Genomic DNA, 115,343 nt, shown 5'->3' with positions numbered 1-115,343 from the left:
CTCGGCGGCGACCGTCACGGGGACAAGATAGCGTCCACCGCGTGTAGCGCTCCCTTGACTGTCGTCACCTGCGCGGAATACTGGCCGGATGACGGACACGTTCTGTCGGGATAACCTGCCGGCCGAGGATGCGCGACCGGACTTCGTCTTCACCCTTCCCGAGCTGCAGTACCCCGACCGGCTGAACGCCGCCGTCGAGCTGCTCGACGCGACGATTGCCCGGCTCGGCCCGGACCGGCCCGCCCTGCTCACCCCGGCGGGCGAGACCTGGACCTACGGCGAGCTGTCCGAGCGGGTCGACCGCATCGCGCGGGTGCTGGTCGACGACCTCGGCGTGGTCCCCGGCAACCGGGTGGTGCTGCGGGCCCCGAACAACCCGTGGCTCGCGGCGTGCTGGCTCGCCGTGCTGAAGGCCGGCGCGGTGGCGGTGACGACGATGCCCCTGCTGCGCCCGCTCGAGATCGCCACGCTCGCCGACATCACCCGTCCGACCGTCGCCCTGTGCGACATCCGGTTCCTCGACGACCTTGTGGCGGCCGCGGTGCCCGACCTCCGCATCGTGCCGGTCGGTGGCGGGACCCCCGACGACCTGGTGCAACGCGCCGCCGGCAAGCCGGCCCGGTTCGACGCCGTCGACACCGCGGCCGACGACGTCGCCCTGCTCGCTCTCACCTCGGGCACGACCGGACGGCCGAAGGCGACGATGCACTACCACCGCGACGTGCTCGCCATGGCCGACACCTTCTCGGCCCACGTCGTGAAGCCGACCGCGGACGACGTGTTCACCGGCACCCCGCCGCTGGGCTTCACCTTCGGCCTCGGCGGCCTGCTCGTGTTCCCCCTGCGCGCCGGCGCGGCCACGCTGCTGATCGAGAGGGCGACACCGGCCGAGCTGGCCGACATCATCGAGCAGCGCAAGGTGACGGTCTGCTTCACCGCGCCCACCGCCTACCGGGCGATCCTCGCGGCGGGCGCGGCGCCGAAGCTGGCCGGCGTGCGGCGTGCCGTGTCGGCCGGCGAGCACCTGCCCGAGGCCACCTGGCACGCGTTCCGCGAGTCGACCGGGCTCCAGATCATCGACGGCATCGGCTCGACGGAGATGCTGCACGTGTTCGTGTCGGCCGCCGACGACGACATCCGGCCCGGCGCCACCGGCCGGGCCGTGCCCGGCTACGAGGTCACCGTGCTGGACGCCGACGGCGCGCCGGCGCCGCCCGGTGTGGCCGGGCGCCTCGCCGTGAAAGGGCCCACCGGATGCCGATACCTGGCCGACCCGCGGCAGGCCGCGTACGTCCAGGACGGGTGGAACATCACCGGCGACACCTTCGTCCGCGACGACGACGGCTACTTCTTCTACCGCGCGCGCAGCGACGACATGATCGTGTCGTCCGGTTACAACATCGCCGGGCCCGAGGTCGAGGAGGCACTCATGGCGCACCCGGCAGTGCTGGAGTGCTGCGTCGTGGGGGTCGAGGACGCCGACCGCGGGCAGCTGGTGAAGGCCTTCGTCGTGCCCACGGCGGGCACGGTCGCCGACGACGCGCTCGTGGCCGATCTCCAGGCGTTCACCAAGGCGCGCATCGCGCCGTACAAGTACCCGCGGGCCATCGCGTTCGTCGACGCCCTCCCCCGCACCAGCACCGGCAAGGTGCAGCGGTTCAAGCTGCGCGACGCCGCGACGGCGGGCTGAGACGTGCGCATCGCGGTCATCGGTGGCGGGCCCGGCGGCCTCTACTTCGCCGCGCTCGCGCAACAGCTCGACCCCAGCCACGACATCACGGTCTGGGAGCGCAACCGGGCCGACGACACCTTCGGCTTCGGCGTCGTGTTCTCCGACGAGACGCTCGGCGGCATCGAACACGCCGACGAGGCGGTGCACGCGCAGATGCAGCGCGAGTTCGCTCGCTGGGACGACATCGACGTGCACTACCGAGACCGGGTGATCACCAGCGGCGGCCACGGCTTCGCCGCGATGAGCCGCCGCCGGCTGCTGCAGATCCTGCAGGAGCGCTGCCGCTCGCTCGGCGTGACCCTGCACTTCGAGACTCTTGCCCCCGACGTCGACGAGCTCGCCGCCACGCACGAGCTGGTCATCGCCTGCGACGGCGTGAACTCGGCGGTCCGGGCCCGCTACGCCGACACGTTCGGCCCGTCGCTCGACGTCCGGCGCTGCAAGTACATGTGGCTGGGCACCGACAAGGTGTTCGACGCCTTCAAGTTCTACGTGCGCGAGACGCCGCACGGCGTGATGCAGATCCACGGCTACCCCTACGACGCGAAGGGCAGCACCTTCATCGTCGAGATGAACGACGCCGTGTGGCAGCGCGCCGGCTTCGACGTGTTCGCCGACCACCAGTTCCTCCCGGGCGAGTCGGACGAGAAGTCGGTCGCCCACGTGTGCGAACTGTTCGCCGACATCCTCGACGGTCACGAGGTGATGACGAACAATTCGCGCTGGATCAACTTCACCACCGTGCGCAACGAGCACTGGCGGCACGGCAACGTCGTGCTTCTCGGCGACGCCGCGCACACCGCGCACTTCTCCATCGGCTCGGGCACCAAGCTGGCCATGGAGGACGCTCTCGCTCTCGTCGCCTGCCTGCACGAGCAACCCGACGTCGACACCGCCCTCGACGCCTACGAGGCCGAACGGCGACCGGTCGTGCTGTCGACCCAGCGGGCGGCCCAGGCCAGCCTCGAGTGGTTCGAGAACCTCGGGCAGTACACGGACCAGGATCCGGTGCAGTTCGCGTTCAACATCATGACCCGCAGCCGTCGCGTGACCTACGACAATCTGCGACTGCGTGATCCCGAATTCGTCAAGACGGTTGACGAGTGGTTCGCCGAGCACGAGCGATCGCGCGGCCACGGCCGGGGTGACGTGTGCCCGCCGATGTTCCAGCCGCTGCGGCTGCGCGGCCTCGAGCTCGCTAACCGCGTCGCCGTCTCACCGATGGACATGTACAAGGCCGAGGACGGGATGCCCACGCCGTTCCACCTCGTCCACCTCGGCGGCAAGGCGCTCGGCGGCGCCGGGCTGGTGATGACCGAGATGGTCTGCGTGTCGGAGGCGGGACGCATCACGCCGGGCTGCACCGGCATCTGGACCGCGGCCCAGGCCTACGCGTGGCGCGGCATCACCGAGTTCGTGCACGCCGAGTCACAGGCGAAGATCGGCATCCAGCTCGGGCACTCCGGTCGCAAGGGCTCGACCAAGCTGATGTGGGAAGGCATCGACGAACCGCTCGACGAGGGCAACTGGCCGGTCGTGGCGCCGAGCCCGCTGGCCTACCGGCCGGGCGTGAACCAGGTGCCGCGCGAGCTCACCGCGACCGACCTCGACACCCTCGAGCAGCAGTTCGTCGACGCCACCCGCCGGGCGGCCGACGCCGGCTTCGACCTGCTCGAACTGCACTGCGCCCACGGCTACCTGCTGTCGTCGTTCATCTCACCGCTCACCAACCGGCGCACCGACGACTACGGAGGCCCGCTGGCGAACCGGCTGCGCTTCCCGCTGCGGGTCTTCGCGGCGATGCGAGCGGCGTGGCCCGACGAACGGCCGATGAGCGTGCGCATCTCGGCCACCGACTGGGTCGACGGCGGCATCACCGGCGACGACTCGGTCGCGATCGCCCAGGCCTTCGCCGCGGCCGGGGCGGACGTCGTCGACGTGTCGTCCGGGCAGGTCACGCCGGACGAGCGGCCGGCCTTCGGCCGCTCGTACCAGACGCCGTTCGCCGACCGGATCCGCAACGAGACGGGCATCGCCACCATGGCGGTCGGCATCATCTCGTCCTACGACGACGTGAACTCGATCCTGCTGGCCGGGCGGGCCGACCTCTGCCTGCTCGGCCGCGCCCACCTCTACGACCCGAACTGGACCCTGCACGCCGCCGCCGAGCAGGGTTACGACGGTCCGGCGGCGCAGTGGCCCGAGCCGTGGCAGGCCGGCGCCCGGCGCCCGCAGTCCGGGCGCACCGAGGAGCCCAAGCCGCGGCTCGAGCTCGTGCGCCAGGGGGCCGCCGCCACCGCCCACCGGCGCTGGCGACCCGCCGGCTAGCGCCCCGACCAGTTCGGCGGCCGCTTCTCGTTGAACGCCGTGTGGAACTCGGTGTGGTCCTGCGTCGTCATCAGCAGGGCCTGGGTCATCGCGTCGAGCTCCATCGACGCCGAGATCGACATGTCGAGCTCGCGGGTGAGCAGCGACTTGGTCTGGGCCAGCGCGAGCGTGGGGCCGGCGGCCAGCGTGGCGGCGAGTTCGGCGACCGCGGCGTCGAGCTCGCCGTCGGCGACCAGGCGCGACACCAGGCCGTAGCGGTCGGCCGTCTCGGCGTCGATGGTGCCGCCGAGCATGAGCAGCTCGGTCGCCCGGCCCAGGCCGACGACGCGCGGCAGCAGGTAGGCCGCGCCCATGTCGCCGCCGGAGAGCCCGACCTTGGTGAACAGGAACGCGAAGCGGCCCGACGCGCTGACGACCCGGAAGTCGGAGGCGAGGGCGACGACCGCACCCGCGCCGGCCGCGATGCCCTGGATCGAGGTGATGATCGGGATCGGGCACTCGCGCATGGCCCGGATGACGTCACCGGTCATCTTGGTGAAGCGCATCAGGTCGCGCGGCTCCATGCGGATCAGCTCGCCGATGATCTCGTTGACGTCGCCGCCGCCGCAGAACCCGCGCCCCTCGCCCCGGATGACGAGCACCCGCGCGTCCTGATGGTGCGGCAGCTCGGCCAGGAGGTCGCGCAGGTCGGCGTAGCTCTCGAAGGTCAGCGGGTTCAGCTTCTCCGGGCGCAGCAGGGTCACCGTGGCGACGCCGTCGGCCTTCTCGAACCTGAAGTGCTGCCAGTCGGTGGTCAGCGGGGCGGAGGCGCGGAAGCGGTAGGGCGGGTCTGCAGCGGTCACGTCCCGAATCTATAGAGCGGTGGTGACGGTCGTCCACAAGGCGAGAGGTTCGACGCCGCGTTCGGCGGTGCGGTTGGATCGAGCCGTGGACTCCTCCCCCGACGACGCCCGGCATCGGCTCGCGGCGGCCTTCGCCGTCGACACCGAGTACTACGACTGGCAGGGCCGGCACCAGCTGGTGGGCGACGCGACCCTGATCGCGGTGCTGGCCGCGTTCGAGGTCGACGCCACGACCCTCGAGTCGTGCGCGAGCACGCTGGACGCGCTCGCGCGGCGGCGGGCCGAGCAGGTGCTGCCACCGTGCGTGGTGGCCCGCGCCGGGACGGTCGTGCGGGTGCCGGTCACCCCCGGGACAGCTGACGCGCGCATCGAGCTCGAGTCGGGCCCGGTCGTCCCGGCCCGGGTCGACGGCGACGCGGTGGACCTGCCCACCGACCTCCCGACCGGCTACCACCGTCTCGTGCTCGGTGACGGCGTCGTCGAACTCATCGTCACCCCGGACCGGTTGACCTGGCCGACCGAGCTGGACGCGCCGGCCTGGGGGTTCGCGACACAGCTGTACAGCGTCCGGTCGCGGGCATCCTGGGGCATCGGGGATCTCGCCGACCTCACCACGCTGGCGCAGTGGTCGGCCCGCGAGCACGGCGCCGACTTCGTCCTGGTCAATCCGGTGCATGCCGCCGAGGTCGTGGCGCCGATCGAGCCGTCGCCCTACCTGCCCACGAGCCGCCGCTACGGCGACCCGATCTACCTGCGCGTCGAGGACGTCCCCGAGTACGCCTCGTTGGACGCCGCGACCCGCACGTTCGTCGACGACCTCGGGGTCGAGGTGCGGGCCGCGGCGGCGGCGGACGAGCTGCTCGACCGCGAGACCGCGTGGGCGGCGCGGCTGGCCGCACTGCGCATCGTCCACGCGGCCGGGCTGCCCGCCGACCGGGCCGCGGCCTACGCCCGGTACTGCCGCGACGAGGGCGCGGCCTTGCAGCGTTTCGCCACGTGGTGCGCGCTCAGCGAGGTGCACGGGGGTGACTGGCACGAATGGCCGGTCGAGCTGCGCGACGCCGGTTCCCCCGCGGTCGCCGCGGCGGCGGCCGCGCTCGAGCCCCGGATCGACTTCTTCCGGTACCTGCAGTGGCTGCTGCACGAGCAGCTGCTCGGCGCCCAGCAGGCCTCGCGCACCGCCGGCATGCGGCTCGGCGTCGTGCACGACCTCGCCGTCGGGGTGAGCCCGAGCGGCGCCGATGCGTGGGCGTTCCGCGACGTCATGGCCGACGGGCTGACCGTCGGCGCCCCGCCGGACGCGTACTCGCAGACCGGCCAGGACTGGCAGCAGCCGCCGTGGCGTCCGGACCGGCTGGCCGAGCTGGCCTACGCGCCCCTGCGCGAGCTGTTCCGCAACACCCTGCGGCACAGCGGCGGCATCCGGGTCGACCACATCATCGGGCTGTTCCGCCTCTGGTGGATCCCCGACGGCTTGGCGGCGGACGAGGGCACCTACGTCCACTACGACCACGAGGCGATCATCGGCATCCTGACCCTCGAGGCCGAGCGGGCCGGCGCGGTCGTGATCGGCGAGGACCTCGGCAACGTCGAGCCGTGGGTTCGGGTCTACCTGCGCGAGCGCGGCCTGCTCGGCACGTCGATCTTCTGGTTCGAGGGCGATTGGGACGCCGGCGGCGGACCTCTGCCGGCCGAGCGGTGGCGGGTCGACTGCCTGGCCTCGGTGACCACGCACGACCTGCCGCCGACGACCGGCTACCTGGCCGGCGACCACATCCGGCTGCGGGACCGGCTCGGCCTGCTCACCCGCAGCCTCGACGACGAGCTCGCCGCCGCGCGGCACGACCAGCAGGCCTGGCTCGCCGAGGTGAGCCGGGTCGGGCTGCTCGATCCGGACGCGACCGACGGGGCCGAGATCGTCCGCGCCCTGCACGCCTACCTCGCCCGCACCCCGTCGCGGCTGCGCTGCGTGGCGCTGACCGACGCCGTCGGCGAGCGCCGCACCCAGAACCAGCCGGGGACGAGCGGGGCGGCCTACCCGAACTGGCGCGTGCCCCTCGGCGGCCCGAACGGCCGGGCGGTGTTCCTCGAGGACGCGCTCGCCGATCCCGAGGTCGCCCGTCTGGTCGAGTTGCTGCGCTGACCCGTCACGGCCGGAAGATGCAGCACCAGCGCAGCCGGGTGTTCCGCTCGTCCGGCCAGGACGCGCCGTCGTCGGTCCAGCGCACGATCGTGGGGCGCCACGGGATGGCCCGCTGAGCTCGCCGGAACGTCCGGGCCGCGACGGCGACGTAGGCGTGCGCGTGCGGATCGTCGTGGCCGTCGAAGAGCTGGCACCGGCGGCGCTCGAACGCGGCCGGGCAGCGGTAGCGGTCGACGACCGGGCCGAAGGTGTCGTCGTTCAGCTGGGGATACCCGCCGTCCGACGTCATGCCCACGATTAGAACACACGTTCGGCCGATGTCGAATGTCGACAATGCCGGCCGACCGCTAACGTGCGAGCGGTGAACGATGCCCTCGCCCGGCTCGAGCGGGTGATCGCCGCCGAGCTGCTGTACGCGCCGGCGCACGCCGCCTTCGGGGTGCGCTTCGTGCGGGCCGAGACCGGCGTGAGCGTCGCCCGCATGCCCGTCGTCGGCGCACTGGAGGACGGCGGACGCACGCTGGCCGCCGGCGGCCTGCTCGTGCTGTTCGACGCGCTCCTCGGTTCCAGCGTGGCCTCGGCGCTGCCGGCCGGTTCGGCGATGACCACGCTCACGATGCACCTGCAGTTCACCGACCTGCGGCACCCGGGTGGCGAGTGGCTGCAGGGCACGGGCCGCCGCGTCGCCCTCGACGGACTGTCCGCCCTGTCGACCGCCGAGGTCACGGCCGCCGACGGGCGGCTGGTCGCGATCGGCTCGAGCCGGTGCGTGGTGCTGCCCGACGCCGCCACCGCGCCGATGGCCGAGCCGGGTGACGGCCAGCCACTGGGCGAGCTCGGCGCGTGGCGGCGGGCGGTCGTCGTCGAGCCGGTCGGTGGCGGCGCGCGGGGGCGGGCCCGGGCGGACGCGGGCTGGGCCAATCCGCGCGGCCACGTGCAGGGCGGCGCCGTCGCGATGATCGCCGAACGCACGCTGCACGAACTGTGGCGCCCGCACGACCTCGACGCCGCCGACTGCTTCGACCTCGACATCACCTTCCTGCGCGCCCTGCCGAGCGACGGCCGCGAGATCACCTGTCGGGGCACTCTCGCCCACCGCGGCCGCAGTCTCGGGACGGCCCGGGCCGAGGTGCTCGATGCCGACCGCGTCGTCGCCGAGATCGGCGCGAGCCGCTACCACCGCTCGACCTGACGGTCCGGCGGCGCAGGTCACGGCGAATCGGACGTATCGCGTGCGCCCGCTGCCTCGTTGAGCTGGCATAGGCAGAGCGCGCCGGGGCCACGGCCGGCGCAGGTGAGGGGGGACGCCGGTGATGATCAATTCGGTCCGGGCAGGCGATGTGTTGACGATGATCGGGCCCGACGGGGTGCGCAGCGACATGTTCACGCTGGCCGAGGTCATCGACATCAGCGGCACGGAGGTCATCTGGATCTACCGCGAGTACGACGCACCGATCGTGCTGGGCCGCACCTACGCGCTCGACTCCACCTTCGAGCTGCACAGCCGGCGCGCGCAGCGTCGCGATCGCGCGAGCTGAGCCCGCCGCAAACCGGACACCGGGTGCGGAAGGTGCGCCCCGATCCCGCACACTGGAGCCCATGAGCTCCGCGGTCCGCCACGTCGAATCCCATATGGTCCTCGACGCGCAGGAGCCGGCGCTGCTCGCGCTCGAGATCGCGGTGGCCGAGGCGGCGCCGGCGACGGTCGAGGAGACGCTCACGATCCGCCAGGGCGGCGAGCCGGTCGACGCCGTCGAACTGCGAACGTCGGCGGGCGGGCGCATTCACCAGGTGCGAGTCGACAAGGGCCGGATCACGGTCGACTACGAGGCCCGCCTCACCGGCCGCGGCGACACCGCGCCCGTCACCGCGACCGATCGGCTGCGCTACCTGCGACCCAGCCGCTACGCGGAGTCCGACCGCATCGAGGCGGTGGCCCGGGCCGAGTTCGGCGGCATCAAGGATCGCCGTGAGCTGCTCGACTCGGTCGTCTCCTGGGTCGGCTCGCGGGTCGACTACGTGCCCGGCAGCAGCGGTCCCACCGACGGCGCCGTGGACACGATGCTCGCCCGCCGCGGCGTGTGCCGCGACTTCGCGCACCTCGTGACGGCCCTGCTGCGCGCCCGCGACATCCCGGCCCGCCTCGCCGCCGTCTACGCGCCCGGTCTCCAGCCGATGGACTTCCACGCCGTCGTCGAGGCCGCGATCGGTGACCAGTGGCGCGTTGTCGACGCGACCCTCCTCGCACCCCGGGCGAGCCTGGTCCGCATCAGCACCGGACGCGATGCCGCCGACACCGCGTTCCTCTCCAACTACGAGGGGGCCGTCGACCTGCTCGACCTCGGCGTCTCGGCCTGGGTCGACGGCGACCTCCCGATCGACGACCTCACCGAGCTGATCTCGCTCGGTTGACCGGCCACGGATCCGGAGACACACGAGTCCACCCGGATTTGTATTACGCCGTAAACGGAGCGGCCTGTCCGTTTACGGCGTCATACAAACTCGGCCGGCCACTGCCGCGGCCGGGGCCGGACACGGTTCGTGGCCGGTTCTGCCGACTCGGCCCGGCCGCGACCGCGGTGGCCGACCGACCCCTCGCCGAGGTCAGGGCCGTCATGTCGATGGCCTACCGACCACCTACATCTGCGCAGCACCCTCGAGGATCGCCTCGCGGATGCGGTGGTAGGTGCCGCAGCGGCAAATGTTGCGGATGCCGTCGAAGTCGGCGTCGGTGAGGGTCTTGCCCGCAGCCTTCGCCTCCTGCACCAGCGCCACCGCGGCCATGATCTGGCCGGGCTGGCAGTAGCCGCACTGCACGACGTCCTGGTCGATCCAGGCCTCCTGCATGGGGTGCAGCGCCTTGCCGACGGTCGCGGGCAGGCCCTCGATGGTGGTGATCTGATCGGTCGGGTTGATGTCCTTCACCTGCACCGAGCAGGGGTTGAACGCCTTGCCGTTGACGTGCGACGTGCAGGCCTTGCAGACGTTGAGACCGCAGCCGTACTTCGGGCCGGTGACCCCGAGGACGTCACGCAGGACCCAGAGCAGGCGGACGTTGTCCTCGACGTCGACGCTGACCGGCTTGCCGTTCAGGATGAACGAGTGAGTGGGCACAAGGGCTCCTTCGAGATTCGCGCGGGTCAGCTGAGCTGGGACGTGAGGCCGTTGGTCGGGCTCTGCGGCGTCGACGGCACGGTCGGGATCACCGAGAAGTGGCTCGGCGACTGCTGGTGGTTGATCGGGAACGTCGTCGGCATGACGCCGGTGGCCCGGCCGTAGGCGCACGCCACCGCGGCCTGGGTGGCCGCGACGCCGAACTCGCCGGCACCGCCGGGCTGCTCGCTCGTCGACGGCATGATGATCACCTGCACGTCGGGGACGTTCCACTGCCGCGTGTAGAAGTAGTTGTCCCACGAACCCTCGAGGAAGTAGCCGTCCTTGAGGTGCAGGCTCGACGTCAGGGCCTGGGCGATGCCGTCCATGATGCCGCCCTGCATCTGCGCCTCGAGCCCGGTCGGGTTGATGACCAGGCCGACGTCGACCGCGAAGACCACCTTGGTGACCCGCGGGCCGGTGTAGGCGTCGGTCACGGTGCGCCCGACCGTGGCCGGCCGGGTGTCGATCTCGACGAGCGCGGCGCACCAGCCCTTGTACTCGTTGTGCACGGCGATGCCCTGAGCCGTACCCGCCGGCATGGTGCGTCCCCAGTTACCGATCTGGGCGACCTTGTCGAGCACGGCGACACCGCGCGCGTTCTTCAGGAACGCCTTGCGGAACTGGTACGGGTCCTTGCCGGCCGCCTTGGCGATCTGATCGGTGATCAGCTCCTGGGCGGTGCGCGCGTCGGGCGAGTAGATGTTGCGCATACTGCCGGTGTTGAAGCCCATGTCGACCTCGTTCAGCAGCTGGGTCGTCACGCCGTAGTTGTACGAGACGGACTGCGTGAGTTCCCAGATCGACTGCGCGAAGGTGTAGTTGCCCATGGGCAGGCGGGCCGAGAACGCAGTGAGGATCTCGCCGAGGCCGTGGGTGAAGTCGGTCGAGACGCTCGTGTGCCGCTGCTCGTAGGTGAGCACGTTGCCGAGCGAGTAGGTGGCCCGCACCCGCGACGTCGCCATCGGGTGGGTGCGGCCCTGGCGGAAGTCGTCGGTGCGCGACCACATCAGCTTGACCGGCTTGCCGAACGCGTGGGAGGCCTCGACGGCCTCCTTGGCCGCGTCGCTGAACAGGTGCCGGCCGAACGAACCGCCGCCGGTGGTGACGTGCACCTTCACCTGGTCCACGCCCAGGCCGTACTTCCCGGCGAGGTCGGTCTGCAGCACGATCGGCACCTTCAGCGGGCTCCACACCTCGATGCCGGTCGGCGTCCAACTCGCGATGGCGATGCCGGTTTCGAGCGGGCTGTTACTGCGGAAGTTGAAGGTGAACGAACCCTCGATCGTCTGGGTGAGCAGCGGCACGGCAGGGACGGCGAGCGGGATCTCGGCCGCCTTCAGCTCGGCGAGCACGGTCGCGTCGGACTTGCCGTCCTCGGTGCCCGCGTTCCAGGCGATGTCCAGCGCGCGGAGCGCGTCGATGCACTGCCCGAACGTCCTCGCCCGCACGGCCACGCCCGTCGAGATCATCGCGACGTCGGTCACGCCGGGCATCGCCGTCACCGTCGCCAGGTTCGAGACCGACTTCGGCGTCCCGTTGATCGTCGGCGGCCGGGCGATCATGGTCGGCAGCGCGTTCGGGATCTTCAGGTCGCCGGTGAACTGCTTCTGGCCGGTTACCGCGGCGAGCGCATCGACCCGCTTGGTCGGCTTGCCGATGACCGTGAACTGCGACGCGGGCTTCAGCGCCGCCGGCAGCTGGGTCGTCGTGGTCGCGGCAGCGAGGACCGTGAGCGCACCGTAGGTCGCCGTCAGGCCGGTGGAGGACTTCACGACACCGGCGCTCGTGGTCAGGGTCGAGACATCGACGTTCCACTGCGCCGCCGCCGCCGCCAGCAGCCGACCCCGGGCGAGGGCCGCGGCGGTGCGGATCGCCGTGTAGGTGGAGCGGGTCGTGTTCGAACCACCGGTGAGCTGGTTGAACAGCAACTCGGGCCGCGCGTCGGCGAGCGTCACGGTGATCTTGCTGATCGGGAGGTCGAGCTCCTCGGAAATGATCATCGAGGTCGACGTCGTGATGCCCTGACCGACCTCGGCGCGCGGGATGGCGAAGGTCGCGGTGCCGTCCGAGTTGACGACGATGGTGATCAGGTTCGACGTGGGCAGCGCCGCGTCGTCCTGCAGGTCGCCGAGGTCGTAGAGATCGGCCGGCCCGGGCAGCGACGGCACACCGTCGGCCGCGGCCGGCTGCGCGTCGACCAGTCCACCGATGAGCGACGTGCCGACCATCAGCGTCGGTGCCGCGATGGCCCAGCTGAGGAAGCCGCGCCGGCGCACCCCGCTCGCGTCCTCCGAGGTCTCCGGCACCGTATCGACCTCGACGGCGCGGCGGTAGGGCAACGGCCGGGCGCGCTCGCCGGACCGGGGCGCGGAGTCGGAGGTCGGACGACGGGTGGCGGTCATGGGTGTTCCTCTCGGCCGTCATTAGCTGGGCGGTTGACGGGCTGACAAGGGCGGTCCGGATGCGAAGGGCACAACCAAACCTCGAGGTATGGTGCCGGGCCCGACTGGTCCAACGACGAGATGAACGCTGGGTGACGGGAACCGGGTGGTTATTTCACGCTAATGACGCGTTCTGATGCCCTCAACTCGAAACGAGGGATCCCAATCGAAGGGCCCGCATCTTTGTGTCGAGATACAAAACAGTGACTTAGCACGAGCCGCGTGTAGAGCTTTTGTCTGCGGCGCGAACCTATGCGGGTCACTCCGGGATCGGCAGCGGCTTCGAGTTGCCGAACAGGCGCCACGAGCGCAACGCCACGACGAGCAGCGCCACCGCGAGCGGATCGGTCAGCGAGACCTTGAGCTCGGCCTGCAGGCGCTGCAGCCGGTACCGCACCGTGTTGGGGTGGCAGTGCAGTTCCTCCGACGAGCGCTTCGTCGAGCCGCCGTGGCGCGTCCAGCTCTCGAGCGTGTCGAGCAGCATCGCCCGCTCCCCCGGCGGCAACGCCAGGACCGGGCGCAGCACCCGGTGCGCGATGTCGACCGCCTCGTCGGGCGCGGCCGCCACCAGCATCGCGAGCGGTGAGTCCTCGAAGCAGGCCACCCACGGCTCGCCCTGGGCGACGCTCGACCGGGCCACGTGCGCGAGCCGCAGCGCGCGCGGGGTGTTCTCGAGCCCGATGAAGCCGGGGCTCAGACCGACGCGGCCCTTCGCGTGCCGGGTGAGCACGGCGGCGACGTCGGCTATCCGGTCGACCGCCCCGACCGATGCGATGCCGAGCTCGTAGGACGCGGTGTGCCGCCACGCCGAGCCGATGTGCCGGGCCGCCAGGGCCTGCTCGAAGCCGGGCAGCAGGGCCGAGCCGAGGTCGTCGCTCTGCGCCGCGATGACGACGAAGACGCCGTCGTGCGGCATGTCGAGCATCTGGGCGACGTCCCACATGGCCCGCTCGTTGACGACGCCGCCGGAGAAGAGGGCGTCGAGGAGGGTGGCCCGGCGCTCGCGCTGCGAGCGCACCAGTTCGGTGGTCGCCTGCCGGTAGGCCGCGGTGACGGCCTCCAGGTACTCGTCGATGAGGAACCAGAACGAGGTGGCCGTGGCGATCAGCGCCCGCAGCTCCGGCTCGCCGGATCCGGAGGCGACGTCGAGCAATAGATCCCACAGCGCCGAGAACCCGATACGGAACGCGCGCAGCACCTCGGGCAGCGGGGCGCCCTGCTGGGCGCGGCGGGTGCCGGTGGCGTGGGCCTGACCCAGGTCGATGGAGTCCGGGTCGGTCAGCGCCTCGATCATGGTGCGCAGGTTGCCCTCGACCGAGCCCTGCAGGTCGGTGAGCGGCACGGTCGAGCCGACGCCGTAGACCACCATCTGGGCCCGGATCTCGGCGGTGACCGAGACACACAGTTCGGGCAGCCGCTGCGCCGCTTTGGCCGCGAGATCGGCGAGCACCGGGTCGAGCACCAGCGACCGCCGCCGTGCGTCGGTCGTCCGGTCGTCGTGCCCGGTCGTTGTCGTCACTGCGCCTGATGGTCGCACACCGACTGATTCGCGCCAGCCGGGACGATCGGTTCCTCGGCCGGTCAGCCGGCGACGCACGCCGCCAGCTGTTCGGCGAGCGCTCGAAGGGCCTGACCGCGATGGCTGATCGCGTCCTTCGCCGCGCTGTCGAGCTCGGCGCTGGTGGCGTCGTGACCGTCGGGGACGAAGATCGGGTCGTAGCCGAAGCCGTTGGCGCCGCGGGGTTCGCGGATCAGCCGGCCCGGCATGAGCCCCTCGGTGACGATCTCGCCGTCGGCGCCGACGTAGGCCACCGCGCAGGCGAAGGCCGCCCCCAGCCGCTCGTCCGGCACGTCGGCGACCTGGCCGAGCACGAGGCGCAGATTCGCCTCGTCGTCACCGTGCCGCCCGGCCCAGCGGGCCGAGAAGATGCCCGGCATGCCGTTGAGCGCCGCGACGGTGAGCCCGGAGTCGTCGGCGACGGTCGGCAGCCCGGTGTGCCGGAACCCCTCGCGCGCCTTCAGCAACGCGTTCTCGACGAACGTCGCGCCCGTCTCCGGTACCTCGGGGTACGGAGCGACGTCGTCGAGCCCGACGACCTCGAGGTCGGGCAGGGTGGGGCCCAGGATGCGACGCAGCTCGTTCAGCTTCTTGGCGTTGCGGCTGGCCAGCAGGATCCGCACCGTCAGAGCGTCCCGTCCAACGCCTGCTGCTGGAACAGGGCGAGCTCGGCGCAGCCGGCCAGGGCGAGGTCGAGCATCGCGTCGAGCTCGTCGCGGCGGAACGGCACACCCTCGGCGGTGCCCTGCACCTCGACGAACTCGCCGGCGCCGGTGACGACGACGTTCATGTCGGTCTCGGCGCGGACGTCCTCCTCGTACATGAGGTCGAGGCGGGCCTCGCCGTCGATGACGCCGACCGAGACGGCCGAGACGGAGTTCACCAACGGCTTCGGCTGGGCCAGCGCGCCCTTGGCCGCGAGCCACGACACGGCGTCGGCGAGGGCGACGTAGGCGCCGGTGATGGCGGCGGTGCGGGTGCCGCCGTCGGCCTGCAGGACGTCGCAGTCGATGGAGATGGAGTTCTCGCCGAGCGCGGACAGATCGATGGCGGCGCGCAGCGAGCGCCCGATCAGCCGCGAGATCTCGTGGGTGCGGCCGCCGATCTTGCCCTTGACCGACTCGCGGTCGTTGCGGGTCAGCGTGGCCCGCGGCAGCATCGCGTACTCGGCGGTGACCCAGCCCAACCCGCTGCCCTTGCGCCACCGCGGGACGCCCTGCTGCACCGATGCCGAGCACAACACCTTGGTGTCCCCGAACTCGACGAGCGCGGAGCCCTCGGCATACTTCTGCCAGTCGCGGGTGATGGAGATCGGACGCAGCTCGTCGTTGGCACGACTGTCGGGGCGAGGCATACCTGCGAGCCTAACGACGGGCTCGGACACTCCTGGGGCCCGCCCGGGCACGACGTGGGACGGAGAACTGCACGGTGCGCACATCGACCCACGACGCGGCCGCCCTGCTGCGTCGCGGCCGTGCCCTCGAATGGGCCACCCTGGCCTGGAACGTCGTGGGCATCGTGGTGCTGGCCGTGGCCGCCGCCCGCACCCGCTCGGTGGCCCTTGTCGGCTTCGGCCTCGACTCGCTCATCGAGATCGGCGCCGGCCTCGTCGTGCTGTGGGAGTTGTCGGGCACCGGCGCGGCCCGGCAGGTCCGCGCGCTGCGGCTGATCGCCGCCGCCTTCCTCGCCCTCGCGGCCTACCTCACGGTGCAGACGGTGATCGTGCTGGCCGTACGCCACCACGCCCACCACGGTGTCCTCGGCGTCGTGTGGACGGCCGTCACCGCCGCCGCGATGTTCGCCCTCGCCGCCGGCAAGGGCCGCACCGGGCGCCGGCTCGGGAACCCGGTGCTCGTCGCCGAGTCGCGGGTGACCGTCGTGGACGGCCTGCTCGCGTGCGCCGTGCTCGTCGGGCTGGTGCTCGACGCCACCCTCGGCTGGTGGTGGGCCGACCCGGCCGCCGCGCTCGTCATCGTCTACTACGCCGTCCGGGAGGCCCGGGCCATCCACGCCGACCGGCAGGATGGGACGCATGCGTAGCGAGACACTCGACATCCGGACGGGTGGGCGCCCCCGCATCCACGACCTCAGCGACGACTGCGCCCGCTTCGTGCGGGACGAGGGCGACGGGCTGCTGAGCGTCTTCGTGCCGCACGCGACGGCCGGGCTGGCGATCCTCGAGACCGGGGCCGGCAGCGACGACGACCTGCTCGACGCGCTGGACTCCGTGCTCCCGCGCGACGACCGGTGGCGGCACCGGCACGGCAGCGCCGGCCACGGCCGCGATCACGTGCTCCCCGCGTTCATCGCCCCGTCGATCACCGTGCCGGTCGTCGGCGGCCGGCTCACCCTCGGCACCTGGCAGTCGATCTGTCTCGTCGACACCAACGTCGACAACGCCGTCCGGACCGTCCGGCTCAGCTTCCTGCCGGGCTGACCGCCCGGTCGCACCCCGGCCCCCGCTCCCCCCATGCGGCTGAGTGGCGAGTTGCTCCTTGAGTGGCGAACAGGTACGCGCCACTCAGAACAGGTACTCGCCACTCAACGGAGAGAGGGGGCGCGGCGGTACGGGCCGGGGTTCCTAGATCCAGAACTCGGCGCGCGGGTGGGCGATCTCGACCGGCCCGTCGAACGCCTCGGCGGCGTCGTCGGCGGCGTCCTGGCGCGAGTTCCACGGTGGCACGTGCGTGATGATCAGGCGGTCGACCCCGGCGCGGTCGGCGTGCTCGCCGGCCTGGGCCCCGGACAGGTGCAGGTCGGGCACCTGCACCTCGTCGCGGCTGACCGACGCCTCGCACAGCAGCACGTCGGCGCCGGTGGCGAGCTTGACCAGCTCGGGGCACTCGCCGGTGTCGGCCGAGTACACGAGCGAGCGGTCCTGCCAGGCGATCTTGACGCCGTTGGTCGGGGTCGGGTGGTTCATCGGCGCGTAGGACATCGTGAACGGGCCGAGCTCGGCGTCGGCGGGCGTCGCGAACGAGAACAGCTCGTGCAGGCCGAGCTTGCGGGCGAGCGGGTCGTAGGCGGCCTCGAGGCGGTCGCGCGTGCCGGGCACGCCGACGAGCGGGATGCGCCGCTCCGGACCGCGCAGCCGGTAGCCGTCGCCGCCGTAGCGCAGCGCGACGACGTAGGCCGTCAGGTCGATGCAGTGATCGGCGTGCAGGTGCGAGATCACGATCGCGTCGACATCGGCCGGGGTGCAGTACTGCTGCAGCGCCCCGAACGCGCCGTGCCCGAGGTCGAGCAGCAGCCGGTAGCCGTCGGCCTCGACGAGGTACCCGGACGCGGGCGAATCCGGCCCGGGCACGCTGCCCGAACAGCCGAGGACGGTGAGTTTCATGCCGTTCACGCGGCGCCTCCGTAGGGCGAGAGACGAGCGACCGGCGCGGCGGCGACCGCGGCGACCTCGGGTCCGACGAACCGATGACTGAGCCGCTCGAACGGCTCGGCCGGGCCGGTGGCCCGGAACACGTGCTGCGGTGCGGGCGCGTCGTCGGGTCGGAGTAGATCACGCGACATCAGCACACGGAACACGTCCTTCGCAGTCTCCTCGGCACTGGACACGAGTGTCACCGAATCGCCCACCACGACCGACAGCAGTCCGGTGAGCAGGGGGTAGTGCGTGCAGCCGAGGACGAGGGTGTCGATGCCGGCCGCGTTGAGCGGGGCGAGGTAGGACTCGGCGAGCCCGAGCAGCTGGCGTCCGCTGGTGACGCCGCGCTCGACGAACTCGGCGAAGCGCGGGCAGGCGGCGGCGGTGACCTCGATGCCCTGGGCCGCGGCGAAGGCGTCCTGGTAGGCCCCGCTGGTGATCGTGGCCGTGGTGCCGATGACGCCCACCTTGCCGTTGCGCGTGGCGGCCACGGCGCGCCGGACGGCCGGCAGCACGACCTCGACGACCGGCACGTCGTAGCGTTCCCGGGCGTCGCGCAGGCACGCGGCACTCGCGCTGTTGCACGCGATCACCAGCGCCTTGACGCCGGAGGCCACCAGATCGTCCATCACCGCGAGCGCGTGAGCCCGCACCTCGGCGATCGGCTTCGGGCCGTAGGGACCGTTCGCGGTGTCGCCGACGTAGTGCAGCGATTCGTGGGGCAGCTGGTCGAGCACGGCCCGGGCGACGGTGAGCCCGCCGACGCCGGAATCCATCATCCCGATGGGCGCGTCGCGGTCGACGACGGCACGGACGGACGGAACGGGCACAGGCGTCACGATACGACCGAGCGCCGGAAGGTGCGCGTGTCGCCCCGCCGGGGGTGCAGCAGCGCCCCGGCGCCGACGCCGGCCACGAACCCGCACACGTGGGCCTGCCACGACACGATGGAGTGCATGGTCGGGAACAGCCCGAACAGCAGCGTGCCGAAGAAGAACAGCACGAGCACGGCGACGACGATCCACTTGAACCGCCGCGAGAACCAGGCCCGGGCGAGCAGGTAGGCCAGCCAGCCGAAGACCAGGCCGCTCGCGCCCACGATGTCGGTGTGGCCCGGCCCGACCAGCCAGGTGAGCACCCCGCCGACCAGGACGACGAACGCGGTGACGATCGCCCACACCCGCAGCCCGGAGAGCATGACGACCCAGCCGATGAGGATCACCGGCAGCGTGTTCGACAGCATGTGCTGCACGCTGGCGTGCAGGAACGGCTCGGTGACGACGCCCCACAACCCGTCGACCCGGCGGGGCATCAACCCGAACCGGTTGAGGCTGTAGTCGTTGGCCACGTTGACCAGCTCGACGATCCACAGCAGCGCCGCGACGAGGCCCATCATGATCAGTGCGCCGCTCCAGCTGTTCGGGTCGAACGGCGGCTCGAGCGAGCCTGACGCGTCGGCGCGACGCGGGAGGACCCGGCGGATCGGTGAGCTCACCCTGCCGAGCCTAGGGCTCCCGGGTGGGCGGGGGCCAAGACCGCGTCAGATGACCGCGCGCACGGTCACCGCGTGCAGCCCCGTCGCGCCCGCCGGGAACACGTCTCGGTCGTGGTCGTCCTGCACCCGCCCGCCGGCGTCGGTGGCCCGCACCCGCAGCCGGTACCGGCCCGACTTCTCCGGCGTCCAGGGGTACACCCACTGCCGCCACGTGTCGGTCGACGGCACGGTGGCCAACCGGGCGGCGCGCCAGGGCCCGTCGTCGATCTGGACCTCGACCTTCGAGACGCCCACGTGCTGGTCCCAGGCGACCCCGGCGATCGCGACGGTCTCGCCGACCGACACCGACTCGGAGTTGCTGGGCCGGTCGATGCGTGACATCAACCGGATGGGCGGGTTCGGGGCCCACCCACCGTTCACCCAGTAGGCCTGGAACCGGTCGAACCGGGTCGCCTCGATGTCGACGACCCACTTGCACGCCGAGACGTAGCCATAGAGGCCGGGCACCACGACACGGGCCGGGAAGCCGTGCTCGACCGGCAGCGGGGCGCCGTTCATACCGACGGCGAGCAGCGCGGCCCGGCCGTCCATGATCGGCCCTGTCGGCGCCCCGATGGTCATCCCGTCGGACGAGCGCATCACCAGCTGATCGCAGTCGGGGTGCAGTCCGGCCTCGCGCAGCAGGTCGGCGAGCAGCGCGCCGCGGAAGAGTGCGTTGCCCACGAGGTTGCCGCCGACCTCGTTCGAGACGCAGCACAGCGTGATCCAGTGGTCGACGAGGGGGCGCCGCAGCAGCTCGTCGTAGGTGAGGGTGATCTCGCGGTCGACGAGGCCGTGGATGCGCAGCCGCCAGTCGGTCGGGGCGATCTGGGGGACGCTGAGGGCCGTGTCGATCCGGTAGAAGTCGCGGTTCGAGGTGCGCCACGGGACGCCGCTGCGGCCGAGGTCGGCCCCGACCGGCACGGTCTGCGGGGTCGCGGGCGGTGGCAGCGTGACCCGGGCCCGCGCGGCCGCGACGTCGAAACGGGCGTGCTGGGCCAGCCGCCCGCCGACCCCGGCGGCGAGCGCGAGCGCGGCGACCGCCCCGCTGCTCTGCAGGAACTGGCGCCGGGCCGGCCCGGCGGTGGGTGCCTCCGCCGGGGCGGTCGCGCTGCGGACCAGGGCGACCAGAGCGCCCATCGCGGCCGCGGTGCCGACGACGGTCGGGATGACGTCGGTGCCCCGCGCCGCGGCGACTGTCAGGGCGCAGTAGACCCCGACGAGGCCGAGCACGCCCACGCCCGCGAGGCCGAAGGCCAGGTGGCGCAGGGCGAGCGTGCCGACGGCCGCGCCGAACAGGGCCAGCAGCAGGAGGATGCTGCCGATGAGCAGCAGCTTGTCGTCCGTGCCCACTGCGCGGATCGCCCAGCGCTTGACCGACTCCGGCGTCAGCTCGATCACCCGGTTGCCCACGGCGATGACCGGGGCCGCGGCCGGGCGCACCAGGAACGCCACGAGCTCGCCGACACCGACCGCGACGCCGGCGACGAGGACGCCGATGAGCAGGCCGACGGGGATCCGGGAACGCACCTGTCCATGGTCGCAGCAGGCCGCCCTGTCAGCTGTTAACAGATGGGGACGCTACGACCCGTATCGGCCGGGCCGTCGGCCTCGACGAGGGCCCGGACGGCGATCAGCGCGCGCCGCTGCAACTGCTTCACCGAGCCGGTGGAGCGGCGCATCACCGTCGCGACCTGCTCGAGGGACAGGTCGGCGACGATCCGCAGGGCCAGCACTTCGCGGTGGTCCGGGCTGAGCCGGTCGAGCAGGTCCTGCACGCCGGCGGTGCCGACGCGCTCGAGCGCCTCGCGCTCGGCCGATTCGGTCGCCCGGTCGTGCAGCAGCTGGTCGAGCTCGACGAAGGTCGGCTGGCGGGCGCGCCGTCGGGTGTCGTCGACCATCCGCGCGTGCGCGACCGAGAAGACGAAGGTCCGCAGGCCGCTGACCCCACCGGTCAATTCGCCGAGGCGGGGCAGGACAGCGACGAAGACGTCGCTGGTCACCCCCTCGGCGTCGGGGACGCCGCGGGCCGTGAGGTAGCCCGCGACGGCCGGGGCGAGTTCGCGCCAGATCACCACCAGCGCGTCGCCGTCACCGGCGCGCGCGGCTGCGAGGACCTCCTCGGTGATCCGACGGCCCACCGCACCCTTCCCTCTCACGCGGGGGCCGTGGCGCGCCGCGTCCTGGGGGTTGGCGCGGCGCGCCACGGCGCTCGTGGGGCTCGGCGGGTCAGCCCCGTCCGGAGCCGTCGCCGCTGCCCGCGCCGCCGCCGTCGTGGCCGGAGCCCGACTCCGGGGCGTCCGATTCGGGTGCGTGGGTCTCGGTCGCGTGGGTCTCGGGTGCGTCCGACTCCGGCGCCTCCGACTCCGGCGCCTCGGACGAGTCGCCCTGGTGCTCGGCGGCGCTGCTGCTGGGTGCGGACCCGGTCGGGCCCTGACCGTCCTCGCCTTGACCGTCCGAACCCTGGTGGTGGTCGCCCTGGTTGTCCTCGCCGGAACTCGACGGGGCCGGCTCGGACGACGGCGCGGTCGAGCTCTCGGGTGCCTCCGACGTCGCAGGTGCCTCCGACGTCGCAGGTGCCTCCGACGTCTCGGGCGCCTCGGAGGTCGCGACCTCGGTCGGCTCGGCCGAGGACGGCGCGCCCGACTCGGTGGAGGTGACGTGGTGGCGGACCGGCACGGCGTTCGGCGTGCTGGCGGCCGCGACGGCCACACCAGCCGCGGTGCACCCGCCGATGAAGACGGCGACGGCGACCGAGCGGGCGCGTGGGCTGAGGGACAACTGCATTCGGAGCCTCCGGGGGACAGGCATCATCACAGCGAGTGGACAGCCCGGTAATCGCCCGGCCCGTTCCCGGGGTTACGCGCTCAGGCCCAGAGCTGGCCCTCGAGGCGCTCGGCCGCCTGCTGCAGGGTGCCGGTGTAGGCGCCGGTCGAGAGGTATTTCCAGCCACCGTCACAGACGACGAACGCGACGTCGGCCGTCTCGTCCTCCGGGATGCGCTCGGCGATCGACAGCGCCGCGTGCAGGATCGCGCCGGTCGAGATGCCGGCGAAGATGCCCTCGTGCTCGATCAGGTCGCGGGTGCGGCGGAGCGCGTCGTAGGAGGTGACGGAGAAGCGGCGGGTCAGCACCGAGTCGTCGTAGAGCTCGGGGACGAAGCCTTCGTCGATGTTGCGCAGGCCGTAGACGAGCTCGCCGTAACGGGGCTCGGCCGCGACGATCTGGACGTCCGGGACCTTCTCGCGCAGGTAGCGCCCGACGCCCATCAGCGTCCCGGTGGTGCCGAGACCGGCCACGAAGTGGGTGATGGACGGCAGGTCGCGCAGCACCTCGGGGCCGGTGCCCTCGTAGTGCGCCTGGGCGTTCGCGGCATTGCCGTACTGGTAGAGCATCACCCAGTCGGGATACTGCTCGGCCAGCTGCTTGGCCGTCGCCACCGCCTGGTTCGACCCGCCCGCCGCCGGGGAGGAGATGATGCGCGCGCCGAACATCTCGAGCAGCTGGCGCCGCTCGACCGAGGTGTTCTCCGGCATCACGCAGACGATCCCGTAGCCGCGCAGCTTGGCCACCATCGCGAGCGAGATGCCGGTGTTGCCCGACGTCGGCTCCAGGATGGTGCAGCCCGGGGTCAGCCGGCCGTCGGCCTCGGCGTCCCGGATCATCGCCAGCGCGGCCCGGTCCTTGATCGAGCCGGTCGGGTTGCGATCCTCGAGCTTCGCCCACAGGCGCACCGGGTGCTCACCGTCCCACCTGGGCGAGAGGTGCGGCAGGCCGACGAGCGGGGTGTCCCCCAGCGCGTCGATGAGCGAGTCGTAGCGGGCCATCGGGAAGGGTCAGCCGCCGGCGACCGCAGGGAGCACGGTGACCGCGTCCCCGTCCTTGAGCGGGGTCTCCAGCGAGCCGGTGAAGCGGACGTCCTCGTCGTTGACGTAGACGTTGACGAAGCGGTGCAGCGCGCCCTCGTCGGTGATGAGGCGCCCCTTGATACCGGGGTGGTTGCCGTCGAGGTCGTCGATGAGCGCGGCGAGCGTGTCGCCCTTCGCCTCGACGGACTTCTCGCCACCGGTGTAGGTGCGCAGGATGGTCGGGATCTTGACCTCGATGGCCATGGGGATACGGGCTCCTGGGATTGAGTGGGTCCTGGGATCAGGTGGGCGCTACTGGTCAGGTCCAACGCCGGTGTCGCCGGTTATCGTCCCATCCGGCGGATCGGGATGTCGCAGGTCACCGGTCCACGACCTGTACCGGCTCCTCGGTGACCTCGCCGTCCACGATGCGGAACGAGCGGAACTCGGTCTCGTCGTCGGAGCGGGTGGAGACGAGGACGTAGTGGGCGTTGGGTTCGGAGGCGTAGGAGATGTCGGTTCTCGACGGGTACGCCTCGGTGGCCGTGTGGGAGTGGTAGACGACCACCGGTTCCTCGTCGTTGGCCGCCATCTCCTTGTACAGCTGGAGCAGGTCGGCCGAGTCGAACTCGTAGAACGTGGGTGACCGGGCGGCGTTGAGCATCGGCACGAACCGGGTAGGACGGTCGCTGCCCTCGGGCCCGGCGACGACGCCGCAGGCCTCGTCGGGGTGGTCGCGGCGCGCGTGGGCGACGATCTGGTCGTGGATGGTCCGATCGATGCTCAGCACGGGGTCCGACGATACCGACTCAGCGCATCAGGCCGGTGACCACCGAGTCCTGCACCGCGGTGAGCCAGTAGTAGACGAGGTGGGGCTGGGCCTCGGGGTCGGTCGGGTCGATCTCCGGCTCGTCCTCGGCGATGCCGATCCGGGTACCCAACGACAGCCGCAGGTCGTTGAGCACCTGGATCCAGCGGCGCGCGGTGTCCGGCTCGCCCAGGTCGATCTCGCCACCGAGGGCGAGCTCGGCCACACACTGGCCGACCCGCTCCTGCCGCTCGCTGCGCAGCCCGGATTCGGTGATCGAGCGGTAGTCGGTCTCGGCGGCGTCGTCGTCGGGGTAGGCGGACGGGTAGAGCCGGGCCACCACCGGGTCGTCGGCGTCGTCGGAGTCGAGGACGACGGTGAGCTCGTCGAGCAGGGTCTCGAGCAGCGAGACCTCGATCGGTTCGAGCCGCAGACGCAGGCGTCCGTGCCGCCGCGAGACCTTCACGTCGGCTGCTCGAGCGTGGCCCACAGGCCGTACCCGTGCAGCGTCGAGACGTCGAGTTCCATCCGCTCCCGCGTTCCCGACGAGACGACGGCCCGACCGCGGTGGTGCACGTCGAGCATCAGCTTCTCGGCCTTGGGCTTCTCGTAGCCGAACACGGTCATGAACACGTGTGTCACGTAGGACATCAGGTTGATGGGGTCGTTCCAGACGATGGTTATCCAGGGCCGGTCGGGGTCGGCGACGACGTCGGCGTCGGCCTGTTCGGTCGCCTCGCGCTGCGGAGTCAGGGTTCCCGCCATGAGGTCCATGGTGGCACGGCCGCTCGTACCGGGTACGTTGCCGCCGTGACGACGAGTACGGGTGCGCGGGCCTTCGGCGTCCGAGGGGCGGCGTTCGTCGTCATCGGCGGCACGTTCGTGGTGCTGGCCATCCTCGGGCTGTCCTGGTACGCCGTCGAGGACGGCGCCGACACCGCCGGCAGCGGGTTCACCTTCGCCGATCTGAAGGCCAACGCCGATCAGCTGAGCGCGCCGATCGCATCGGCCTACTTCGACTGGCTGGCCTGGGCGCTGCTCGTCGCGGTCGTGCTCGTCGGTTTCGCGGCCACCCTGCCCACGAAGGTCGCCGACGTGCTGCGGGTGCTCGGGTTCTTCCTGGGCGTCGTCGGCGTCGCGGCGACCTTCTACGCGCTGGCCCAGCTGTTCAACGCCCAGCGCGCGGCCGGCGGCTCGGATCACGGCGTGTGGCACAACTCGACCCTCGGCACCTGGGCCGCGCTCGGCGGCTTCCTGCTGGCCGGCATCGGCGCTGTCCTCGGCCCGCGCCGGGCCTGACACGATCGCACCTATGACCGCCCTCCGCTGCGCTCCGGCCGCCGAAGGCCATGCCCATGCGTCATGCGCTCGCGGAGCTCGCCCATGACGACCGCCTTGCTGACGGACCGCTACGAGCTGACGATGCTCGGCTCGGCCCTGCGCGACGGCACCGCGCACCGGCGCTGCGTCTTCGAGGTCTTCGCCCGCCGGCTGCCCGACGGCCGCCGCTACGGGGTCGTCGCCGGCACCGGGCGGCTGCTCGACGCGATCGCCGACTTCCGCTTCGACGCCGAGATCGTCGAGCTGTTGCGCCGCGACAGCATCGTCGACGACCAGGCCGCCGAGTTCCTCGCCGCCTATCGCTTCGGCGGCGACGTCGACGGGTACCGGGAGGGCGAGCTCTACTTCCCCCACTCCCCCGTCCTCACCATCACCGGCACGTTCGCCGAGGCCGTCATCCTCGAGACGCTCGCGCTGTCGGTCCTCAACCACGACTGCGCGATCGCCTCGGCGGCGGCCCGCATGGTCACCGCGGCCGCCGGGCGTCCGATCATCGAGATGGGCTCGCGGCGCACCCACGAGCAGGCCGCGGTGGCGGCGGCGCGGGCGGCCTACCTGGCCGGCTTCGCGTCGACGTCCAACCTCGAGGCGGCACACCGCTACGGCGTGCCCACGGCGGGCACGGCGGCGCACGCGTTCACGCTGCTGCACGACGACGAGAAGTCGGCCTTCGCGGCCCAGGTCGCCTCGCTCGGGGCGTCGACCACCCTGCTGGTGGACACCTACGACATCACCCGCGGCATCGAGCTCGCGGTCGACGCCGCCGGGCCCGGGCTCGGCGCGATCCGCATCGACTCCGGTGATCTCGGCGTCCTGGCCAACTACGCCCGCGACCAGCTCGACCGCCTCGGGGCCACCGGCACCCGCATCGTCGTCAGCGGCGACCTGGACGAGTTCTCGATCGCCGCCCTCGCCGCCACCCCGGTCGACGCCTACGGAGCCGGCACGGCGGTCGTCACCGGATCCGGCGCCCCGACGGCCGGGATGGTCTACAAGCTCGTCGAGGTCGACGGCCGTCCCGTCGCCAAGCGGTCGGAGCACAAGGAGAGCCACGGCGGTCGCAAGATCGCGGTGCGCGCGCACAAGCCCACCGGGACGGCGATCGAGGAGATCGTGCTCGCCGCCCCCTCGGTCGAGCTCGGCGAGCACGAGCGGCTGCTGCAGGTGCCGCTGGTCCGCGACGGCGCGCGGGTCGCCGGGCTGCCCACGCTCTCCGACGCGCGCGACCATCTTCGCGCCGCCACGGTGACCCTGCCTTGGGACGGCCTCAAGCTGTCGCGAGGCGAACCGGCCATCCCGACCCGGATCGGTTGATCACGTTCCGTTCCGGCGCACGGTCGTGGGACATAGGCTCGGCGGCATGGCTCGAGCGGTGATCGTGGTGGACGTCCAGAACGACTTCTGTGAAGGCGGCTCGCTCGCCGTAGGCGGCGGGGTCGAGGTCGCCCGGGCGATCAGCGCCTGGCTGGCCGAGGGCGACTTCGACCATGTCGTCGCGACCCGCGACCACCACATCGATCCGGGCTCCCACTTCTCGTCCGCGCCCGACTACGTCGACTCGTGGCCGGCGCACTGCGTCGTCGGCACGTCCGGCGTCGCGCTGCACCCTGATCTCGACACCAGCCGGATCGAGGCGATCTTCGACAAGGGCGAGTACGCCGCCGCGTACTCGGGGTTCGAGGCTTACGCCGACGGCGTCGCGTTGGGTGACTGGCTGCGCGAGCGGGGCGTGGACACCGTCGAGATCGCCGGCATCGCCACCGATCACTGCGTGCGCGCCACCGCCCTCGACGCAGCGACGCAGGGGTTCGCCACCACCGTCCGCCTCGACCTCACCGCCGGCGTCGCCCGGGCGTCGACCGACGCCGCCCTCGCGTCGCTCCGCGACGCCGGGGTCACGCTGACCGGCGAGCCCGTCGTGCGGAGCTGACCGATCCCGCGCGCCGGCTGATCGCCCGTGAGAGGCTGCGACGGTGGATGCCCCGGTATCGCCGCCGGACTGCCTCACGCCGAGGTTCCCGGCCGTCGCCACGCGCGCCGGCCATTACGAGAGCATCTATCTCGTCGCGAGCCACCCCAGCGCGCCCGTCAGCGTCTGGATCCGCTACACCGTGCACAAGCAGCCGGGCCGACGACCGACCGGCTCGATCTGGTTCACCCTGTTCGAGGACGGGCGTCCCACTGCCGTCAAGGTCACCGATGACGATGTGCGCGCCGGCACCGGATCGCAGTTGCTCGCCGTCGGTGGCTACGGCGCGGTGCGGCGCGACGGAGCGACCGGCGCGGTGTCGGGCCGGCACACCGACGCGTCCTGGGCGCTGCGGTTCGAGCCGCTCGACGCCGAGCTGCGGCACCTGCCGTACGGCTGGCTGTACCGCGCCCCGCTCCCCCGCACCAAGTCGACCAGCCCCTACCCGGCGATGCGGGTGAGCGGATCGGTCGTGCTGAACGGCCGCGAGCTCACGCTGGACGGCTGGCGCGGCATGCTCGGCCACAACTGGGGCGCCGAGCACGCGCACCGCTGGATCTGGCTGCGCGGCGCCGGGTTCGCCGAGGCGCCCGAGGGCTGGCTCGACGTCGTGATCGGGCGGGTGAAGGTCGGGCCGTCGACCACGCCGTGGATCGCCAACGGCGCCTTCGCCCCGGACGGCCGCAAGGGCCGCCGTCATCGCATCGGCGGTCTGCTCCGCCGCATCACCGTCCAGGAGCGCCCGGACGGCTGCGACCTCGTGCTTCCGGGTGACGGCATGACGCTCACCGTCACCGTCACCGCGCCGATCGCTACGAGTGTCGGCTGGGAGTACGCGGATCCGTCCGGTGGGCGTCACCAGGTGCGCAACTGCTCGACCGCCGGACTCGCCGTGCGGATCGGCCGCGGTCACGCTTCGCCGGGCGGTACCCCCGAGGAACTGCACACGGCACACGGCGGCGTCTACGAGCTCGGCTCCGCCACCTTCGACCCCTCCGTCGCGATGCAGCCCTACACGGACGGCTGAACGCAGCCGCGAGACCCCCGCTCGACGTCGACCATTACCGCGGGTTGCACTTCACGCGGACTTCACGTAAGGTTCCACTTGGCAGTTGGTCGCAGGTCCGGGGGGAACTGGGATCGCCTCGCACCAGCAACATCCGGTGCGTGTCTGCAGTGGCTGGAGCTGACCCTCTCGGGGGACAGCGGTCAGCTCGCCGCGGGTAGCCTGCCAATAACTGCAGTAAGCAGCCCGCTCACGCGGGAATGCCGTTCAGAGCTGGAATCCCCCCGTTCCTAAGCTCTGAGCGGCATTTTGTTTTTGCGGCTCGGGTACGGCCGGGCTTCGTCAAGAGCAGCTCGCGGTCGCCCTGGCAGGAGCCCTTGATCAAGCCGGCGCCCGCCTCCAACCGGCGCCGCTGCACCTCCAACACCGACAACCACCCGCTACCTCGACCGACGACAACCCCGACAGGTCGGCGGCGAGCACCATGTCGACGCCAGCGGTCAGGGCGGAAACGCCCTCGGAAACCGTAATGTCGATCATGAATCGCAGAATAGAACGTCTCGCCAGGACCTGCTGGAAGGTCCGGCATTCTGTGGATACCTCATCGAACGCTCTGGGCGCTCAACCCTCCCGGGCGGCCTCTTCGACATCCTCGCCCGAGATGCCGAGCACGAACAGCACGCTGTCGAGGTAGGGCAGGTTCACGCTGGTGTCGGCGGCGGCCCGCAGGGCGGCCTTGGCGTTGAAGGCGACGCCGAGACCGGCCGCCTCGAGCATGTCGATGTCGTTGGCGCCGTCGCCCACGGCGACGGTCTGGGTGACCGGCACGCCGTACTTGGCGGCGAACGTGCGCAGGGCCTCGGCCTTGCCGGCGCGGTCTACGACCGGGCCGACGAGCCGACCGGTCACCACGCCGTCGACCAGCTCGAGCTCGTTGGCCGCGGCGAAGTCGAGGCCGAGCTCGTCGACGAAGCGGTCGGTGACGAAGGTGAAGCCACCGCTGACGACGCCGACGTAGAAGCCGACGCGGCGCAGCGTCCGGACGAAGGTGCGGGCGCCGGGGGTGAGACGTAGCGTGTCGCGGACGTCCTCGAGATCGGCTTCGGTCAACCCCGCGAGCAGCGCGACGCGGGCCTCCAGCGACTCGCCGAAGTCGAGCTCGCCGGCCATGGCGCGCCGGGTGATCGCGGCGACCTGATCGCCGACGCCGGCTCGCTCGGCGAGCACGTCGATCGCCTCGTCCCGGATCAGCGTCGAGTCGACGTCGAGCACGACGAGGCGTTTCGCGCGGCGGCGCAGCCCGGCCGGCTCGACGGCGATGTCGACGCCGGTGTCCTCGGCCGCCCGGACGAGCGCGGCCCGCAGGGCGACCTGGTCGTCGCTGCGCACGATCATCTCGAGGCTCGACGCGGGCTCGGTGGAGAGCTGGGTGACCGACTCGATGTTGGCGCCGATGTCGGCGATGCGCTGAGCGACATGGCTGAGCGCGCCCGGCCGCAGCGGTCGGCCCAGCACGATGACATGGCTGCGGGTGGCCCGCTCGCGCCGCCGCGGCGCGTTCTCGTCGGCGATCGCGACCTCGATCTCCATACCGAGCGCGCCGGCGGCCTTGGTCACCGAGTTGCGCAGCGCGCCCGGGTCGCCGTGGACGTCGAACAGCACGGCCAGGATCAGCCGCTCGCGGATGACCACCTGTTCGACGTCGCGGATGTCGACGTCGTGGGCCGCGAGCGCGGAGAAGAAGGACGCCGTGACGCCCGGACGGTCACGTCCGGACAGCGTGGCGAGCACGGAGATTGGCTGCATGAGAACTCAGGCCGGCGGGCCGCCACGAGGGCGGCCCGGGGGGTCACCCGGCCGGATCGGTGTCCTTCTGCCCCTGGCGCGAGCCGTGACCGCTGATGGCGGCCGACACCGACTCCGGCTGCGGATTCTTGTGGTTGCGTCCGCCCGCGTGTGCCTCGGCCTCGAGACGGTCGAGCAGGTGCGGGTAGTGGGCCTCGAACGCGGGGCGCTCGGAGCGGATGCGCGGGATGGACGTGAAGTTGTGCCGCGGCGGCGGGCTCGACGTCGCCCACTCGAGGGAGTTGCCGTGACCCCACGGGTCGTCGGCCGTGCAGATCTCGCCGAAGCGGTACGACTTGTACATGTTCCAGACGAAGGGCAGCAGCGAGAATCCGAGCACCAGCGAGCCGATGGTCGAGAACGTGTTGAGCGCGGTGAAGCCGTCGGTCGGCAGGTAGTCGGCGTAGCGGCGCGGCATGCCCTTGGCGCCCAGCCAGTGCTGGACCAGGAAGGTCATGTGGAAGCCGATGAACGTCAGCCAGAAGTGCGCCTTGCCGAGCCGCTCGTCGAGGTAACGCCCGGTGAACTTCGGGAACCAGAAGTAGATGCCGGAGTAGACCGCGAACACGATGGTGCCGAACAGCACGTAGTGGAAGTGGGCGATGACGAAGTAGGAGTCGGCGACGTGGAAGTCGATCGGCGGGCTGGCGAGCAGAACGCCGGTGAGACCGCCGAACAGGAAGGTCACGAGGAACCCTACGGCGAAGATCATCGGGGTCTCGAACGTGACGGACCCCCGCCACATCGAGCCAATCCAGTTGAAGAACTTGATGCCGGTCGGCACGGCGATCAGGAACGTCATGACACTGAAGAATGGGAGTAGGACAGCTCCGGTCGTGAACATGTGGTGAGCCCACACGGTCAGCGACAGCGCGGCGATCGACAGCGTCGCGAGAACCATGCCCTTGTAGCCGAACAGCGGCTTGCGACTGAACACCGGGATGACTTCGGTGATGATGCCGAAGAAGGGCAGGGCGATGATGTAGACCTCGGGGTGCCCGAAGAACCAGAACAGGTGTTGCCACAGGATGGCGCCGCCGTTCGCGGGCTCGAACACCTGCGAGCCGAGATGCCGGTCGACGTAGAGCACCAGCAGCGCCGCGGTGAGGATCGGGAAGGCGAGCAGGATCAGCAGGCTCGTCACCAGGATGTTCCAGGTGAAGATCGGCATCCGGAACATCGTCATGCCCGGTGCCCGCAGCGTGATGACCGTCGTGACCATGTTGACGCCACCGAGGATCGTGCCGAGGCCGGAGATGGCCAGGCCGAGGATCCACAGATCGGCGCCGGCGCCGGGTGAGTTCACGGCGTTGGTCAGCGGCGAGTAGGCGTACCAGCCGAAGTCGGCCGCACCGTTCGGCGTGAAGAAGCCGAGGTTCGCGGTGATCGCGCCGAACAGGTACAGCCAGTACGAGAAGGCGTTCAGCCGCGGAAAGGCGACGTCGGGCGAACCGATCTGCAGCGGCAGCACCAGGTTCGCGAAGGCGAACAGGATCGGCGTCGCGAAGAACAGCAGCATGATCGTGCCGTGCATCGTGAAGAGCTGGTTGTACTGCTCCTGCGACAGGAACTGGCGACCCGGCCGGGCCAGCTCGATACGCATGAGCAGCGCCATGACGCCACCTAGCGCGAAGAACACCAGCGACGTGACGAGGTACATGCGACCGATGACCTTGGGGTCGGTCGTGCGCAGCATCTGGCTGAACATCGACCCCTTGGACGCGGCACGCGTCGGGAACGGGCGCGCGACGATCGGAAGCGGGCCAGCGAGGTCCGGCTGTCCGGCCGTGGGCTCGGCGGTCGTTGTCACGCAGTCCCCCTGAAGCTCGGGATGGCAGTCGTTTCTTGCGGGTGACGACCTGTTCTGCGCCGTCCTGTCGAGGATAGTCACCGACCTGCGCGACGCACTCACCGGGCGTCAGTTTCGACCCGGGCCCTGGGTCGCGGGCGGGCGCCGGTCCAAGATCTGTCCTCAATCGCCAATGTGTGTCCAGTGTGAAACAAGGGGCAATTCGTATACGCTCGGCCCGACGTTCGTTCGGAGCCGAGCCGGTCGAGCGGATCGGGCGGGGGGGCCTATGGCGTTCCGCGACGTCCGAAGGAGGCAGTGTGGCTGGGCGGTGGCGTGACCCCGCGGCCTTCCGGGCCGACGCGAGTGCCGCGCCCGCTGTCCGCCCGTCCCGCCGTCAGGCCGTCGCCCTGCTGGTCGTCCTCGTCCTCGTCGCCGGTGCCACCGCGCTCGCGTCCTTCCTGATCCGCCCCGATCGCGCGCGGGCGTTCGACCTGCTGCACGGCTCGATGTACCTGCAGGACGCCGTCGCGCCCGTCGCGGTCGACCTCGCCAGCGGCCGTCCCACGGTGAAGTTGCTGAACGCGCAGGATCTGGTGGACCTGAAGAACGCCGCCGACGTGCAGGTCGTGCCACTGACCGGCGGCACGTTGCTGCTCAACCCGTCGAACGGCACCTTCAACCTGCTGGACACCACCGGCTTCGTCCTCAAGAGCGACGGCGGGGTGCCGCTGCCGCCGCGCGCAGGGTCCCACTCGATGGCCCTCGCCGGCGACGCGTCGGCCTACATCGTGCAGGCCGGTGGGAACAGCGGCACCGGGGTGTACCTCGTCGACGCCGCCACCGTCGCCCGCGCCGCCGCCGGCACCACCGCGGTCAAGCCCCGCGCGTCGATCTCGATGCCCGACGCCTCCGCGGCCACGCCCGGTTCGGCCGCCACCGCCGACGGTGACCTCTGGCTGCTCGTGGGTGAGGGGAACAGTCGAAAGATCCGCCGGCTCGTCCTGCCCACGAACAGCAATCCGGGCGTGACCCTCGCCTCCACCGACCGCGGCACCACGCCGGCCCTCTCGGCCATCGGTACCGCGACGACGACCCGGGGCACCGTGGTCGGAGTCGCCTCGGCCGGCCGCATCCAGCTGTTCCGCGGCGACACCGACGTCAAGTCGGTCCCGTTCCCGCGGATGAGCAACGTGTCCCGGATCCTGCCGGTGAGCGGTGCGTCCGGCCGGCTCGCCTTCCTCGCGCTCGACGGCTCCACCTGGAAGTTCGTGTCGGTCGGCGCCGACGGCACGGGGCTGCACGCGCCGACGGAGCTCAAGTCCGTTGCGCCGGGGGCGGCGTTGATCGCGCCGGCCGAGAGCAACGGCGTGATGTACACGATGGACACCGACTCGCGCGAGCTGTTCACGATCGGCGAGAACGGGAACGTCGGCCCGCTGGACGGAACGGCGAAGTACCCCGAGGGCGAGGCGAACGTCGACAAGGGCCTGCCCTACGACGACGCCTACATCATCGCTCGCGATTCCCGGGTCGTGTTCAACTCGCCGAAGCACCGGCAGGCGGTCGTCGCCTTCACCGACAGCAGCCGCGCGCCACTCGTGATCAAGAAGTCCGAGGGTGTGGGGCTCAACGCGAACGCCGGCGCCCTCGAGGTGGCCAAGGCCAACCTGAACCCGGCGACCCCCGGCAAGAAGTCGACGAAGCCGGAGGGCTCGAAGCCGCAGAAGACCCCGGTCGAGCCGATCAACAACACGATCAACTGCAACACCGCCGCGCAGCGACCGCACACCCCGGTCATCACCACCACCGTGCCGGCCTCGCGATCGGTCCAGGTCTCCTGGATCTACCCGACGACCAGCACCTCCGACTGCGTGCCGACCACCTGGATCATCGGGGTCACGCAGAAGGGGTCGTCGGCCCCGTCGCCGCGCACGGACTACCGGATCGACGCGAACACCAGCGCCAACGTGACCGGGCTGTTCCCTTCCACCTCCTATGCGGTGACGGTGACCGGCTTCATCAACGGCCTGAGCGGACCGCCGTCGACCGCCGCCCTGATCACCACCGGGGCCGAGGGACCGGCGGCGCCGACGAACGTGCTGGCGAGCACCGACTCGGCCGGCAACTGGACCGTCACATGGGCCTCGTGCGGTTCGGCGAAGTCGGGCTGCGTCCCGACCAACTCGTGGAAGGTGATCCCCGAATTCTGCGACGGTCGCGGCCTGTCCACCCCGCCCGACTCCTTCCTGGTCGGGGCCGACCCGTCGTCGCTCGACCAGCCGCCCGGCGTGCTGCACGGTGGCGACGCCCTCCTCGGCCGTGGGTTGCGCTTCCAGGTCGAGGGCATCGGCGAGCAGGGGACGATCGGACGCCCGTCGGGCTTCACGGCCTGCACCTACAGCTGGAGCCCACCGGTGGCGGCCGACATCGCCGTCACCGCCAGCACTCCCCCGCAGACCACCGGTCAGGACACCACGACGACGACCGTCTCGGTCCGACTGCAGCAGGGTGCGGTGCACGACCTCGGCGGCATCGGGGGCAGCCTCACCTACAAGCTGCTCGACTCGAACGGGGCCGTTGTCACGAGCAACGGCCCGACGGCGTCGCTGTCGCAGACGCTCAACGGCGTGCGTGCCGGCGCGTCGTACAGCGTGGCCGTCGTGGCCACCCCGCCGCGCCACCCCGAGGCCGCGGTCACCATCGGTCCGGTGACGGTGCAGCCCGCGATCGCCGTCTTCCCCGCCCCGACCGTGTCGGCCACCTTCGAGAACACCTCGTTCTCCGACGGGCGGCTCGTCGTGTCGTACAGCTTCCCAGCCGGCACCGACACCCACGGCGAGACCTTCGACCTGGTGAACAGCACGCTCACCTGCGGCGGATCGACGAGCAAGTCGCTGAGCTACCCCAACACCTCGCCCGGCCAGAACCTGGTCTTCGACGGCATCGACCGGTTCACCTACAACAGCACCGGTTCACCGTGCAACGTCACCCTGCAGCTCGCGCAGAACAGCGCGACGACCACCAGCCCCCCGCTGTACGGCGCGGCCATCTCGCGCACGACGACCACGGCGGTCACCATCCCGCAGCCGACGCTCACCACGAGTGCGGGGGACTTCCAGGCCCAGTGGTCGGGCACGACCGGGCAGCCGCAGGTCCTGGTGACCTACCACGGCAACGATCACCTGTTGCTCGCCAGTGGCTGGACGATCACCGTCACCAACGGCACGACGGCCGACTGCGGCACGTCGCACAACGCCCCCACCGCCACCGTCGACGTCAACAAGTCGTGCGTCCGCGACGGCGGTACGTTCACCGTCTCGGTCGACTACACCTACCTGCTCAGCAACCAGCACTTCGCCGGCATCCCGGTCAGCGGCACCGCGCCGCAGCCGGTCGACACCTCCAAGATCGACTACAAGGCGGCCTGGGGCGGCGACGTCACGAACCCGCTGGTCACGCTCACGTACACCGGCAGCCAGGACACGAGCACCTTCGACACCTTCACCTGGTCGGAGACGGTGACCTCGGACGTCAGCCCCGGCGTCACCTGCGGGTCGTCGACCGCGTCGGCCGACCAGTCGGTGTCGATCGGCGTCGACCTCACGCTGTGCCCGTCGACGGCCGCCGACGGCACCAAGGCGAACTACTCGGTCGAGGTCAAGTTCCACGACCCGAACTACGGCGTCGACTTCGACAAGTCCTATCTCGTCAGCGGCGTCCCGCCTGCCTGAGCCCATCCCGACGTTCTGTGCGCGACGATGCACACGAACCGACCCACTGACCTCGAGGAGCAACCTGTGTCCAGTCCCGCCGACGGCATCACCCGTGTGGGCCACGACGTCGACCGGCTGTGCCACAACATGGGCTACGTCATCCAGGGCAAGCCCGAGGTCGTGCGCAACGCAGTCATCTGTCTGCTCGCCGAGGGTCACCTCCTGCTCGAGGACGTCCCCGGCACGGGCAAGACCTCGCTGGCCCGCGCGCTGGCGTCGTCGATCTCGCTGACCTGGCACCGCATCCAGTTCACTCCCGACCTGCTGCCCTCCGACGTCACCGGGGTGTCGATCTACAACCAGCACACCGAGGAGTTCGAGTTCAAGAAGGGCCCGGTCTTCGCCAACATCGTGCTCGGCGACGAGATCAACCGGGCCTCGCCGAAGACCCAGTCGGCGCTGCTCGAGGTCATGGAGGAGGGCACCCTCAGCACCGACAGCGCCGTGCACCAGATGGCCCGGCCGTTCATGGTCGTGGCCACCCAGAACCCGATCGACATGGAAGGTACCTACCTGCTGCCCGAGGCCCAGCTCGACCGCTTCCTCATGAAGCTGACCGTGGGCTACCCGTCGGCCGACGCCGAGGCCGAGATCCTGCGCACGCAGAAGATGGGGTCGACCGTCGCGCACCTGCAGCCGGTGCTGTCCGCGGCCGACGTGTCGGCGATGATCGACGTCGTCAAGACGGTCGAGATCGCCCCCGCGCTGGAGCAGTACATCGTCTCCATCTCCACCGCCACCCGGTCGATGTCCGAGCTGCGGCTCGGCGTCTCACCCCGCGGCAGCCTCGCCCTGTTGCGGGCCGCGCGGGCCTGTGCGGCCGCCGCCGGCCGGCCCTTCGTCGTCCCCGAGGACGTCAAGGCCATGGCCCCGGTCGTCCTCGCCCACCGCGTGATCCTGCAGCCCGACGCCGAACTGCAGGGCCGCACCGGCGTCGAGCTGATCACCCGCGCGATGCACTCGGTGCCCGTGCCCCGTGCGGTCGCGACCGCCTGACCCATGACCCGGTTCGGACTCGCCTCGCTCCTCGGGGGTATCGCCTCCCTGGTTCTGGGCCTGTCCCTGGACTGGCTCGCGTTCGACCTCGTCGGGCTCGGCCTGCTCGCTGTCGTCGTCATCGGGTTCGCCACCGTGACCCGCCCGTCGAACCTGGTGATCGCCCGCGAGATCCAGCCGCCGCGGGTGCCCAAGGGCTCCCCCGCCATCGCGTTCCTCACCTTCGCCAACCGCGGCCGGCGCACCATCCCGGTGGCCGTCGCGACGCAGCCCTTCGGCGCGCAGCGGGTGCGCACCGTGATCCCGAAGCTGCGCGGCGGCGAGCGCGGCACCCGCGCGTACCGGCTGCCGACCCGTCAGCGCGGCATCTTCGACGTCGACCCGATCGAGGTCACGCGGCGCGACTCGTTCGAGCTGTTCCGCCGCTCGCGCAAGCACGCCGAGGCCGAACTCATCTGGGTCTACCCCCGCATCCTCGGCTTCAAGGCGCTGCCGACCGGCCAGACACGTCACCTCGAAGGCCCGTCGTCGGACACCTCGCCCCAGGGCAACATCACCTTCCACCGCCTGCGCGAGTACGTGCCGGGCGACGATCTGCGGCTGGTGCACTGGCGCTCGTCGGCCCGGGCCGGCCGGCTGCTGGTGAAGCACAACGTCGACACCTCACAGCCGTACACCGTCGTGCTGTTCGACAAGCGCCCCAGCCTCTACACCGAGGAGTCCTTCGAGCAGGCCGTCGACGTCGCCGCCTCGGTGGTCGTCGCCTCGGCCGGTAACAAGGCTCCGGTCGAGCTGCGGCTCAGTGACGGCACGTTGCTGGGCGGCCCGCGCATCCGCGACTCCACACCCCTGATCGATCACCTGACCGGCGTGGTGTCCGACCCCGACGGATCGCTGCAGACGCAGCTGTTGGCCCTGCGCCGGACCCGGGGCGGCACCTCGCTCGTCGTGGTCACCGGCGAGATCGACCCGGAGGACCTGCCCTACGTCGCCGCGCTGCGCCGCCGCTTCGACCGCCTGGTCGTTATCTCGATCGACCCCGACAGCAAGGTCGTTCCCGACTTTCCGCGGGTCCGCGTCATCGTCGCCGCCGACGCCGACGACGCTTGCGCGGCGTGGAACCTGGCGGTGCCGCGATGACCCTCGTCCGGCGGCTGATCCCGTACCTGCTGCTGCCGCTGTCGCTGATCGCGTGCGCCCTGGCCAGCTCACCCTGGCTGCGCGCGTTCCCTTCGTCGGTCATCGCCGTCCCGCTGTTCGGCGCCGCCCTGCTCAGCGTGCTGCTCCCGGTCGTCGTGATCGGCATCGGCCTGCGCAAGCTGTGGCTGACCGCGCTCATCGACCTGATCGGCTTCGTCTTCTTCGCGATGCTCGTCGGCCTGCAGGAGTTGGCCGGGTTCAGCGACCTCTACAACGGCCTCGTGCACGGACCGTCGCAGATCCTGACGTTCGCCCTGCCCCTCGTCAGCCCGCGCACCCTGCTCGTCGCCCCGCTCGCGCTGTGCTGGCTGAGCGGCGCGATCGTCGGTGAGTGCGTCGGCCGGGGCTGGCAGTCCGTCGTCCCCTACATCGCCTTCCTCGCCGCGTTCGGGCTGGCCTACGGCGGCAGCGCGCGGGCCATCACGAACTCGTCCGACGGTCGCCGCTACGACACCCTGCTCGCGGCGACGTTGCTGCTGACCCTGCTGCTGCTGCGCGCGGCGCAGGCCTGGATCGCGCAGGACGAGGACGCCGAGACGACCCAGCCGGACGGCGTCCTGCCGCTGCGCGGGTTGGCGATCGGTACGGTGCTGTCGCTCGCGATCGCGGCCGCGGCGGCCGGCATCGCGCAGACCTCGACGTTCTCCGGGCCACCGACGACGCCGAGCCGGCGCCCGCCGATCGACCGGACCACCCCCTTCACCCCGCTGGCCTTCGTCGCCGGGCTACGGCCCGACCGCACCGCCCCGAACCCGGACCTGTTCAAGGTGACGGTCGACCGGGCGACGAGCAGCTACATCCCGATCGCCGACGTCGACTACTACGACGGCGACGGGTGGTCGTTCGACCGCACCTTCCGTCCGTCCGGCGGGGTCATCCCGGCCGAGACCGACCCGGCGCTGCGCCCCGCCGGCCCCGCCGTCTCCCAGCAGTACGTGATCAACGCCGGCCCGATGGCCGCCGCCCCGTGGATGCCCTTCCAGTTCCGCCCGCAACGCGTCACCGGCACGGCCGTGAACATCGACGCGGCCAGCGGCATGATCGTGCCGAGTTCGGGCCTGACCGCCGGCCAGCGCTACACGGTGCGCTCGAGCGCCGCCCCGGTGACCTTCGACAGACTCCCGACCACGGCGCTCATCGCGACGTCGGCCCCGCCGACGGACACCCTGCTGCCGGTCGACGTCAGCCAGCCGATGTCCACCCTCGTCCAGTCGCTCGCCGACGAGGTCGACGTACCGATCACCTCGCAGGTGGCCTTCCTGCAGGCGCTCGCCACGGAGTTGCGGACCAAGTACCGGCTCACGGGCAACCCGTCGACCCCGGCGACGCCGTCGGCCGCGCCGTCCACGCCGCTCACCACCACACCACCTACGACACCGCAGCCACGCTCCACCGCGGCGAGGCCGACGAGATCAGGCCCACCCACGACCCGGCGGACGAGTGCTGCCGCGCACCGCTTCGCCGACATCGCCCTCGCGGCGAAGCCGTCGAGCAGCCCGAAGGCGAAGCGGACGGTGCCGCGCCCCGCATCGCGCACGCCCACCCCGACACCCACGCCCACTCCCACCCCCACGACCGCCTCCCCGAGCGAGACCGGGCAGGCGCCGGCCGGCGGGACGAGCTTCGCGACGATCCTCGGATCGATCCGCACGACCCACGCGGCCTCGCCCGAGCAGTACGCCACGTTCATGACCCTCGTGGCGCGACAGATCAACGTGCCGGCTCGGGTCGTCACCGGCTTCCGGGTCGATTCCCGTACCGGCAACCCGACGATGTCGGCCGGGGTCCACCAGGTCACGGCGTCGGACGCCTACACCTGGGTCGAGATCCCGATCCGCGGCCGCGGGTGGGTCGTCCTGGACGCCGCTCCCCTGCTCTCCGGCGGCCAGCCCCAGCCCAGCAGCGGCGCATCGGCGTCCCCGACCCCGTCGGCCACACCCTCGTCGGCGCAGAACGCCCTGGTGTCCGGTTCGAACGAGGGTCACGCCCCCGCCAAGCGGAGCACCGTCCCGCAGCCCGCGCACGCCAGCGTCTTCTGGATCGTGGTCGCCATCATCGTCGGCGTCGCTGCGCTGGTGCTGCTCGTCGGCGTCTTCCTGCTGCTGCGCAAGCGGCTACGGGTACGGCGGCGCAAGCGCTCCGGCGATCCGCGCCGGCGGCTGGTCGGGGCGTGGCAGGAGAGTCTCGACGTCCTGGTCGAATCCGGCCTGCCCGACCTCACCTTCCTGACCAGTGCCGAGGTGGCCAAGGCGATCCACGAGCAGTTCGGCGGCGAACCGGCGGCCCAGGCGCAGTACATCGGCGACTCGGCCAACACCGCGATCTTCAGCCCGACGACGTGGGTGGGCCCCCAGGACGCCGACGCCGCGTGGCGGGCCCAGGTGGTGCTGCGCAAGTCGATCCGGCGACGCCTGTCGGTGCGCGAGCGTTTCAACGCGAGCCTGCGCTACCACCGCACCACGCACCCGCGGCCGCTCGTCGGCCCGTCGTCCTGGGCGGCGGCGGCCCGGGCCCGGACGGCCACACCTCCGCAGCGCGGCCGGCACAGCACCCGCGAACGGGCCCGGCGGCGCCGCACCCACTGAGGGCCGGCGGGTCAGGGGTGACCGGTGAGCGCGGCGCGCTGGCGGTAGGCCTCGAGCAGCGCGTGCATGTAGCGCAGGTCGCCCGTCGAACGTTTCGTCGCCGGGAGTTCGACCGGGCCGCGATGGGTCATCGCCACCAGCCGACCGCTGCCGGCCTGCCCGACGTCGTCGAAGCGGGGCTCGAAGCCGATGACCTCGGACCACGGGATCTCGCTGCGGCGGAGCCAGACCCGTGATCGCAGCCGGGTTCCGTCGACGGCCAGCGCGGCGGCGCCCGCGCGGATCGTCACCTTCGGCCGCAGCGACATCGGGTCGAGGCGCAGGTCGCTCGGCGGTTGCATCGCGGGCGTGCCCGGGGCGCCGTACATCGACGAGCCGCGGCTGCTCCAGGTCGGCACGGCGTCGCCACCGGTCGGGGGTGCGTCACCGCCCACCGGCGGGATCGGGACCGACCACTGACCCGGCGCCGGCGGCGGTTCGAGCCCGTGGTCGGCCGGCCGGGGCCGCGCGGTGGTGTGCTGGAGGTAGGCCGGCGGCGGCGGTTCGGGCAGCCGGGAGCGCAGGGTCGTCTCGGGTGCGGCCGGGGCCGACGGCGGCACGAAGTGGGCCGAGAAGTCGCCGTCGGCGTCCTCGTCGATGCGCAGCGGCAGCCGCTCCACGGTGTCGACCGGGACGGTCAGCAGGAGCTCCGGCTCGGCCGGCGGCTCGGGATCGGGCGCGGCGAGGTCGGGACCGGGGTGAGGAGCGATCATGCTGCTCCACGCCCAGGTGATCTCCGCGATCTCGGTGATCTCGATGATCGCGGACGGCGGCGCCGGAACCGGCTCGGACGGGCGCGGCAGCACCTCGGACTCGATCACCTCGGGTTCGACCGACTCGATGACCTCGGGGGGTGTCTCGAGCTCCTCCGGGTGCGGCGCCTCGCCCCGACCGGGCAGGCCGATCGTGACGTCGGACCAGACCGGCAGTGCGCTGATCGGTGCGATCGGCTCGGGTTCCGCGATGGGCGCGGGTGCCGGCTCGGGCGGATACACCGATTCGGGCTCGGGCTCGGGTTCGTACACCGGCTCGGGCTCGTACACCGGCTCGGGCTCGACGACCGGCTCGGGCTCGACGACCGGCCCCGGCACGGGGCCGGGCGGTGGCTGGGCCGGCCACGGCGCACTCACCGACGCGACCGGTGCCGAGGGCGGCGGCACGTACGGTGCCGGCGGGGTCGGCTCGTACGGCACCGGCGGCGCGGGCGGCTCGTACGGTGGCGCGGCGGGCGGCGCCGGCTCGGGCATCGGGCTGAACCGATCGAGCCCGACGGGCGGCCCGTTGCGCGGGCGCAGCATCGGCATCCGGGTGATCGCGGGCAGACCGACCACGCCACCCGGAGCGCTGGGATCCCGGATGAGGAACTGGGTGCGCGGCCAGCCCTGCTCGACCTCGATGGTCGCGAGCTCGGCGGCGAACTCCGCGGCGGTCGGCGGCCGGCTGTCCTTGTCCTTCGACATCGCGTAGATCAGCAGGTCGGAGAGCTGAGGAGGCACGTGCGCGTGCAGCAGCGGCTGCACCGGATCGCGCAGGATGCGCAGGATGACCGACGCGGGCGACTCCCCGTCGTAGGCCCGGAACGCCGACCGTCCGGCGATCAGCTGGTACAGCGACGACGCGAGCTCGTAGACGTCGGTGGCGGCCGACGTCTCACCGCCTTCGAGCAGTTCGGGCGCGGCGTGCAACGTGGTGAAGTCGAACAGGCCGGCGGTCGTCTGCGTCGACGACTGGAGCATGGCCACGCCGAAGTCGGCCAGCGCCGGCTCGCCGAACTCGGTGATCAACACGTTCTGCGGCTTCACGTCGCGGTGCAGGATCTCGGCCCGGTGCGCGGTCTCGAGCGCTCCGGCGATCTTGATGCCCATCGCCACGACGTCCTGCACCGGCAGGCCCTGGTCGCCCTGCATCCGGTCGGACACCGCTCCGCGGCAGAGCTCGAGCACCAGCACCGGACGCCCGTCGCCGGCCCGGAACGAGCGGAACAGCGTGACGATGTTGGGGTGCGAGCTCACCGCACCGAGCGCGATCGACTCGCGCTCGAACGATTCGATGGCGCGGGGCGACGCGTCACGGACGTTGAGCAGCTTCAGCGCGACGTGCCGGTTCGTCCCGAGTTCGCGGGCCCGGTACACCGTGGCCAGGCTGCCGATGCCGATCTCGACGATGTCGTCGAAGCCCGGGAAGAAGTCGCTCTGCGCGACCTTCGTTCGACGCAGACGCGCCACATGAACCTCCCCGATGACCAGCCGTTCGAGCGTATCAACGTCAACACGAACCGGACGCCTCCACGCGGATCGTGAGAAGGTGAGTCCGTGCAGGCTCCCTCGGTTCCCACGCTCGGCCTCGCGGCGTTGCTGGCCGGCGCCGGCGCGTCCCACTTCGCGGTTCCCGGCGTGTACGACGTCATGATCCCCGAGGTGCTGCCGGGGCGTCCTCGCCTGTGGACCCTGGGCACCGGAGCGGCCGAGGTCGTCGTGGCCACCGCGGTGCTCGTGCCGGCCACCCGCCGCACCGGAGCGCTCGCCGCCGCGGCCCTGTTCGCCGGCGTGCTGCCGGCGAACATCAAGGTGGCCGTCGACGCCCGCAGCAGCGACTCGACGTCGTACCGCGTGGGCACACTGCTGCGCTTGCCGGCCCAGCTGCCCCTGATCGCGTGGGCCCTGCGGGTGCGCCGCCGGGCCTGACGACGTCAGTCGGCGCTGCCCAGCCCGGCCGCCACCGGCAACTCGCGCTCGGCGCGATCGAGGTCGTCACGCTCGGGCTGGTGCACCTCACCCCGATCGGCTGCGGCCAGCGCTCGATGCACGGTCGAGAGCACGAGGGCCGCCACGACCACCACAGCCGCACCGATCAGGAACGGCACGTGCGCGTTGTAGTGCTCGACCAGCTTGCCGGCGGCGAACGGGGCGAGGCCGCCGCCGATGAAGCGAACGAACCCGTAGGTGGCCGAGGCGACCGAACGCTCGACCGGCGCGATGCTCATGACGGCCGTGGTGACGAGGGTGTTGTTCACGCCGATGAAGGCGCCGGCCACGATCACCGCCGTGATCACGACGGCGGGCCGGTCGGGCCAGACGCCGATGGCGGCGAGGTCGAGCGCCATCAGCCCGAAGTTGCCGTACAGCGTCCGGGCGGTACCGAAGCGGGCCTTGAGCCACGGCGCGCCCCACACCGCGAAGATCGCGACCAGCACGCCCCACGCGCAGAAGACCAAGCCGAGCTTCTGCGGGCTCGAGATGCCCATCAGAAACGGCGAGTAGCCCAGCAACGTGAAGAAGCCCCAGTTGTAGAGCAGGCCGACGACGCTGGTGGTGGCCAGGCTGCGGTGCCGCAGCGCCTTGATCGGTTCGGTGATGCTCTCCCGGCGCGCCGGTCGGGGCGTCGGTGGCAGCAGCACGACGGTCGCGATCAGAGCGATGGCCATGAGGACGGAGACGCCGTAGAACGGGCCGCGCCAGCTGATCGAGCCGAGCTCGCCGCCGAGCAGCGGGCCGAGCGCGATGCCCACCCCGAGCGCCGTCTCGTAGAGGATGATCGCGCCGGTGAAACCGCCCGACGCCGAGCCGACGATCACGGCCAGCGAGGTCGCGATGAACAGGGCGTTGCCGAGGCCCCAGCCGGCCCGGAAGCCGACGATGCCGTCGATCGAACCGGACGAACCGGCGAGCGCGGCGAAGACGACGATCAGGATCAGGCCGGCGATGAGCGTGCGCTTGGCGCCGAGCCGGCTCGACACCCAACCGGTCACCAGCATGGCGACGGCGGTGACGACGAGGTAGCTGGTGAACAGCAGCTCGACCTGCGACGGCGAGGCGTGCAGCTGCGTGCGCAGCGAGGCCAGGATCGGGTCGACGAGGCCGATGCCCATGAAGGAGATGACGCAGGCGAACGCGACGGCCCAGACGGCCTTGGGCTGCTGGAACGGACCGGCGGTCGGTGCGGACGACGAATCGCGGTGGGAACTCATGTACGCGGCTTCCGGATCTCGGGGGTGGTGGGTGCGGTGGCGACCAGGCGTTCGATCGCGGGCAGCGCCGCGGTCAGCGCCTGCTGGTCCTCGTCGCTCAACCGGCCGAGCCGCTCGCGCAGGACCTGCGCGCGGGTGGCGAGCCGGTCGGCCAGCACGGTCTCGCCGGCGGGCGTGATGCGCACCAGCGTGGCGCGGCGGTCGGTCGGGTCGGGGACGCGTTCGGCGTACCCGGCCTCGGCCAGGCGGGTGACCAGCATGGTCACACCCGGCTGGGTCATCGCCTCGCGGGCCGCGAGTTCGGAGACCCGCAGGGGTCCCTCCGTCCGCAGCCGGTCGAGGGCGGTGATGGTGGAGCTGCTGACCGTGGCCGGCGTCTGGTGACGCAACCACATGGTCAGTCGATCGACGCTCTGCGCCAGGGCGCGGGCGTCGGCCAGTCGGATGCCCATGTGCCAACTATATAAGCTAGTTATATAACTTGCCAATGTGATTCCGCTGCAGGGCGGTCACCCTGGGTGAACCGGTCCCGACGAGGCATGATCTGGGCGTGACATCGCCCGGTACCGCGTCCCAGCACGACGACCTGGATCGGCACGTCCGGGACACCCTGCGCGAACTGGACGCCGCCGCGTCCGTCGGCGAGGCCGACCCGGGCCTGCTCACGCTCTTCGACGCGATGGTCGGCAGCCGGCTGCTCGACATCCACGCGCGGCACATGCGCGATCACGGTCGCGGCTTCTACACGATCGGTTCGGCGGGACACGAGTCCAACGCCTACGTCGCCGAGGCGCTGCGACCGTCCGATCCGGCCCTGTTGCACTACCGCTCGGGCGGCTTCTTCGTGGCCCGGTCGATGCAGGCCGGCCGCGCGCTCGACGACGCGCTGCGCGCCGTCCTGCTGAGCATGCTGGCCAGCACCGCCGACCCCGCGTCGGGCGGGCGGCACAAGGTCTTCGGGGATGCCTCCCTGGCCGTGCTCCCGCAGACCTCGACGATCGCGTCGCACCTGCCCCGAGCGCTCGGAGTCGCGCTGTCGCTGAGCCGGGCGAAGCGGCTCGGCGTCGCGGCCCGCTGGGCCAAGGACTCGGTCGTCGTCTGCTCCTTCGGCGACGCCTCCCTCAACCACTCGACCGCGGCCGGGGCGCTCAACGCGGCCGGCTACACGTCCTCGCAGGGCCTGCCGCTGCCGCTCGTGTTCGTCTGCGAGGACAACGGCATCGGCATCTCGGTGCCGACGCTGGGGGGCTGGGTCGCGGCCGCCGCCCGGCGCCCCGGCATCGGGTATGTCGCCGCCGACGGCGCCGACCCCGACGCCGCCCGGGCCGCCGCCGCCGAGGTGGTCGACACGGCGCGGCGCACGCGCACCCCGATGCTGCTGCACCTGCGCACCGTGCGCTTCCTCGGGCACGCCGGCTCCGACGTCGAGGCCGCCTACCGCCCGGCCGCCGCCATCGCCGCGGACCGGGCGCGGGACCCGCTCCTCGCCCTGGCCCGTCGCATCGGCACGCCCGGGCTGGCCGCGCGCTACGACGACATCGCCGAGCGCGTCGGGGCGCTCGCCCACGAGCTGGCCTCGACCCCGACGCTGCAGACCGCCGCGGCCGTCATGGCGCCGCTGGCCCCGCGGGCCAGCGGCTCCATGGTCGATGCCGCACTCGCCCCCGCGACAGCCGAGCGCCGCACCGAGGTGTTCGGCACGCGGCTGCCGGAGGACGGCGAGGGCCTGACGCTGGCGCAGAGCATCAATGCCGGCCTGACCGACGCGCTGGCGTCGCGTTCGGAGATGCTCGTCTTCGGTGAGGACGTCGGCCGCAAGGGCGGCGTGTACGGGGTCACCCGCGGGCTGGCCCAGCGCTTCGGCGCCGCCCGCGTCTTCGACTCGCTGCTCGACGAGCAGTCGATCCTCGGGTTGGGGCTCGGCCTCGGCGTGAGTGGCCTGCTCCCGGTGCCGGAGATCCAGTACCTCGCCTACCTGCACAACGCCGAGGACCAGCTCCGCGGCGAGGCCGCGAGCCTGCGCTTCTTCTCCGGCGGCACGTTCACCAACCCGATGGTCGTGCGCATCGCCGGGCTCGCCTACCAGAAGGGCTTCGGCGGGCACTTCCACAACGACAACGCGGTGGGCGTCCTGCGCGACATCCCGGGGCTCGTCGTGGCGGTTCCCTCCCGTCCCGAGGACGCCGCGCCGATGCTGCGCGCCTGCCTCGGCGCGGCCGCGGTGCAGGGTCAGGTGAGCGTGTTCCTCGAGCCCATCGCGCTCTATCACGAGAAGGACCTGCACGAGCCGGGCGATCGCGGCTGGCTCGGCGCCTACTCACCCACCACCCGCATCCCGATCGGCTCGGCGCGGGTGCACGGCACCGGCTCCGACCTCACGATCGTCACTTTCGGCAACGGCGTGCGGATGAGCCTGCGCGTCGCCAAGCGGCTGGCCGATCACGGTTTCGGCGTGCGGGTGCTGGACCTGCGCTGGCTCGCGCCACTGCCCATGGAGGACATCCTGCTCGCGGCCGCCGCGACGCGCCGGGTGCTCGTGGTCGACGAGACGCGACACTCGGGTGGTGTGGGCGAGGGCGTGCTCGCCGGCCTGGTCGAGGCCCGCTACCCCGGCCGCATGGCCCGCGTCGCCAGCAAGGACAGTTTCATCCCCCTCGGCGACGCCGCCAACCTCGTGCTGCTCGGTGAGGACGAGATCGAGAGCGCGGCCCACGCCCTACTCGGGCGCTGACCCGCGAGTCACGCCGGCGAGCCACCCGACCACCTCGTCCGGCGAGCGCAGCACCACGAGGGGTACGTCCGGGCGGGTCGCCCGGATCGCGTCGATGCGCTCCTGATCATGACCGTGCGAGCGCCAGGCCCACCTCACGACGTGGTCGCGGTCGGTGAAGAAGCTTCGCAGGGGCGGCTCCCGGTTGCCGTTCCAGAGCACCGTGCCGCGGCGCGAGAGCACCGTGCGGCGGATCAGCCGGGACATGACCAACCGCCGCGGCAACGCCAGGTAGACGACGAGGTCGCAGCGCGCCAGCAGGATCGGCCGGGCCCGGTCGTACTGATACTCGGTGACCCAGTTCGGCGACGCGGCGAGCGCCCGCACGTCGTTCTCGAACTCGGGGCGAGGCGTCCATCCGGGGCCGTGGAACAGGGCGTCCAGCTCGGTGTGCGGCAGCCCGAGCCGATCGGCGAGGTGTCGCGCGAGCGTCGTTTTCCCCGAGCCGCTGGCCCCGCCGACGAGGCAGCGCCGCGGCCGCCCCGGCAGGGCATCGCGCGGATCGAGTTCGGGCACCGACCGAGCCTAGTGACGCAGCCCCGACGAGGACCGTCCGACCGGGTTGCCCGGGCTACAGCGAGGCGAGCACCCGCTCGAGCGCGGCGATACCGCGGTCGAGCTCCTCGATCGGGATCGTGAGGGCCGGGCGCAGCCGCAGGCTCGAGGTGCCGCAGCCGAGCATCAGCACGTTCTCGTCCTCGCGGAGCCTGGTGATGATCTGGTCGCGCACCGCCGCCGACGGCAGCGTGACGGCGCACATCAGACCGCGACCGCGGACGTCGGCGACGATCGGGTACTTGACCGCGAGGGCGTTCAGCGCGTGCAGGATGTGCTCGCCCAGGGCGGCCGCGCGCTCGACGAGCTGCTCGGACTCGATGACCTCGAAGATGCGACGGGCCCGGACCATGTCGGTCAGGTTGCCGCCCCAGGTGGAGTTGATGCGCGACGACATGGCGAACACGTTGTCGGGCACCTCGTCGACCCGGCCGCCGGCCATGACGCCGCAGACCTGGGCCTTCTTGCCGAACGCGACGACGTCGGGCTGCACGCCGAACTGCTGGTACGCCCAGACGGTGCCGGTCATGCCGACGCCGGTCTGCACCTCGTCCATGACGAACAGCGCGTCGAACTCGCGGCACAGCGCCTGCATGGCCTGCAGGAACTCGGGCCGGAAGTGGTTGTCGCCGCCCTCACCCTGGATCGGCTCGGCGATGAAACAGGCGATGTCGTGCGGGTTCGACTCGAAGGCATGACGGGCGGCGGCGAGCGCCTCGGCCTCGGCCTCCTCGACGTCATCGTGGCCGTTGATCGACGGCGACGGGATGCGCGGCCAGTCGAACTTCGGAAAACGCGCGACCTTGTTCGGGTCGGTGTTGGTGAGGCTCATCGTGTAACCGGTGCGGCCGTGGAACGCCTTCTCCAGGTGCAGCACCTGGGTGCCGAGCGCGGCGTCGATGCCGTGCGCCTCGTTCCAGCGGCTCTTCCAGTCGAAGGCGACCTTGAGCGCGTTCTCGACGGCCAGTCCGCCGCCGTCGACGAAGAACAGGTGCGGCAGCGCGGCGTCGCCGAGCACGCGGGCGAACGTCTCGACGAAGCGCGCCATCGGCACGGTGTAGACGTCGGAGTTGCTGGGCTTGTTGAGCGCGACCTGGGCCAGCTCGGCCCGGAACTCCGGGTCGTCGGCGAGCGCCGGGTGGTTCATGCCCAGCGCGGACGAGGCGAAGAATGTGAACAGATCGAGGTACTCGGCGCCGTCACGGGCGTCGACGAGCGTCGACCCGCGCGAGGCGTCGAGGTCGAGCACCATCTCGAAACCGTCGGCGAGCATGTGCCGCGCGATGGTCTCGTGCACCTCGACGGGCGCGATGTCGGTGCTGCGGAGGGATGTGCGTTCAGAACCGGGGGTGGTGTCAACAGCGGTCATCCGCCCAGGATAGCGGACATTTTTCGGCGAATTGACGCTCATACCAGTGTTCTTACGGCGTTGCCACGGGCGGGGCGGAGCGGTGCTCGAAGAAGGTCTGCAGCACGACGGTCGTCCGGGTCGACACATGGGCCCGCCGCCGGATCTCGCGGATCAGCTGTTCCAGCGCGGTCGGTGTGGCCACCCGGACGAACAGGACGTACGCGTCGTCGCCGGCGACCGAGTGGCAGGCCTCGATCTCGGACAGCCCGGCCAGCCGCTCCGGGGCGTCGTCGGGCTGGCCGGGGTCGAGCGGGGTGATGGCGATGAGGGCGGCCAGCGGGAGCCCGATCGACTCGGGGTCGAGCAACGCAGTGTAGCCGCCGATGACGCCGGCGGACTCGAGGCGGCGGACCCGGGCCTGCACCGCCGACACCGACAGGCCGGTCACCTCGGCGAGCGACTTCAGGGTGCTGCGACCGTCGGCCACGAGCGCGGCGGCGAGCTTACGGTCGATCGGGTCGGTGAGGGCACGCCGCGGGGCGGTGCCCGCGTCACCCCCGGCAGAGTGGTCGGTCACCTCGCGGACCCTAGCGGGTCGGCCCGCCGATGCCCGAAGGTCGTGCGTTCGGCAATTACTCGATCAATGGACGACCCGCCGCGGTGATCGAATCGGCGACCACCTCGGCGATGCCCTGGTAGCCCCGCTCGTTGGGATGGAAGTGGTCGGCCGCGAGACGTCCCCGCCACGAGCCGAGCCGCGGGTCGCGCAGCTCGGCCACGACCAGGTCGCGTTCGCCGGCGACGTCGGCGATCACCGCGTTCACCGCGCCGGCCACGCGGGACGGGTTGGGCAGGGTGGTCACGACCGTGCGCGGCGGCAGCCGGTGCAGGATCCGTTCGAACCGCTCGACCAGCCCGCGCCGGTCGCGTGGCCGCATCAGGTCGTTGGAGCCGATCATCAGGGTGACCAGCGCGGCGTCGAGCAGCTCGAGCGCCGGGAGCTGCCGCCCGAGCACGTCGGCGGTCTTCGCGCCGCTCACCCCGAGGTTGACGACGCGGACGGGCGTGCCGCCGGCCCGCAGCCGATCGCGCAGCTGCCCGACCCAGCCGCGGTCATGGGTGGGCGCCCCGACACCCTGCGTCAGCGAATCACCGAGCGCGACCCACAGAGGTCCGGTCTCCCCCAGCGCCCGGACGTTGTCGCGCTGCCACGCTTCGCCGAACGGGGTGACGTCGCGCTGCACGTCGGCCACGCCGCGCAACACCCGGCCGGCGACCGACACGAGCCGGCCCGGAGGGCGTCCACTGAGGTTGGAGTAGGCGAACTCGGGGACGGTGGACACGTCGGGACCAACGACGCCCGGCCGGGCGCTGTTCCGCCCGGGTGGTGCGGCTTACCCGCGGGCGGCGCGGGTCGGCCGGCGCAGCGAGCGCAGGTTGAGGGCGGCCCGGACGCGCCCGATCGTGCCCGCGCCCCGGGCCATCGCGCGACGCGCGGCGTCGACGCCGTGCCAGAACTGGTCGAGCGCCTCTTGCGGCGGCGTGCCCGGGCCGAACACGCCGGCGTCGGCCGCGGCGGCCAGCGGCTCGGCGTGGTGACCGGCCGGGCGCTCCGCGAGGGCGAGCGCCTGCTCGTGCCGCGTGCGGCCGCCCGCGACGACGGCACCGTGGTCGCGCGCGCCGTCGACGAACTCGCGCCAGCCGGCGTCGAACCGGTCGGGGATCGAGCCCCGCCGGCGGCGGCGGGTGCGGCGCCGCCACTTGGCCCCGACGATGAGCAGGCAGATCAGGGTGACGAGCAGCAGCGGCAGCCCGATGTAGAAGACCAGCACGTAGGAGGCGCCGCTGAGCAGGCTCGGCTTCGGCTTGGGCTTCTGCTTGGGCAGGTGCTGCACGTTCTGGTCGGGCCGGTCGGGCTGGTCGAGCGTGCTCGGCGGCCGCGCCGGGTTGGGCGGCGGCACGACGGCCGCGTCGGCGTCCTGGATGGTCTGCGGCGGGCGGCGGTTCGGCTTCCTGGTCCTGTCGGGCATGAACTCCCCGCGCGGGATCGTGACCCAGTCGGTGTTGGCGCCGCTGCGGATGTGCACCTCGACCGCCGTGTGCACGTCCTTGCCCTCGACGACACCGGCGGCCTCCGGCTCGGCCAGCAGGACCACCCGGGCGGGCAGCCCCAGGTAGTTGCAGATCAGCGCGTAGGCCGCGGCGTACTGCTCGTCGTCACCGACGAGCTGCGGGGCGTTGAGGAAGATCGTCAGCCGGTTGACGCTGTGTCCGGGCAGGTACTCGGCCTCGCCCGGCCCGCCGTCGCTGTACGCGCCGTTGTCGTGCATGTAGCGGGCGACGGCGGCGACCTGGTCCATCGTGCCGGTGGCCCGGGCGGACCACTGGTTGGCCCGGCCGGCGACGAACGAGTCGGCCGAGGCGTCGATCGTCGGTGGCCCGTACGGGGCGGCGTCGGCCGGCACCTTCGTCGCCGGCGGGACGATCCCGGTCACGGTGTAGGCGTCGCCCGCCGCGAGCCGGTCGGCGACCACGCCGGTCGACGTGGCGAGGTTGTAGCGGAACCCGTCGTCGTGCGCCGCCGCGTTCGGCCCGGTGAAGTCGATCGAGCGCAGCGTGCCGACGGCCGGCACCCAGGCGTCGATGTCGCGGGCGGCGGCGTAGCCGGGCTCGACCGTGATGCGGGCCCTGACCGTCCGACCCGTCGCTTCCGTGGTCACGCGCGAGCCGACCCGCTGGAACGAGTCGAGCGGCTCGCCGGGGTCGGCCGGTGTGTCGGCGTTGGTCGCGCCCCACACCGCACCGTCGTAGCCGTCGAGCGTGGCGAGGCGGACGGCGTCGTCGGGGCCGACGCCGGACACCGTGAACAGCGGCTGGTCGTAGAGCTGGTTGGCCGGCTTCGTGTACTTGCGGAACCCGACGAGCGGGCTCGGGTACTTCGCCAGATCGAACGGCGGCCGGACGTAGGGCCGCAGGATCGTGCGCTCGGTGTCGTGACCGGGCAGGTGCGGGCCGACCACCGCAGCCGCGGCGCCGGCGACGGCAAGCACCGCGGCGCCGACGAGCAGCCGGCTGAGCGCGCCGGGCACGCCGCGAACCGCGAGCGCCGAGCCGGGACCGCGGCGGACTGCGGCCCAGCACACGACGACCGCACCGAACGCGACACCCTGCAGCAGCTGGGCGGCCGGTCGCGCCGTGCCGAGCAGGATCACTGCCGCCAGCGCCAGCGCCGGCGCGAGCGCGGGCAGCAGCCGCACCCGGGTGCGCAGCGCGAGACCCGCGCCGACGGAGCCCGACAGCAGCCCGATGAGGTACGGGACCGCGAGCAACTGCCCGGTTCCGGCGACCGGTGGCAGCGTGGTGAGCAGCCGCTTCCAGCCGTCGGCGGTGACCGACGTCAGCCCGCGCACGACGTCGGCGTTCGGCAGCACCCCGCCGAGTGCCTGGTCGCGGAACACCAGCACGCCGGCGAAGAGGTAGTAGGCGAGCGCGACGAGCACGGGCAGCACGAGCACCGGGAGCCGCCAGGCCGCCACCAGCGCGGCGAGGCCGACGCCGACGAGCGCCGCGCCGATGCCGGCGACCAGGTAGGACGAGCCGGTGAAGGTGGTGCGGAACCCGACCAGCGCGACGGCGGTCAGCCCGAGCACGAACAGCGCGTCGACGAGGTCGCGCAGCCCGAGCCCCGTCGACGGCGTCGCCTCGACCCGGGGGTCGACGAGCGCGCGCCTCGCCGGCGTCGCCGTCACTGCGAGATTCCCGCGAGGACGGCGCGCAGACCGGAGAGCTGCGGCAGCGTGAGCACGGTGAGGCGGTCGAGACCGGTCAGGCCGACGGGGCCGGTGGGGTCGACCCGCACCGCCACGACGTTGACCTCGGGCGTGAAGTGGTTCGCCGCGCGGCGGAGTTCGGGGAACTCGGTGTTCGCGCCGGTCACCAGCAGCGCCACCGTGGTGTCGGGCGCGATCTGGGCCGCCCGGGCGGCGCGGGCCGAGAGCAGCACGTCGCCGCCGAGTTCGGCCCGCGAGAACGCGTCCATCGACACGGCGACGTTGCCGGCCTCGACCACGCTCTGGGCCGCGAGCACGGTCGTGTCGACCTCGTCGGTCAGCGCGCGGCGCACGACCGACGCCGCGACCGAGATGGCCGTCTCGAAGTCGATCTCGTCGAGGTACGCGCCCGGGCGGCCGTCGACGATCGCGCACAGGTGTGAGCGGCGGGTGTCGAGGAACTGGCGCACCAGCAGCGTGCTCTGATCGCTCAACGCGCTGGCGCGGGCCGACGAGCGCCAGTGGATGTAGCGCCGGTCGTCGCCCGGGGCGTACTCGCGCAGCGTGTGGAACGCGAGGTCGCTCGTCGAGGTCTCGTTGGTCGTCTGTCCCTCGAGATCGCGCAGCACGCCCGCCCCGAGCGGTTCGAGGCCGACGGTGATCGGGTGCACGATCAGCTCGATCACCTCGGTCCACGGCACGGTGCGGCGCAGCAGCCCGAACGGGTCGCCCCGCACCGTGGTGGCCGGGCCTACCGGCACCACCCCGCGCCGGTTCGTCGCCAGCGAGAAGATCTCCTCCTGCACCTCACCCATGCGGAGCCGCTTCAGCGGGAACTGCGCGCGGGTCACGCCGACCGGCAGTTCGAGCGTGATCGGCAGCAGCCGGACCCGCGACGCGTTCGTCACCCGCACGCGTCCGGCCGACGGGTTGCCGGCGACCACTCGCCGCGGCTCGACGTCGATGGTCACCGCGAGCCGGGTACGTCCGATCGTCAGCAGGGCGCAGAGCACGAGCGTCACCACGCCGGCCGCGGCGATGATCAGCAGCTCGATCCAGCCCAGCAGCGCGCCGGCGAACCAGGCGAGCAGGGCGACGGCCAGTACGCCCCACCCGAGCCCGGTGATCGCGGAGGTCGCCCGGCGGGCCGTCCGCAGCACGGCGCGAACCATGCGCACCTACGCGACGCGCTGGGTCGGCGGCTCGACCGCGTCGAGGATCTGGCCGATGACGTCGTCGACCGACACCCCGCTGAACTGGGCCTCGGCGTCGAGCAGCACGCGGTGACACATGACGGGCTGGGCCAGCGTCTTGATGTCGTCGGGGACCACGTAGCTGCGGCCCGAGCCGATGGCCCACGTCTTCGCGCAGCGGATGAGCGCGAGACAGCCGCGCACCGACAGGCCGAGCTTCACGTTCGGGTGCCGGCGCGACTCCTCGGCCAGCCGGCTGACGTAGGCCAGGATCGCCGGGTCGACGTGCACGGTGTCGGCGATCTCGCTCATCTGGGCGACGACCTCGGAGGTGATCACCGGCTGGATCGCCGCGGTGCGATCGCGGGTCGAGGCGTCGGCGAGCACGGCCACGGTCGCGTCGTGGTCGGGGTAGCCGAGCGACGTCTTCATCAGGAAGCGGTCGAGCTGGGCCTCGGGCAGGCGGTAGGTGCCGGCCTGCTCGATCGGGTTCTGCGTGGCGATCACCATGAACGGGCGGCCGACCGGGTGGCCGACGCCGTCGACGGTGACCCGCCCCTCCTCCATGACCTCAAGCAGCGCCGACTGCGTCTTGGGCGAGGCCCGGTTGATCTCGTCGGCCAGCAGGATCGTGGTGAAGACCGGCCCCTCGTGGAAGTTGAAGGCCTGCGTCTTCTGGTCGTAGATCGTCACGCCGGTGACGTCGGACGGCAGCAGGTCGGGCGTGAACTGGATGCGGTTGTGCCGACCCTTGACCGTGGCCGCGATGGCCTTGGCCAGGCTGGTCTTGCCCGTGCCCGGGAAGTCCTCGAGCAGCAGGTGGCCCTCGGTGAGCAGGCAGGTCAGCGCGAGGTCGACAGTGCGCTGCTTGCCGAACACCGCCTTGCCCACGTTGTCGGCCATCAGCCGGAAGGTCTGGGCGAACCAGCTCGCCGGATCGTGCGCAGTCATGGACTCTCATCCCTCGTGTCGGTGGACGTCATGGGCACCCGGTGCCGCCCTTCCAGTAGCCGTAACAGCTGTCGGTGAGATTCGTGCCGCTGACCGAGCCGCGGATCGTGCCGTAGCCACCGTTGTTCGGACCGCCGTAGTAGCCCGGTCCTTCGTGGCTGTAGTTGCCGCTCCCGTTGGTGGTGAAGGTGTAGCTGCGGGAGTAGACGCCGGGTGAGTCGTTCAGGTTCACGGTGTAGTTGTGGTTCGGCGTCAGGTTGCCGACGGCGTAGACGATGTAGCTGCACCCGGCCGTACAGTCGGGCGCGACGACGTGACTGCCCATCGAGATCTTGAAGGTCTGCGGGTTGGGCTTGGGCGGGTCGGTGCAGGTGGCCGATCCGGTCGCGGTGCCCTGCTCCCCGCGCGAGTCGACCGCCCGCACCCGCAGGGTGTGCGAGTTGCCGTCCTGCCCACCAGCGGTGCGGCTCGTCGCCGTCGTCTCGGCGCCGTAGGCGCCGCCGTCGAGGCTGGTCCGGTACCCGCGGATCGAATGGCCGTTGTAACCGCCCGGCCCGCTCCAGCCGAACCGCACCCCGGACGCGGTGCCGCTGCAGCTCACCGACGGCGCGCGCGGAGGTCCGGAGGTGTGCGCCGTCGCCCCGGCGCTCGGCGGCCCGCACTGCTCCTCGTTGCAGTCCTTCAACGTCAGCGTGACGTCGGCATCGGCCGGGAGGCCGCCGACCCGGTGCGAGCCGGACGTACCCGGCGCGTTCGTCGGCGTCCACTGGCCACACGGCGAGCCGTCGGCCCGGGTGCACACGAGCGTCGACGACTGGCCGTGCGAATTCGGCACCGTGTAGGTGAGCAGCACCTCGCTGTCGTTGTCCGTGTACTGGCTGCGCAGCGGGTTGACCTGATCGGGCGTGCCGGTGACCCGGAACTGGGCCGATGCCGGGGCCGACGGGTGGCCGACGGAGTTCGCGGCGACGACGCGGTAGGTGTACGTGTGGGCGGTGGCCGGCGTGTCGGTGCACGACGTGGCCTGCGTCTTCACGCAGATCGGGGTGTTGTCGCGGGTGACCGTGTAGGTCGTCGGGCCGCGACCGTTCGGGTCGGAGGCGTTCCAGTGCACGTTCACCACGCGCGTGGTGGTGCCGGCCGCGCTCGCGTAGTCGACCCCGAGGCCGGTCGGCACCGGCGGGGTGCCGGCCGACTGGCCCTGCGTGCTCCCCGGCGGGCCGGCCCCGAGCTTGTTCACGGCCACCACCGTGAACGTGTAGACGTTGTCGTTCACCAGCGGGCTCGCGACGATCGACCGGGCCGTGCCCGATGTGATCCGTGATCCGCCGCCCGACCAGCTCACCCGGTACTGCAGGATCGGGCTGCCCTCGTTGTGGGCCGCGCTCCAGCTGATCGTCATCCGCTGGTCCTGCGGGTCGGTCGCGGTCACCGACGCGATCGCGCCGGGCAGCGTGTTCGGCATCGCCGCCGGGGCCAGCTGCGGGCTCGCCGTGCTGTAGCCGACGGCATTGTGGGCCCGCACCGAGAACGCGTAGCTGCGCCCGTTGGTGAGCCCGGTGATGCGGCACGGCGAGGCCGGGCACGGCTGCGAACCGCCGGGCCAGCTGACGAGGTACCCGTCGATCGGCGCGCCGTTCGCCGCCGGTGTGGGCCAGGCCAGCACGACGGTGCGGCTCAGCACGGTGCGACCGGCCTGCGGCGCGCCCGGGGCGTCCGGCACGTTGAGGACGTCGAGGGTGACTGTGTCGTAGACCTGACGGTCCTTGCGGGTCACGTCCGACACGTCGCTGACGATCATCACGAAGGTCATGCGGCCGTGGCTCGTGCGGTCGGGGGTGATGGTGAGCCCCGACCCGGCATGGCTGACGGTGGCCGGCATGCCGCTGGTCTTCACCAGTTGGACGACGGTGGCGGCGGGATCGCGCAGCGGCGAGGTCAGGTACCCCCGAACGTCGCGGCGGACGGTCGTGCCGGCCTTGACACCGTCGATCGCGATCGAGCGGATGGACGGCTTGCCCAGCCTCACGACGGTGACGTTGATCGTCGACGGCGCGGCCGCGGTGCCGTCGACCGTCACCCGCAGCGAACCGGAGTCCCCCGGCCGGGCGGCACCGCGCGCCCGGAGCGTCAACTGGTGGGTGCCGTTGCCGCTGACGTCGACGCCACCCGGGTGATCGGTCCAGGTCCCGGTGAAGCGCAGCGCGTCGAGGTCGGCGGGATCGGCCGTCCACACGTGGCACAGCCCGGCGATGTCGAGCGTGGTGTCCGGGCCACCCTCGACGAGGGTGATCGCCGTCGAGGGGCAGCGCACGACCGGGGTGTCCGGCCCGACCTGCACCTGCACGGTGATGAGCGCGAGTTGGCCCTTCGGGTCGCTGAGCGACGTGCCGTTCGTGACCTGGAAGCTGATCGCCGCCGGGCCGATGTAGCCGTTGAGGCCGGTCACCTCGAGGTGGGTCGGGTCGGTGCTGTCGAGCCGTAGCCCGGCGGCGGGGGCCGCGTCGAGCTGATCGGTGGTCGTCAAGCGCAGTGGGCGACCCGCCGGGTCGGCGGCGTAGTCGGCGATGTCGATCGTGCGCGACCCGTTGCGCGGGACGGTGATCAGCTTGCCGGCGCGGGCGAACGGCGGCCCTACGCCGCGCGCCGGGACGTGGATGATCGCCGCCGCGGTGCCGCCCTGGCTGTTGCGGATCTGGTACAGCACGTTCTGCACGCGATCGATCACCGGCAGGGTCACCCTCGCCCCGACCACCGTCGCCCTCGGATCGAAGACCTTGGCGACCTCGAGGGCGAGACCCTGCGGGTCGGAGTCCTTGGCGAGGACGTCGACGGTGACCGCCGCCGCGTTCGACCTCGGCACCGCGGTGGCGTCGACCGCGACCGGCGGCGGCACGTAGCCGAGCTGGCTGTGGATCGTGAGCGCGGCGGTGGACGCCGGCCCGAGCCCGTCGGACAGCGAGTACAGCACCACCTGCGAGCGGCCGTCCTGCGTCGGTGCCCGCAGCTCGATCGGGCCGCCGCGGGTGGCCAGCCCGGTGCCGGGCGGGAGGTCGGGGTTCACCTGACCCAGCGCGCCGATCGACGCGTCGTCGCCCGGCGCGATCACGTCGTTCGCCAGCACGTCGACCCGCAGCTTCGACCCGGGGGCGGCGGTGACGTCGTCGGCGACGGCCACCGGCGGCTGCGGGTCGGTGGCCTGCGCGACGCCGACCTGGATCGCCGCCGAGGCGGTGCGGCCGTAGGCGTCGCTGACGATGTAGCCGAAGCGGTCGGTACCCGATCTCGTCGGGAAGGCCTGGTAGGTGATGGACGTGGCGCCCACCGACACGATGCGACCGATCGTCGGGGCCGAGGTCAGACCGGCCACGTAGGTGCTGTCGCCGTCGGGATCGATACCGCTGCTGGGGACGCGGATCGTGATCGTCTCGCCACTGATCGCGCGGGCGCTGATCGGCTGCGGCGCCGGGGCGTTGTCGGGATTGTTCACCCCGGGCAGCGGCTCGACGGTGACGTGCACGGTGCCGGTCGAGCGTCCTCCCGACGGGTTGCGCACGACGTAGGTGATCGTGTTCGTCGTCTCGCGGCTGACGACGGGGGCCGCATAGCGCAGGGTCTTGCCCGACACGAAAGCGAGGCCCGCCGCCGGCGACGCGACACCGTCGGCGGTGGTGGTCACGAGCGCACCCGGATCGGGCGCGCCCTTCACGTCGTCGAGCAACGACAGCGGCGCGCCGGCCGGATCGATGTCGTTGTCGAGCACCGGGATGACAGCGGAGTCGCCCGAGCGCACCGTCGCGTAGTCGTCGATCGCCACCGGGGAGTCGTCGGCCGGCGGATCGACCTGGGTCAGGGTGACCTCGCCCGTCACCGGGCCGGACAGCCCGTCGGTGATCGTGTAGTGCACGACCTGCGGGTTCGGCGAGAGGTGTGCGTCGGCCGACTCGATGCGCAGCCAGTGACCGCTGACGATCGCGACCTTCACTTGGTCGCCGTCGACCGCGGCGGCATGCTGCACGACGAGGACGGCGCCGGCCGGGTCGAAGTCGTTGGCCAGGACGTCGACGATGCTGGCCGCCTGGCCGTAGAGCACCGCGGTGTCAGGCACGGCGACCGGCGGTTGGGCCATCGGCGGCGAGTTCGCGACGTCGACGCGGATCTTGGCGGCGGAGAACCTGGCGTTGCCGTACGCGGCGTTGTAGTTCAGCGTGAACGTGCCGTGCCGGGTGGCCGTGACCGTGAGGGTGTTGCTCTTCAGGTCGGTCTCCACCCGAACCCCGGCCGGGCTGGCGACCGTGCCGGCCAGGGCGAGCGTGGCATCGGGGTTGGTCGGGTCGGCCCCGGGCAGGTCGTTGGCGAGCGGCTGGATCGTGATCGGATGACCGACCTCGCCGTGCGCGGTGTCGGGCTCGGCGACCGGCGGCGCGGTGGTCGTCGCCGTCGGTCCGAGCACGGTGACCCCGATGCGCTGGGTGACGACCGATTGGCCGTCGGACACCTCGTAGGTGATCGTCTCGTTGCCGCCCGTGCCCGGGGCGAGATAGTCGAGCCGGCCGTCGGGCGTGGTGGTGATGCGCCCGGCGCTCGCCTTCGCCGACAACACCACGAGCGGGTCGCCGTCGAAGTCACGCCAGTCGTCGAGCACCGGCAGGTCGAGCGTGCCGCCCGAGCTCACCGAGAACACCGTCGGGCGGAAGCCGGGCCGAGTCCGCGGCTTGAGGTTCTCGGCCGGCCCCCGCGCCTCGACGCTGACCGAGGCGCTGGCCGTCAGACCCCTGCCGTCGTCGATCGTGTACTTGAAGTGCGTGGCCGGCACGCCGGGCGGCAGCGACAGCTCGATCGACTGACCGTCCGGCGAGGTCGTGACCGTCACGTTCTTCTCCTCGACGCCGCCGATGCGGGTGATCGACAGGATCGCGCCCTGCGGGTCGGAGTCGTTGTCGAGAACGTGCAGCGTGGTGGTGCGGCCGGGCCGGGCGCCGAGATTGTCGTCGACCGCCTTCGGGGGCAGGTCGCGCCCGGCCAGAGCGGTGTTGTTCTTCGTGTTCTTCTTGCTGCGACGCACCAGCGGCGGCGGCTTGACCGCCGTCCAGTTGTCGACCTCCTGCAGCGTGTCCAGGTCGTAGATGGTGCCGAGGCTGAGGTCGTTGAGCAGGATCGCGCCGCGGTTGAGGCGGAACACCGGCTGCACCAGCGTGTTGCCGTGCGAGAGCGGCAACGGCTTCGCGTCGGAACCACTGCACGAGCGCGCGTAGACGCCCGGGTTGCCGGCCCAGGCCGCGTGCACGCAGTCTCCCAGCCGGGCCGGGGCGGCCGGGGCGCCGGTGCCGGCGTTGAACAGCGACAGCGCCGGCCCGCCGGCGAGCGGGATCTCGTAGAGGCGGTTGCTCGTCGCGACGATCGCGTGATCGGCCGCGTCGGAGGCCTGCTGCAGGCGAGCGGCCGGGTCGGCCTCGATCGACACGGTGCGGCCGCCGGGCAGGAGGACCGATCCCTGCGCGGCGTCGAGCACGATCATCGACGAGCCGACCGCGGTGACCTGCACCGTGCGCAGCGAGTGGGCCAGGCGGGTGCGCTGGGCCTCGGCCAGCTTGCTGCCGTCGGGCCGGACGATGCCGACGTCACCCTTCGTCGTGGCGGCGTACACGGTGCCGTCGGTGCCGACGGCCAGCGACGCACCGACCGACGAGCCCGAACCCGCGACGTCGAACTTGATGACCGGTTTGGCCGACTGGTCGACGGCGGCGAGCGACGGCAGCCCGACCGACGGGTCGTAGCGGGTGGCCCAGACTCGACCGGTGGCCGGATCGAGCACGGCCAGGGTGCCGCCGTTCAGCTCGACCTGCTCGGTGTCGGAGACCGGCACCTGCTGGTCGCTCATGATCTGCCCGTCGATCACGTCGACCGGCAGCAGCCGGCCGGTGCCGCGGTCCCACGCGACGACCGCGGCGTCCTGCTGGCGGATGTCGAGCGAGTAGCCCGACTGCGCGCCGCCGGAGGGGTTGAGGGCGAGATCGAGCGAGCCGGCCGGCTTGTTCAGACGTCCGAACAGGCCGTCCTTGTCACTCGTGACCCAGACGCCACCGTCGTTGAGGTCGACGTGGCGGGACTGGTAGCCGTCGGCCGAGAACGCGATGACGGCGAGGACGCCGGCGACGACGGCAGCGATGACGGCGACCGCGATGGCACCGCGATGCTGCCGCACCACCCCCATCGACAGACCTCGTTCACATCGCTTCGCTCGCGCCGGTTGAGAAACACCTTAACCCGCCAACCCGGACACATCGACCCGGCGGGGAGAGGTCCCCGGTCAGGCCGGAGTCACGTGGTCGAGCAGGTCGAGGTCCTCGCGCTCGACCAGCCGCGCCGCGAGCGCGTACTCGACGAGGCGGGCCCGGCGGTTGACCGCCAACTTCTCCGGGCCGCCGTGCAGGCCGCGGATACCGGCGCGGGTGAGCTTGTCGCAGACGTTGTCGAGCTTGCGGTTGAACTTGGTGAGGGTCCAGCCGAGGCGGCGCGCGGCGTCGGCCGACGACGGGATCGTCCCGGCCCCGCGGGCGCCGCGGCGGCGCAGCACCGACTCGGCCAGGGCGAGGACGAGCAGCCGCTGGTCGGGCGTGAAGGTGATGCGGCCGATGGTCGTCGAGCCGGACTGCGTCGACTCGTCGGCCACCTGCACGAACGGGGGCTGCTGCAGGAGGATGTCCAGCTCGTAGGTGGTCGGCCCGGCGGTGAACCACACGATGGTCTTGTCGAACACCAGCGGCAGCCGCGCGCCCGGCGCCAGCCAGGCCTGCATCATGCCGCGCTCGTCGGCGACGGTGGCGGTCAACGCGCTGCCGATGTTGGTGAGCCACCAAAGCGTGTCGTGGTCGCTGACCTGCAGGAACCGGCGGTGCAGGTACGGGTTGTCGTCGATCGCGAGAACGCCCTCGCGCCCGATGACCAGCGGCTCCCCCGGCACCACCGGGAAGATCTCGCCGCAGAAGTCGACGGAGACGTCGGCCAGCGCTCCGGTCACGGCACACAACCCTTCGGGGAGAACGTGGCGCTCGCGTTCGAGCCGTCGATCCGCACCACCCGCACCTGGACGCAGTGCGACCCGCCGGGATCGGACAGGCGCAGCAGCGGTTCGGTCACGACGCCGCGACGGCTCGTGCCCACCTCGCGCCACTCGAACGTGTCGCTCGGCAGGGCCGCCGAGTAGGTCCAGCGGAACACGAGGACGCCCGCCGACGCCCGCGTGCCGGTGACCGTCGGCCGGCCGGGCGGGAGGTTCTCCCCGAGCTGGCCGGCGTCCTGGGTGTCGACGCCGTTCGACACGGTGGCGATCGGTTTCGGCTTGCCCGAGCCGCCGGTCACGGCGAACCCGATGACGACCGCGAGCACGCCCACCAGCAGCACCCCGCCGGCGACGAGGACGAGGGGGCCGCGTCGTGCGCGACCGTCCGCCTCGGTCCGCGCCGCGCCCGGGGCGGACGACGGTGCGTATCGCGTCGGGGCGCCGCCCTGGACCGCGTAGGCGGCGGGCCGCGCGGTGGTCGGCGGGGGCGGCGGGTTCACGGCCGGCGGCGCGCTCCCCTGGGGCGAGAACGAGGCGGGGCGGGCCACGGTGGCCGGCGCCGACTGCCACAGCTGCGGGCCCTCGCCGGGCGTCGGCGCGTCGCCGGCTTCGGTGGTCACGACGATCTCGGTGCGGGGCAGCTGCAGTTCCTGCTCGACCGCCTGCAACCCCCGGGCGAAGTCGATGGCGCTCGGCGGCCGGGCCGCCGGGTCCTTGGCCATCGCCTGGCGCAGCAGGCGATCCAGCGAGCCGGGCACGTCCTGGCGGCCGGTCGAGGGCGGCGCGTTGTCGCGCACCCGGCGCATCAGCGCGAACGGCGAGTTGTCGCCGTTGCGCTCCTCGAACGGCGAACGACCCACGAGCAGGTGCCACAGGGTGGCCGCCAGCGAGTAGACGTCGGAGCGCACGCTCGTGGGGCTCGTCGCGTACAGCACCTCGGGCGCGGCCCACGGCACCGAGACGCCCATGTCGGGGTCGTCCTCGATGGCCGCGATCTGGCCGGCGATGCCGAAGTCGGCGAGGCCGGGGGTGCCGAACTGGTTGATCAGCAGATTGGCCGGCTTGATGTCGCGGTGCAGGATGCCGGCCCGGTGCGCCGTCTCGACCGCGCTCGCGATCTGGATCCCGATGCGCAGCACCTCGGCCACACCCAGCCGCTCGCTCGCCGCGCGCACTGCGAGGTTGGGCCGCGAGTAGAACATCATCACGATGAACGGGCGGCCGTCGGCGCTCACCGCCGCGGAGAACACCGGCACGATGTTCGGGTGGTCGGCGAGTCCCGCCATGGCGTTGGCCTCGGCGGTGAACTGCGCGCGTTGGGCCTCGGCCAGGCCGGAGTCGCGCAGAACCTTCACCGCCACCTGGCGGCTGGGCAACTGCTGGCGGTAGAGGTACACGTCGGAGTACCCACCCGAGCCGAGCAGTCGTTCGAAGCGCAGCCCCGGAAGGTCCGGAGGCGGTTGGGTCACCGGCGGGTCCTCATGCCGGCACCTCGAAGCGGACCTCGACCTCGTCGGCGATGTCGATGACCGTGCCGGCGACGATGGTGAACGGGTCGTGCGCGCGCAGTCGCACCGGCGACTGGCCCGGCAGCGTGACGACGGTGCCGTTGGTCGAGCCGAGGTCGACGACCTGCACGTGCCAGCCCTCGAGGCTGACCCGCACGTGGCTGCGCGAGATGTCGTTGCCCGGGCTGGTGAGCTGCACCAGGTGCGGACGCGACCGGGCGTTGGAGTCGACGTGGAACGGCGCGCGACCCAGCACGACGTCGCGGTCGAGCGGCACCGTGTCGCCGGTCGACAGCATCAGCACGCCGAGGCTGGGACGCGGCGCCGTGAAGGGGTTCTGCGACGCCACCGGCTGCCCGCACACCCGGCACGAGCCGGCGTAGGGCGGGTTGAGGTGACGCAGCGGGCAGGTGACGGCGTGCACGAGTGGCGCTGCCGGGCCGGTCGGCGCCATGGCCGAGCGCTCGACGGTGTACTGCACGGCGTCGCTGATCGGCTGGTTCCCCGCGGCGGACGCCGGTGGGGGGGCGAGCGGCTGCGGCGGCATCCAGAACTGGTCGGTCGGCGGGGCGGCCGGGGGCAGCGGCTGGTCGAACGTCGGCCGGCCCAGGTCCGGGGTGTCGAACCGAGGTGCCTCGAACGCGCGCGTGGGCGGCTCCTCGACCGGCGGAGGCACGACCGGTTCGCGCAGCGGCGGCTCCCCGTCGGCCGGCGCGTAGGACTCGGGCGAGCGCCACGGCAGCGAGTCGATCAGCACGCGGTCGTCGTCGGGTCGCGGCGTGAGCGTGTCGGTGCTCGGCGGTCCCGGTGCCGGTGCCGGGACGAACGGTGCCGGCGGAGCGGCCGGCATGGGCGGGGCGGCCGGCGCAGGCGCAGGCGCAGGCGGGGCGCCGATCGGCGGACCGGGGTCGTTCATGAGCGGCGCGGCCGGGACCTGAGCGGCGGGGGTCTGCGCCACCGCTCCGATCAGAACGAGCGAGGCCGGCACGATGCCGCCGACGAGCGGCAGTGCGGCACCGCCTGCGGCCGCACCGTCGTCGAGGGCCACGAGCCGCAGCTCGGGCGCGCCGTCGAGGTGCTGCTCGATCCAGGTCGGGGCGCCGGCGGCGCTGACGACGTCCGGTTCGCTCGCGCCGGGCGCGGTCGCCTCGGCCTGGGCCTTGCCGCTGACCAGCAGCCGGTAGCCGGTGGCGGTGCGGCCGGCAAGGGCGAAGCTCGGCACGCTGCGCAGGCCCTCCCGCAGGATGACGCCGAGCAGCCCGTCGACGCCGGCGCGGCGCTCGACCGCCTCCCAGCACGCGGTGAGCACGGCGCCCCCGGCGTCGAGATCGGCGAGCAGCCAGAGGTCGTCGGCCACGAGCGCCACCCAGCGGCCGGGCACGTAGGAGACCGACACGGGCGCGCGTCCCTGCGGCTCGGTCATCGGTGCTCCTGGCCTCGTTCCATCGACGGTCACGGCTTCGGCGCGCGGAGCCGCGGTGCCGTGTCGGAGTCGACGGCCCCCAGCAGCGAGGCGTCCGCGCCGTTGTCGAGATCAACGACGATAACGGCGATGTTGTCGCGCCCGCCAGCCGCGAGGGCCTGCTCGAGCAGCGCGCTCGCCGCCGGACCCGGATCCTCGTGCCGGGCCAGCGTCGCGGCGATGGCGTCGTCGTCGACCTCGCCGGTCAGCCCGTCGGAGCAGACGACGTAGCGCTCGTGCGCGGTCGGCGGGTACACCCAGATGTCCGGCGTGGGGCTGGGCGCGCTGCCGAGGCAGCGGGTGATGACGTTGCGCCGCGGGTGGCGGGCGGCCTGGTCGGCGGTGATCCGGCCGGCGGCGCGCAACTCCTCGACCTCGGAGTGGTCGACGCTCACCTGGCTCAGCCGGCCGTCGACGAACCGGTAGACCCGCGAGTCACCGACGTTGAAGACGACGCAGTGGTCCGAACCGCCGACCTGCACGATGCCGACTCCGCAGAGCGTCGTGCCCATGCCGAGCCGGTCCTGGCGCCGGTGCGCCTCCTCGACGATCAGCCGGTTGGCGTCGGCGATCGCGTCGATGACGTCGTCGGGGTGCAGGCGCTCGCGCTCGGCCAGCTGCCCCATGCGCTCGACGGCGATCCGGCTCGCGACCTCGCCGGCGGCGTGACCACCCAGCCCGTCGGCCACGGCGACGAGCCGCGGCGTGACGACCATGCTGTCCTCGTTCGCCTCACGCACATGGCCCGGATGGGTCACCGCAGCGGACGAGATGGTGATCATCCAACCGCTCCTCACGCCGCTGCGGCCCCGACGGACCCCGTCACGACGGTAACGATGCCACCCAAACCGCGCCATTGCGCCCCGCGGTCAGCTCCGGCGGCGCAGCTCCTTGGCCGCACCGCGGGCGAGGCCGCCGGCTAGCCCCTTGACCATCAGCGTCATCACCGGGCCGGGCAGCGGCACGGCGGCCTCGACGTCGAGGGTGTACTCGACGCGGGTGCCGCCGGGGGCGTCGAAGAACTCTACGAAGCCCTTGTAGTGCTTGACCGGCAGCGGCGTGACGGCGCGGTAGCCGAAGCTGCGCCCGGGCACGACGGAGACGATCTCCTCGGAGATGCCGACCGGACCGATCCCGAGCTTGTGCACCGCGCCCTCCCCCTGGCGGGCCTGCCGCCCCGGGCTCACGAGGGTCGCGCCGATCGGGCCGACGAGGTTCTTGTAGTTCTCCCGGTCGGTGAAGAGGTCGAAGACGTCCTCACGCTTGCCCGGCACCACGACGGCGGTCTTCCACTTGCCCATGGGAATCCTCTTCTCGCTACGGATCTTCGACAGGTTCGGTCAGCCGGCGAGGCGGACGATCTGCTCGGCCACCTCGGTCGGGCGCTCGTAGGGCAGCATGTGCCCGGCCTCCGGGTAGACGACGAGCTCGGCGTGCGGCATCGCGTCGGCGATCGCCCGCGAGTGGGCGATCGGCGTGAGCCCGTCCTTCGTCCCGGCGAGGACGACGGTGCGGGTGCCTTCGAGCCCGGCCAGCGTGTGGATGCGGTCGTGGCGGGTCATCTCGTCGACGAGGGCGGCGGTCGTGACCGGGTGACTGCGCGCCACCTGGGCGGCGGTGCGGCGCCGGTTGTGCTTCGTCGCGGCGCCCGGCCCGTAGAGGCCGGCCCGCAGCGCGACGGCCAGCAGGTTGGGGTACCGGAAGTTGACCGCCCCACGGGAGAGCCGGCGGGCGCGCGTGACGAGGGGGCTCGCCAGCAGCAGCGGGGCGGTCAGTCGGGCCGACCAGCCGAAGATGTCGCGGCCCAGGCCGGCCGCGCTCGTCGCCACGAAGGCGACACCGGCGACGCGTTGCTCGACCAGGTGCGGGTGGCGCTCGGCGAAGGCCATGATCACCGGGCCGCCGAGCGAGTGCCCGGCGAGCACGACCGGGCCGTTCGGGGCGATGCCGGCGATGACCTCGGCGAGGTCGTCGGCGAACCGGTCGATCGTCTCGCTGCCACGGGGCCCTGCGTCCGACCAGCCGTGCCCCCGCGCGTCGTAGGCGATCACCCGCAGGTGACCGGCCAGCTCGGCCGTCACGTCCTCCCAGCTCGTGTGGTCCTGCGTCCACCCGTGCACGAGCACCGCCGTCGCCGTCGCGGTCGGGGGTCCGGCCAGGCGCACGGCCAGGACGGTGCCGTCGCTCAGCCCGAACGTCGCGAGCTCGGGGTGGAGGCCGGCCCGGCCGCTCAGACGCGGTCCGTCGCCGGGTTCCTCACGTCGCGGACGGGGCGAGATCCGGGCCGACGCGCTGGACATGACCACTCCGTTCGGGGGCAGAATCGCCGGGAATTCGAGAGAATTACCTGGGACTCGAAGTTAGATGAAAAGGTCGCCAGGCGCGCGGTGGAGACTCCAATCGTGAGCGGCACCATCTTCGAACTCGGCACCGACGGCCCCAGCAGGATCCTCGTGGGGGTCGACGGCACCCCGTCCTCGATGCGCGCGGGCGCCTACGCGGCCGGCCTCGCGCGCCGCCAGGGCGCCCGGCTCATCACGCTGTACGTGGTGCCCACGAGCACGATCGCGGTGCAGAGCGCGGCCACGGCGGGGGCGATGATGCAGGCCCAGCACGAGATCGGCGAGGAGATCCGGCAGGCCGTGATCGACGGCTCGAAACACATCGGCATCACCGTCGACTTCGTGCTCCGCCAGGGCAATCCGTACCGCGAGCTCATCGCGGTCGCGACCGAGATGCGGGTCGACGCGGTGGTGGTCGGAGCCTCGACGCAATCGGGGCGGCGCTTCGTCGGCTCGCTGGCGGGGCGCCTCGTCCGCGACGCCGCCTGGCCCGTTACGGTGGTGCCCTGATCGGGTCGTTCGAGCAGCGATCGCACGGTGAATCCGCGCCAAAATCCACCTTGTTAAGGTTGCGTGAATTACGCTGTGCGTTCTGGGCGGGGTGAGGAGGCGGTATGGCGCACGCGTCACCTGAGTGGCTCGCGAACTCGCAGATCGCCGGTCGTTTCGACGACATCACCCTGCTGCACTCGGGCTCGCGGTTCCAGATCTACGACGCGCACGAGACGAGCGCCAACCGCCGTGTCGTCATCAAGCTGCCCGGAGACCACAGCGCGACGTGGTTGCACGACGTACTGCGCCACGAGGGGCGCGTGCTGGCCACGATCGGCTCGCATCCAAACATCGTCACGCTCTACCAGCACCTCGAACTCGATGACGGACGCCCGGCCCTGCTCCTCGAGCGCTGCACCGGCACCCTCGCCGATGCCCTCGCCGCCGGCGAGACCATGAGCGTGCAGCAGACCGTCTCCGTCGGCATCAAGCTGGCCGGGGCGCTCGACACGATGCACAACGCGGGCTACCTGCACTGCGACGTCCGGCCCGGCAACGTGCTGGTCACCGAGTGGGGCGAGCCCGCGCTGTCCGGCTTCGACGAGTCCGAGCGCATCGACGCCGAGCTCGGCATGGCCCCGATGCACGTCACCACCACGCACACCGCCCCCGAACTCCTGCAGGGCGAGGCGCCGACCACCCGCAGCGACGTCTACGGCCTGGCCTCGACCCTCTACGAACTGCTCGCCGGTCGGGCCGCATTCAGCGAGTACGCCGGCGAATCACCGGCCGCGATGGTCGTGCGGGTGCTCAGCGGCACGGTGAAGCCGTACTTCGCCCCCGACGTCCCGCTCGAGGTCTCCGACCTGCTCACCTGGGCGATGGCCGCCGATCCGGCCGACCGGCCGCCGGGACCGTCGTGGTTGGCCGAGGAGTTGCGCCGCATCGAGCGTGACCAGAACTGGCCGCGCACCCGCATGCTCACCGGCTGAGCGCAGCTCGCGGTTTCTGTCGTACCCCCTCGTCATGCTCGTCAAGGGACGAGAGGACGGGGATCGAGATGACCGAACTGATGTGGATCAGGTCGCACGTCGAGCTGCTGCTCGCCGAGGAATGGGGCGTGTGCCGCCTGCAGGCCGATGCCGACGGCGACTGGTTCTTCCGCGCCGGCACGGCGAGCGGCTGGGTGAGCGTCATCGACACCGCGCCGATCATGGTGCGCGTGTTCGCCCACGCGGCCACGGGGCTGAAGCCGTCGCTGAAGCTGCTCACCGAGCTCAACGAGATCGAGCGTCGCGCGCTGTCGGCGTCGATCGTGCTCGAGCACGGCACGGTGGTGGTCAGCCAGACGATCAGCCCGGTCGGCCTGACCGCGCCGGTGCTGCAGCAGGCGCTGCTGTCGGTCGGCGGGGTGGCCGAGGACATCGGGCTGCTGCTCGCCGGCATGTACGGGGGCAGCACCCCGTTCCCGGCCGAGGCGGCGCCGGCCCAGGAGGGGACGCCCCGCTTCCCTACTGAATGACTAGACAAATGGCGGCCCGGGCGGCAGACTGCAGGCGTGATCCGGACCGAGCACGGCACGCCTGCGGCAGGCGCGCTGCTCGACGTCCTCTGGTCCGGTCGCCGTGAGGACGCGTTCGACGAGGCCTGTCGGGGTTACTGACCGACCTCCGCTCGTCCCTCCCCACATTCCGGAGTTCTGCCGTGCCCCGCCGTGCCCACGATCTCTACTTCGGTCCGCTGCAGCTGATCGAGTTCACCCGCTTCTACGCCGACGAGGTCGCGGCCGGGCGGTACCCGTTCGTCGACTTCGACCCCGACGAGCGCTGGCACCAGCGCATCTACCGCGACGGGCGGCTCGACGTCTGGCTGATCAGCTGGCTGCCGACGCAGGGCACGCAGCTGCACGATCACGGCGGCTCGTCCGGGGCATTCAGCGTGCTGTCCGGCGAGCTGACCGAGACCGTCGTCAGCAGCCGCCGGGCCGGGGTGCGCACGGCCTCCGATCACCTGCGCGCGACCGGCGAGAGCGTCGGTTTCGGCGCGCATTACGTTCATGACGTGCGCAACACGTCCGACGGCCCCGCGGTGAGCGTGCACGCCTACTCCCCGCCGCTGGCCCGGATGTCGTACTACGACCTCGACGCCGGCGCCCTCACCCCGCTGGCCACCGTCTCCACCGACGACCCCGAGGCCGAGTTCGTGCCGCCGGTGCGGGCGGCCTCGTGACCGCACCGCGATTCGGGTCGGTCGACGACCTGCTCGCCGACGCGAGATCCCGGCTGGAGCGGCTGGATCCACCGGCCGCCGCGGCGGCGATCGCGGCGGGTGCCCGCCTCGTCGACATCCGGCCGACGTGGCAGCGCCGAGCCGAGGGCGAGATCCGCGGCGCCCACATCATCGAGCGCAACCACCTGGAGTGGCGCCTGGACCCCGGCTCGGACAGCCGGATCGACGCCGCGGCGCCCGGGCAGCGCTGGGTCGTCATCTGCTCCGAGGGCTACACCTCGTCCCTCGCCGCCGACGCCCTCAACTCGATCGGCGTGCCGGCCACCGACGTCGTCGGCGGCTTCCGGGCGTGGCGGGCCGCCGATCTGCCCACCACCGACGGGGGCACCGAACCGGAAGCCGACGTCGGCCACTGATCTCCTAGAGGCGCCTGCGCTCGCGCTGGCCGGGACCGGTCACCACGGTCATCGGCGCGACATCCTTGGCCACGACCGTCCCGGCCCCGACGACCGCGCCGCGCCCTATCCGCACGCCGGGCAGGATCGTCGCGGCGGCCCCGATCCAGACGTCCTCCTCGATGACGATCGGGGCGACCGTGATGAAGTCGTAGCGCTGCGCGAGCTCGACGGGATGCCCCTCGGTCACGAGCGTGACCCGGGGCGAGATCATCGTCCGGGCGCCGACGGAGATGCCGCCGAGGTCGAGGAACGAGCAGGCGTGGCCGACGAAGACCCGCTCCCCGAGCGACGTGTCGAGGCCGTAGTCGCAGTGGAACGGCGCGTGGACGAGCGCGTTCTCGGACACGGCGCCCAACAGCTCGGCGAGCAGCGCGCGACGGGCGTCGTGGTCGCCGAACGGCAGCGCGTTGTGCCGCGCGGTCAGGTCGAGCGCGACCTGGATGCGCGCGTGGACCGCGCGCCATTCGGGCGTCCGGGTCGGGATGCGTCACTCGTCCACCACGCCGTCGATGCTCGCACGGCTCGCGGCGGGCCGATCCCGATCAGGTACGGGCGGGCGCTACTTGCTGTTGTTGGCCGCGTTGTATCCGAGCCAGCCAGCGTAGCCGAGCAGCCCGAGCACTCCGAGCTTGCGGGTCGGCGGCACCATGAGCGCGGTGCCGACGGCCACCTCGGTGATGCCGTTGCGCTGGATCCAGTCCTGGGTGTCCTGCGGGAACGCCGCAGCGGTGATCTCCTCGAACGCCTCCGGGACGACGAAGTGAGCAGCGCCGACGGCGGCGACGACGAATCCGAACTTGCCGAGAAGAGCCATGCGGCGAGCCTATCGGCGCCGCCCGAGCGGTCAGCCGAGCGGGCTGCGCGGCAGGAGCGAGTCGGCGATGATCTTCTGCTGGATCTGGCTGGTGCCCTCGAAGATGGTGGTCAGCCGGGCGTCGCGCCAGTACCGCTCGACCTGCCGTTCGGTGGTGTAGCCGTTGCCCCCGTGCAGCTGCATCGCGTCACTCGTCACGTCCACCGCCATTTCGGTGGCCATCAGCTTCACCATCGCCGACTCGCGCTCGCACGGCTCGCCGCGGTCGAGCAGGTCGGCGACCCGCTGGTAGAACGCCCGGGACTGCTCGACCCTGGCCGCCATCGACGCGAGCATGAACCGCAGCGCCTGGAAGTCGCCGATCGGGTGACCGAACTGCTCGCGCTCCTGCAGGTACAGCACGCAGTCCTCGACCGCGGCGCGGGCGAGCCCGACCGCGCGGGCCGCCGTGTGCACGCGGGCGATGTTGAGCCACTTCTGCGCGTCCCGGAACGCGGCCGTCCCACCGCCCGAATCCCGGTCCGTCACCTTGTTCGCCGCCGGCACCCGCACGCCGTCGAAGGTGAGGTCCCAGGTCAGGAAGCCGTGATAGCCGATCTTGTCGATGATCGTGCCGGTGAGGCCCTCCGGGAACGCGTCGCGCTCCTTCTCGACGATGATCGTCGCCAGCCCGGCCGCGCGCTTCTCCCCCGGTCCGGGGTCGTCGGTGCGGCACAGCAGCTGGATGAAGTCGGCCGCCTTGGCGTTGCCGATCCAGCGTTTCGATCCGGTGATCACGTAGTCGTCACCGTCGAGTTCGGCCCGGGTGCTGACCCCGGCGAGGTCGGATCCGGCGTCGGGCTCGGAGAAGCCGGCCGCACCGATCCACTCACCGCGGGCGCTGCGGTGCATCAGCTCGCGCCGCTTCGCGCCGTCGTCGAACTCGGTGCCGAGGCCCTGGGCCCGCGCGATGATGCTGGCGACGCTCATCCAGGCGCGCGCGAGCTCCTCGGCGATCATCGTCTACTCGAACACGCCGCAGCCGAGCCCGCCGAACTCTTCGGGCACCATGATCCCGAAGTAGCCCTTGGCCCCCATCGCCTCGATCAGGTGACGCGGCATCTGCCGCTTCTGCGGGTCGTACTCGTCGGCGATCGGCTTGACCTCGTCGGTCGCGAACCGCCGGGCCTGCGCCTGCAACTCGACCCGCCGGTCGGTGCGGTACGGCGCCGTCACCTCGGGCACCGGGGCCGCGACCGGTTCGGCCGATGCGTCGGTGGGCTCGGCCTGATCGCTCGCCATGCGTCTCCTTCTCGTTGCGGTCGTGCCTGGCCTACCCAGGAAACGAGGGTGATGTGCGCCCGCCGACCTGTAGCCGGTGACCCGCATGGGGAAGGCTGCTCGTATGTCCAAGACCGTGCTCGTCACCGGGGCCTCCGGGTTCGTCGGCTCCCACCTCGCCACCGCCCTGGTGGACGAGGGCCATGACGTCCGCGCGATGACGCGCAAACCCGACGCCTACACCGGCGCCGGGCATCCCGTCGCCGGCGACGTCAACGACGCCGACTCCCTCGGACCGGCGCTGCAGGGCGTCGACGTCGCGTACTACCTCGTCCACGGCCTGGCGTCCAAGGACTTCGAGAAGATCGACGCCGCGGCCGCGCGCAACTTCGCCGCCGCGGCCGCCGCGGCCGGCGTCGAGCGGATCGTCTACCTCGGCGGCCTGGGCGTGGACGACGGCAACCTGTCAGCGCACCTGCGCTCGCGGCGCCAGGTCGAGCAACTGCTCGGTGCCGCCGGCGTGCCGGTCACCGTGCTGCGGGCCGCGGTGGTCGTCGGCCACGGCGGCATCTCGTGGGAGATCACCCGCCAGCTCGTCGAGCACCTGCCCCTGATGATCACCCCGAAGTGGGTGAAGACCCGCACCCAGCCGATCGCGCTGCCCGACGTGATCCGCTACCTCGTCGGGGTCCTCGACCACCCGGACGCGAAGGGTCGGGTCTTCGAGATCGGCGGCCCCGAGGTGCTGCGCTACATCGACATGCTCACCCGCGCGGCCTCCGAGGAGGGCAAGCGCATGCCGAACCTCAGTGTCCCCCTGCTGACCCCGCGACTCTCGTCCGGCTGGCTCGCGCTGGTCACGGACGTCGACTTCGCCACCGCCCGCAACCTGGTCGACTCGATGACGAACGAGGTCGTCGTGCGCGATCACTCGATCCAGGACATCGTCCCCGGCGAGACGATCGGCTACGACGAGGCGGTCCGGCTGGCCCTGGAGGCGCGGCGGCAGGCGGAGCGCACCCCGTGAAGGTGTGGCAGTCGCGCGTCCGGCGCATCGTCGGGCCGGCGCTGCTCGAGCAGGTCCCCCGCGACCACCGGCAGTCCGACCGCGAGTTCCGCCGACGGCGCGTCGTGGTGGCTATCGCCCTCGTCGCCGGGTCGATCCTGCTCGGCCTGTCCCTGGCGACCAAGCCGGGCGACACCGCGTTCTACCCGCTGACGATCGCGGTCGCGATCGTCTGGCTGATCGGCGGCTTCGCATCCGGCCCGCTGCACCTCGGCTACCTCCCCTTCCGGGCCCGGCTGAGGCGTCCGGTCGTCACGCCCATCGCGATCGGGCTCGTCGCCGCCGCGGTGTTCGTCGCGGGTGCGCTGGTCATCCGACAGATCGAACCGCTGCGGGCCTTCGTGCAGCACGTGCTCGACCACGCCAACCAGGGCAACCTCGCCCTGATCTTCTTCGTCACGGTGCTGAACGGCGCGGCCGAGGAGGTCTTCTTCCGCGGCGCCTTGTTCGCCGCCGTCGGCCGCAAGCACCCGATCCCGATCTCGACCGCGATCTACGCCCTCGTCACCGTGGCCACCGGCAATCCCATGCTGGTCTTCGCCGCGCTCGTGATGGGCGCGCTGTTCGGTCTGCAGCGACGCGCGTCGGGCGGCATCCTCGCCTCGATGCTCACGCACCTGACGTGGTCGACGATCATGCTTTTCGCGCTGCCGCCGCTGATCGGGACCTGATCACTCGTCCGTCGTCTCGAAGCTGACCGTGATCTGCTGGAAGCCCTTGGCCCGCTGCGCCTTCGCCTGCTGGGCGTAGCTCGCCTCGTCGGCCGGTGTGAGCTCGACGTCGTCGGTAAACGGCGTGAGCAGCGCTCGCGGGAACAGCCCGAGCGCCCGCACCGAGTTGTACTCCGCGGCGAGCACCACAACGAACGACTCGAGGTAGATCCAGGCGATGAGGCCGAGCACGATCGCGAACACCCCGTTGATCGCGGTGGCATGGCGCACGACGTGCCCGACGTAGATCGCCCCCACGTACTGCAGCAGTTGCCAGATGACCGCGGCGATCACCGCGCCCGGCGCCGACTCGCGCCACGTCACAGGCCGCACGGTGGCGACCCGGAACGCGACGGTGAACACCGCCGCGTTGACCGCGAGAGTGGCGAGCCCGAGCAGGATCTTCGCGCCGATGCCGAAGCCGTCGACGACGCTGCCGAGCGCGGCGAGCGCGGTCGATCCGACGACCGCCAGCCCGACGACGCTGAGCAGCAGCAGGCCGCGACCGCGGCTGGCCAGCGGGTTCGGGCGGTTGTTGCGCGGCACCCGCCAGATCGTGTTCATCGCGTTCTGCGCCGCCTGGGTCACGCCGAGCCCGCCGTACAGCGTGCCGAGGATGCCGACGACGAGTCCGATCCCGCTGGCCGTCATGCCCGACGGGTCGGCCAGCTGGCTGCCGACGATCGGGAACTGGCCGAGCGCCGAGTCGAGCAGCTCGCGCTGGAGCGCCGGATGCCCCTCGAGGACGAAGCTCAGGATCGTCGAGGACAGCAGCAGCAGGGGAAAGATCGACAGGAAGCCGTAGTAGGTGATGAGCGCGGCCAGGTAGCTGCCCTGGTCGTCGACGAACTTGTAGACGACCGCGATCGGCATCCCGGCTCGCGGGTGCCCTCGCTGGAAGCGGTCGAGCCGCTCGATGACCGACATGCCCCACCCGCTCGACGACAGTGACCCTGCGTTACCCGAGCAGTGTGGCGCGCCAAACGGAACTCGCGGAGGCCACCTCGTCGGCGACCGGAAAACTAACGAGGAATTGACAGGACGAAAGTCCCTCAAGATACTGGTCGGACCGACACACGCGCGGCCGAAGGGGTTCGGGTCGCGGTCACGTGGATCGGGGCAGTCCATCCGGCGGGGACGATCAGGAAGAGACTCCTCGCGATGCGCCTCCCCGCCCGCCTGATCGCCACCGCAGTCTGCGCCGCGTCACTCGCACTCGGCGTCACCGAACCCGCGCTCGCCACCACGGCGCCCGCCTCGACCGCGGTCGCCCCCGCCACGGTCCGCCCCCCGGCCTTCGCGCTCGGCGCCTACGCCGACGGCTTCTCCGGCGCCGGCTCGCAGCTGGCCCAGTTCGAGACCCAGCTGGGCAACCCCGTCACCGTCGCGTCGAGCTTCCGCGGCTGGGGCGACCTCTTCCCCGACGCGACGCAGCAGGTCGACAGCGCGTCCGGCCACACCCTGCTGGTGGCGTGGGACCTCGGCGCCACCGCCGACACGCGCTTCCGCACCTTCACCGGGCACGCCCACGACGACTACCTGGCCCAGGAGGCCGCGACCGCCGCCGCCTACGGCAAGCCGCTCTACATCCGTCCCTGGGCCGAGATGAACGGCGACTGGTCGGCCTTCCAGCCGACCCCGGCCGGCGACCGCCCGGCCGGCGGCACCTACGCCGAGTTCGTCGCGGCCTGGCGCTACGTCGTCACCTTCTTCCGCACCCACGGCGCGACCAACGTGCGCTGGGTGTTCAACCCGACCACCGACACCTACGCCGGGACGACGCCGGTGACCTCGATCTGGCCCGGTGCGGGCTACGTCGACGTCCTCGGGCTGGACGGCTACAACTGGGGCACCGGCGGCGTGTTCACCTGGCGCGGCTTCGGCAACATCTACGCCACGCAGTACGCCCGGCTGACCGCCCTCGCGCCGACGCTGCCGGTCTGGGTCTGCGAGACCGGCAGCAAGGAGCCGACCGAGGCCGACGGGGCCCCGATCGACCCGGCGCACTCCAAGGCCGCGTGGTACCGGGACATGGTCGGCTGGTTGGCCGGCACGCACGTGCGGGCCGTCGTCATGTTCGACGTCCGCAAGGAGCGGGACTGGCGCATCGCCTCCGACCCGGCCGCGCTGACGTACCTGTCGAGCGTGGCCGCCACGGCACCGCGCACGCTGCCCAGCAGCGTCGCGTCCACGGCGACCGTCACGGTGAAGGTCGTCTCGACGGCGACCGTGACCTCGCGGATCGCCGTGCGCGCCCGGGTCGGCTACGCCGGCCACTACGCGACGCGGTGGGGCCAGGCGAGTGCCAGCGTCTTCCGCCGCGCGTCGGCGACGGTGACCTCGCAGGCGAGCACGACCGCTGCCGCCACGACGCTCGCCCGCACCCGGGCCCTGGCCCTCGCCCACGCCTCGGCCCGCACGGCCGCCGCGAAGGCGGCGCGAGCGCTGGCCCTGGCGGTGGCTCGCCACCGCGCTCAGGTGAATGCGGCGGCGGCGGCCCGGCGGGCGGCGCGTACCCCGGTGCGTTCGTTCGGCTAGGCCCGCTGCCGGTCGGTCAGGTGCGTCAGGCCTCGTGACGCGGGATCAGGCGCAGCAGCGCCGAGCCGGCGCCGATGAGCGCGAAGGCGGCGAGCAGGATCCAGAGCAGGTTCGATCCGGTGGCGGCGAGGCCGGCTCCACCGAGTGCGATTCCGGCAGTTCCCCCAGTGGTGTACATAGCTGCTACCAGTTCCTTTCCTTGTGGGTGACGGTGTCCCAGAACGCTTTGATCTGGGCGGCTTGGAGAAAGAAGTCGAAGGCCATCTCGACGATCAGCGGCGCGGCGAAGAGCATCTGCAGCCGTCCGCGGGCGCGGACGCTGACGACGCGCTCGGCCATGTAGATCAGCGTCACGCTCATCCACACCGGGTGCAGGTGGATGGTGCCGGCGAGCAGCAGCGACCAGATCAGGCTGACGAGGTAGGCCCCGGTGACCAGCACGCCGAGGTGGGTGAACACCTGCCGGCCCCAGTACCGGGCGGTGACGCGGGTGAACCCGTAGTCGACCAGGTTCTCGAGCGCGCCGCGCTTCCAGCGAACCCGCTGCTTCCACAGGTCGCGCCAGGTGGTCATGATCTCGGTCTCGAGGACGCAGTCCTTCGGGCTCAGGATCGCGTAGCCGAGGTGCAGCAGCGCGAGGGTCAGCTCGTTGTCCTCGGTCAGCACGTGCGTGTCGTAGACGGCCGGGACGCCGCCGGGCAGCGCACCCGACCGGCGCGCCGCGACGACCGCCCGCAGCACACGCACCTGGAAGATCGCGGCGGTGCCGGTCAGCACCAGCACCTTGCCCTTGAGTCGGTTGACGTCGCGGGCGTAGCGGGCGTACTCGTTGCGCTGCAGCATGCCGACGAAGCCACCACCGGGTCCGCCGCGGAACGTGCCACCGACGCCACCGATCGTCTTGCCGTCCTTCTCAGTGCCCAGGCGGGCGAGGGCGCCGGCGACGAAGCCGGGGTCGAGGGCCGAGTCGGCATCCATGACCAGGACGGCGTCGTCGTCGCGCAGCAGCGGCAGCAGCACCTCGAGGGTCTGGTTGAGGGCGCCGGCCTTCTTGTCGGTGTTGCCGACCGAGGCCCGCACGAGCGTGTCGCCGCGCGCGGTGACGACGGCCGCGGTGTCGTCGGTGCAGTTGTCGGGGATCGCCACGACGAGGTCGGGGCGGCGCGTCTGGCCCACGAGGGAGTCGAGCGCGATCCCGATGGACGCCTGCTCGTTGTGCGCCGGGACGAGGGCGACGACCCGCGCCGGCCGCGCGCCGATCCGGCCGGACCGACGCCGCGAGCGGGCCGCGCCGAGACCGGCGATCGCCGCGACGAGCGCGTCGTCGCCGGTGCGGGCGGCACAGGCCGGCGCGCGACGGGCCGTGCCGCTGGCGAGCGTGGTGGTCACGTTGTCGTCCTCCTGATGGCGGGGGCGGCACCGACCGGCTCGATCGAGTACCCCTTCAGAACTAACAACGACTTTACTTGCGAGGAAGATACTTGAATGACGTGACAACCTTGCCGGAGGCCTCCGGAACGGCTCTCGCGGCAGTGCGACACGGCCTTAGGTCCCGGACCGATCGCCGTTATGACCCGCCGAAGGTCCCAACAATCCGGCATTCCGGACACATTGCCTGCTGATGGCGTGTCCCGTGACCCTGGCCACACCACCCGGACATCGGTCCGGGGCGGGCGAGGGCCGGACGGTGGATCAGAAGGTCTTGTGCAGGACGAGCGGGTAGACCGGGCCCGCGCCGGCCTCGCGCAGCAGGGCCGCGGCGACCGTGAGCGTGAAGCCGCTGCGCGCTGTGTCGTCGAGCAGCAGGACCGGCCCGGGCGGGACTGGACCCGTCACCGACAGCCGGCCCAGCGCCCGGTTGGCCGACTCGAGATTCGTCCCGGCGTCGCGCTGGAACCCGGGGCCGTCGGCGGCCAGCGGCGACGCGACCTCCATCCGGCCGAGCGCGGCGAGCCGCTCGGCGGCGTCGGCGAGCAACCGGGGCCGCCCGCGCGACGGTACCGAGGTGACCCAGGTCGGCCGCCCGGCCGGCCAACCCCACCGCGAGAGCGTGGCCACCAGACCCCCGAACAGTTCTTCGGACACCGGCTCGTCCGCGGCGAAGGCGGCCGTGATCTCGGACAGCCAGGCGGGATCCTCGGCCACGGCGAGCGCTCGGCCCGGTTCGGCCCGCGCCGACTCGGCGATCTTGCCCCGGCGCGCCGCCCCGGACGGCCACATCTTGCGGGGCTCGAGGACGGTGGTCTGCGAACGCAGGTGGGTGACCGCCGCCCGGACCGTCTCGGTCGACGGCTGCGCGCCGGGCGCGGGCAGGTGCCCGGTGCAGACCGCGCAGCGGCCGCACTCGGCCCCGGAGGTGTCGTCGAGCTCGTGGCGCAGTTGCTGCATCAGACACGTCTCGGCCCGCTCGTAGGCCAGCATCGCCTTCTGCTCGCGCCGGCGGGCGGCCGCGATCGCGGCGTAACGCTCACCGTCGTAGATCCACTCGCGGCCGGTCGCCCGCCAGCCGCCGTCGACCCGCTCGACCGCGCCCTCGACGTCGAGCACCTTGAGCAGCGTCTCGAGCCGGCCGCGCCGCAGCCCGGAGTCGGCCTCGATGCGGGGCAGGGTGAGTGGCCCGTCGGCCAGCACGTCGAGCACCCGGCGCACCCGCTCCTCGGCCGGAAACGCCGTCGAGTCGAAATAGGCCCAGATCTTCTCGTCGGCCGCGGTCGGCAGCAGCACGGCCTGCGCGGTGTCCAGCGCGCGGCCGGCGCGCCCGACCTGCTGGTAGTAGGAGATCGGCGACGGTGGCGCGCCGAGATTCACCACGAACCCGAGCGTCGGGTGGTCGAGCCCCATCCCGAGGCTGGAGGTCGCGACGACCGCGCGCAGGTCGTGGTCGAGCAGGCGGCGCTCGATGGCGGCGCGTTCGTCGGGCGGGGTGGCCGACGAGTAGGCGGCGACCCGGTGCCCCTGGTCGGCCAGGAACGTCGCGAGCTGCTCGGTGCCGGCGACCGTGAGCGTGTAGATCAGTCCCGAGCCGGGGAGATCCGGGCCGGTCAGCGCATCGGCGATCCAGGCGTAGGCCGTGGCGACGTGGGGCGGGACGATGACCGACAGCGCGAGGCTCTCGCGGTCGAGCGACCCGCGCAGGGTGAGCGTGTCGGTGCCGAGTTGCGCCGCGACGTCGGCGGTGACCCGGTCGTTCGCGGTCGCGGTGGTGGCGAGCACCGGGGTGCCCGCGGGGAGGCCGGCCAGCACGTCCTTGATCCGGCGGTAGTCGGCCCGGAAATCCGAGCCCCAGTCGGAGACGCAGTGCGCCTCGTCGACCACGAGCAGGCCGATCCGGGCGGCGAGGTGGGGCAGCACCCGGCTGCGGAAGCCGAATGAGTTCAACCGCTCGGGCGAGATGAGCAGGACGTCGACGGCGTCGGCGGCGATCTCGGCCTCGATGGACGGCCAGTCGTCGATGTTCGCGCTGTTCAGCGTGACCGCCCGCAGCCCGGAGCGTTCGGCCGCCGCGACCTGATCGCGCATGAGGGCGAGCAGCGGCGAGATGACGAGGGCCGGGCCGAAGCCCTGTGCGCGACGCAGCCCGGCGGCGATCCAGTACACCGCGGACTTGCCCCACCCGGTGCGCTGGATGACGACGACCTTGCGTTGCTCGGCGACCAGGGCCTCGATGGCGCTCCACTGGTCGTCGCGGAGCACCGCCTGCGGACCGGCGAGTCGGTTGAGGTGCTCCTGGGCGCTTGCGCGAAGCTCGGTCATGGGTCCCATCGTGCCGTCGACGTCCGACATGTCCGTGGGCGGATGTGGACAACGTCTGATGCACACGCACCCGGACGGGTGATGCACCGACACGCTGTGAACGGGACGTGCGCGGCTGGTAGGCGCCCTCCGGAGTAGGGCATGCTGGAGTCACTCACGGCGGGCGCTACACGAAGCACGGTCGGCCACTGTTCCGCTGGAGGCGGTATGACCCTTACCCTCGCTGCACGCAAAGGCAGTGACTTCTCGGTTCTGAGCCGGCAGATCCGTGACGCGAAGCTCCTCGATCGCCGCCGAATCAGCTACACGTTCCGGATCGGGTTCACCCTGCTCGCCTTCGTCGGCGGCTGGGTCGCCTTCGCCCTGGTCGGCAACTCCTGGTACCAGACGATCGTCGCCGCGACGCTGGGCCTCCTCTTCACCCAGGTCGCCTTCCTCGGTCACGACGGCGGCCACCAGCAGATCTGGCGTTCCAAGCGGGCCAACGACTGGCTCGGCATCATCGCGGGCGACCTCATGACCGGGCTCAGCTACGGGTGGTGGGTCGACAAGCACAACCGGCACCACGCCAAGCCGAACTTCGAGGGCCACGACCCCGACATCGGCGAGGGCGTCCTCGCGTTCACCACCGAGCAGGCCGCCAACCGTCGCGGACCGGTCTCGCGGTTCATCACCCGCAACCAGGCCCTGCTCTTCTTCCCGCTGCTCACCCTCGAGGGTCTCAACCTGCACGTGGCGAGCATCCAGTCGCTGCGCGACGGCCGCACGCACAAGCGCCGCGGTGTCGAGATCGCGCTGTTCACCGTGCACGTGCTCGCCTATCTCGGCGCGGTGCTGCTCGTCCTCGACCCGGTCAAGGCGCTCGTCTTCGTGACGATCCACCAGGCCGTCTTCGGCGTCTACATGGGGTGCTCGTTCGCGCCGAACCACAAGGGCATGCCCACCATCCCGCCGGGCGTGCAGATCGACTTCCTGCGCCGGCAGGTGCTCACGTCGCGCAACGTCCGGGGTGGCTGGTTCACCGATTTCCTGCTCGGCGGGCTGAACTACCAGGTCGAGCACCACCTCTTCCCGAACATGCCGCGGCCGAGCCTGCGCCGCGCCCAGGCCCTCGTCCGGGCGTTCTGCGCCGAGCACGAGATCCGCTACACCGAGACGACCCTGTTCGGCTCGTACGCCGCGGCCCTGCGGCACCTGCACGACCTCGGCGCCCCGCTGCGCGCACAAGCGGCTCAGATCGGCGCTTCTCGGGCCTAGCGGCGAGGGGCCGTCAGGCTGTTATGCTTGCCCCGGTCTTTCGCACCATTCCTTCACGTTGCAAGCGCGCGGGATTGTGCAACGCGCATCGTGTCTTCCCCGGGTTGGCATTTTGAGCAAGACCGGGACTCTCGTAAGTTGCGAGGTCTCCCGAACATCCCGAAAGGCAATACGCATGACGCAGGGCACCGTGAAGTGGTTCAACAGCGAAAAGGGCTTCGGCTTCATCGCCCCCGACGACGGTGGGGCGGACGTGTTCGTCCACTTCTCCGGCGTGATCGGCGACGGCTACAAGAGCCTCGACGACAACCAGCGCGTCGAGTTCGACGTCACCCAGGGCCAGAAGGGCCCGCAGGCGCAGAACGTTCGCGCCATCTGAACCACCTCGTAGCAGCTCACCCCAGGTGAGCGACTGACGAGACGAGACGCCCCGCACCCCCGAGGTGCGGGGCGTCTCGCTGTCTCGGACCGGCCGAGGCCCCGCGTCGCCGCCCGGAGGGCTCGAGCACATGGGTTTCGCCCTGGCGGCTGCGTGCGGGCGCGTCATGCGGGCGATGGGACAGCGACCCCTGGCCGGCTGCTCGGGCGAACTCAGGGAGCAACCAGGGATTCGCCCGATGGCCGACGCCCTTCGGCGACAGCAAGATCGATCATCGTCCGCCCGGGCTGCTGGGCACCTTCGCCGAAGGACAACTCGATGAGTACACCGATGAACGAGCGCCGGAGGCGCTGGTCCGTTTCCCGCTCTCGGCGGCTGCCCTGGTGGCCGCTCATCGCCGTCACCACGGCCGACTACCTCTGGCAGATCCCCTACGCCGTGCACCAGTACGGACGTCAGTGGGACTCGCTGGCCGGCCTGTCGACACCCCTGATCATCACCGGCCTGTGGTTCACCGTCGCGGTCCTGGCAACCGTCGGCGGCCGTCGGGGCGGCCGGCCGGCCCTGGCGGCGTTCCTTGTCACCGAGGCCACGTTCTATCTCGTGCACAACATCAGCGGCGCGTTCGCCGCCGACCTGCCGCTGGGCAACCCGGTCGTTCTGATCGCCTCCGTACTCGGATACCTCAGCACGGTGACGGCCGCGATCTACCTCTTCGAGATGGCCCTCATCCGGCGCTCCACCGCGACAGCAGGGACGCTCAGAGTTCCTCCTGCAGATGGGCCTCCTCGCGGGCCAGCGCGACGGTCGAGACAGCCATGACCAGCGTGGCCACGATGAGCACGGTGAGCCCGGACCCGCTGACCTGAAGTCGTTCGTGCAGCAGGCCGATCCCGAGGACCGCCGCGGTCACCGGTTCGAGCACGGTCATGATCGGCAGCGACGTGTGCAGATCGCCGGCCTGGAACGCCAGCTGCTGGAGGTAAGATGCCGACCAACCCGACCGTGACGAGCCCGTAGGTCTCGCGGTCGGTCAGTACCGCGACGAGTCCGCTGCCGAACGACTCGACGACGGCCTTGGTCAGTACCGCCAGGGCGCCCCCGAACAGACCGACGGTCACGGCGAGCAGGCCGGCCCGGACGGGCCCGGAGCGCCGGTTCGCGATCACCAGACACGCGGCCGAGACGGGCACGATCACCGCGGTGGCCAGCAGCCAGCCCGACAGCGATCCGTGGCTCGCCCCGCGGTTCGGATTCGCCAGCGCCAGGAACACGGCGAGCGATACCGCCAGCGAAGATCCGGAAACGGCTGCCGTCCACCGCAGCCGGTGATGCGCGAGGTAGGCGCCGAGCGGCAGCGCGAACAGCAGCGACGTCACCAGGATCGGCTGGACCACGACCACCGGGCCGAGCCCGAGCGCGGTCGCCTGCAGGACGTAGCCGACGGCCGTGCCGCCCGTGGCTGCGAGCCAGCGCGGGCTGGTGAGCAGGCGCCGGACGAAGGCCCCTCCGCGAGCGTCCGCGTCGGCGGTCTCGGACGCGGCGCGCTGCTGACCGACGGTGGCGCCCGCGAACGCGAACGCGGAGGCCACCGCGACCGCGGCCGCGAGCACGTCCTGGGACATGCGACCAAGCATCGCCCACCTCAGGTCTGTGGATAACCCCGATTCGAGGTGCGGGAGGCACAAGACTTCCGATCATGACGACGAGCCGCGACTTCCGCCCCACGACGATCCGTTCCGAGGCCGACCTCTTCCTGATGTGGCAGACCCTCATGGGCTCGGCCGGCTTCGGCCACCGCAGCGTGTGGGTCATGTTCCTCGACCGGCTCTCCCGCACGCTGCCGGTTCTCATGCCGGTCGACGACATCCCGCGCAGGCCCGATGCGCGGTTCATCCACGGGCTGGCCACGGTGATCAGCGGCGTCGTCACCGACGGCGAGGCCGCCGCCGCCGCGATGCTGATCTCACGTCCGGGCGAGGCAGCGATGACCCCCGACGACCGCGCCTGGGCCGGCGCCCTGCGCGATGCGGTCGGTGAACTCAGCCCGTGGCCGGTGCACCTCGCCACTCCGGACCGCCTGCAGGTGTTCGCGCCCGACGATCTGATCGCGATCGCTTGACTCCTGTGGGCGGGTCGGGGGGCCGCCCAGAGGTCCTACGTCGCGAGGGCGGCGTAACGGCCGTCGAGTTCGGTGAGCACGTCGTGCGGGCCCGACTCGACGACGCGGCCCTGGTCGATCACCGCGATCTCGTCGGCGTCGCGGACCGTCGACAAGCGGTGCGCGATGGTGATGGTGGTGCGGCCGGCGGCGAGCTCGTCGAAGGCCTGCTGCACGGCGCGTTCGGTCTCGGTGTCGAGAGCGCTGGTGGCTTCGTCGAGCACGAGCACCCGGGGGTTGCGCAGCAGCGTGCGCGCGATGGCGATGCGCTGCTTCTCCCCGCCCGAGAAACGGTGGCCGCGCGACCCGACCGTGGTGTCGTACCCCTCGGGCAGCGACGCGATGAGGTCGTGGATCCGGGCGGCGCGAGCGGCGTCCTCGATCTCGGCGTCGGTCGCGTCCGGCTTGGCGTGGCGCAGGTTCTCGCGCACGGTCGTGTGCATCAGGTAGGTCTCCTGGCTGACCACGCCGACGATCTTGGCGAGATCGGCCAGCCGCAGCTCGCGCAGGTCGATGCCGTCGATGGTCACGCGGCCGCCGCTCGGGTCGTAGAGCCGGGCGACGAGCGAGGCGAGCGTGCTCTTGCCCGAACCCGTCTCACCGACGAGGGCCAGCGTCGAGCCGGCGGGCACGTCGAGGTTGACCCCGGCGACGGCCGCGGTCTCGCTACCGGGGTAGGCGAAGGTGACGTCCTCGAACCGGACGTGCCCAACGACGCGGGCGGTGTCGATCTCGACCGGCGCCTCGGGGTCGTCGACGTCGACCGGGAGGTCGAGGTACTCGAAGATGCGGGCGAACAGGGCCAGCGAGCTGGTGAGCGACACGCCCACGTTGAGCAGTCCCATGAGCGGACGGAACAGTCCGTTCTGCAGGGCGGTGAAGGCGACGAGCGTGCCGATGGTCATCGCCTCCGACGTCGCGGGCAGCCCTGCGCTGAGATAGATGACGGCCGGGATCGCCGCGAAGATGACGCTCATCGAGGCCATTCGCCAGCGACCGGCCAGGTCGGAGCGCAGCTCGAGGTCGATGAGCCTGGCCGACGACGCGGTGAACCGCTCCACGAGTGACGGGCCGCTGCCCATCGTCTTGCTCAGCAGCACGCCGCCGATCGAGAGACCCTCTTCGATCGTCACGTTCAGGTCGGCCAGCTCGCGCTGCCGCTGCGCGGTGATGGCGCGGCGCATCGACGCGACCTTGCGAGTCAGGTAGATCGCCGGCGGCATGACGACCAGCGAGATCAGGGAGAGCTGCCACGACAGCGCGACCATCGCGACGGCGGTGGCGACGGCGGTCGTCAGGTTCGAGGCGATCGAGGTGGCGGTCGAGGTGACGACCGCCTGCATGCCGCCGATGTCGTTGGTGATGCGCGACTGCACCTCGCCCGTGCGGGTACGTGTGAAGAACGCGACCGACTGGCGCTGCAGGTGCGCGAACACGTCGGTGCGCAGCCGGTGCATGACCTGCTGGCCGACCTTCGTGCTGATCCAGGTCTGCACGACGCCGAGCGCGGCCGTCACCGCGGCGACCGCGACCATGCCGGTGGTCAGCCAGACGAGCAGCGCGACGTTCCGCGTCGGCAGCGCGGTGTCGATCACCGCGCGGAGCAGGAACGGTGCGGCCATGGCGACGATCGACGACGCGATGATGATCGCGGTGACGACGGCAAGCGGCCGGCGGTAGGGGGTGAAGAGCCGGCCGATCCGGCGCAGGGAGACCTCGCGGGCCTGGGCCTTCTCGGCGGCGGTGGACTTCGTCGGGCCGCTCGGACGTCGGCCCCTCGGGGTGGGGGTGGCTGCCAAGGTGGTACCTCGCTTCGCTCCGGGAGGCGCCTCAACTTACTGAGGTAACCTCATAATGAGGCTACAACGGGATTGATTGATACGCTATTCCCGTGGCCGAGCGGGTGGACGAATCGCTGCCGGAGCTGTTCTGGTCCGTGGCCCGGCAGATGCGCCGCACGAACCGCGAGAGCCTGGCCCCGTGGGACATCTCGCCGTCGCACGCGCGCGCGCTCGCGGTGCTGCGCCGGCACGGGGCCCTGCGGCTGTCCGAGCTCTCGCACCACCTGCACATCGCGCCGCGCTCGGGCACCGAGGTCATCGACACCCTCGAGGAACGCGGCCTCGTCGAGCGGCGTCCCGACCCGGACGACCGGCGGGCCACCATCGTCGAGCTCACCGATCGCGGCACCGAGGTCACGACCGCGATCTGGTCGGCCCGCACCGCGGAGTCCGACGCGGTGTTCAGCCGGCTGAGCGCCACCGACCGGGCGCACCTCGCCCGCATCCTGCGCAAGCTGGGCGCCGACTGATGGACACTCCTCCGGGCTCCAGCCACGACTGGTCGCGGTCGGTCGATCGCGCCCATCTCCGCTCCGTGCGGCGCGCCCCGTCCGTCTACGCGCCCGAAGGCCTGCGGCACTTGGCCCTCGAGGTGATCGCGTACGCCGCCGACGAGGCCGAGCCCGGTCATTCCGGCGGCTGCGTCGTCACGCTGCACCCCGACGGCTCGATCGAGGTCGCCGACGACGGCCGCGGCACGGACACCCGGGCCGACGATGCCGGTCGGTTCGTCAAGAAGCCGGTGATGTCGACGAAGGACCTCCGCTTCTTCGACGCCCCGGGAGCCGAGAGGCTGCCGGACGGTCATCCCCGGCGCGGCATGTCGGTCGTGGCCGCGCTCAGTGACTGGCTCGAGCACACCAACCGCCGGCGCAACGGCTCGTGGACGCAGCGTTACGAGCGCGGCGTGCCGGTGACCGATCTCGTCGCAATACCCGACGACGGTACGCACGGCACCACCGTGCGGTTCCGGGCCGACGGCACGCTCGACGCCGGCCGGCTGGCCGCGGACGTCGCCGGCTGGCCGCACCTGCGCGCGACGATCGACGACCGGCGCGGGTGATCTCAGGATCCGAGCCGGAACGGAACGGGACACCCGTCGGACGGCAGCGCGGTCGCCGCGGCGTGGACGGTGAGGGCGAGCGCGGACCCGGCGGCCTGCACCGCCTCCCCGGGGTTCACGGCGGCACGGTCTCCGGTCAGGTCGACCACCCGGTCCGTGCCGGGCTCGGCCCAGGAAGGCGCATCGTGGACGCCGAAGGTGTACTCGCGCACCGGCTTCGGGCTCGGCGGATCGGTCACCGACACGACCACCAGCAGCCGGACGGCCGCCCCACGCACGTCCGACGATGCGTTGTGCAGCGTCACTCGCGGATGGACGACACCGGCGGCCCGGACCAGTAGGTAGCTCGCCGACACCGACCGTACGGCGGCACAGCTGATCGGCGTCGGTAGACCGGGCTTCGAACCGCCGCCGAAGCGCAGGACGATCGCCGCCGCGGCGAGCGCGACCCCGCCGACCAGCGACACCGCGAGATTGCCGACCCGCGACGAGGTGCGGCTGCGGCGGCGTCCGGGCGGGTGCCACATGTCCTCGAACCTGCGGTGTTCGCCCATCGACGCCCCGCCGGTCGCGTCGGTGCGCACCGCCGAACGGTCGTAGGCGAAGCGTCGACCCGGGTCCGCGAGCGTGTCGTAGGCCGCGGTGATCCGATCGAACTCGGCCGGGCTGCCGCCGGCGTCCGGGTGCGCGACCTTGGCCAGCCGCCGGTAGGCGTCGCGGATCTCCGCGGCGGTCGCCGTCGGAGCCAGGCCGAGCACCCGGTAGGGGTTCATTCCCCGATCCTCGCCCCGAGGCGCGACGACGGGTCAGAGCGGGGTGACGTACGCCCCGCTGATACCGCCGTCGACCAGGAACGAGGACGCGGTGATGAACGACGAATCGTCGCTCGCCAGGAACGTGACCGCCGCGGCGATCTCCTCCGCCTCGGCGAAGCGTCCCATCGGGATGTGCACCATGCGCCGGGCCGCCCGCTCGGGATCCTTGGCGAAGAGCTCCTGCAACAGCGGCGTGTTCACCGGCCCGGGGCAGAGCGCGTTGACCCGGATGCCCTCGCGGGCGAACTGCACCCCGAGCTCGCGGCTCATCGCCAGCACGCCGCCCTTGCTCGCGGTGTAGGAGATCTGCGAGGTCGCCGAGCCCATCACCGCGACGAACGAGGCGGTGTTGATGATCGAGCCGCCCCCGCCGGCCTGCATGTGCTCGATCGCGTACTTGCAGCACAGGTACACCGAGGTCAGATTGACCTCCTGCACCCGCTTCCACGCGTCCATCCCGGTGCTCAGGATCGAGTCGTCGTCGGGCGGCGAGATGCCGGCGTTGTTGAAGGCGATGTCGAGGCGGCCGTACTCGTCGACCGCGGCCTGGAACAGGTCCCGCACCTGTTCCTCGCTCGTCACGTCGACCCGGATGTAGGTGCCGTCGACCTCGGCCGCCACCTTGTCACCGGCCTCGGCGTCGACGTCGGCGCACACGACCTTCGCGCCCTCGGCGGCGAAGCGCTGCGCGGTCGCGCGGCCGATGCCGCTGCCCGCACCCGTGATCACCGCAACCTTGCCGGCCAGACGATCACTCATGACTCACTGCTCCTTCGTCGAGATGAACACGTTCTTGGTCTCGGTGAACGCGAACGGCGCGTCCGGGCCGAGTTCGCGACCGAGGCCGGAGGACTTGAAGCCGCCGAACGGGGTCCAGTAGCGGACCGACGAGTGCGAGTTGACCGACAGGTTGCCGGCGTCGACGCCCCGGCTGACCCGCAACGCGCGCCCCACATCGCGGGTCCAGATGGAACCGGAGAGGCCGAACTCGCTGTCGTTCGCGATGCGGATCGCGTCGGCCTCGTCGTCGAACGGCACGACGGCGACGACCGGACCGAAGATCTCTTCGTGCAGTGCGCGATCGCGCGGGTCGGTCGGGGCGAGCACCGTCGGCGCGAACCAGAACCCGGGGCCGTCGGGCGCGCTTCCGCGGAAGGCGACCGGTGCGTCGTCGGTGACGTAGGAGGCCACGCGCTCGCGCTGCTCGGCGCTGATCAGCGGGCCCATGTCGGACCGCTCGTCGTTCGGGTCGGTGACTACGACGTTGCGCACCGCCGTCTCGAGCAGACCCATGAACCGGTCGTAAGCGCTGCGCTCGACGAGGATGCGGGAGCGGGCGCAGCAGTCCTGCCCGGCGTTGTCGAACACGGCACCCGGCGCCGATGCCGCCGCCGCCTCGAGGTCGGAGTCGGCGAAGACGATGTTGGCGCTCTTGCCGCCGAGTTCGAGTGTGACGGGTTTGATCCGGACGGAGCAGCCGGCCATCACCTGACGTCCGACCTCGGTGGAGCCGGTGAAGACGATCTTGGCGACGTCGCGGTGCTCGACGAAGCGCTGGCCCACGACGCTGCCCTTGCCGGGCAGCACCTGGAAGACGTGCTCGGGCAGCCCGGCCTCGAGCGCCAGCTCCGCGAGCCGGATCGCGGTGAGCGGCGTCAGCTCGGCCGGCTTCAGCACCACCGTGTTGCCTGCGGCGAGCGCGGGCGCGAAGGCCCAGGACGCGATCGGCATCGGGAAGTTCCAGGGCACGATCGCGCCGACGACGCCGAGCGGCTCGTGGAAGGTGACGTCGAGTCCGTCGGCCACCGGGATCTGCTGGCCGATCAGGCGCTCGGGTGCGCCGGAGTAGTAGGCGATGACGTCGCGCACGTTGCCCGCCTCCCACCGCGCGTTGCCGATCGTGTGCCCCGAATTGCGCACCTCGAGCTGGGCCAGGTTCTCCCGATCGCCGTCGACGGCCTCGGCGAAGCGGCGCATCAGCCGCGCGCGGTCGCCGGGGGCGACGTGACGCCAGGTGGCGAAGGCCGCACGCGAGCGGGCGATCGCCTCGTCGGTCGCGGCCACGTCGAGCAGGTCGACGGTGGCCACCACTTCCTCGGTCGCCGGGTTGACGACCTCATGCACTGCAGTCATGGACGGGCTCCGCGAGCGAATGACGAATCGGCATGGCCTTCGGCGGCCGGAGCGAAGCGGAGGACGGTCATGTCACATCCGCTCGAAGTTGCGCACGCGTTCCCAGTCGGTGACCGCGGCGTCGAAGGCCGCGAGTTCGACCCGCGCGGTGTTGGCGTAGTGATCGACCACGGCGTCGCCGAACGCCTCGCGCGCGATCGTGCTCGCGCTCCAGAGCCCGGCCGCCTCGCGCAGCGTGGTCGGCACGTGCTCGGCCTCGACGGCGTAGGCGTTGCCGGCGAGCGGGTCCTCGAGCTCGAGGTCGTTGTCGATGCCGTACAGCCCACTCGCGATCATCGCGGCGACGGCGAGGTAGGGATTGACATCCCCGCCCGGCAGCCGGTTCTCGAAGCGCAGGCTCGACCCGTGCCCGACGACCCGGATCGCGCAGGTGCGGTTGTCGATCCCCCACTTCACCGCGGTCGGGGCGAACGTCGCCGGCTGGTACCGCTTGTAGGAGTTGACGTTGGGCGCGAAGAAACAGCTCAGCTCGCGCAGCCCGGCCAGCTGGCCGGCCACGAACTTGTCGAACACCGGTGACGTGCCGTGCGGTCCGTCCCCGGCGAAGACCGGGTCGCCGTCGGCGGTGCGCAGCGAGAGGTGGATGTGGCACGAGTTGCCCTCGCGGGCGTCGTACTTGGCCATGAAGGTCAGCGACGAGCCGTGCTGGGCCGCGATCTCCTTGGCGCCGGTCTTGTAGACGACGTGGTTGTCGCAGGTGGTGAGGGCGTCGTCGTACTTGAACGCGATCTCGTGCTGGCCGAAGTTGCACTCGCCCTTGACCGACTCGACCTGCATGCCGGCACTGCGCATGCCGAGCCGGATGGCGCGCAGCAGCGGCTCGACCCGGCTGGTGCCGACTATCGAGTAGTCGACGTTGTACTGGTTGGACGGAGTCAGGTCGGCGTAGTGCCGGGAGAACGCCTGCTCGTAGGTGTCGTCGAAGAGGATGAATTCGAGCTCGGTGCCGACGAACGCGGTCCAGCCCCGCTCGGCGAGCCGGTCGAGCTGGCGCCGCAGGATCTGGCGGGGAGATTCCGCGACCGGCCGGCGGTCGAGCCAGAGCACGTCGGCCAGCACGAGCGCGGTGCCCGGCTGCCACGCGAGCCGGCGCAGCGTGTGCATGTCCGGATCGAGCACGAAGTCGCCGTAGCCGGTCTCCCACGACGAGATGGCGTACCCGTCGACGGTGTTCATCTCGACGTCGACCGCGAGCAGGTAGTTGCACCCTTCGGTGCCATGACCGAGCACGTCGTGCAGGAAGTGGCGGGCATCGATGCGCTTGCCCTGCAGCCGTCCCTGCATGTCGGTCATCGCCACGATGACGGTGTCGACCGTGTCGTGTTCGACGTCGATACGGAGTTGTTCCAGGCTCATCGGCGCGGGCGCCATACGTGCCCCTCCCTTTGAAGGTTTGCCGAACATACCTTCCCGGGCGGCTCTCGGGAAGGCCCGCCGCTCAGCTCAGGAAGCCCCGCAGCAGGGCGGCCGTGCCGTCGACGTGGTCCTCCATCTCGGTGCGGGCCCGGTCGGCCTGGCCCGACAGGATGGCGTCGACGATGTTGGCGTGCTGAACGTCGGAGTGCGCGATGTTGGCCGGGATCACCGGGATCGCCCGCAGCAGCTCGTCGAGGCGCATCTGTACGTCTGCGACCACGGCCGTGACCGAGGCGCTGCCGCCGAGCGCGGCGATGGCGAGGTGCAGCCGCGAGTCGGCGAGCCGCCGTCCGGCGGGCTGGCAGTCGGTGGCGGCGTCGAGGTAGCGGGTGAGGCCGGCCCGGTCGGTCGCCGTCAGCGTGCGGGTCGCGGCCAGCGCCGCCGCCCCGGGCTCGACGACGCGGCGCAGGTCGAGGGCGTCGTCGAGCGCGTGCCCGAGCGACGGCCGGATCTGGTCGGTGCGGCGTGGCCGCTGCGGGCGGGGCGAGACGACGAACGTGCCACCGCCGCGGCCGCGGCGCGACTCGACGAGGCCGGCATCGCGCAGCGCCTTGATCGCCTCGCGCAGCGTCACGCGGCTGACCCCGAACTTCTCGGCGAGCTCGCGCTCGGGTGGCAGCTGCTCGCCGTCGGTCAGCACGCCGAGCCGGATGCTCTGCGCCAGCCGCTCGACCGTCACCTCGAAGGCGTTGCGCACCGGCACCGGTGAGAACACCGTCCTGGCCCACAGCGCCTCGACGTTGTTGGCGGCCATCACGGGGCCCCTGCCGCCGGGGCAGCAGCTCGTCGGTGCCGGTCGCACGCGGCGAGGAACCCGGCGAACAACCGGGCGCCGTCGTAGGCCTCGGGATGCCACTGCACGCCGACGACCCACGGCGCCGCCACGAGTTCCACCGCCTCGACGGTGCCGTCCTCGGCCCACCCGGTGGCCACCAGCCCGTCACCGAGGCGTCCGACGGCCTGGTGGTGGTAGGTCGCCACATCGGTGCGGGGACCGAGCAACCGGCCGACGGTCCGGTGCGGGTCGAGGTCGACGACGTGCCGCCCGTGCTGCCCCACCGTCGGGCAGTGCACGTCGGTACCGACCGTGTCCGGTAGGTGCTGGATGAGGTCACCGCCTCGCGCCACGTTGAGAACCTGCATGCCCCGGCAGATGGCCAGCACCGGTACAGCGGCGTCGGTGGCGGCGGCGAGCACGGCCAGCTCCCAGGCGTCCCGGTCGGTGCGGGCCGGGCCGGTACGGGGCGAGCGCTCGGCGTCGTAGCGCTCGGGGGCGACGTCGGCCCCACCGGCGATGATCAATCCGTCACAGGCGGCGACGGCGGCCGCGGCCGCACCAGGGCGGTCGACGGCGGCCGGTGGCAGCAGGAGCGGGACGCCCCCTGCCACCACCACGCAGTCGGCGTAGGTGGACGGCAGCAGGTCGGCCGGCTCGTTCCAGACACCCCACGCGGCCGCCTCGCGATAGGTCGTGAGCCCGATGCGTACCGGCAGATCGTTACCCACACGCGAAATGGTACGGCCATCAGCCCTTCGCGGCGCGTTCATGCGAGTACCCGCGTCGACCCGGGATCGAAGAGCGGCTCCTTCGCGACCACGCCACCGACCCACGTGCCGAACAGGTCGATCTCGATCCGGGTTCCCGGCGCGGCCCGGTCGATCGGCAGGTACGCGTAGGCGATCGAGGCGTCGAGGGTGTAGCCCGGGCCGCCGGACGTCACCCGCCCGACCGTCGCCCCGTCGATGCGCACCGGCTCGCTGCCGAGCACCACCTGGTGCGGATCGTCCAGCACGAGGGCCCGCAGCCGGCGGGTCGGGCCGTCGCGCTTGACGGTCCGAAGCCCGTCCTGACCCTCGAAACCGCCGGCCTTGTCGAGTTTGACGCAGAACCCCAGCCCGGCCTCGTACGGATTCGTCTCGGCGGTGAGGTCGCTGCCCCACACCCGATAGCCCTTCTCCAGGCGGAGGGTCTCGATCGCCCGGTAGCCCCCGGCGACGAGCCCGACCGTCCGGCCCGCGTCCCAGAGGGTCTGCCACAGGGCCGCGCCGTACTCGGCGGACGGGTAGAGCTCCCACCCCAGCTCGCCGACGAACGTCACTCGCAGCGCCCGCACCGGGATCGATCCGACCGTGATCTCCTGCGAGGTCATGAACGGGAAGGCGCCGTTGCCGAGGTCGGCCGGCGTGAGCGGGGCGAGCAGGTCGCGTGTTCGCGGACCCCACAGGGCGAGGCAGGCCAGCTGCCCGGTGACGTCGGCGATGCGCACCCGGGCGTCGCGACGCCGGGCCTGCTTGCGCAGCCACGCCGTGTCGTGCGAGCCGAACGCGGTGCCGGTGACGATCAGGAAGGTGTCGTCGCCGGTCCGGGTGACCGTGAAGTCGGCCTCGATGCCGCCACGCCGGTTGAGCGCCTGCGTGTAGGTCACGTCGCCGACGCCGCGAGCCACGGCGTTGTCACACACCGCGTCGAGGAAGGTCGCGGCGTCGGGCCCGCTCACCTCCAGTTTGGCGAAGGACGACTCGTCGAAGAGCGCCGCGGCCTCGCGGGTCGCCCGGTGTTCGACCACGATCGCCGACGACCAGTGCCGCCCGGCCCAGCCCGGCGGCCGGAGGTGCTCGAGGGTCGGATCGGCGTTGCTCTCGTACCAGTCGACCCGCTCCCACCCCGCCTTCTCACCGAACACCGCCCCGTGCTGCGCGTGCCAGGGGTAGGCCGGAGACAGCCGGAGCCGGCGTCCGGACGCGCGTTGCTGCCCCGGGTACGGGATGTCGTAGTAGGTCGAATACGTCTCGACGGTGCGGGCCAGCGTGTGGTGCGGCGAGCGGTACTGACGGCCGAAGCGGTTGATGTCCATGTGCCAGACGTCGAAGCTCGGCTCGCCGGCGACGATCCACTCGGCCATCACCCGACCGATGCCCCCGGCGCCGGCGATGCCGTGGGCGCAGAACCCGGCCGCGACGAAGAACCCGGCGACCTCGGTCTCGCCCAGGCAGAACTCGTTGTCTGGGGTGAACGCCTCGGGGCCGTTGATCATCGTGCGGACGCCGACCGTGCCCATGATCGGCACGCGGCGCGCGGCGTTGTGGCCGATCTCCTCCATCCGCGACCAGTCGTCGGGCAGCAACCGGCCGTTGAAGTCGGGCGGGATGGCGTCGCGGCCGTCGGGCCCGAGCGCGAACGGCGCGGGCGTGCGCTCGTAACCGCCCATCACCAGGCCGTCGACCTCCTGCCGGAAGTAGACGAGCAGGTCCGGATCACGCAGAGACGGGAGCGGAGCGGCGTCACGCGGCAGGAATGCCTCGGTGACGACGTACTGGTGCGACATCGGCACGATGGGCACGCAGACGCCGACCATGCGCGCGATCTCGGCGGCGAACATCCCGCCGCAGTCGACGGCGATCTCGCACTCGATGTCACCGCGGTCGGTGCGGACCCGGTGCACCCGGCCGGCCCGGGTGTCGATGCCGATCACGCGGGTCCGCTCCACGATGCGCACCCCGCGAGCGCGCGCCAGGTTGGCGAGCGCGTAGCAGAGCTGGGACGGATCCAGGCTCCCGTCCGAGGCCAGGTGGGCCGCGCCCACCACGCCGTCCAGGTCGAGCAGCGGGAAGAGGTCCTGGGCCTCGGTCGGCGAGATCTCGTGCAGCGGGAGGTCGTAGGTGCGGGCCCAACTGATCTGGCGCCGGATCTCCTCCATCCGCTCCGCGCTGGACGCGAGCTTGATGCTCCCGCTCTCGTTCCAGCCGATCGGGTGGCCCTCGCGCTCGAGCCGGCGGTAGAGCTCGACCGAGTACATGTTCATGCGCGTCAGCGTCGGATCGGCCCGCAGCTGGCCGACCAGGCCGGCCGAGTGGAACGTCGAACCGCTGGTGAGCTCGGCCCGTTCGAGCAGCACGACCTCGGTCTCGCCGAGCTCGGCCAGGTGGTGCGCCACGCTCGCCCCACCGACTCCCCCACCGATCACCACGATGCGGGTCGAGTCGGGCACGGTGCGAGGGGCCGCCATGGTTCGTCATGATGCTGGCCCGGCGGGAGCGCCACAAGCGCCACGCAGGGGTCAAAGGTCTGGGGTCTAGACCGTTGCGCCTCGGCGGGCCTATCCTCCCGACACTGCACAGCGAGCGCCCGAGCACGGCGCTCGACGCCACCGATCTGCGATCGGGAGGAGAGGTGTTGTCGGCACAACCGTTGGCCAGTCGTGTCGCCGACACGCGCTCGGACGACTACGCGGACGACCATCGCGCGCTGCGATCGGTGCTCGCCCGCATGCCCCGATTCGACGGCGACACCGCCCGGATCACCCCACTTCCGGGCGGTCTGACCAATCGCATCTACAAGATCTCGCCGAGAGCGGGCGCACCTCTGGTCGGGCGCGTGTCGTTCGGCCAGAGCAGCCTGCTCGCGATCGACCGGCTGGCCGAGTGCCACAACTCCGACGCTGCGGCCCGGGCCGGGGTGGCGCCGGCGGTGGTGGCCTGCGAACCCGCAGAGGGCGTGTCGGTCATCGAATGGATCGACGGACGGACCTTCGGGCCGGCCGACATCGACGACAGTGCGCAGTTGATCCGGATCGCCGCGCTGTGTCGCAACCTGCACCGCGGCCCGCGCTTCGTCAACGACTTCGACATGTTCGCGGTGCAGCAGGGCTACCTCGGCATCGTGCAGGACAGGGGCTTCCGCCTCCCGGCCGGCTATCTCGACCACGCCTCCCGGGTCGAGCGCATCCGCACCGCGCTCGCGGCCCGTCCCGAGCCGACGGTGCCGTGCCACAACGACCTGCTCGCCGCCAACATGATGGACGACGGCGCGCGACTGTGGTTCATCGATTTCGAGTACGCCGGGAACAACGACCCGTGCTTCGAGCTCGGCAACATCTGGAGCGAGGCCGAGCTCGGCCTCGACCGGCTCGAGGAACTCGTCACCGCCTACTACGGCGAGCCCTCGCCGGCCCGCACCGCCCGGGCCCGCCTCTACGCGCTGATGGCCCGGTACGGGTGGACGCTCTGGGCCTCGATCCAGGCGGCCGTCAGCGACGTGGACTTCGACTTCTGGTCCTGGGGCCAGGAGAAGTACGCGCGAGCGGTGGAGGAATTCACCGGCCCGCAGCTGGACCGGCTGATCGACGACGTACAGCAGACCGACACAACCGCGAGGGAGCAGTCGCAGTGGCGATCATGAACACCGACGAGGACGAAAGACGCCTCGCTGAACTCGGGTACAAGCAGGAACTCGACCGCAGCTGGTCCGGGTTCTCCAACTTCGCAATCTCGTTCTCGATCATCTCGATCCTGGCCGGGTGCTTCACCACCTTCGGGGTCGGGTGGAACAACGGCGGGCCGGCCGGCATCGCGTGGGGTTGGCCGATCATCGCCGGCCTCATCCTGATCATCGGCCTGTGCATGTCCGAACTGGTGTCGGCGTTCCCGACCTCGGGCGGCATCTACTGGTGGGCCTCGAAGCTCGGCGGGGTGAAGGCCGGTTACTACACCGGCTGGCTCAACCTGATCGGGCTGCTGGCCATCGACGCGTCGGTGGCCTACGGCTGCGCCACGTTCTTCGACGCGATGATGGGCACGTTCAGCACCTCGTGGGCGAGTGGCTACAGCCTCACGCGCGTCTTCGTCATCTTCCTGGTCGTGCTGGCCCTGGCCGCGGCGGTCAACATCTTCTCCAGCCACCTGCTCGCGATCCTCAACAACATCTCGGTGTGGTGGCACGTCGCCGGCGCGGCCGCCGTCATCCTCATTCTGTTCATCGTCCCGAACCACCACGCCTCGGTGTCGGCGGTGTTCACCCACACCATCAACAACACCGGCTTCTTCGGCGGGCACACCGGCGGCGCCGCGTTCCTGTTCGGTGTCATTCCGTTGGGCTTCATCCTGACCCAGTACACGATCACCGGGTACGACGCCTCGGCCCACCTCTCCGAGGAGACGCACAGCGCGGCCGACTCGGCGGCGAAGGGCATCTGGCGCTCGATCTTCTACTCCGGCATCGGTGGCTGGGTGCTGCTGCTCGCCTTCCTGTTCGCCGTGCAGGACGAGGCCGGGGTGACGAAGGGCGGCGGCGCCGTGGGCGTCATCTTCGGGCAGGCGCTATCGGCCAACTGGGCCGGCTTCATCCTGCTCATCTCGACGGCCGGGCAGTTCTTCTGCACCGTGGCCTGCATGACGAGCACGACCCGCATGCTGTTCGCGTTCAGCCGCGACGGCGCCGTGCCCGGGGCGAAGCACTGGTCATCGCTGAACCACAACAAGGTGCCGGTGAAGGGCACCATCGCGGCCGCCGTCGTCGCCGTCGTCCTGACGCTGCCGGCGCTGGTCAAGGTCGACATCGGCGGAGCCCCAGTGCCGGTCGCCTTCTTCGCGGTCGTGTCGATCGGCGTCGTCGGGCTCTATGTCGCCTTCGCCATCACGATCTTCCTGCGCTGGCGTGCGGGTGACGCGTTCACCCCCGGCGGGTGGACGCTCGGGAACAAGTACAAGTGGATGGCGCCCATCGCGGTGCTCGAGATCGCGATCACCTCGATCATCGCGCTGCTGCCCACGTCGTCGCTCGGTGCGCCTTGGTACAAGGGCTTCGGCTGGTCGAGCCTGAAGTACGTGAACTACACGCCAATCGTGGTGATCGGCGCGCTGTTCATCCTCTGGGTCGGGTGGCACCTGTCGGCGAAGAAGTGGTTCACCGGCCCGAAGATGACCATCGACCTGCCGGCGGGCATCTCCTCGGCCGAGGAGATCAACCTCGAGCACCACGGCAAGACGGCCCACCACCCGCAGGAGCCCACCGCGACCTGACCCGCCTCACGACCTGTTGCGGTTCTTACGGCGTTCCGGCGCGGCGGAACCGCAACAGGTCGATCCGGCGCGGCGCCGGACCGCCGGCGCCACCGGCGGCGCACCCACGTGCGCGGGCAGCACCCGCCCGTCCACTCAGACCGGGCTGACTTCGATCGGGATGCCGTTGAGCACGGCGGTGCCGCTGAGCGCATCGAGGAGCAGGTCGTCGGCGAGGATGTTGCTGTTCACGCCGGCGTGCTCCTCGGCGACCTGGCCGCGCGCGCCCTTGGCGCCGTGGCCCCAGCCGTGCGGGATCGACACGACGCCGGGCCGTACCGAGTCGGTGATCTCGACCGGCACGGTGAGCGCACCGGTGCGCGAGCGGACGCGGGCCAGCGCGCCGTCGACCAGACCGAGGCGCTCGGCGTCGGCGGGGTGGACGTGCGCGGTGCACTTGTTGCTGCCCCGCACGAGCGGCGCGATGTTGTGCATCCATGAGTTGTTCGAGCTGAGCTGGCGCCGACCGATGAGCACTAGCTGGTCGGGCGGGCGGACGAGTTCGGCGGTGAGCCGCGGCAGATCGGCGGTGATCGCCTCGGGCGCGAGCTCGATGCGCCCGCTTGCCGTGCCGAGGATGTCGGGCATTCGCGGCTGCAGCGGCCCGAGGTCGATCCCGTGCGGGTTGGCCTCGAGATCGGCCAGCGTGAGGTCGTACGGCCCGCCGCGCAGCATCAGGTCGACGAGCCGGGCCGGGCCGGTGCGTCCGGCCGCGAGGGAGACATCGACCCCCTCGCGCTTGGCGACCTCGCCCGCGATGAAGTCGTCGAGCATCGCGATGTCGGCCGACGGTCCCTGGCCGGTGACGACGCCGACGAGGCGGAGCAGGGTCTGCCACTCCTGCGGGATGTCCGTCGACACCGTCGCCGGCGTCCAGTTGGCGATGTTGCGCACGGACAGCTGGTAGAAGAGCAGGTCGAAGTGGTCGCGGGCCAGCGGCGGCGGTCCGGGCAGGATCACGTCGGCCAGCCGCGACGTCTCGTTGAGGTAGACGTCGAGCGAGACCAAGAAGTCGAGCGATTCGATCGCCTCGGTGAGCCGGTCGGCGTGCGGGGTGCTGACGCACGGGTTGCCGCCGACGGTGATGAGCGCGCGGATCCGGCCGTCGCCCGGGGTCAGGATCTCCTCGGCCAGGGTGGCCACGGGCAGCTCGCCGATGACCTCGGGCAGGTCGCGCACCCGACTGCGCCACCGCGCGTGCCCGAAGCCGCGGCGGCGGCCGGGCTTCGCGTTGATCTGGCCGGCCGGGGCGAGCGGGAACATCGCACCGCCGGCGCGGTCGAGGTTGCCGGTGAGCACGTTGAGGACGTCGACCAGCCAGCTGGCCAGCGTGCCGAACGACTGCACCGTCGTGCCGATGCGCCCGTAGACGGCCGCGCTCTCGGCCGCCGCGAGTTCGCGGGCGATTCGGCGGATGTCGCGGGCCGGCACGCCGACCAGGTCGGCCACCGCCTCGGGCGTGAAGGGTGCGACCAGGCCGGCCACATCGTCAACGCCGTTGACGAATTCGGCGAGCCGGCCGAGCGCGACGAGGTTCTCGTCGAACAGCACCTGGGTGAGCGCGGCGAGCAGCAGCGCGTCGGTTCCCGGTCGCACCGCGAGGTGCTCGTCGGCCGCCTCGACGGTGGCCGTGCGGCGTGGGTCGGCGACGACGATGCGACCGCCGCGCGCCCGGATCGCCCTCAGCCGGCCGCGGGCGTCGGGCGCGGTCATCAGGCTGCCGTTCGACACCAGCGGATTGGCGCCGAGCAGCAGCAGGTAGGAGGTGCGGTCGATGTCCGGGATCGGGATGGTCAGCGCATCGCCGAACATGTACCCCGCGGAGAAGTGCTTCGGCAGCTGGTCGACCGAGCTCGCCGAGTAGATGTTGCGGGTGGCGAGCGCCTTGTAGAGCGGCCGGCCGTAGAGCGTCGAGCCGAGGTTGTGTGCGCCGGGGTTGCCGAGGTAGATCGCGACGGCGTTGTTGCCGTGCTCGGCCCGGATCGGGGGCAGCCGCCGGTCGATCTCGGCGAACGCCTCGTCCCAGCTGACCTCCACGAACTCGCCGTCGCGCCTGACCAGCGGCGCGGTGAGCCGATCGGGGTCGTCGTGCAGCGCGCCGATCGACGCGCCCTTCGGGCAGATGAAGCCGTGGGAGAAGACGTCGTCCTTGTCGCCGCGCACGCCGGTGATGCGGTGACCGTCGAGGGTGACCTCCAATCCGCAGGTGGCCTCGCAGAGTGGGCAGGTGACGATCGCGCTCGACATTCCCGGATCGTAGAACCGTCGGGCGACAACTACGAGCGGACCGGGCGCGCCGCCAGCTCGGCGACGACCCGATCGATCGCCGCGGTCTCCTCCGGACGGAGCGTCGTCGGGCCGTCGATCGCCATCGGGTCGCGCTCGAAACTCGGGTCGACGCCGAGCAGTTCCTCGACGATCGCGAGCACACACCACGGCATCTGCCCCAGGCTGTAGCCGCCCTCGAGCACGGCGACCACCCGCCCACCGGCCGCGTCGAGCACCCGCCGCGCGAGCCCGCGGAAGCCGTCGGCGCTCACGCACATGCGCCCGAGCGGGTCGGTGCCGGCGGCGTCCTGCCCGGCCGAGACGAACACGAGGTCGGGCGCGAACGCCCGCAACGCCGGGACGATCACCCGGTCGAACGCGGAGAAGTACCCCTCGTCGCCGCTGCCGGCCGGCAGCGGCACGTTGACCGTGGTGCCCGCGCTCCCCCGATCGGCCACGTGGCCGCGGTCGGGTGGGTAGAAGTTCTCCTGGTGCGTCGAGAGGAAGAGGACCGACGCGTCGTCGGCGAACACGTCCTCCGTACCGTTGCCGTGGTGGACGTCCCAGTCGACGATCGCCACGCGGCCGGCGCCGAGGTGCTGCTGCGCGTAGCGCGCCGCAACGGCGACGTTGTTCACCAGGCACGAGCCCATCGCGGTGTCGGGCGTGGCGTGGTGCCCGGGCGGGCGGACGAGCGCGAAGGCGGAGTCGAGCCGCCCGGCGACGACCTCGCTCACCGCTCCGATCACCGCGCCGGCCGCGGCCCTGCAGGCGTCCCAGGTGCCGGGGCCGGCGCAGATCGCATCCCCCACGAGGGCCGGGCCGTCGAACCCCTCCGAGCTCCGCACCATCTCGAGATGCTCCGCGGTATGGACGAGCCGCAGGTCGTCGAGCGACGCGCGCCGCGGCGGCAGCGGCACCATCAGGTCGAGCCGGCCGCTCGCCTGCAGCACCTGCCGGCACGCCAGCAACCGCTCGGGGCTCTCGAAGTTCGGCGTCGGCAGCCAGGACGAGGCGGTGTCGGAGCGCAGCATCGGCCCGCTGACGTGCCCGAGGCACGTGTCGTCCCACGCGAAACCGACCCGGTTCACGCTGTTACCCACAGTGTCGGATGCTACTTGCGCTCGACGGGCGCCGGGCCCGGCGACTGGGCATGATGGAGAGCGTGACCCCCGACCTGCGCCATCGCCTGGGCAAGCTCGTGTTCGAGCGGGTGGCCGGCGCCGACGGCCCGAAGCACCGCGAGCGCATCCATCTCTCCGAGGGCGAGCGCTGGTTCGCCGACGACCGGCCGATCCGGCTCGTCCACGCCGATTCGTCGATGTTCATCGGCGGCCTGCGCGCCCTGCTGCTGCAGTCGCTGCACCCGCTCGCGATGGCCGGCGTGGCCGGGCACTCCGACTACCGCGGCGACCCGTGGGGCCGCCTGCAGCGCACCAGCTACTTCCTCGCCGTCACCACGTTCGGGCTGGCCGAGGACGCCGAGCGCGCGGTGGCCAAGGTCAAGGGCATCCACCGGCGGGTGAACGGCACCGCCCCCGACGGCCGGCCCTACGCGGCCTCCGACCCGCACCTGCTCAAGTGGGTGCACGTGGCCGAGGTCGACAGCTTCCTGGACACCTACCAGCGTTACGGTGCCGCGCCGCTCGACCAGGCCGGCCGCGACGCCTACGTCTTCGACACCGCGTTCGTCGCCCGCAAGCTCGGCGTGATCGACCCGCCGACGACGGAGGCCGAGTTGCGCGAGCAGCTGGCCGCCTACCGCTCCGAGCTGCGCAGCACGCCCGAGGCCCGCGGGGCGGCCCGCTTCCTGCTCGTCCGCCCGCCGCTGCCGGCGATCGCCCGCGCGCCGTACGCCGTGCTCGCCTCGGCGTCGGTCGCCTCGCTGCCGGCGTGGACGCGCCGTCCCCTGCGCCTGCCCTACCTGCCCGTCACCGAGCGCACCGTCGTGCGCGCGGCCGGCAAGGGCATCGTGCGCACGCTGCGCTGGATCACCGCGCCGGTGCCGGAGCGAGCCGCGTAGCGACGGGTTACCACCCACTCGGCAGGATGGGGGTATGGACTTCAGATACCTCGGCAACTCCGGCCTGCAGATCTCCGAGATCACCTACGGCAACTGGCTCACGCACGGCTCGCAGGTCGAGAACGACGTGGCGACGCAGTGCGTACGTGCCGCCCTCGACGCCGGCATCACCAGCTTCGACACCGCCGACGTCTACGCGAACGGCAAGGCCGAGGAGGTGCTCGGCGCCGCGGTGAAGGGCGAGCGGCGCGAATCGCTCGAGATCTTCACCAAGGTGTACTGGCCGGTCGGGCCGGACCCCAAGGGCAAGAACGACACGGGCCTGTCGCGCAAGCACATCATGGAGGGCATCGACGGATCGCTGCGCCGCCTCCAGATGGACTACGTCGACCTCTACCAGGCGCACCGCTACGACACGTTCACGCCGCTGGAGGAGACGATGCAGGCCTTCGCCGACGTCGTCCGGGCCGGCAAGGCGCTCTACATCGGCGTCAGCGAGTGGACGCCGGAACAGCTCCGGGCCGGTCACGCGCTGGCCAAGGACCTCGGGGTCTCCCTCGCCTCGAGCCAGCCGCAGTACTCGATGCTGTGGCGCGTCATCGAGGACGAGGTCGTCCCCACCTGTGACGAGCTCGGCATCAGCCAGATCGTCTGGTCGCCGATCGCGCAGGGCGTGCTGAGCGGCAAGTACCAGCCGGGCCAACCGCCGCCCGCGGGCTCGCGCGCGACCGACGACAAGGGCGGCGCCGACATGATCAAGCGTTCCATGAACGACGACGTGCTGACCCGGGTGCAGCAGCTCGCGCCGATCGCCGGCGATCTCGGTCTGTCGATGGCCACGCTCGCGGTCGCGTGGGTGCTGCAGAACCGCAACGTCGCGGCCGCGCTCGTCGGGGCGTCGCGTCCCGAGCAGGTCACCGAGAACGTCAAGGCGGCCGGCGTCACGATCCCGTCCGACGCGATGGCGGCGATCGACGACGCCCTCGGTGACGTCGTGAACCGCGACGCGACGCAGGTCGCGAATTCGACGCCGCGGCGTCGCGCACTCTGACCTCCCACCCGGCAATGTGAGGGCGGCGTTTAGTCGCAAGAGTCCGGTTCGACCGTGCTGATTGGGCGCTCGAGCCGGACTCTCGCGACTTCTTGACTTTGTATGTTCTCGACGCGAACAATCCTCGACAGCCCGCCACCGCCGTCCAGGGAGCTGCCGTGTTGCGCCGTCCGTCCCGTCTCCGTTCCGCACTCGTTCTCAGCGCGGCGGCCGTCGCCGTCGCCGGCCAGCTCGTTGCCACGAGCACCGGGGCGAATGCCGCGGCGGCGGCGACCGTCGCGCCCGGCGCCCCCGGCACGCTGTCCCGCTTCGATCTCGCCCGCAAGGACTGCGTGGGCACGGCGCGCAACACGACCTCGAAGGTCTGGTTCACCGTCGCGAACGGCGTGCTGTCCGACGTCTACGAACCGACGATCGACAACACCAACGTCCAGTCGCTCGAGTTCGTCGTCACCGACGGCCGGACGTTCAGCGACCTGCAGACGCGCGACATGACGTACTCGGTGAAGGCCGACCCGACCGGTATGACCTGCACGGTCACGGCAACGAGCGCCCGACACGGGTACACGCTCACCACCACCTACCTGGCCGACCCGAGCCGCGACACCGTCGTCCTGCGCACGTCGCTGAACACCGGCAGCCCCACGCGCCGCCTCGCGGTCTACGCCCGGCTGGACTCGCACGTGAACGGCAACGGTGGCGGCGGCAGCGCCAACGGCGGCGCCGACTCCGGCACCGTCGACGCATCGGGGGTCGCCGTCGTCGGTGACACCGCCACGGTGAGCCAGGCCGACAACCGCGACTACGCGGTGCCGACCTTCATGGCCCTGGACGCGACGACGCTGCACCGCTCGTCGGTGGGCTACGAGGGTTCGGCCTCCGACGGCCTGACGCAGCTCGACGCCACGCACTCGCTCACGCAGTACACATCGGCGCCGAACGGCCACGTGGTCGCGACGGCCGACGTGACGCCGCCCGGCAGCTCGCGCTCGACCACCCTGGCGCTGGGCTTCGGCCGCACGCAGCAGCAGGCGGTCAGCACGGCCGCCGCCACTCTCGGCACAAGCAGCGTCGCGCTCACGATCGCGTACCTGCGGCGGTGGGTCGCCTACGACGCGGGGCTCAACCGGCCCCGCGGGGTGACGCTGAAGCAGCTCGCCGCCTACTACGTGAGCGCGAACGTGCTCAAGGCCAGCGTCGACAAGACCTTCCCGGGAGCGCTCGTCGCCTCGCTCGCCAGCCCGTGGGGCCAGGCGGTCAGCGCGGGTGACCTGCCCGGCGGCAAGCCGGTGTACTTCGGCTCCTACCGCGAGGTGTTCAGCCGCGACCTCTACGAGGGCGTGACCGGCATGCTCGCCGACGGCGACATCGCCGAGGCGCGGGCGGCCACCCGGTTCCTGTTCGAGCGCCAGCAGCAGGTCGGCGGGCAGATGCCGCGCAACTCGCTGCTCAACGGCAGGACCGCCCCCGACACCGGCGGCGACCAGCTGGACGAGACCGCGTACCCGATCCTGATGGCCTACCTCACCGGCCTCGGCAGCGACGCGACGCTGTACTCGCAGCACATCGTCAAGGCGGCTGACTTCCTCGTCTCACACGGCCCGTCGTTCGGCAACGAGCGGTGGGAGGAGCAGGGCGGCTACTCGCCCTCGACCATCGCCGCCGAGATCGCCGGGCTCACCGCCGCGGCGACGATCGCGCGCTCGCACGGCGACACCGACAAGGCCGAGCTGTACCAGGCGACGGCCGACCAGTTCCAGCGCACGATCAAGTCGCTGGCGGTCACCCACCACGGGCCGTACTCGAGCAGCCCGTACTTCATCCGGCTGTCGAAGAACGGCGACCCGAACTCGGAGTACCTCTACAGCCTGGGCAACGGCAGCGTCACCGTCGACCAGCGCGCGGTCGTCGACGGCGGGTTCCAGGAACTCGTCCGACTCGGCGAGCTGCCGCCCACCGACCCCGACATCGTGAACTCGCTCGCCGTGCTCGACAAGCAGATCAGCGTCGCGACGCCGACCGGCACCGGCTACTACCGCTACGGCACCGACGCCAAGAACGGCAGCACCGACGGCTACGGCGACTGCTACGTGCCCGACCCGACGGACTGCCCGCGCAACGGCCAGCCGTGGCCGACCACCGACAAGGGCAGCGGCCACCTGTGGCCGGTGCTCTCGGGCGAGCGAGCCGAGTCGGCGCTGGCCCAGGGTGACACCGCGCTCGCGAACTCGCAGCTGGCGTTCATGCTCGCCTCGGCCTCGGGCGAGGGCCTCGTGCCCGAGCAGGCCTGGGAGGATCCGAATCTGGCGGCCGACCCGTACGGCTCCGACCCGACGACCGCCTCCATCGGTTTCCAGGACGGTCACGCCGCCGGTTCGGCCTCGCCGCTCACCTGGGCCCAGGCCCAGGAGCTGCGGCTGATCACCGACCTCGGCGCCGGGCGTATCACCGACCGGCCCGACATCACGACGGCGCGCTACGTCACCCACGGCGCCCCGGGCGCGGTGCCGGTGACGATCACCGCACCGGCGAGCGGCGAGTCGGTCTCGGGCACCACCGCCGTCTCCGGCACGACCACGCCGGGCGCGCACGTCGTCGTCAGCTCGATCGGCACCGACACCCCGTCGTCCGATCTGGCAACCGCGACGGCCGACGGCAGCGGCGCGTACAACGTCGCCGTCCCGGTCTCCTTCGGGACGGACATCATCACGGTGGCATCGACGACCTCGACCGGTACCGGTTACGCCCAGGTGACGGTGGTCGGTGACCTCATCGGCGGTACGAGCGTCCTGGTCACGACCGACCCGGCGAACGACGACAACGGCCCGGGCACCTACCAGTACCCGACGGCGTCGGACTTCACGCCCGGCTCGTTCGACATCACCCGCTTCCAGGTGCTCACCAAGAGCGGCACGGTCTATCTGCGGGTGACGCTGCGCAACCTCAAGGCGACGTTCGGCAGCACGCTCGGCGCGCAGCTGTTCGACATCTACGTGCACCGGCCGGGAGCGACGACGACGTCGACGTCGGCCTCGCACGCCACTCGCAACTACTCGATCGGCAGCAGCGACGCGTGGAGCCAGCGTCTCGAGGTCCAGGGCTTCGCCGCCCCGATCTGGGACGACCCGAACGGCAACCCGGTCGGCGCGGTCACGGCGGTCGTCTCCTCGACGATCGCGAACACGGTGACGATCGCGCTGCCCGAGGCGCAGTTCGGCACGCCGAGCACGGGCTGGTCCTTCGTCCTCGCCCTGACCGGGCAGGACGGCAGCGGCGGCGGGGTCGACCAGGCCCGCACGTTCGCGCCGACACCGCAGCCGTACAACTTCGGCGTGTGCGCCGCGGGCAACGGCGCCCCGATCTGCTCCCTCGACCCGAACACGGTGCCGAAGGTGCTCGACACGATCCCGCCGGCCGGGGTCGCGCAGGCCGACGAGCTCGACCCGACGAAGGGCGCGGTCGTGCTGCGCGGGGTTGCCGTCCCGTAGAACGTCCGAGTTGTTCCCGTTCGGCCGAGCACCGGGCCGGCCGAGCGGGAACGACTGCGTCGCACGGGCGGTAGTCGGCGCCCCGCGACGGGTACCGTCCGACCACCCGGGCGCTTGAACTCGCAACGATCGCGCCGCCTCTGCTGGGAGTTGACGTGACCCGATCGAACGATGCCGCTGTCCGCGATTCCCGACGGACCGCCGGCCCGGAGCCGCACAAGTGGTGGACGCTCGTCACCGTCTGCCTCGGCACCTTCATGCTGCTGCTCGACGTGACCATCGTGAACGTCGCGCTGCCCGACATCCAGACGGCGCTGCACTCGAGCTTCTCCGACCTGCAGTGGGTCGTCGACGCCTACGCCCTCACCCTCGCTGCGCTGCTGCTCACCGCGGGCAGCCTGGCCGACCTGTTCGGCCGCCGCCGGCTGTTCGTCATCGGCCTGAGCGTGTTCACGATCGCATCGCTGCTGTGCGGGTCGGCGCCCAACACCCTGACGCTGCAGCTCTCCCGCGCTGTCCAGGGCATCGGCGGCGCGATCATGTTCTCGGTGTCGCTGGCCCTGCTGGCCGACGCGTTCCGCGGCAAGGATCGCGGCGTCGCGTTCGGCATCTGGGGCGCGATCACCGGGCTCGCCGTCGCCGTCGGCCCGCTGCTGGGCGGCGTGCTGACCTCCGGGCTGTCCTGGCGCTGGATCTTCCTGGTCAACCTGCCGATCGGCGTGGTCGCGGTTGTGCTGTGCGTCCTGCGGGTGTCGGAGTCGAGGGCACCGCACGCCCGCCGCCCCGACTGGGCCGGCTTCGCCCTGTTCACCCTCGCCCTCGCGAGCCTCGTCTACGGACTCATCGAGTCGAACCAGCGCGGCTTCGGCGACGCCCGGGTGGTCGGCTGCCTGATCGCCGCCGCGGTGCTGCTGATCGCGTTCGTCGCGGTCGAGGCCAAGGGTTCGTCGCCGATGTTCGACCTCGCGCTGTTCCGCAAGCCGACCTTCACCGGCGGGGCGGTCGCCGCGTTCGGGCTAAGCGCGTCGATCTTCGCGCTGCTGCTCTACCTCGTCCTCTACATCCAGGACGTCCTCGGCTACGACGCACTCGGCACCGGACTGCGCCTGCTGGTGCTGTCCGGCGGCATCCTGGTCACCTCGACCGTCGCCGGTCGGCTCACCTCGCACGTGCCGATCCGCTTCCTCATCGCACCGGGCCTGATCCTCGTCGGCGTCGGGCTGCTGCTCATGACCGGCCTGGACGCGAACACCACCTGGACCCACCTGGTCCCCGGGCTGATCGTCGCCGGCGCCGGGGTCGGGCTGGTCAATCCCCCACTCGCCTCGACGGCCATCGGCGTCGTCCAGCCGCAGCGGGCCGGCATGGCGTCAGGCATCAACTCGACCTTCCGCCAGGTCGGTATCGCCACCGGCATCGCCCTGCTCGGCACGGTGTTCTCGAGCGCGGTCACCAGCGCGGTGCTGGCGCACGTGCGCGGCGTGCCGGCGCTGGCCGGGCGCGGCCGCGAGATCGCGACCGCGGTGCAGTCGGGGACGATCGGCAAGCTCGCCCAGGCCGTGCCGGCGTCCGCCCGGGGCCGGCTCGGTGAGATCACCAAGAGCGCGTTCACCTCCGGCCTCGACCGCATCATCGTGGTCGCGGCCGCCATCGTTCTCGCGGCGGGCGTCGTCGCGTTCTTCACCATCCGGCAGCAGGACTTCGCCGGCCACGGCGAGGAAGCCTCCGTTGCCTGAGCTCGCCTACTTCCCCGAATCGACCGACGGCTGCCCCACGTTCGTCGGTGACACCGAGTGGACTCCGCTCGTCGACGGCAAGACCTACTTCGCCGTCCTGGACGAGGCCCTCGAGGGCCTCGGCCGCGGCGACAGCGTGCAGATCGCCGGCCTCGAGGTCGAGGCCGGTCTGGATCTCACCGGGTTGCGCGAGGGCGACGCCGGTTACCGCCCGCTCGGCGGACGGCTGGCCGAGATCGCGGCTGCCGGCGGCGAGGTGCGGGTGCTGATCGCCGGCAAGATCCCGGCGCGCTCGGTGCCGGTCGCCTCGCTGGCCGGCTTCCGCGGCAGCGTCCGCAGTGCCGATCGCATGCGGCACTGGCGTCCCGACGGGTGGACGGGTCGCAAGGGCCCGCTGGCCAAGTCGGTGCTGCTCGACTGGTCGGGCCCGCTGCTCGGTTCGAACCACCAGAAGGTCGTCGTCATCGACCGCGGCGGCCAGCTGACCGCGTTCGTGAACGGCATCGACCTCACCGACGACCGCTACGACGGCGACCCGCACGACACCCTCGAACTCGACGGTGAGCGCTGGGGCTGGCACGACTGCGGCTGCCGGCTGCGCGGTCCGGCCGCGAACCGGGTGCACGCGATCCTCGCGCAGCGCTGGGCCGAGGCCTCGACCCTGCCGCTCAAGATGTTTCCCCGCAGGGCGCCGCACCAGCTGTTCCCGCCCCGGCCGCCGGTGCGCCTCTACCCGCTCAACCCGCGGCACCCGGCGCCGACGCTCGACGAGGCCAGGCCGCAGGCGCCGGTGCCCACGCCCGACACCTCGGTGCGGGTCATGCGCTCGGTGTCGGCCCGCAAGGTCGACTCCGTCATCCCGCCGCGCCGCCGCACCTGGGACTCCTTGCCCGAGGACGGCCTGCAGGAGATCCACGAGACGCTCGTGCAGGCCCTCGGGTCGGCGCGGACCTACATCTACCTCGAGGACCAGTACCTCGAGGAGTTCCTCGGCGGCGACGACGAGTACGAGCTGTACCCGCACCTGCGCGCGGCCGCGAAGCGCGGCGTCAAGGTGGTGCTCGTCGGTTCGGGCGTGCGCGATCCGGAGGACCCCGGGCTGTACCTGCGCCAGATCAACTCCGACCTGAACGACGACCTGCAGGAGAAGGTGGTCGACCGGCTCAACGGCGAGCACGCGGAGAACTTCGCCGTCCACCGGGTCGAGCACCTGACCGTGCACGCCAAGCTGGTGCTCGTCGACGACCGGTTCGCCTGCATCGGCTCGGCCAACATGTTCAGCCGCTCGATGGGCGGCACCGACAGCGAGATCAGCACCGCCGTCGAGACCGCGACCGACCTCGTGCGCGATCTGCGCAAGCAGGTCTGGGCCGAGCACCTGCGCGCACCGATCAACCCCGATCTCGACAAGGCGCTTGACGATCTCGAGCTGGCGCTCGGCATCTGGCGCATGGAATGGGTGCCGGACGGCCTGCCCTGGTCGACCTGGCGGCAGGCCGGCTTCCCCGACGGTTTCGAGCCGAAGGAGACGGTGCTGCGGACGGTCTGGCCCGATCCCCGCACCGAGCGGTAGCCGCCCTCAGGGCTCGATTCCGTCGAGCAGGTAGCGCAACCCGACCGAGAACTGATGCGGCGTCGCAAAGCCGGCCAGCATCCCGGCCACCTCGGAACTCGGCACACCGACGTCCGGTCGCTGCTCGCGCGAGGCCTCCAGCGCCGCGAACCCGATCGTGTACATCTGCACGGCGGCCCAGGCGTCGATGACCTGGCCGTCGTCACCGAGCACCCGACGTAGCACCCGCATCATCGCCTCCATCCGCTCGAGCGCGGCCGGCGAGACGACGGGATGGCTCAGGAAGACGTGCAGTGCCGCCGGCTGCTCCACGAGCAGTGCCCGAAGGTTGTCAGCGGCCTCGGTCATCCACCTGCGCCAGTTGGACTCCCGCGAGCGGGGCCGCCACCGCTCGGAAAGCAGCCGGTCGACGACCTCGTCGAGCAGGTCGTCCTTGCTGGCCACGTGGCGGTACAGCGACATCGGCGCGACGCCGAGCTCGCTCGCCAGGCCCCGCATCGTGACGTTCTCGTACCCCTCGGCGGCGATGAGCCGGCTGGCCGCATCGACCACCCGGGCCCGGGTCACCGTGCCCCGGGGGGCGCGCGCGGAGGTCATCCCCCGAGGTTACCTAACGAGTTCCTACTTGCGTACGCGTACGCACACTTCTAGCGTACAAGTACGCAATCAAGGAGGTCCCCCTCATGGGTGATGTGCTGCTGACGCTGGCGATCATCGCGGCCGCGGCCTGGCTGACGGTCGCTCTGTATCTCGGTTACGAGGTCGAGACCGAAGCGCTCGAGCACCGGCCGCGCCGCTCTCCTGCCCCGGGGCGCCGCACCTTCAGGGCGTGACGGTCTCGCCGCCCCAGTCCTCCGGGGCCACGTCGGCGAGCGTCTGCGAGAACGTCCAGTGATGTCCCCACGGATCGCGGACGCCGCACTGCCGCTCGCCGTACGGGAAGTCGGTCGGTTCCATCACGATCTCCGCCCCCTGCCCCGCGGCCCGGTCCCGCTGGGCGCGCACATCGGCGACGCGCACGATGACCGACTGCGTCACGGCGTGCGCCTCGGGTGGCCGTCGATCGCCCCCGGCGTCGGCGACGATCACCGCCGCATCGCCGACCGACAGCTGCGCCCGGTGGTCGACGCCGATCCGGACGCGCTCGACGAAGCCGAATGACGCCGCCAGCCAGGCCACCGCCGCCCGTACGTCCGGGTAGGTCAGCACCGGGATGACCGTCGCCGCCGGGATGGAGCGATTCGGCTTCATGGACCCATCCAACGCGCGGGCGTGACCGGCGACAAGATCCCCGCGGTATCCCCACGATCCTGTGGCATTCACCGCGACCTTTGGCCGGGCGCCACCGCCGGGTTATGGTCTCTGCGGTCGGCTCGGGGTGCCGGCTTCGAGGGGGAGCCCACGCGCGGGCCGTCGACCGGGACGGGCTGCGCCGACCCGAAGGACGCATCCCATGAAGCACAGAGCCCCGTCGCGCCGTATGTCCCACTCGAAGCGCTTGGCCTGCACCCTGGCCGCGCTGCTGACCCTCGTCCCGTTGGCCTCGGCCGCGACGCCGACGTCCGCGGGGGCCCAGGCGACCACCGTGACGCACCCTCGCGTCTTCGCCTACTACTACCTGTGGTGGAGCCTCAACCACTGGAAGAGCTCGCTCGGCTCGCACTACCCCGCGACCGCGAGCCCTCTGCCGTTGCCTGCGACGCTGGATGCCGCCGGCTGCCACCCGAAGTCGCTCTACACCGGCAACCAGCTCACCGACGTCCCGGCCAAGCTGTACAGCCAGGACGACCCCGGAGTCATCGAGACGGACGTCCGGCGGGCGGCCGCGGCCGGTCTCACCGGCTTCGCGGTCAACTGGGCCGGGTCCGGGGCGACCGGCCAGACCGTCACGAGCACCCCGTACAGCGCGCGACTGCAGGCGCTGGTCGATGCGGTGCACAAGGTGAACGCCCAGGGCATCCCCTTCAGCCTCTGGCTGAGCTACAAGGCCTCCGCCACCGTGTTGAGCACAACCGCGATCGTCAACGACCTGCGGTACTTCGTCCAGAAGTACGGCCGCGAACCGGCGTTCGACCGGCAGCAGAGCAGCCGTCCCACCGTGATCTGGCAGGGCAGCCGGAAGTACCCGGTCTCGACGCTGGCGACGGTGAGTTCGGCCTTCCGCGGCTCGCTGCGGATCCTCGGGGACGAGACCACGTGGTCGACCAGCCGCGCGCCCTATCTGGAAGGGGACGCGTACTACTGGTCCTCGCAGAATCCGTACACCAATCCGCAGTCGTTCCAGCAGCTCGCCGCGCTCGCGAGTGCCGTGCGATCAAGCCCCCACAACGCCGACGGCAGCGCGAAGGTCTGGGTCGCCCCGTTCATCCCGGGCTACGACAAGCAGCTCGCCGGCGGTACGTCCTGCGTCCCGCGCAAGGGTGGGCAGACGCTGCGCTCCGTGTTCGACGGCAACCTCGCGACCCACCCGGACGACTGGGGCCTCATCAGCTGGAACGAGGTCACCGAGGGCAGCTACATCACTCCGATGACCCGGTACGGCTCGCAGGAACTGACCATGCTGCACTCGATCGTGGCCACCGGCCGCTGATTCGGAGGCGGTCGTAGGCCGGCGCGGACAACGGCGCTCACCTTCAGCGACGAGGTCCCCGGTCAGTGGAGAGCGGTACGCGGTGGACGTCGAGGATGTCGCGCAGGCGTGGGACCCCGTCGTCGTGGATCCACCGCTCCGCGGCGAGTCCGGCCGCTCGGGCGCCGTCGACGTTCGCGGGTTGGTCGTCGAGGAAGAGCAGTCGGTCCGGCGCGAGGCCGAGATCGTCGGCGATGTGCGCGAAGAAGTCGGCCGAGGGCTTGGCCGCGCCGATGTCGCAGGAGTAGTACGCGCCGTCGAGCACCTCGCCGTACCTCGCGTTCCGGCGCATGCAGTCGGCCCGGTAGGCGTCCTGGTTGGTCGCGAGGTAGCACGGTGTCCCGGCCGCGCGCACCATCGCCAGCACCTGGAGCGTCGGCTCCAGCAGGTCGAACGTCGACCACACCGCCACGATGTCGTCGACGCGATGATCGAGGCCGAGCTCGTGGGTCACGGCCCGGATCCGCTGCTCGTCGATCGGGGCCCCGGTGAGCGCGCCGGGGAACCGCCCGACGACCTGGACCGCCGGCTCCCACACGCCGGCGGGCGTGTGCTGCAGGACGCCGTCGGCGTCCCAGAGCACCGCCAGTGGGGGTTGGGAGGTCACCGGCTCACGCTGTCCATACGAATCTCCGATCAGGATCGGCAGGTGGGTCTATGACGATCATTATCGGTGCCGGCCTGATCCGGGCCGCGACAGCGTGCGCGTGAGTGCCGCGGACGAGCGCCTTGCCCGGGCGGCCCGGCAGGTGCTCGCCGACAACGACCTCGGCACGATGGTCACGGCCGCACCGCAGCTGTACCCCCACCAGTGGTCGTGGGACGCCGCGTTCATCGCGATCGGGCTGGCCCGCGTCTCGGTGCCGCGGGCGATCACCGAACTGCGCACGCTGCTGCGGGCCCAGTGGTCGACCGGCATGATCCCGCACATCGTGTTCGCCGACGTCCCGGACTACTTCCCCGGCCCGGACGTGTGGGGCACCGACACGGTCGCGGCCAAGCCGGCCGGCATCCGCACCAGTGGCATCGCGCAGCCACCGGTCCACGCCATCGCCGTGGCCCGCATCCTGCAGGCCGGACGCGCGGCCGGCGGCCGCGATGCGGAGGCGGCCGAGGCCTTCGTCGTGGAGGCGGTGCCGAAGCTCGCGTCGTGGCACCGCTGGCTCGCGACGGTGCGCGACCCCGACGGTCGCGGGCTCGTCGAGATCCACCACGGCTGGGAGTCGGGGATGGACAACTCGCCCCGGTGGGACGACGCCTACGCCGCGATCACCGTCGCCGCCCCGGTCGCGCTGCGGCGCCACGACACGTCGCTGGTCGAGGACACCGCCCAGCGCCCGACCGATGCGGAGTACCAGCGCTACCTGCACCTCGTCGCGCAGCTGCGCTCGGTCGACTACCGCGACGAGGACATCCCGGCGGTCGTCGACTTCCGGGTCGGCGACGTGTTCATGACCGCGTTGCTGGCCGTCGCGGCCGAGGAGCTCAGGCAGCTGGGCGCAGCGGTCGGGATGGCCGACGCGGTGGCCGACCAGGCTGCCCTGGCCGCGCGGGCGCGGGCGGGCGTGCTGGCCTCGATCGACCCCGGCACGGGCCGGTGCCGCGACCTCGACCTGCGCGCGGCGGCATGGAACCCGACCGAGTCCCTGGCCTCGTTCTCGGCCCTGCTGTGCGGCGGCGACGCGGCCGCGTGCGCCCGACAGCAGGCGATCATCACCGGTCCGCGCTGGGCCGGCCATCCGCGCCTCGCCCACGCCCTGCCGCCGACCGTCTCCCCCGACGCGGAGGGCTTCCGGCCCCGCGCGTACTGGCGCGGGCCGAACTGGCCGGTCATGAACTGGCTCTTCGCCTGGGCCCTGCGCCGTCGCGGCGAGATCGACCTGGCCGATCGGTGGCGCGCCGCCGGACTCGCCCAGCTCGGGGACCTCGCGTTCGGCGAGTACTACGAGCCGTTCACCGCGGAGCCGCTCGGCAGCCACAACCAGTCGTGGACCGCGGCCGTGGCCCTCGACTGGATCGCCGAACGGGCCGACCCGCCGCCGTCAGGCGTCA

Annotated in this window: 100 protein-coding genes and 2 pseudogenes (1 of these 102 running past the window's edge); 42 read left to right on the top strand and 60 right to left on the bottom strand. The window is 71.7% G+C overall.

Annotation, left to right across the window (positions count from 1 at the left end; genetic code table 11):
* Window positions 1–18, bottom strand: the beginning of a protein-coding gene (locus VGN18_RS10500) for a PaaX family transcriptional regulator C-terminal domain-containing protein (RefSeq protein WP_327539633.1). It extends 822 nt beyond the left edge of the window; only the first 18 of its 840 coding nucleotides appear in the window; it begins with the start codon at window positions 16–18; its stop codon lies off the left edge, out of view.
* Between the two features lie 70 nt (window positions 19–88).
* Here VGN18_RS10500 and VGN18_RS10495 point away from each other — a divergent pair, with 70 nt between their 5' ends.
* Together VGN18_RS10495 and VGN18_RS10490 are read left to right on the top strand one after the other, a co-directional pair.
* A complete protein-coding gene (locus VGN18_RS10495) occupies window positions 89–1,690 on the top strand; it encodes an AMP-binding protein (RefSeq protein ID WP_327539632.1) in 1,602 nt (533 codons plus the stop codon).
* 3 nt (window positions 1,691–1,693) lie between these two features.
* Window positions 1,694–4,060, top strand: a complete 2,367-nt coding sequence (locus tag VGN18_RS10490) for a bifunctional salicylyl-CoA 5-hydroxylase/oxidoreductase (RefSeq protein ID WP_327539631.1) — start codon at window positions 1,694–1,696, stop codon at window positions 4,058–4,060.
* Here the strand turns inward: VGN18_RS10490 and VGN18_RS10485 are convergent.
* Window positions 4,057–4,902, bottom strand: a complete 846-nt coding sequence (locus VGN18_RS10485) for an enoyl-CoA hydratase family protein (protein WP_327539630.1) — start codon at window positions 4,900–4,902, stop codon at window positions 4,057–4,059. The genes VGN18_RS10490 and VGN18_RS10485 overlap by 4 nt on opposite strands.
* 85 nt (window positions 4,903–4,987) lie before the next feature.
* On the opposite strand from VGN18_RS10485, the gene malQ reads away from it, so the two are divergent.
* Window positions 4,988–7,045, top strand: a complete 2,058-nt coding sequence (malQ, locus tag VGN18_RS10480) for a 4-alpha-glucanotransferase (RefSeq protein WP_327539629.1) — start codon at window positions 4,988–4,990, stop codon at window positions 7,043–7,045.
* A gap of 4 nt (window positions 7,046–7,049) precedes the next feature.
* On the opposite strand, the gene VGN18_RS10475 is transcribed toward malQ, so the two are convergent.
* Window positions 7,050–7,334: a hypothetical protein gene (locus VGN18_RS10475; protein ID WP_327539628.1), complete on the bottom strand. Its 285-nt coding sequence runs from the start codon at window positions 7,332–7,334 to the stop codon at window positions 7,050–7,052.
* Between the two features lie 72 nt (window positions 7,335–7,406).
* Between VGN18_RS10475 and VGN18_RS10470 the strand changes: the two genes are divergently transcribed.
* The 3 genes from VGN18_RS10470 to VGN18_RS10460 all read left to right on the top strand — a co-directional run bounded on the left by VGN18_RS10470 (window position 7,407) and on the right by VGN18_RS10460 (window position 9,457).
* Complete coding sequence (locus VGN18_RS10470; RefSeq protein WP_327539627.1) at window positions 7,407–8,237, top strand: PaaI family thioesterase; 831 nt, start codon at window positions 7,407–7,409, stop codon at window positions 8,235–8,237.
* 157 nt (window positions 8,238–8,394) lie between these two features.
* The gene (locus VGN18_RS10465) at window positions 8,395–8,583 is read left to right on the top strand and encodes a hypothetical protein (RefSeq protein ID WP_327539626.1); all 189 of its coding nucleotides are present in this window, start codon (window positions 8,395–8,397) and stop codon (window positions 8,581–8,583) included.
* A gap of 61 nt (window positions 8,584–8,644) precedes the next feature.
* Window positions 8,645–9,457, top strand: coding sequence for a transglutaminase family protein (locus tag VGN18_RS10460; protein WP_327539625.1), 813 nt, complete (start codon window positions 8,645–8,647; stop codon window positions 9,455–9,457).
* 225 nt (window positions 9,458–9,682) lie between these two features.
* Here the strand turns inward: VGN18_RS10460 and VGN18_RS10455 are convergent, their stop codons facing one another.
* The 5 genes from VGN18_RS10455 to rph all read right to left on the bottom strand — a co-directional run bounded on the left by VGN18_RS10455 (window position 9,683) and on the right by rph (window position 15,554).
* The gene (locus VGN18_RS10455) at window positions 9,683–10,159 is read right to left on the bottom strand and encodes a (2Fe-2S)-binding protein (RefSeq protein WP_327539624.1); all 477 of its coding nucleotides are present in this window, start codon (window positions 10,157–10,159) and stop codon (window positions 9,683–9,685) included.
* A 26-nt stretch (window positions 10,160–10,185) separates the two neighbouring features.
* A complete protein-coding gene (locus VGN18_RS10450) occupies window positions 10,186–12,603 on the bottom strand; it encodes a molybdopterin cofactor-binding domain-containing protein (protein ID WP_327539623.1) in 2,418 nt (805 codons plus the stop codon).
* A 298-nt stretch (window positions 12,604–12,901) separates the two neighbouring features.
* On the bottom strand, window positions 12,902–14,161 hold the full coding sequence (locus VGN18_RS10445) for a helix-turn-helix domain-containing protein (RefSeq protein ID WP_327539622.1): 1,260 nt from the start codon (window positions 14,159–14,161) through the stop codon (window positions 12,902–12,904).
* A gap of 62 nt (window positions 14,162–14,223) precedes the next feature.
* On the bottom strand, window positions 14,224–14,829 hold the full coding sequence (gene rdgB / locus VGN18_RS10440; RefSeq protein WP_349259881.1) for an RdgB/HAM1 family non-canonical purine NTP pyrophosphatase: 606 nt from the start codon (window positions 14,827–14,829) through the stop codon (window positions 14,224–14,226).
* A complete protein-coding gene (gene rph, locus VGN18_RS10435; RefSeq protein WP_327539620.1) occupies window positions 14,826–15,554 on the bottom strand; it encodes a ribonuclease PH in 729 nt (242 codons plus the stop codon). Before rph ends, rdgB begins: the two co-directional genes overlap by 4 nt.
* A 74-nt stretch (window positions 15,555–15,628) precedes the next feature.
* Here rph and VGN18_RS10430 point away from each other — a divergent pair, with 74 nt between their 5' ends.
* On the top strand, window positions 15,629–16,240 hold the full coding sequence (locus VGN18_RS10430; RefSeq protein WP_327539619.1) for a cation transporter: 612 nt from the start codon (window positions 15,629–15,631) through the stop codon (window positions 16,238–16,240).
* Window positions 16,233–16,637: a secondary thiamine-phosphate synthase enzyme YjbQ gene (locus tag VGN18_RS10425; RefSeq protein WP_327539618.1), complete on the top strand. Its 405-nt coding sequence runs from the start codon at window positions 16,233–16,235 to the stop codon at window positions 16,635–16,637. The genes VGN18_RS10430 and VGN18_RS10425 overlap by 8 nt, the downstream gene beginning before the upstream one ends.
* 144 nt (window positions 16,638–16,781) lie before the next feature.
* Here the strand turns inward: VGN18_RS10425 and VGN18_RS10420 are convergent, their stop codons facing one another.
* From VGN18_RS10420 to clpS, 11 genes are all read right to left on the bottom strand, one after another.
* Window positions 16,782–17,540, bottom strand: coding sequence for an MBL fold metallo-hydrolase (locus VGN18_RS10420; RefSeq protein ID WP_327539617.1), 759 nt, complete (start codon window positions 17,538–17,540; stop codon window positions 16,782–16,784).
* A gap of 5 nt (window positions 17,541–17,545) precedes the next feature.
* Window positions 17,546–18,352: a glutamate racemase gene (gene murI, locus VGN18_RS10415; protein ID WP_349259880.1), complete on the bottom strand. Its 807-nt coding sequence runs from the start codon at window positions 18,350–18,352 to the stop codon at window positions 17,546–17,548.
* A 56-nt stretch (window positions 18,353–18,408) separates the two neighbouring features.
* Window positions 18,409–19,068, bottom strand: coding sequence for a rhomboid family intramembrane serine protease (locus VGN18_RS10410; RefSeq protein ID WP_327539615.1), 660 nt, complete (start codon window positions 19,066–19,068; stop codon window positions 18,409–18,411).
* 45 nt (window positions 19,069–19,113) lie between these two features.
* Window positions 19,114–20,637 carry a molybdopterin-dependent oxidoreductase gene (locus tag VGN18_RS10405; RefSeq protein WP_327539614.1) on the bottom strand — a complete coding sequence of 508 codons (1,524 nt, stop codon included), beginning with the start codon at window positions 20,635–20,637 and terminating at the stop codon, window positions 19,114–19,116.
* A gap of 35 nt (window positions 20,638–20,672) precedes the next feature.
* Window positions 20,673–21,248, bottom strand: coding sequence for a sigma-70 family RNA polymerase sigma factor (locus VGN18_RS10400; protein WP_327539613.1), 576 nt, complete (start codon window positions 21,246–21,248; stop codon window positions 20,673–20,675).
* A gap of 88 nt (window positions 21,249–21,336) precedes the next feature.
* Window positions 21,337–21,894 carry a hypothetical protein gene (locus VGN18_RS10395; protein ID WP_327539612.1) on the bottom strand — a complete coding sequence of 186 codons (558 nt, stop codon included), beginning with the start codon at window positions 21,892–21,894 and terminating at the stop codon, window positions 21,337–21,339.
* An 80-nt stretch (window positions 21,895–21,974) separates the two neighbouring features.
* Window positions 21,975–22,934: a cysteine synthase gene (locus tag VGN18_RS10390; protein WP_327539611.1), complete on the bottom strand. Its 960-nt coding sequence runs from the start codon at window positions 22,932–22,934 to the stop codon at window positions 21,975–21,977.
* Between the two features lie 9 nt (window positions 22,935–22,943).
* Window positions 22,944–23,219, bottom strand: coding sequence for a MoaD/ThiS family protein (locus tag VGN18_RS10385; protein ID WP_327539610.1), 276 nt, complete (start codon window positions 23,217–23,219; stop codon window positions 22,944–22,946).
* A 115-nt stretch (window positions 23,220–23,334) separates the two neighbouring features.
* Window positions 23,335–23,745 (bottom strand): M67 family metallopeptidase, encoded by a 411-nt coding sequence (locus VGN18_RS10380; protein ID WP_327539609.1) that lies wholly within the window; start codon window positions 23,743–23,745, stop codon window positions 23,335–23,337.
* 19 nt (window positions 23,746–23,764) lie between these two features.
* Entirely contained in the window at window positions 23,765–24,229 is a 465-nt protein-coding gene (locus tag VGN18_RS10375) for a DUF2017 family protein (protein WP_327539608.1), read from the bottom strand.
* Window positions 24,226–24,528, bottom strand: coding sequence for an ATP-dependent Clp protease adapter ClpS (gene clpS, locus VGN18_RS10370; RefSeq protein WP_327539607.1), 303 nt, complete (start codon window positions 24,526–24,528; stop codon window positions 24,226–24,228). Before clpS ends, VGN18_RS10375 begins: the two co-directional genes overlap by 4 nt.
* Before the next feature lie 45 nt (window positions 24,529–24,573).
* Here clpS and VGN18_RS10365 point away from each other — a divergent pair, with 45 nt between their 5' ends.
* The 4 genes from VGN18_RS10365 to VGN18_RS10350 all read left to right on the top strand — a co-directional run bounded on the left by VGN18_RS10365 (window position 24,574) and on the right by VGN18_RS10350 (window position 28,100).
* The gene (locus VGN18_RS10365; protein ID WP_327539606.1) at window positions 24,574–25,062 is read left to right on the top strand and encodes a hypothetical protein; all 489 of its coding nucleotides are present in this window, start codon (window positions 24,574–24,576) and stop codon (window positions 25,060–25,062) included.
* A gap of 84 nt (window positions 25,063–25,146) precedes the next feature.
* Window positions 25,147–26,418 carry a nicotinate phosphoribosyltransferase gene (locus VGN18_RS10360; protein ID WP_327539605.1) on the top strand — a complete coding sequence of 424 codons (1,272 nt, stop codon included), beginning with the start codon at window positions 25,147–25,149 and terminating at the stop codon, window positions 26,416–26,418.
* 46 nt (window positions 26,419–26,464) lie between these two features.
* Window positions 26,465–27,034 carry an isochorismatase family protein gene (locus VGN18_RS10355; RefSeq protein ID WP_327539604.1) on the top strand — a complete coding sequence of 190 codons (570 nt, stop codon included), beginning with the start codon at window positions 26,465–26,467 and terminating at the stop codon, window positions 27,032–27,034.
* 43 nt (window positions 27,035–27,077) lie between these two features.
* The gene (locus VGN18_RS10350) at window positions 27,078–28,100 is read left to right on the top strand and encodes a hypothetical protein (RefSeq protein ID WP_327539603.1); all 1,023 of its coding nucleotides are present in this window, start codon (window positions 27,078–27,080) and stop codon (window positions 28,098–28,100) included.
* Window positions 28,101–28,700: 600 nt separating this feature from the next.
* Here the strand turns inward: VGN18_RS10350 and serB are convergent.
* Both serB and ctaD read right to left on the bottom strand, forming a co-directional pair.
* Complete coding sequence (serB, locus tag VGN18_RS10345; RefSeq protein ID WP_327539602.1) at window positions 28,701–29,885, bottom strand: phosphoserine phosphatase SerB; 1,185 nt, start codon at window positions 29,883–29,885, stop codon at window positions 28,701–28,703.
* A 43-nt stretch (window positions 29,886–29,928) separates the two neighbouring features.
* Entirely contained in the window at window positions 29,929–31,677 is a 1,749-nt protein-coding gene (gene ctaD / locus VGN18_RS10340; protein ID WP_414655040.1) for a cytochrome c oxidase subunit I, read from the bottom strand.
* Window positions 31,678–32,033: 356 nt separating this feature from the next.
* Here ctaD and VGN18_RS10335 point away from each other — a divergent pair, with 356 nt between their 5' ends.
* From VGN18_RS10335 to VGN18_RS10320, 4 genes are all read left to right on the top strand, one after another.
* The gene (locus VGN18_RS10335; protein ID WP_327539600.1) at window positions 32,034–35,447 is read left to right on the top strand and encodes a fibronectin type III domain-containing protein; all 3,414 of its coding nucleotides are present in this window, start codon (window positions 32,034–32,036) and stop codon (window positions 35,445–35,447) included.
* Window positions 35,448–35,513: 66 nt separating this feature from the next.
* The gene (locus VGN18_RS10330; protein WP_327539599.1) at window positions 35,514–36,485 is read left to right on the top strand and encodes a MoxR family ATPase; all 972 of its coding nucleotides are present in this window, start codon (window positions 35,514–35,516) and stop codon (window positions 36,483–36,485) included.
* Window positions 36,486–36,488: 3 nt separating this feature from the next.
* Entirely contained in the window at window positions 36,489–37,625 is a 1,137-nt protein-coding gene (locus VGN18_RS10325) for a DUF58 domain-containing protein (RefSeq protein WP_327539598.1), read from the top strand.
* Window positions 37,622–40,270 carry a DUF3488 and transglutaminase-like domain-containing protein gene (locus VGN18_RS10320; protein ID WP_327539597.1) on the top strand — a complete coding sequence of 883 codons (2,649 nt, stop codon included), beginning with the start codon at window positions 37,622–37,624 and terminating at the stop codon, window positions 40,268–40,270. The genes VGN18_RS10325 and VGN18_RS10320 overlap by 4 nt, the downstream gene beginning before the upstream one ends.
* A gap of 11 nt (window positions 40,271–40,281) precedes the next feature.
* On the opposite strand, the gene VGN18_RS10315 is transcribed toward VGN18_RS10320, so the two are convergent.
* Window positions 40,282–42,534, bottom strand: coding sequence for a serine/threonine-protein kinase (locus VGN18_RS10315; RefSeq protein WP_327539596.1), 2,253 nt, complete (start codon window positions 42,532–42,534; stop codon window positions 40,282–40,284).
* Between the two features lie 87 nt (window positions 42,535–42,621).
* Between VGN18_RS10315 and VGN18_RS10310 the strand changes: the two genes are divergently transcribed.
* Window positions 42,622–42,993 (top strand): hypothetical protein, encoded by a 372-nt coding sequence (locus VGN18_RS10310; protein WP_327539595.1) that lies wholly within the window; start codon window positions 42,622–42,624, stop codon window positions 42,991–42,993.
* A gap of 5 nt (window positions 42,994–42,998) precedes the next feature.
* Here the strand turns inward: VGN18_RS10310 and VGN18_RS10305 are convergent, their stop codons facing one another.
* Both VGN18_RS10305 and VGN18_RS10300 read right to left on the bottom strand, forming a co-directional pair.
* Window positions 42,999–44,276 carry an MFS transporter gene (locus VGN18_RS10305; protein ID WP_327539594.1) on the bottom strand — a complete coding sequence of 426 codons (1,278 nt, stop codon included), beginning with the start codon at window positions 44,274–44,276 and terminating at the stop codon, window positions 42,999–43,001.
* Complete coding sequence (locus VGN18_RS10300) at window positions 44,273–44,728, bottom strand: MarR family winged helix-turn-helix transcriptional regulator (RefSeq protein WP_327539593.1); 456 nt, start codon at window positions 44,726–44,728, stop codon at window positions 44,273–44,275. Before VGN18_RS10300 ends, VGN18_RS10305 begins: the two co-directional genes overlap by 4 nt.
* Before the next feature lie 98 nt (window positions 44,729–44,826).
* Here VGN18_RS10300 and VGN18_RS10295 point away from each other — a divergent pair, with 98 nt between their 5' ends.
* On the top strand, window positions 44,827–47,007 hold the full coding sequence (locus VGN18_RS10295) for a thiamine pyrophosphate-dependent enzyme (RefSeq protein WP_327539592.1): 2,181 nt from the start codon (window positions 44,827–44,829) through the stop codon (window positions 47,005–47,007).
* Here VGN18_RS10295 and VGN18_RS10290 read toward each other — a convergent pair.
* The 14 genes from VGN18_RS10290 to VGN18_RS10225 all read right to left on the bottom strand — a co-directional run bounded on the left by VGN18_RS10290 (window position 46,993) and on the right by VGN18_RS10225 (window position 67,199).
* The gene (locus VGN18_RS10290; protein ID WP_327539591.1) at window positions 46,993–47,562 is read right to left on the bottom strand and encodes a hypothetical protein; all 570 of its coding nucleotides are present in this window, start codon (window positions 47,560–47,562) and stop codon (window positions 46,993–46,995) included. The genes VGN18_RS10295 and VGN18_RS10290 overlap by 15 nt on opposite strands.
* 55 nt (window positions 47,563–47,617) lie before the next feature.
* Window positions 47,618–48,913: an L-lysine 6-transaminase gene (gene lat / locus VGN18_RS10285; protein WP_349259877.1), complete on the bottom strand. Its 1,296-nt coding sequence runs from the start codon at window positions 48,911–48,913 to the stop codon at window positions 47,618–47,620.
* Window positions 48,914–49,022: 109 nt separating this feature from the next.
* The gene (locus VGN18_RS10280; RefSeq protein ID WP_327539589.1) at window positions 49,023–49,529 is read right to left on the bottom strand and encodes an Lrp/AsnC family transcriptional regulator; all 507 of its coding nucleotides are present in this window, start codon (window positions 49,527–49,529) and stop codon (window positions 49,023–49,025) included.
* 55 nt (window positions 49,530–49,584) lie between these two features.
* Window positions 49,585–50,295: an SGNH/GDSL hydrolase family protein gene (locus tag VGN18_RS10275; protein ID WP_327539588.1), complete on the bottom strand. Its 711-nt coding sequence runs from the start codon at window positions 50,293–50,295 to the stop codon at window positions 49,585–49,587.
* Window positions 50,296–50,346: 51 nt separating this feature from the next.
* Window positions 50,347–52,701, bottom strand: coding sequence for a transglutaminase-like domain-containing protein (locus VGN18_RS10270; RefSeq protein WP_327539587.1), 2,355 nt, complete (start codon window positions 52,699–52,701; stop codon window positions 50,347–50,349).
* Window positions 52,698–53,882 carry a DUF58 domain-containing protein gene (locus VGN18_RS10265; RefSeq protein ID WP_327539586.1) on the bottom strand — a complete coding sequence of 395 codons (1,185 nt, stop codon included), beginning with the start codon at window positions 53,880–53,882 and terminating at the stop codon, window positions 52,698–52,700. The genes VGN18_RS10270 and VGN18_RS10265 overlap by 4 nt, the downstream gene beginning before the upstream one ends.
* 18 nt (window positions 53,883–53,900) lie before the next feature.
* Window positions 53,901–54,866, bottom strand: coding sequence for a MoxR family ATPase (locus VGN18_RS10260; protein WP_327539585.1), 966 nt, complete (start codon window positions 54,864–54,866; stop codon window positions 53,901–53,903).
* Between the two features lie 28 nt (window positions 54,867–54,894).
* Window positions 54,895–61,080, bottom strand: a complete 6,186-nt coding sequence (locus tag VGN18_RS10255; protein ID WP_327539584.1) for an Ig-like domain-containing protein — start codon at window positions 61,078–61,080, stop codon at window positions 54,895–54,897.
* Window positions 61,081–61,176: 96 nt separating this feature from the next.
* On the bottom strand, window positions 61,177–61,875 hold the full coding sequence (locus VGN18_RS10250; protein ID WP_349259876.1) for a hypothetical protein: 699 nt from the start codon (window positions 61,873–61,875) through the stop codon (window positions 61,177–61,179).
* Window positions 61,876–61,883: 8 nt separating this feature from the next.
* Window positions 61,884–63,398, bottom strand: a complete 1,515-nt coding sequence (locus VGN18_RS10245; protein WP_327539582.1) for a serine/threonine-protein kinase — start codon at window positions 63,396–63,398, stop codon at window positions 61,884–61,886.
* A gap of 10 nt (window positions 63,399–63,408) precedes the next feature.
* Window positions 63,409–64,860 (bottom strand): FHA domain-containing protein, encoded by a 1,452-nt coding sequence (locus tag VGN18_RS10240; RefSeq protein WP_327539581.1) that lies wholly within the window; start codon window positions 64,858–64,860, stop codon window positions 63,409–63,411.
* 29 nt (window positions 64,861–64,889) lie between these two features.
* Window positions 64,890–65,681 (bottom strand): PP2C family protein-serine/threonine phosphatase, encoded by a 792-nt coding sequence (locus VGN18_RS10235; RefSeq protein WP_327539580.1) that lies wholly within the window; start codon window positions 65,679–65,681, stop codon window positions 64,890–64,892.
* Between the two features lie 87 nt (window positions 65,682–65,768).
* Window positions 65,769–66,200, bottom strand: coding sequence for an SRPBCC family protein (locus tag VGN18_RS10230; RefSeq protein WP_327539579.1), 432 nt, complete (start codon window positions 66,198–66,200; stop codon window positions 65,769–65,771).
* A gap of 39 nt (window positions 66,201–66,239) precedes the next feature.
* On the bottom strand, window positions 66,240–67,199 hold the full coding sequence (locus tag VGN18_RS10225) for an alpha/beta hydrolase (protein ID WP_327539578.1): 960 nt from the start codon (window positions 67,197–67,199) through the stop codon (window positions 66,240–66,242).
* Window positions 67,200–67,301: 102 nt separating this feature from the next.
* Between VGN18_RS10225 and VGN18_RS10220 the strand changes: the two genes are divergently transcribed.
* The 5 genes from VGN18_RS10220 to VGN18_RS10200 all read left to right on the top strand — a co-directional run bounded on the left by VGN18_RS10220 (window position 67,302) and on the right by VGN18_RS10200 (window position 70,378).
* Entirely contained in the window at window positions 67,302–67,751 is a 450-nt protein-coding gene (locus VGN18_RS10220; protein WP_327539577.1) for a universal stress protein, read from the top strand.
* A 104-nt stretch (window positions 67,752–67,855) separates the two neighbouring features.
* Complete coding sequence (locus VGN18_RS10215; RefSeq protein ID WP_327539576.1) at window positions 67,856–68,725, top strand: serine/threonine-protein kinase; 870 nt, start codon at window positions 67,856–67,858, stop codon at window positions 68,723–68,725.
* 68 nt (window positions 68,726–68,793) lie between these two features.
* The gene (locus VGN18_RS10210) at window positions 68,794–69,255 is read left to right on the top strand and encodes a T3SS (YopN, CesT) and YbjN peptide-binding chaperone 1 (protein ID WP_327539575.1); all 462 of its coding nucleotides are present in this window, start codon (window positions 68,794–68,796) and stop codon (window positions 69,253–69,255) included.
* Between the two features lie 182 nt (window positions 69,256–69,437).
* A complete protein-coding gene (locus VGN18_RS10205) occupies window positions 69,438–69,962 on the top strand; it encodes a cysteine dioxygenase family protein (protein WP_327539574.1) in 525 nt (174 codons plus the stop codon).
* The gene (locus VGN18_RS10200) at window positions 69,959–70,378 is read left to right on the top strand and encodes a rhodanese-like domain-containing protein (protein ID WP_327539573.1); all 420 of its coding nucleotides are present in this window, start codon (window positions 69,959–69,961) and stop codon (window positions 70,376–70,378) included. The genes VGN18_RS10205 and VGN18_RS10200 overlap by 4 nt, the downstream gene beginning before the upstream one ends.
* 4 nt (window positions 70,379–70,382) lie before the next feature.
* On the opposite strand, the gene VGN18_RS10195 is transcribed toward VGN18_RS10200, so the two are convergent.
* The 3 genes and pseudogenes from VGN18_RS10195 to VGN18_RS10185 all read right to left on the bottom strand — a co-directional run bounded on the left by VGN18_RS10195 (window position 70,383) and on the right by VGN18_RS10185 (window position 72,515).
* The gene (locus tag VGN18_RS10195) at window positions 70,383–70,766 is read right to left on the bottom strand and encodes a DapH/DapD/GlmU-related protein (protein WP_327539572.1); all 384 of its coding nucleotides are present in this window, start codon (window positions 70,764–70,766) and stop codon (window positions 70,383–70,385) included.
* A gap of 213 nt (window positions 70,767–70,979) precedes the next feature.
* Window positions 70,980–71,234 carry a hypothetical protein gene (locus VGN18_RS10190; RefSeq protein ID WP_327539571.1) on the bottom strand — a complete coding sequence of 85 codons (255 nt, stop codon included), beginning with the start codon at window positions 71,232–71,234 and terminating at the stop codon, window positions 70,980–70,982.
* Between the two features lie 30 nt (window positions 71,235–71,264).
* Window positions 71,265–72,515: pseudogene (locus tag VGN18_RS10185) on the bottom strand (acyl-CoA dehydrogenase family protein).
* Window positions 72,516–72,618: 103 nt separating this feature from the next.
* On the opposite strand from VGN18_RS10185, the gene VGN18_RS10175 reads away from it, so the two are divergent.
* Both VGN18_RS10175 and VGN18_RS10170 read left to right on the top strand, forming a co-directional pair.
* Entirely contained in the window at window positions 72,619–73,521 is a 903-nt protein-coding gene (locus VGN18_RS10175; RefSeq protein ID WP_327539568.1) for an NAD(P)H-binding protein, read from the top strand.
* Window positions 73,518–74,231, top strand: a complete 714-nt coding sequence (locus VGN18_RS10170; protein ID WP_327539567.1) for a type II CAAX endopeptidase family protein — start codon at window positions 73,518–73,520, stop codon at window positions 74,229–74,231. The genes VGN18_RS10175 and VGN18_RS10170 overlap by 4 nt, the downstream gene beginning before the upstream one ends.
* Here VGN18_RS10170 and VGN18_RS10165 read toward each other — a convergent pair whose 3' ends face one another.
* Window positions 74,232–75,197 (bottom strand): YihY/virulence factor BrkB family protein, encoded by a 966-nt coding sequence (locus tag VGN18_RS10165; RefSeq protein ID WP_327539566.1) that lies wholly within the window; start codon window positions 75,195–75,197, stop codon window positions 74,232–74,234.
* A 234-nt stretch (window positions 75,198–75,431) separates the two neighbouring features.
* Between VGN18_RS10165 and VGN18_RS10160 the strand changes: the two genes are divergently transcribed.
* Window positions 75,432–76,808, top strand: coding sequence for a glycoside hydrolase family 26 protein (locus tag VGN18_RS10160; protein ID WP_327539565.1), 1,377 nt, complete (start codon window positions 75,432–75,434; stop codon window positions 76,806–76,808).
* A 25-nt stretch (window positions 76,809–76,833) separates the two neighbouring features.
* Here VGN18_RS10160 and VGN18_RS10155 read toward each other — a convergent pair whose 3' ends face one another.
* The 3 genes from VGN18_RS10155 to VGN18_RS10145 form a co-directional block, all read right to left on the bottom strand.
* Window positions 76,834–76,986 (bottom strand): hypothetical protein, encoded by a 153-nt coding sequence (locus VGN18_RS10155; protein ID WP_327539564.1) that lies wholly within the window; start codon window positions 76,984–76,986, stop codon window positions 76,834–76,836.
* A gap of 5 nt (window positions 76,987–76,991) precedes the next feature.
* The gene (locus tag VGN18_RS10150) at window positions 76,992–78,197 is read right to left on the bottom strand and encodes a glycosyltransferase family 2 protein (protein ID WP_327539563.1); all 1,206 of its coding nucleotides are present in this window, start codon (window positions 78,195–78,197) and stop codon (window positions 76,992–76,994) included.
* 303 nt (window positions 78,198–78,500) lie between these two features.
* On the bottom strand, window positions 78,501–80,561 hold the full coding sequence (locus VGN18_RS10145; RefSeq protein ID WP_327539562.1) for a RecQ family ATP-dependent DNA helicase: 2,061 nt from the start codon (window positions 80,559–80,561) through the stop codon (window positions 78,501–78,503).
* 207 nt (window positions 80,562–80,768) lie between these two features.
* On the opposite strand from VGN18_RS10145, the gene VGN18_RS10140 reads away from it, so the two are divergent.
* The 3 genes from VGN18_RS10140 (at window position 80,769) to VGN18_RS10130 (ending at window position 83,019) form a co-directional block, all read left to right on the top strand.
* Window positions 80,769–81,818 carry an acyl-CoA desaturase gene (locus tag VGN18_RS10140; RefSeq protein ID WP_327539561.1) on the top strand — a complete coding sequence of 350 codons (1,050 nt, stop codon included), beginning with the start codon at window positions 80,769–80,771 and terminating at the stop codon, window positions 81,816–81,818.
* Window positions 81,819–81,993: 175 nt separating this feature from the next.
* Window positions 81,994–82,197: a cold-shock protein gene (locus VGN18_RS10135; protein ID WP_327539560.1), complete on the top strand. Its 204-nt coding sequence runs from the start codon at window positions 81,994–81,996 to the stop codon at window positions 82,195–82,197.
* Between the two features lie 330 nt (window positions 82,198–82,527).
* A complete protein-coding gene (locus tag VGN18_RS10130; protein WP_327539559.1) occupies window positions 82,528–83,019 on the top strand; it encodes a hypothetical protein in 492 nt (163 codons plus the stop codon).
* On the opposite strand, the gene VGN18_RS10125 is transcribed toward VGN18_RS10130, so the two are convergent.
* Together VGN18_RS10125 and VGN18_RS21200 are read right to left on the bottom strand one after the other, a co-directional pair.
* Window positions 82,958–83,128 (bottom strand): hypothetical protein, encoded by a 171-nt coding sequence (locus VGN18_RS10125; RefSeq protein ID WP_327539558.1) that lies wholly within the window; start codon window positions 83,126–83,128, stop codon window positions 82,958–82,960. The genes VGN18_RS10130 and VGN18_RS10125 overlap by 62 nt on opposite strands.
* A gap of 70 nt (window positions 83,129–83,198) precedes the next feature.
* Window positions 83,199–83,822, bottom strand: a pseudogene (locus tag VGN18_RS21200) (DMT family transporter); the annotation flags it as partial.
* A 74-nt stretch (window positions 83,823–83,896) separates the two neighbouring features.
* Between VGN18_RS21200 and VGN18_RS10120 the strand changes: the two are divergent.
* Window positions 83,897–84,319 carry a hypothetical protein gene (locus VGN18_RS10120; protein WP_327539557.1) on the top strand — a complete coding sequence of 141 codons (423 nt, stop codon included), beginning with the start codon at window positions 83,897–83,899 and terminating at the stop codon, window positions 84,317–84,319.
* 35 nt (window positions 84,320–84,354) lie between these two features.
* On the opposite strand, the gene VGN18_RS10115 is transcribed toward VGN18_RS10120, so the two are convergent.
* On the bottom strand, window positions 84,355–86,157 hold the full coding sequence (locus VGN18_RS10115) for an ABC transporter ATP-binding protein (RefSeq protein WP_327539556.1): 1,803 nt from the start codon (window positions 86,155–86,157) through the stop codon (window positions 84,355–84,357).
* A 92-nt stretch (window positions 86,158–86,249) separates the two neighbouring features.
* Here VGN18_RS10115 and VGN18_RS10110 point away from each other — a divergent pair, with 92 nt between their 5' ends.
* Complete coding sequence (locus VGN18_RS10110; protein WP_327539555.1) at window positions 86,250–86,669, top strand: MarR family winged helix-turn-helix transcriptional regulator; 420 nt, start codon at window positions 86,250–86,252, stop codon at window positions 86,667–86,669.
* Entirely contained in the window at window positions 86,669–87,262 is a 594-nt protein-coding gene (locus VGN18_RS10105) for a hypothetical protein (RefSeq protein WP_327539554.1), read from the top strand. The genes VGN18_RS10110 and VGN18_RS10105 overlap by 1 nt, the downstream gene beginning before the upstream one ends.
* A 2-nt stretch (window positions 87,263–87,264) precedes the next feature.
* Here the strand turns inward: VGN18_RS10105 and VGN18_RS10100 are convergent, their stop codons facing one another.
* The 7 genes from VGN18_RS10100 to VGN18_RS10070 form a co-directional block, all read right to left on the bottom strand.
* Entirely contained in the window at window positions 87,265–88,035 is a 771-nt protein-coding gene (locus tag VGN18_RS10100) for a J domain-containing protein (protein ID WP_327539553.1), read from the bottom strand.
* Between the two features lie 33 nt (window positions 88,036–88,068).
* Entirely contained in the window at window positions 88,069–88,836 is a 768-nt protein-coding gene (locus VGN18_RS10095; protein WP_327539552.1) for a 3-oxoacyl-ACP reductase, read from the bottom strand.
* 3 nt (window positions 88,837–88,839) lie between these two features.
* Window positions 88,840–90,210 carry an aldehyde dehydrogenase family protein gene (locus VGN18_RS10090; protein ID WP_327539551.1) on the bottom strand — a complete coding sequence of 457 codons (1,371 nt, stop codon included), beginning with the start codon at window positions 90,208–90,210 and terminating at the stop codon, window positions 88,840–88,842.
* Between the two features lie 72 nt (window positions 90,211–90,282).
* On the bottom strand, window positions 90,283–91,641 hold the full coding sequence (locus tag VGN18_RS10085; protein ID WP_327539550.1) for a glutamine synthetase family protein: 1,359 nt from the start codon (window positions 91,639–91,641) through the stop codon (window positions 90,283–90,285).
* A gap of 67 nt (window positions 91,642–91,708) precedes the next feature.
* A complete protein-coding gene (locus VGN18_RS10080; RefSeq protein WP_327539549.1) occupies window positions 91,709–92,440 on the bottom strand; it encodes a FadR/GntR family transcriptional regulator in 732 nt (243 codons plus the stop codon).
* On the bottom strand, window positions 92,440–93,192 hold the full coding sequence (locus VGN18_RS10075; RefSeq protein WP_327539548.1) for a gamma-glutamyl-gamma-aminobutyrate hydrolase family protein: 753 nt from the start codon (window positions 93,190–93,192) through the stop codon (window positions 92,440–92,442). The genes VGN18_RS10080 and VGN18_RS10075 overlap by 1 nt, the downstream gene beginning before the upstream one ends.
* A gap of 38 nt (window positions 93,193–93,230) precedes the next feature.
* On the bottom strand, window positions 93,231–95,693 hold the full coding sequence (locus tag VGN18_RS10070) for an FAD-dependent oxidoreductase (RefSeq protein ID WP_327539547.1): 2,463 nt from the start codon (window positions 95,691–95,693) through the stop codon (window positions 93,231–93,233).
* Between the two features lie 182 nt (window positions 95,694–95,875).
* On the opposite strand from VGN18_RS10070, the gene VGN18_RS10065 reads away from it, so the two are divergent.
* The gene (locus tag VGN18_RS10065) at window positions 95,876–96,865 is read left to right on the top strand and encodes a choline kinase family protein (RefSeq protein WP_327539546.1); all 990 of its coding nucleotides are present in this window, start codon (window positions 95,876–95,878) and stop codon (window positions 96,863–96,865) included.
* The gene (locus tag VGN18_RS10060; protein WP_327539545.1) at window positions 96,862–98,484 is read left to right on the top strand and encodes an amino acid permease; all 1,623 of its coding nucleotides are present in this window, start codon (window positions 96,862–96,864) and stop codon (window positions 98,482–98,484) included. The genes VGN18_RS10065 and VGN18_RS10060 overlap by 4 nt, the downstream gene beginning before the upstream one ends.
* 135 nt (window positions 98,485–98,619) lie before the next feature.
* Here the strand turns inward: VGN18_RS10060 and VGN18_RS10055 are convergent, their stop codons facing one another.
* A complete protein-coding gene (locus VGN18_RS10055) occupies window positions 98,620–100,770 on the bottom strand; it encodes a molybdopterin-dependent oxidoreductase (RefSeq protein WP_327539544.1) in 2,151 nt (716 codons plus the stop codon).
* Between the two features lie 29 nt (window positions 100,771–100,799).
* Window positions 100,800–101,894 carry a hypothetical protein gene (locus VGN18_RS10050; RefSeq protein WP_327539543.1) on the bottom strand — a complete coding sequence of 365 codons (1,095 nt, stop codon included), beginning with the start codon at window positions 101,892–101,894 and terminating at the stop codon, window positions 100,800–100,802.
* A gap of 53 nt (window positions 101,895–101,947) precedes the next feature.
* Between VGN18_RS10050 and VGN18_RS10045 the strand changes: the two genes are divergently transcribed.
* The 5 genes from VGN18_RS10045 to VGN18_RS10025 all read left to right on the top strand — a co-directional run bounded on the left by VGN18_RS10045 (window position 101,948) and on the right by VGN18_RS10025 (window position 110,662).
* Entirely contained in the window at window positions 101,948–102,814 is an 867-nt protein-coding gene (locus VGN18_RS10045) for an oxygenase MpaB family protein (protein WP_349259875.1), read from the top strand.
* Window positions 102,815–102,848: 34 nt separating this feature from the next.
* Entirely contained in the window at window positions 102,849–103,865 is a 1,017-nt protein-coding gene (locus tag VGN18_RS10040) for an aldo/keto reductase family protein (protein WP_327539541.1), read from the top strand.
* A gap of 158 nt (window positions 103,866–104,023) precedes the next feature.
* Entirely contained in the window at window positions 104,024–107,353 is a 3,330-nt protein-coding gene (locus VGN18_RS10035; protein WP_327539540.1) for a glucodextranase DOMON-like domain-containing protein, read from the top strand.
* Window positions 107,354–107,508: 155 nt separating this feature from the next.
* Window positions 107,509–109,089 carry an MFS transporter gene (locus VGN18_RS10030; RefSeq protein WP_327539539.1) on the top strand — a complete coding sequence of 527 codons (1,581 nt, stop codon included), beginning with the start codon at window positions 107,509–107,511 and terminating at the stop codon, window positions 109,087–109,089.
* Window positions 109,082–110,662, top strand: a complete 1,581-nt coding sequence (locus tag VGN18_RS10025) for a phospholipase D-like domain-containing protein (protein ID WP_327539538.1) — start codon at window positions 109,082–109,084, stop codon at window positions 110,660–110,662. Before VGN18_RS10030 ends, VGN18_RS10025 begins: the two co-directional genes overlap by 8 nt.
* Window positions 110,663–110,668: 6 nt before the next feature.
* Here VGN18_RS10025 and VGN18_RS10020 read toward each other — a convergent pair whose 3' ends face one another.
* Window positions 110,669–111,259, bottom strand: coding sequence for a TetR/AcrR family transcriptional regulator (locus VGN18_RS10020; protein ID WP_327539537.1), 591 nt, complete (start codon window positions 111,257–111,259; stop codon window positions 110,669–110,671).
* 86 nt (window positions 111,260–111,345) lie between these two features.
* On the opposite strand from VGN18_RS10020, the gene VGN18_RS10015 reads away from it, so the two are divergent.
* The gene (locus VGN18_RS10015; protein ID WP_327539536.1) at window positions 111,346–111,495 is read left to right on the top strand and encodes a hypothetical protein; all 150 of its coding nucleotides are present in this window, start codon (window positions 111,346–111,348) and stop codon (window positions 111,493–111,495) included.
* Here the strand turns inward: VGN18_RS10015 and VGN18_RS10010 are convergent.
* Window positions 111,485–111,913 carry a VOC family protein gene (locus VGN18_RS10010; protein WP_327539535.1) on the bottom strand — a complete coding sequence of 143 codons (429 nt, stop codon included), beginning with the start codon at window positions 111,911–111,913 and terminating at the stop codon, window positions 111,485–111,487. The two genes, VGN18_RS10015 and VGN18_RS10010, sit on opposite strands and share 11 nt — an antisense overlap.
* Before the next feature lie 202 nt (window positions 111,914–112,115).
* On the opposite strand from VGN18_RS10010, the gene VGN18_RS10005 reads away from it, so the two are divergent.
* Window positions 112,116–113,252, top strand: a complete 1,137-nt coding sequence (locus VGN18_RS10005) for a hypothetical protein (RefSeq protein WP_327539534.1) — start codon at window positions 112,116–112,118, stop codon at window positions 113,250–113,252.
* A 43-nt stretch (window positions 113,253–113,295) separates the two neighbouring features.
* On the opposite strand, the gene VGN18_RS10000 is transcribed toward VGN18_RS10005, so the two are convergent.
* Complete coding sequence (locus VGN18_RS10000) at window positions 113,296–113,898, bottom strand: HAD-IA family hydrolase (protein WP_327539533.1); 603 nt, start codon at window positions 113,896–113,898, stop codon at window positions 113,296–113,298.
* 100 nt (window positions 113,899–113,998) lie between these two features.
* Here VGN18_RS10000 and ggh point away from each other — a divergent pair.
* Window positions 113,999–115,343, top strand: a 1,345-nt coding sequence (gene ggh, locus VGN18_RS09995; RefSeq protein ID WP_327539532.1) for a glucosylglycerate hydrolase, incomplete at its 3' end; no start/stop codon positions are given.

It is taken from the genome of Jatrophihabitans sp. (assembly GCF_036000465.1).
Lineage (GTDB): Bacteria > Actinomycetota > Actinomycetes > Mycobacteriales > Jatrophihabitantaceae > Jatrophihabitans.
Note: the sequence above shows the minus strand (reverse complement) of the source record. Positions and strands in the feature narration are given on the sequence as shown.

Coding starts and splice junctions, on each gene's coding strand:
- VGN18_RS10325 (WP_327539598.1), top strand. CDS start 36,489: ATGACCCGGTTCGGACTCGCCTCGCTCCTCGGGGGTATCGCCTCCCTG.
- VGN18_RS10225 (WP_327539578.1), bottom strand. CDS start 67,199: ATGTCCAGCGCGTCGGCCCGGATCTCGCCCCGTCCGCGACGTGAGGAA.
- VGN18_RS10305 (WP_327539594.1), bottom strand. CDS start 44,276: ATGAGTTCCCACCGCGATTCGTCGTCCGCACCGACCGCCGGTCCGTTC.
- VGN18_RS10120 (WP_327539557.1), top strand. CDS start 83,897: ATGACGACGAGCCGCGACTTCCGCCCCACGACGATCCGTTCCGAGGCC.
- VGN18_RS10015 (WP_327539536.1), top strand. CDS start 111,346: ATGGGTGATGTGCTGCTGACGCTGGCGATCATCGCGGCCGCGGCCTGG.
- VGN18_RS10080 (WP_327539549.1), bottom strand. CDS start 92,440: ATGGCCGCCAACAACGTCGAGGCGCTGTGGGCCAGGACGGTGTTCTCA.
- VGN18_RS10390 (WP_327539611.1), bottom strand. CDS start 22,934: ATGGCCCGCTACGACTCGCTCATCGACGCGCTGGGGGACACCCCGCTC.
- VGN18_RS10320 (WP_327539597.1), top strand. CDS start 37,622: ATGACCCTCGTCCGGCGGCTGATCCCGTACCTGCTGCTGCCGCTGTCG.
- VGN18_RS10255 (WP_327539584.1), bottom strand. CDS start 61,080: ATGGGGGTGGTGCGGCAGCATCGCGGTGCCATCGCGGTCGCCGTCATC.
- VGN18_RS10210 (WP_327539575.1), top strand. CDS start 68,794: ATGACCGAACTGATGTGGATCAGGTCGCACGTCGAGCTGCTGCTCGCC.
- VGN18_RS10465 (WP_327539626.1), top strand. CDS start 8,395: ATGATCGGGCCCGACGGGGTGCGCAGCGACATGTTCACGCTGGCCGAG.
- VGN18_RS10130 (WP_327539559.1), top strand. CDS start 82,528: ATGAACGAGCGCCGGAGGCGCTGGTCCGTTTCCCGCTCTCGGCGGCTG.
- VGN18_RS10145 (WP_327539562.1), bottom strand. CDS start 80,561: ATGACCGAGCTTCGCGCAAGCGCCCAGGAGCACCTCAACCGACTCGCC.
- VGN18_RS10450 (WP_327539623.1), bottom strand. CDS start 12,603: ATGACCGCCACCCGTCGTCCGACCTCCGACTCCGCGCCCCGGTCCGGC.
- VGN18_RS10240 (WP_327539581.1), bottom strand. CDS start 64,860: ATGACCGAGCCGCAGGGACGCGCGCCCGTGTCGGTCTCCTACGTGCCC.
- VGN18_RS10010 (WP_327539535.1), bottom strand. CDS start 111,913: ATGAAGCCGAATCGCTCCATCCCGGCGGCGACGGTCATCCCGGTGCTG.
- VGN18_RS10425 (WP_327539618.1), top strand. CDS start 16,233: ATGCGTAGCGAGACACTCGACATCCGGACGGGTGGGCGCCCCCGCATC.
- VGN18_RS10045 (WP_349259875.1), top strand. CDS start 101,948: ATGGAGAGCGTGACCCCCGACCTGCGCCATCGCCTGGGCAAGCTCGTG.
- murI (WP_349259880.1), bottom strand. CDS start 18,352: ATGATGGATTCCGGCGTCGGCGGGCTCACCGTCGCCCGGGCCGTGCTC.
- VGN18_RS10355 (WP_327539604.1), top strand. CDS start 26,465: ATGGCTCGAGCGGTGATCGTGGTGGACGTCCAGAACGACTTCTGTGAA.
- VGN18_RS10360 (WP_327539605.1), top strand. CDS start 25,147: ATGACGACCGCCTTGCTGACGGACCGCTACGAGCTGACGATGCTCGGC.
- VGN18_RS10090 (WP_327539551.1), bottom strand. CDS start 90,210: ATGACTGCAGTGCATGAGGTCGTCAACCCGGCGACCGAGGAAGTGGTG.
- clpS (WP_327539607.1), bottom strand. CDS start 24,528: ATGGCGGGAACCCTGACTCCGCAGCGCGAGGCGACCGAACAGGCCGAC.
- VGN18_RS10395 (WP_327539612.1), bottom strand. CDS start 21,894: ATGCAGTTGTCCCTCAGCCCACGCGCCCGCTCGGTCGCCGTCGCCGTC.
- VGN18_RS10100 (WP_327539553.1), bottom strand. CDS start 88,035: ATGAACCCCTACCGGGTGCTCGGCCTGGCTCCGACGGCGACCGCCGCG.
- VGN18_RS10460 (WP_327539625.1), top strand. CDS start 8,645: ATGAGCTCCGCGGTCCGCCACGTCGAATCCCATATGGTCCTCGACGCG.
- VGN18_RS10215 (WP_327539576.1), top strand. CDS start 67,856: ATGGCGCACGCGTCACCTGAGTGGCTCGCGAACTCGCAGATCGCCGGT.
- VGN18_RS10085 (WP_327539550.1), bottom strand. CDS start 91,641: ATGGCGCCCGCGCCGATGAGCCTGGAACAACTCCGTATCGACGTCGAA.
- VGN18_RS10385 (WP_327539610.1), bottom strand. CDS start 23,219: ATGGCCATCGAGGTCAAGATCCCGACCATCCTGCGCACCTACACCGGT.
- VGN18_RS10475 (WP_327539628.1), bottom strand. CDS start 7,334: ATGACGTCGGACGGCGGGTATCCCCAGCTGAACGACGACACCTTCGGC.
- VGN18_RS10190 (WP_327539571.1), bottom strand. CDS start 71,234: ATGGCTCTTCTCGGCAAGTTCGGATTCGTCGTCGCCGCCGTCGGCGCT.
- serB (WP_327539602.1), bottom strand. CDS start 29,885: ATGCAGCCAATCTCCGTGCTCGCCACGCTGTCCGGACGTGACCGTCCG.
- VGN18_RS10070 (WP_327539547.1), bottom strand. CDS start 95,693: ATGGCGGCCCCTCGCACCGTGCCCGACTCGACCCGCATCGTGGTGATC.
- VGN18_RS10125 (WP_327539558.1), bottom strand. CDS start 83,128: ATGACCGTGCTCGAACCGGTGACCGCGGCGGTCCTCGGGATCGGCCTG.
- VGN18_RS10420 (WP_327539617.1), bottom strand. CDS start 17,540: ATGAAACTCACCGTCCTCGGCTGTTCGGGCAGCGTGCCCGGGCCGGAT.
- VGN18_RS10020 (WP_327539537.1), bottom strand. CDS start 111,259: ATGACCTCCGCGCGCGCCCCCCGGGGCACGGTGACCCGGGCCCGGGTG.
- VGN18_RS10005 (WP_327539534.1), top strand. CDS start 112,116: ATGAAGCACAGAGCCCCGTCGCGCCGTATGTCCCACTCGAAGCGCTTG.
- VGN18_RS10060 (WP_327539545.1), top strand. CDS start 96,862: ATGAACACCGACGAGGACGAAAGACGCCTCGCTGAACTCGGGTACAAG.
- VGN18_RS10140 (WP_327539561.1), top strand. CDS start 80,769: ATGACCCTTACCCTCGCTGCACGCAAAGGCAGTGACTTCTCGGTTCTG.
- VGN18_RS10160 (WP_327539565.1), top strand. CDS start 75,432: ATGCGCCTCCCCGCCCGCCTGATCGCCACCGCAGTCTGCGCCGCGTCA.
- VGN18_RS10135 (WP_327539560.1), top strand. CDS start 81,994: ATGACGCAGGGCACCGTGAAGTGGTTCAACAGCGAAAAGGGCTTCGGC.
- VGN18_RS10165 (WP_327539566.1), bottom strand. CDS start 75,197: ATGTCGGTCATCGAGCGGCTCGACCGCTTCCAGCGAGGGCACCCGCGA.
- VGN18_RS10300 (WP_327539593.1), bottom strand. CDS start 44,728: ATGGGCATCCGACTGGCCGACGCCCGCGCCCTGGCGCAGAGCGTCGAT.
- VGN18_RS10055 (WP_327539544.1), bottom strand. CDS start 100,770: ATGTCGAGCGCGATCGTCACCTGCCCACTCTGCGAGGCCACCTGCGGA.
- VGN18_RS10230 (WP_327539579.1), bottom strand. CDS start 66,200: ATGGGCAAGTGGAAGACCGCCGTCGTGGTGCCGGGCAAGCGTGAGGAC.
- VGN18_RS10495 (WP_327539632.1), top strand. CDS start 89: ATGACGGACACGTTCTGTCGGGATAACCTGCCGGCCGAGGATGCGCGA.
- VGN18_RS10040 (WP_327539541.1), top strand. CDS start 102,849: ATGGACTTCAGATACCTCGGCAACTCCGGCCTGCAGATCTCCGAGATC.
- VGN18_RS10095 (WP_327539552.1), bottom strand. CDS start 88,836: ATGAGTGATCGTCTGGCCGGCAAGGTTGCGGTGATCACGGGTGCGGGC.
- VGN18_RS10260 (WP_327539585.1), bottom strand. CDS start 54,866: ATGACTGCGCACGATCCGGCGAGCTGGTTCGCCCAGACCTTCCGGCTG.
- rph (WP_327539620.1), bottom strand. CDS start 15,554: ATGCCTCGCCCCGACAGTCGTGCCAACGACGAGCTGCGTCCGATCTCC.
- VGN18_RS10175 (WP_327539568.1), top strand. CDS start 72,619: ATGTCCAAGACCGTGCTCGTCACCGGGGCCTCCGGGTTCGTCGGCTCC.
- VGN18_RS10155 (WP_327539564.1), bottom strand. CDS start 76,986: ATGTACACCACTGGGGGAACTGCCGGAATCGCACTCGGTGGAGCCGGC.
- VGN18_RS10235 (WP_327539580.1), bottom strand. CDS start 65,681: ATGATCACCATCTCGTCCGCTGCGGTGACCCATCCGGGCCATGTGCGT.
- VGN18_RS10105 (WP_327539554.1), top strand. CDS start 86,669: ATGGACACTCCTCCGGGCTCCAGCCACGACTGGTCGCGGTCGGTCGAT.